This is a genomic window from Cytobacillus sp. BC1816, from assembly GCF_051353635.1.
Taxonomy (GTDB): domain Bacteria; phylum Bacillota; class Bacilli; order Bacillales; family Cytobacillaceae; genus Cytobacillus; species Cytobacillus oceanisediminis_C.
The window spans coordinates 3878237-3993579 of the sequence record NZ_CP195611.1 but is presented as its reverse complement, the minus strand read 5'-3'; the positions used below and the strand labels follow the sequence as shown (position 1 = coordinate 3993579).

General features: G+C 42.1%; 123 protein-coding genes, 1 riboswitch and 2 other annotated features (2 of these 126 running past the window's edge). Of the genes, 98 read left to right on the top strand and 25 right to left on the bottom strand.

Annotated elements, in window-relative coordinates:
• The 6 genes from comGD to ACR42H_RS20325 form a co-directional block, all read left to right on the top strand.
• Positions 1–297, top strand: the 3' portion of a protein-coding gene (comGD, locus tag ACR42H_RS20350; RefSeq protein ID WP_436372903.1) for a competence type IV pilus minor pilin ComGD. 144 nt of this gene lie to the left of the window's left edge; the window shows 297 of its 441 coding nt (coding positions 145–441); its start codon lies off the left edge, out of view; its stop codon occupies positions 295–297.
• Positions 281–613 (top strand): phosphatase, encoded by a 333-nt coding sequence (locus ACR42H_RS20345; RefSeq protein WP_436372901.1) that lies wholly within the window; start codon positions 281–283, stop codon positions 611–613. The genes comGD and ACR42H_RS20345 overlap by 17 nt, the downstream gene beginning before the upstream one ends.
• On the top strand, positions 561–1040 hold the full coding sequence (gene comGF / locus ACR42H_RS20340; RefSeq protein ID WP_436372898.1) for a competence type IV pilus minor pilin ComGF: 480 nt from the start codon (positions 561–563) through the stop codon (positions 1038–1040). The genes ACR42H_RS20345 and comGF overlap by 53 nt, the downstream gene beginning before the upstream one ends.
• The gene (comGG, locus tag ACR42H_RS20335; RefSeq protein WP_113884372.1) at positions 1030–1413 is read left to right on the top strand and encodes a competence type IV pilus minor pilin ComGG; all 384 of its coding nucleotides are present in this window, start codon (positions 1030–1032) and stop codon (positions 1411–1413) included. The genes comGF and comGG overlap by 11 nt, the downstream gene beginning before the upstream one ends.
• A 12-nt stretch (positions 1414–1425) precedes the next feature.
• Complete coding sequence (locus ACR42H_RS20330) at positions 1426–1923, top strand: shikimate kinase (RefSeq protein ID WP_113884373.1); 498 nt, start codon at positions 1426–1428, stop codon at positions 1921–1923.
• A 78-nt stretch (positions 1924–2001) separates the two neighbouring features.
• Complete coding sequence (locus ACR42H_RS20325; RefSeq protein ID WP_436372895.1) at positions 2002–2187, top strand: YqzE family protein; 186 nt, start codon at positions 2002–2004, stop codon at positions 2185–2187.
• Between the two features lie 46 nt (positions 2188–2233).
• Here ACR42H_RS20325 and ACR42H_RS20320 read toward each other — a convergent pair whose 3' ends face one another.
• Complete coding sequence (locus tag ACR42H_RS20320) at positions 2234–3028, bottom strand: YqhG family protein (protein WP_436372892.1); 795 nt, start codon at positions 3026–3028, stop codon at positions 2234–2236.
• Complete coding sequence (locus tag ACR42H_RS20315; RefSeq protein ID WP_436372890.1) at positions 3006–4694, bottom strand: DEAD/DEAH box helicase; 1689 nt, start codon at positions 4692–4694, stop codon at positions 3006–3008. Before ACR42H_RS20315 ends, ACR42H_RS20320 begins: the two co-directional genes overlap by 23 nt.
• 180 nt (positions 4695–4874) lie before the next feature.
• Positions 4875–4963: riboswitch (glycine riboswitch) on the top strand.
• 315 nt (positions 4964–5278) lie between these two features.
• On the opposite strand from ACR42H_RS20315, the gene gcvT reads away from it, so the two are divergent.
• The 3 genes from gcvT to gcvPB are packed head-to-tail and all read left to right on the top strand — an operon-like array spanning position 5279 to position 9198.
• Complete coding sequence (gene gcvT / locus ACR42H_RS20310; RefSeq protein WP_113884377.1) at positions 5279–6382, top strand: glycine cleavage system aminomethyltransferase GcvT; 1104 nt, start codon at positions 5279–5281, stop codon at positions 6380–6382.
• Positions 6383–6398: 16 nt separating this feature from the next.
• Positions 6399–7745 (top strand): aminomethyl-transferring glycine dehydrogenase subunit GcvPA, encoded by a 1347-nt coding sequence (gcvPA, locus tag ACR42H_RS20305; RefSeq protein WP_436377032.1) that lies wholly within the window; start codon positions 6399–6401, stop codon positions 7743–7745.
• On the top strand, positions 7738–9198 hold the full coding sequence (gene gcvPB / locus ACR42H_RS20300) for an aminomethyl-transferring glycine dehydrogenase subunit GcvPB (RefSeq protein WP_113884379.1): 1461 nt from the start codon (positions 7738–7740) through the stop codon (positions 9196–9198). Before gcvPA ends, gcvPB begins: the two co-directional genes overlap by 8 nt.
• 232 nt (positions 9199–9430) lie before the next feature.
• Here gcvPB and ACR42H_RS20295 read toward each other — a convergent pair whose 3' ends face one another.
• Complete coding sequence (locus tag ACR42H_RS20295) at positions 9431–9814, bottom strand: rhodanese-like domain-containing protein (protein ID WP_113884380.1); 384 nt, start codon at positions 9812–9814, stop codon at positions 9431–9433.
• Positions 9815–9996: 182 nt separating this feature from the next.
• Here ACR42H_RS20295 and ACR42H_RS20290 point away from each other — a divergent pair, with 182 nt between their 5' ends.
• The 4 genes from ACR42H_RS20290 to ACR42H_RS20275 all read left to right on the top strand — a co-directional run bounded on the left by ACR42H_RS20290 (position 9997) and on the right by ACR42H_RS20275 (position 15901).
• Positions 9997–10833, top strand: coding sequence for a lipoate--protein ligase family protein (locus ACR42H_RS20290; RefSeq protein WP_113884381.1), 837 nt, complete (start codon positions 9997–9999; stop codon positions 10831–10833).
• A gap of 346 nt (positions 10834–11179) precedes the next feature.
• The gene (locus tag ACR42H_RS20285; protein WP_113884382.1) at positions 11180–13741 is read left to right on the top strand and encodes a vitamin B12-dependent ribonucleotide reductase; all 2562 of its coding nucleotides are present in this window, start codon (positions 11180–11182) and stop codon (positions 13739–13741) included.
• 144 nt (positions 13742–13885) lie between these two features.
• Complete coding sequence (splB, locus tag ACR42H_RS20280; RefSeq protein ID WP_436372885.1) at positions 13886–14911, top strand: spore photoproduct lyase; 1026 nt, start codon at positions 13886–13888, stop codon at positions 14909–14911.
• A 105-nt stretch (positions 14912–15016) separates the two neighbouring features.
• Positions 15017–15901: a patatin-like phospholipase family protein gene (locus ACR42H_RS20275; RefSeq protein WP_113884384.1), complete on the top strand. Its 885-nt coding sequence runs from the start codon at positions 15017–15019 to the stop codon at positions 15899–15901.
• Between the two features lie 84 nt (positions 15902–15985).
• Here the strand turns inward: ACR42H_RS20275 and ACR42H_RS20270 are convergent, their stop codons facing one another.
• The gene (locus ACR42H_RS20270) at positions 15986–16372 is read right to left on the bottom strand and encodes an SA1362 family protein (protein WP_372675453.1); all 387 of its coding nucleotides are present in this window, start codon (positions 16370–16372) and stop codon (positions 15986–15988) included.
• 441 nt (positions 16373–16813) lie between these two features.
• On the opposite strand from ACR42H_RS20270, the gene ACR42H_RS20265 reads away from it, so the two are divergent.
• The 4 genes from ACR42H_RS20265 (at position 16814) to efp (ending at position 19648) form a co-directional block, all read left to right on the top strand.
• The gene (locus ACR42H_RS20265; protein WP_436372881.1) at positions 16814–17344 is read left to right on the top strand and encodes a YqhR family membrane protein; all 531 of its coding nucleotides are present in this window, start codon (positions 16814–16816) and stop codon (positions 17342–17344) included.
• Between the two features lie 211 nt (positions 17345–17555).
• Complete coding sequence (gene aroQ, locus ACR42H_RS20260; protein WP_113884386.1) at positions 17556–18002, top strand: type II 3-dehydroquinate dehydratase; 447 nt, start codon at positions 17556–17558, stop codon at positions 18000–18002.
• 1 nt (position 18003) lies between these two features.
• Positions 18004–19065: a M24 family metallopeptidase gene (locus tag ACR42H_RS20255; protein WP_113884387.1), complete on the top strand. Its 1062-nt coding sequence runs from the start codon at positions 18004–18006 to the stop codon at positions 19063–19065.
• Positions 19066–19090: 25 nt separating this feature from the next.
• A complete protein-coding gene (gene efp / locus ACR42H_RS20250; protein ID WP_113884388.1) occupies positions 19091–19648 on the top strand; it encodes an elongation factor P in 558 nt (185 codons plus the stop codon).
• 36 nt (positions 19649–19684) lie between these two features.
• On the opposite strand, the gene ACR42H_RS20245 is transcribed toward efp, so the two are convergent.
• The 3 genes from ACR42H_RS20245 to ACR42H_RS20235 all read right to left on the bottom strand — a co-directional run bounded on the left by ACR42H_RS20245 (position 19685) and on the right by ACR42H_RS20235 (position 22080).
• A complete protein-coding gene (locus tag ACR42H_RS20245; RefSeq protein WP_166672405.1) occupies positions 19685–19852 on the bottom strand; it encodes a hypothetical protein in 168 nt (55 codons plus the stop codon).
• 85 nt (positions 19853–19937) lie between these two features.
• On the bottom strand, positions 19938–20633 hold the full coding sequence (locus ACR42H_RS20240; protein ID WP_436372876.1) for an SIMPL domain-containing protein: 696 nt from the start codon (positions 20631–20633) through the stop codon (positions 19938–19940).
• A 64-nt stretch (positions 20634–20697) separates the two neighbouring features.
• Positions 20698–22080 carry an alkaline phosphatase gene (locus ACR42H_RS20235; protein ID WP_436372873.1) on the bottom strand — a complete coding sequence of 461 codons (1383 nt, stop codon included), beginning with the start codon at positions 22078–22080 and terminating at the stop codon, positions 20698–20700.
• A gap of 191 nt (positions 22081–22271) precedes the next feature.
• Here ACR42H_RS20235 and spoIIIAA point away from each other — a divergent pair, with 191 nt between their 5' ends.
• The 22 genes from spoIIIAA to spo0A all read left to right on the top strand — a co-directional run bounded on the left by spoIIIAA (position 22272) and on the right by spo0A (position 42714).
• A complete protein-coding gene (gene spoIIIAA / locus ACR42H_RS20230) occupies positions 22272–23195 on the top strand; it encodes a stage III sporulation protein AA (protein ID WP_113884391.1) in 924 nt (307 codons plus the stop codon).
• A complete protein-coding gene (spoIIIAB, locus tag ACR42H_RS20225; protein WP_113884392.1) occupies positions 23196–23711 on the top strand; it encodes a stage III sporulation protein SpoIIIAB in 516 nt (171 codons plus the stop codon). It abuts the gene before it with no gap.
• 55 nt (positions 23712–23766) lie between these two features.
• Complete coding sequence (spoIIIAC, locus tag ACR42H_RS20220; protein ID WP_009332905.1) at positions 23767–23973, top strand: stage III sporulation protein AC; 207 nt, start codon at positions 23767–23769, stop codon at positions 23971–23973.
• A gap of 15 nt (positions 23974–23988) precedes the next feature.
• Positions 23989–24378 carry a stage III sporulation protein AD gene (gene spoIIIAD / locus ACR42H_RS20215; RefSeq protein ID WP_172581968.1) on the top strand — a complete coding sequence of 130 codons (390 nt, stop codon included), beginning with the start codon at positions 23989–23991 and terminating at the stop codon, positions 24376–24378.
• Between the two features lie 92 nt (positions 24379–24470).
• Entirely contained in the window at positions 24471–25670 is a 1200-nt protein-coding gene (spoIIIAE, locus tag ACR42H_RS20210; protein ID WP_113884534.1) for a stage III sporulation protein AE, read from the top strand.
• Positions 25671–25682: 12 nt separating this feature from the next.
• Positions 25683–26315 (top strand): stage III sporulation protein AF, encoded by a 633-nt coding sequence (gene spoIIIAF / locus ACR42H_RS20205; protein ID WP_113884393.1) that lies wholly within the window; start codon positions 25683–25685, stop codon positions 26313–26315.
• Positions 26308–26976, top strand: a complete 669-nt coding sequence (gene spoIIIAG, locus ACR42H_RS20200; protein ID WP_113884394.1) for a stage III sporulation protein AG — start codon at positions 26308–26310, stop codon at positions 26974–26976. Before spoIIIAF ends, spoIIIAG begins: the two co-directional genes overlap by 8 nt.
• Before the next feature lie 3 nt (positions 26977–26979).
• Positions 26980–27519 carry a SpoIIIAH-like family protein gene (locus ACR42H_RS20195; RefSeq protein WP_113884395.1) on the top strand — a complete coding sequence of 180 codons (540 nt, stop codon included), beginning with the start codon at positions 26980–26982 and terminating at the stop codon, positions 27517–27519.
• 384 nt (positions 27520–27903) lie between these two features.
• On the top strand, positions 27904–28404 hold the full coding sequence (gene accB / locus ACR42H_RS20190; RefSeq protein WP_436372867.1) for an acetyl-CoA carboxylase biotin carboxyl carrier protein: 501 nt from the start codon (positions 27904–27906) through the stop codon (positions 28402–28404).
• Between the two features lie 13 nt (positions 28405–28417).
• Positions 28418–29770: an acetyl-CoA carboxylase biotin carboxylase subunit gene (accC, locus tag ACR42H_RS20185; protein ID WP_113884397.1), complete on the top strand. Its 1353-nt coding sequence runs from the start codon at positions 28418–28420 to the stop codon at positions 29768–29770.
• Positions 29771–29791: 21 nt separating this feature from the next.
• Complete coding sequence (locus ACR42H_RS20180; protein WP_009332897.1) at positions 29792–30199, top strand: Asp23/Gls24 family envelope stress response protein; 408 nt, start codon at positions 29792–29794, stop codon at positions 30197–30199.
• Between the two features lie 275 nt (positions 30200–30474).
• Positions 30475–30864, top strand: coding sequence for a transcription antitermination factor NusB (gene nusB, locus ACR42H_RS20175; RefSeq protein WP_113884398.1), 390 nt, complete (start codon positions 30475–30477; stop codon positions 30862–30864).
• A 107-nt stretch (positions 30865–30971) separates the two neighbouring features.
• Positions 30972–31829, top strand: a complete 858-nt coding sequence (folD, locus tag ACR42H_RS20170) for a bifunctional methylenetetrahydrofolate dehydrogenase/methenyltetrahydrofolate cyclohydrolase FolD (RefSeq protein WP_436372863.1) — start codon at positions 30972–30974, stop codon at positions 31827–31829.
• A 161-nt stretch (positions 31830–31990) separates the two neighbouring features.
• The gene (gene xseA / locus ACR42H_RS20165) at positions 31991–33328 is read left to right on the top strand and encodes an exodeoxyribonuclease VII large subunit (protein WP_436372860.1); all 1338 of its coding nucleotides are present in this window, start codon (positions 31991–31993) and stop codon (positions 33326–33328) included.
• A gap of 12 nt (positions 33329–33340) precedes the next feature.
• Entirely contained in the window at positions 33341–33574 is a 234-nt protein-coding gene (xseB, locus tag ACR42H_RS20160) for an exodeoxyribonuclease VII small subunit (protein WP_258758805.1), read from the top strand.
• A 2-nt stretch (positions 33575–33576) separates the two neighbouring features.
• Positions 33577–34467: a polyprenyl synthetase family protein gene (locus ACR42H_RS20155; protein ID WP_436372856.1), complete on the top strand. Its 891-nt coding sequence runs from the start codon at positions 33577–33579 to the stop codon at positions 34465–34467.
• A 390-nt stretch (positions 34468–34857) separates the two neighbouring features.
• Positions 34858–36750 carry a 1-deoxy-D-xylulose-5-phosphate synthase gene (gene dxs, locus ACR42H_RS20150; RefSeq protein ID WP_436372853.1) on the top strand — a complete coding sequence of 631 codons (1893 nt, stop codon included), beginning with the start codon at positions 34858–34860 and terminating at the stop codon, positions 36748–36750.
• A 3-nt stretch (positions 36751–36753) separates the two neighbouring features.
• Complete coding sequence (locus tag ACR42H_RS20145) at positions 36754–37599, top strand: TlyA family RNA methyltransferase (protein ID WP_113884403.1); 846 nt, start codon at positions 36754–36756, stop codon at positions 37597–37599.
• Between the two features lie 269 nt (positions 37600–37868).
• Entirely contained in the window at positions 37869–38318 is a 450-nt protein-coding gene (gene ahrC, locus ACR42H_RS20140; protein ID WP_009332889.1) for a transcriptional regulator AhrC/ArgR, read from the top strand.
• 81 nt (positions 38319–38399) lie between these two features.
• Entirely contained in the window at positions 38400–40082 is a 1683-nt protein-coding gene (recN, locus tag ACR42H_RS20135; RefSeq protein ID WP_113884404.1) for a DNA repair protein RecN, read from the top strand.
• A gap of 182 nt (positions 40083–40264) precedes the next feature.
• On the top strand, positions 40265–41554 hold the full coding sequence (spoIVB, locus tag ACR42H_RS20130; RefSeq protein WP_436377029.1) for a SpoIVB peptidase: 1290 nt from the start codon (positions 40265–40267) through the stop codon (positions 41552–41554).
• Between the two features lie 371 nt (positions 41555–41925).
• Positions 41926–42714, top strand: a complete 789-nt coding sequence (gene spo0A, locus ACR42H_RS20125; protein ID WP_113884407.1) for a sporulation transcription factor Spo0A — start codon at positions 41926–41928, stop codon at positions 42712–42714.
• A 135-nt stretch (positions 42715–42849) separates the two neighbouring features.
• Here spo0A and ACR42H_RS20120 read toward each other — a convergent pair whose 3' ends face one another.
• Positions 42850–42990 (bottom strand): YycC family protein, encoded by a 141-nt coding sequence (locus tag ACR42H_RS20120; protein WP_113884408.1) that lies wholly within the window; start codon positions 42988–42990, stop codon positions 42850–42852.
• 18 nt (positions 42991–43008) lie between these two features.
• Complete coding sequence (locus ACR42H_RS20115) at positions 43009–43245, bottom strand: DUF2627 domain-containing protein (protein WP_436372846.1); 237 nt, start codon at positions 43243–43245, stop codon at positions 43009–43011.
• 154 nt (positions 43246–43399) lie between these two features.
• Here ACR42H_RS20115 and ACR42H_RS20110 point away from each other — a divergent pair, with 154 nt between their 5' ends.
• From ACR42H_RS20110 to ACR42H_RS20030, 17 genes are all read left to right on the top strand, one after another.
• Positions 43400–45466, top strand: coding sequence for a sigma 54-interacting transcriptional regulator (locus ACR42H_RS20110; protein WP_436377027.1), 2067 nt, complete (start codon positions 43400–43402; stop codon positions 45464–45466).
• A 206-nt stretch (positions 45467–45672) separates the two neighbouring features.
• Positions 45673–46575 carry a phosphate butyryltransferase gene (gene yqiS / locus ACR42H_RS20105; protein ID WP_113884411.1) on the top strand — a complete coding sequence of 301 codons (903 nt, stop codon included), beginning with the start codon at positions 45673–45675 and terminating at the stop codon, positions 46573–46575.
• Positions 46576–46681: 106 nt separating this feature from the next.
• Positions 46682–47776: a branched-chain amino acid dehydrogenase gene (gene bcd / locus ACR42H_RS20100; protein WP_009332881.1), complete on the top strand. Its 1095-nt coding sequence runs from the start codon at positions 46682–46684 to the stop codon at positions 47774–47776.
• 163 nt (positions 47777–47939) lie between these two features.
• The gene (gene buk / locus ACR42H_RS20095; protein WP_436372842.1) at positions 47940–49049 is read left to right on the top strand and encodes a butyrate kinase; all 1110 of its coding nucleotides are present in this window, start codon (positions 47940–47942) and stop codon (positions 49047–49049) included.
• A gap of 14 nt (positions 49050–49063) precedes the next feature.
• Positions 49064–50485 carry a dihydrolipoyl dehydrogenase gene (lpdA, locus tag ACR42H_RS20090; protein ID WP_436372839.1) on the top strand — a complete coding sequence of 474 codons (1422 nt, stop codon included), beginning with the start codon at positions 49064–49066 and terminating at the stop codon, positions 50483–50485.
• 81 nt (positions 50486–50566) lie between these two features.
• The gene (locus ACR42H_RS20085; protein ID WP_113884414.1) at positions 50567–51562 is read left to right on the top strand and encodes a thiamine pyrophosphate-dependent dehydrogenase E1 component subunit alpha; all 996 of its coding nucleotides are present in this window, start codon (positions 50567–50569) and stop codon (positions 51560–51562) included.
• A 12-nt stretch (positions 51563–51574) separates the two neighbouring features.
• A complete protein-coding gene (locus ACR42H_RS20080) occupies positions 51575–52558 on the top strand; it encodes an alpha-ketoacid dehydrogenase subunit beta (protein ID WP_113884415.1) in 984 nt (327 codons plus the stop codon).
• Positions 52559–52684: 126 nt separating this feature from the next.
• Complete coding sequence (locus ACR42H_RS20075; RefSeq protein ID WP_113884416.1) at positions 52685–54004, top strand: dihydrolipoamide acetyltransferase family protein; 1320 nt, start codon at positions 52685–52687, stop codon at positions 54002–54004.
• A gap of 198 nt (positions 54005–54202) precedes the next feature.
• Positions 54203–56065 (top strand): methylmalonyl-CoA mutase family protein, encoded by a 1863-nt coding sequence (locus ACR42H_RS20070; RefSeq protein WP_436372834.1) that lies wholly within the window; start codon positions 54203–54205, stop codon positions 56063–56065.
• Positions 56055–58247, top strand: coding sequence for a methylmalonyl-CoA mutase (gene scpA / locus ACR42H_RS20065; RefSeq protein ID WP_436372831.1), 2193 nt, complete (start codon positions 56055–56057; stop codon positions 58245–58247). Before ACR42H_RS20070 ends, scpA begins: the two co-directional genes overlap by 11 nt.
• A complete protein-coding gene (gene meaB, locus ACR42H_RS20060; protein WP_113884419.1) occupies positions 58248–59363 on the top strand; it encodes a methylmalonyl Co-A mutase-associated GTPase MeaB in 1116 nt (371 codons plus the stop codon). It abuts the gene before it with no gap.
• 235 nt (positions 59364–59598) lie between these two features.
• Positions 59599–60036, top strand: a complete 438-nt coding sequence (locus tag ACR42H_RS20055; protein WP_113884420.1) for a BrxA/BrxB family bacilliredoxin — start codon at positions 59599–59601, stop codon at positions 60034–60036.
• A 335-nt stretch (positions 60037–60371) separates the two neighbouring features.
• Positions 60372–61163, top strand: a complete 792-nt coding sequence (locus tag ACR42H_RS20050) for a transporter substrate-binding domain-containing protein (protein WP_113884421.1) — start codon at positions 60372–60374, stop codon at positions 61161–61163.
• A 95-nt stretch (positions 61164–61258) separates the two neighbouring features.
• A complete protein-coding gene (locus tag ACR42H_RS20045; RefSeq protein WP_113884422.1) occupies positions 61259–61918 on the top strand; it encodes an amino acid ABC transporter permease in 660 nt (219 codons plus the stop codon).
• Entirely contained in the window at positions 61911–62633 is a 723-nt protein-coding gene (locus ACR42H_RS20040) for an amino acid ABC transporter ATP-binding protein (protein ID WP_436372825.1), read from the top strand. The genes ACR42H_RS20045 and ACR42H_RS20040 overlap by 8 nt, the downstream gene beginning before the upstream one ends.
• A 116-nt stretch (positions 62634–62749) precedes the next feature.
• Positions 62750–63742 (top strand): aromatic acid exporter family protein, encoded by a 993-nt coding sequence (locus ACR42H_RS20035; protein ID WP_113884424.1) that lies wholly within the window; start codon positions 62750–62752, stop codon positions 63740–63742.
• Between the two features lie 21 nt (positions 63743–63763).
• Positions 63764–64300 (top strand): L,D-transpeptidase, encoded by a 537-nt coding sequence (locus ACR42H_RS20030; RefSeq protein WP_113884425.1) that lies wholly within the window; start codon positions 63764–63766, stop codon positions 64298–64300.
• Positions 64301–64482: 182 nt separating this feature from the next.
• Here the strand turns inward: ACR42H_RS20030 and prli42 are convergent, their stop codons facing one another.
• Positions 64483–64578 carry a stressosome-associated protein Prli42 gene (gene prli42, locus ACR42H_RS20025; RefSeq protein ID WP_113884426.1) on the bottom strand — a complete coding sequence of 32 codons (96 nt, stop codon included), beginning with the start codon at positions 64576–64578 and terminating at the stop codon, positions 64483–64485.
• A 175-nt stretch (positions 64579–64753) separates the two neighbouring features.
• Between prli42 and mce the strand changes: the two genes are divergently transcribed.
• From mce to gndA, 6 genes are all read left to right on the top strand, one after another.
• Positions 64754–65167 (top strand): methylmalonyl-CoA epimerase, encoded by a 414-nt coding sequence (mce, locus tag ACR42H_RS20020; protein ID WP_436372821.1) that lies wholly within the window; start codon positions 64754–64756, stop codon positions 65165–65167.
• A 3-nt stretch (positions 65168–65170) separates the two neighbouring features.
• Positions 65171–66721, top strand: a complete 1551-nt coding sequence (locus ACR42H_RS20015) for an acyl-CoA carboxylase subunit beta (protein WP_436372818.1) — start codon at positions 65171–65173, stop codon at positions 66719–66721.
• A gap of 77 nt (positions 66722–66798) precedes the next feature.
• The gene (locus tag ACR42H_RS20010; protein WP_113884429.1) at positions 66799–67911 is read left to right on the top strand and encodes a tripeptidase T; all 1113 of its coding nucleotides are present in this window, start codon (positions 66799–66801) and stop codon (positions 67909–67911) included.
• A 139-nt stretch (positions 67912–68050) separates the two neighbouring features.
• Entirely contained in the window at positions 68051–68527 is a 477-nt protein-coding gene (locus ACR42H_RS20005; protein ID WP_436372817.1) for a chemotaxis protein CheW, read from the top strand.
• Between the two features lie 122 nt (positions 68528–68649).
• Positions 68650–69948: a DNA polymerase IV gene (locus ACR42H_RS20000; protein ID WP_436372814.1), complete on the top strand. Its 1299-nt coding sequence runs from the start codon at positions 68650–68652 to the stop codon at positions 69946–69948.
• A gap of 394 nt (positions 69949–70342) precedes the next feature.
• Complete coding sequence (gndA, locus tag ACR42H_RS19995; RefSeq protein WP_113884431.1) at positions 70343–71752, top strand: NADP-dependent phosphogluconate dehydrogenase; 1410 nt, start codon at positions 70343–70345, stop codon at positions 71750–71752.
• A 109-nt stretch (positions 71753–71861) separates the two neighbouring features.
• On the opposite strand, the gene zwf is transcribed toward gndA, so the two are convergent.
• Positions 71862–73331: a glucose-6-phosphate dehydrogenase gene (zwf, locus tag ACR42H_RS19990; RefSeq protein WP_436377025.1), complete on the bottom strand. Its 1470-nt coding sequence runs from the start codon at positions 73329–73331 to the stop codon at positions 71862–71864.
• A gap of 366 nt (positions 73332–73697) precedes the next feature.
• On the opposite strand from zwf, the gene rnz reads away from it, so the two are divergent.
• From rnz to ACR42H_RS19975, 3 genes are all read left to right on the top strand, one after another.
• On the top strand, positions 73698–74636 hold the full coding sequence (gene rnz / locus ACR42H_RS19985; RefSeq protein WP_113884433.1) for a ribonuclease Z: 939 nt from the start codon (positions 73698–73700) through the stop codon (positions 74634–74636).
• Entirely contained in the window at positions 74637–75182 is a 546-nt protein-coding gene (locus tag ACR42H_RS19980) for a histidine phosphatase family protein (RefSeq protein WP_113884434.1), read from the top strand. It abuts the gene before it with no gap.
• An 88-nt stretch (positions 75183–75270) separates the two neighbouring features.
• Positions 75271–75486: a binding site (T-box leader), on the top strand.
• A gap of 131 nt (positions 75487–75617) precedes the next feature.
• On the top strand, positions 75618–76955 hold the full coding sequence (locus ACR42H_RS19975) for a sodium-dependent transporter (RefSeq protein WP_113884537.1): 1338 nt from the start codon (positions 75618–75620) through the stop codon (positions 76953–76955).
• Positions 76956–77198: 243 nt separating this feature from the next.
• Here the strand turns inward: ACR42H_RS19975 and namA are convergent, their stop codons facing one another.
• The 3 genes from namA to proC form a co-directional block, all read right to left on the bottom strand.
• Positions 77199–78218, bottom strand: a complete 1020-nt coding sequence (gene namA / locus ACR42H_RS19970) for an NADPH dehydrogenase NamA (RefSeq protein WP_436372810.1) — start codon at positions 78216–78218, stop codon at positions 77199–77201.
• Between the two features lie 96 nt (positions 78219–78314).
• Positions 78315–79454, bottom strand: coding sequence for a glycosyltransferase (locus ACR42H_RS19965; protein ID WP_436372808.1), 1140 nt, complete (start codon positions 79452–79454; stop codon positions 78315–78317).
• Positions 79455–79522: 68 nt separating this feature from the next.
• Positions 79523–80353: a pyrroline-5-carboxylate reductase gene (gene proC, locus ACR42H_RS19960; RefSeq protein ID WP_113884437.1), complete on the bottom strand. Its 831-nt coding sequence runs from the start codon at positions 80351–80353 to the stop codon at positions 79523–79525.
• 67 nt (positions 80354–80420) lie between these two features.
• Positions 80421–80673 (bottom strand) — a binding site (T-box leader).
• A 361-nt stretch (positions 80674–81034) separates the two neighbouring features.
• Between proC and ACR42H_RS19955 the strand changes: the two genes are divergently transcribed.
• Together ACR42H_RS19955 and ACR42H_RS19950 are read left to right on the top strand one after the other, a co-directional pair.
• The gene (locus ACR42H_RS19955; protein ID WP_436372804.1) at positions 81035–82009 is read left to right on the top strand and encodes an MBL fold metallo-hydrolase; all 975 of its coding nucleotides are present in this window, start codon (positions 81035–81037) and stop codon (positions 82007–82009) included.
• 1 nt (position 82010) lies between these two features.
• Entirely contained in the window at positions 82011–82805 is a 795-nt protein-coding gene (locus ACR42H_RS19950; RefSeq protein WP_436372801.1) for an SDR family NAD(P)-dependent oxidoreductase, read from the top strand.
• Positions 82806–83062: 257 nt separating this feature from the next.
• Here the strand turns inward: ACR42H_RS19950 and ACR42H_RS19945 are convergent, their stop codons facing one another.
• Positions 83063–83269, bottom strand: a complete 207-nt coding sequence (locus tag ACR42H_RS19945) for a YqzH family protein (RefSeq protein WP_436372799.1) — start codon at positions 83267–83269, stop codon at positions 83063–83065.
• A 240-nt stretch (positions 83270–83509) separates the two neighbouring features.
• Between ACR42H_RS19945 and ACR42H_RS19940 the strand changes: the two genes are divergently transcribed.
• From ACR42H_RS19940 to ACR42H_RS19930, 3 genes are all read left to right on the top strand, one after another.
• Complete coding sequence (locus ACR42H_RS19940; RefSeq protein WP_436372796.1) at positions 83510–84769, top strand: DinB/UmuC family translesion DNA polymerase; 1260 nt, start codon at positions 83510–83512, stop codon at positions 84767–84769.
• 14 nt (positions 84770–84783) lie between these two features.
• On the top strand, positions 84784–85119 hold the full coding sequence (locus tag ACR42H_RS19935) for a YolD-like family protein (protein ID WP_009332849.1): 336 nt from the start codon (positions 84784–84786) through the stop codon (positions 85117–85119).
• 81 nt (positions 85120–85200) lie between these two features.
• Positions 85201–85359 (top strand): hypothetical protein, encoded by a 159-nt coding sequence (locus ACR42H_RS19930; RefSeq protein WP_166672404.1) that lies wholly within the window; start codon positions 85201–85203, stop codon positions 85357–85359.
• Positions 85360–85378: 19 nt separating this feature from the next.
• On the opposite strand, the gene ACR42H_RS19925 is transcribed toward ACR42H_RS19930, so the two are convergent.
• Positions 85379–85597, bottom strand: coding sequence for a CDGSH iron-sulfur domain-containing protein (locus tag ACR42H_RS19925; RefSeq protein WP_113884443.1), 219 nt, complete (start codon positions 85595–85597; stop codon positions 85379–85381).
• Positions 85598–85712: 115 nt separating this feature from the next.
• Between ACR42H_RS19925 and ACR42H_RS19920 the strand changes: the two genes are divergently transcribed.
• Both ACR42H_RS19920 and ACR42H_RS19915 read left to right on the top strand, forming a co-directional pair.
• Positions 85713–86039: an iron-sulfur cluster biosynthesis family protein gene (locus ACR42H_RS19920; protein WP_009332846.1), complete on the top strand. Its 327-nt coding sequence runs from the start codon at positions 85713–85715 to the stop codon at positions 86037–86039.
• Positions 86040–86226: 187 nt separating this feature from the next.
• On the top strand, positions 86227–86763 hold the full coding sequence (locus ACR42H_RS19915) for a hypothetical protein (protein ID WP_436372792.1): 537 nt from the start codon (positions 86227–86229) through the stop codon (positions 86761–86763).
• 45 nt (positions 86764–86808) lie between these two features.
• Here the strand turns inward: ACR42H_RS19915 and ACR42H_RS19910 are convergent, their stop codons facing one another.
• The 3 genes from ACR42H_RS19910 to ACR42H_RS19900 all read right to left on the bottom strand — a co-directional run bounded on the left by ACR42H_RS19910 (position 86809) and on the right by ACR42H_RS19900 (position 89019).
• A complete protein-coding gene (locus tag ACR42H_RS19910; RefSeq protein WP_113884446.1) occupies positions 86809–87735 on the bottom strand; it encodes an alpha/beta hydrolase in 927 nt (308 codons plus the stop codon).
• 126 nt (positions 87736–87861) lie between these two features.
• The gene (locus ACR42H_RS19905; protein WP_019380331.1) at positions 87862–87993 is read right to left on the bottom strand and encodes a hypothetical protein; all 132 of its coding nucleotides are present in this window, start codon (positions 87991–87993) and stop codon (positions 87862–87864) included.
• Between the two features lie 117 nt (positions 87994–88110).
• Complete coding sequence (locus ACR42H_RS19900) at positions 88111–89019, bottom strand: hydroxymethylglutaryl-CoA lyase (RefSeq protein WP_113884447.1); 909 nt, start codon at positions 89017–89019, stop codon at positions 88111–88113.
• 192 nt (positions 89020–89211) lie between these two features.
• Here ACR42H_RS19900 and ACR42H_RS19895 point away from each other — a divergent pair, with 192 nt between their 5' ends.
• From ACR42H_RS19895 to ACR42H_RS19870, 6 genes are all read left to right on the top strand, one after another.
• Positions 89212–90399, top strand: coding sequence for an acetyl-CoA C-acetyltransferase (locus tag ACR42H_RS19895; RefSeq protein ID WP_436372788.1), 1188 nt, complete (start codon positions 89212–89214; stop codon positions 90397–90399).
• A 62-nt stretch (positions 90400–90461) separates the two neighbouring features.
• On the top strand, positions 90462–91151 hold the full coding sequence (locus ACR42H_RS19890; protein WP_436372786.1) for a CoA transferase subunit A: 690 nt from the start codon (positions 90462–90464) through the stop codon (positions 91149–91151).
• A 24-nt stretch (positions 91152–91175) separates the two neighbouring features.
• Positions 91176–91844: a 3-oxoacid CoA-transferase subunit B gene (locus ACR42H_RS19885; protein WP_113884450.1), complete on the top strand. Its 669-nt coding sequence runs from the start codon at positions 91176–91178 to the stop codon at positions 91842–91844.
• A gap of 83 nt (positions 91845–91927) precedes the next feature.
• A complete protein-coding gene (locus tag ACR42H_RS19880) occupies positions 91928–92299 on the top strand; it encodes a VOC family protein (protein ID WP_436372783.1) in 372 nt (123 codons plus the stop codon).
• A gap of 77 nt (positions 92300–92376) precedes the next feature.
• On the top strand, positions 92377–92622 hold the full coding sequence (locus ACR42H_RS19875; protein ID WP_035330060.1) for a YqkE family protein: 246 nt from the start codon (positions 92377–92379) through the stop codon (positions 92620–92622).
• Positions 92623–92681: 59 nt separating this feature from the next.
• On the top strand, positions 92682–93404 hold the full coding sequence (locus ACR42H_RS19870) for a hypothetical protein (RefSeq protein WP_113884452.1): 723 nt from the start codon (positions 92682–92684) through the stop codon (positions 93402–93404).
• A 34-nt stretch (positions 93405–93438) separates the two neighbouring features.
• On the opposite strand, the gene ACR42H_RS19865 is transcribed toward ACR42H_RS19870, so the two are convergent.
• Both ACR42H_RS19865 and mciZ read right to left on the bottom strand, forming a co-directional pair.
• Positions 93439–94362: an aldo/keto reductase gene (locus ACR42H_RS19865; RefSeq protein WP_436372781.1), complete on the bottom strand. Its 924-nt coding sequence runs from the start codon at positions 94360–94362 to the stop codon at positions 93439–93441.
• A gap of 72 nt (positions 94363–94434) precedes the next feature.
• Complete coding sequence (mciZ, locus tag ACR42H_RS19860) at positions 94435–94569, bottom strand: Z-ring formation inhibitor MciZ (RefSeq protein ID WP_113884454.1); 135 nt, start codon at positions 94567–94569, stop codon at positions 94435–94437.
• Between the two features lie 76 nt (positions 94570–94645).
• Here mciZ and ACR42H_RS19855 point away from each other — a divergent pair, with 76 nt between their 5' ends.
• Both ACR42H_RS19855 and ACR42H_RS19850 read left to right on the top strand, forming a co-directional pair.
• Positions 94646–95197, top strand: a complete 552-nt coding sequence (locus ACR42H_RS19855; protein ID WP_436372778.1) for an NUDIX hydrolase — start codon at positions 94646–94648, stop codon at positions 95195–95197.
• A gap of 1 nt (position 95198) precedes the next feature.
• The gene (locus ACR42H_RS19850) at positions 95199–96365 is read left to right on the top strand and encodes an endonuclease Q family protein (RefSeq protein WP_113884456.1); all 1167 of its coding nucleotides are present in this window, start codon (positions 95199–95201) and stop codon (positions 96363–96365) included.
• A gap of 15 nt (positions 96366–96380) precedes the next feature.
• On the opposite strand, the gene ACR42H_RS19845 is transcribed toward ACR42H_RS19850, so the two are convergent.
• Positions 96381–96956, bottom strand: coding sequence for a GNAT family N-acetyltransferase (locus ACR42H_RS19845; RefSeq protein ID WP_436372775.1), 576 nt, complete (start codon positions 96954–96956; stop codon positions 96381–96383).
• A 168-nt stretch (positions 96957–97124) separates the two neighbouring features.
• On the opposite strand from ACR42H_RS19845, the gene spoIIM reads away from it, so the two are divergent.
• The 16 genes from spoIIM to lysA all read left to right on the top strand — a co-directional run bounded on the left by spoIIM (position 97125) and on the right by lysA (position 111987).
• The gene (spoIIM, locus tag ACR42H_RS19840; RefSeq protein WP_113884458.1) at positions 97125–97769 is read left to right on the top strand and encodes a stage II sporulation protein M; all 645 of its coding nucleotides are present in this window, start codon (positions 97125–97127) and stop codon (positions 97767–97769) included.
• Positions 97770–98005: 236 nt separating this feature from the next.
• Positions 98006–98479: a Fur family transcriptional regulator gene (locus tag ACR42H_RS19835; RefSeq protein ID WP_113884459.1), complete on the top strand. Its 474-nt coding sequence runs from the start codon at positions 98006–98008 to the stop codon at positions 98477–98479.
• A 442-nt stretch (positions 98480–98921) separates the two neighbouring features.
• On the top strand, positions 98922–99149 hold the full coding sequence (locus ACR42H_RS19830) for a YqzK family protein (RefSeq protein WP_009332831.1): 228 nt from the start codon (positions 98922–98924) through the stop codon (positions 99147–99149).
• Between the two features lie 9 nt (positions 99150–99158).
• Positions 99159–100052 carry a site-specific tyrosine recombinase XerD gene (gene xerD, locus ACR42H_RS19825; RefSeq protein WP_113884460.1) on the top strand — a complete coding sequence of 298 codons (894 nt, stop codon included), beginning with the start codon at positions 99159–99161 and terminating at the stop codon, positions 100050–100052.
• A gap of 311 nt (positions 100053–100363) precedes the next feature.
• A complete protein-coding gene (gene deoB / locus ACR42H_RS19820; protein ID WP_436372770.1) occupies positions 100364–101548 on the top strand; it encodes a phosphopentomutase in 1185 nt (394 codons plus the stop codon).
• 31 nt (positions 101549–101579) lie between these two features.
• The gene (locus ACR42H_RS19815; RefSeq protein WP_113884462.1) at positions 101580–102401 is read left to right on the top strand and encodes a purine-nucleoside phosphorylase; all 822 of its coding nucleotides are present in this window, start codon (positions 101580–101582) and stop codon (positions 102399–102401) included.
• 306 nt (positions 102402–102707) lie between these two features.
• On the top strand, positions 102708–104012 hold the full coding sequence (locus ACR42H_RS19810) for a pyrimidine-nucleoside phosphorylase (protein WP_436377023.1): 1305 nt from the start codon (positions 102708–102710) through the stop codon (positions 104010–104012).
• A 148-nt stretch (positions 104013–104160) separates the two neighbouring features.
• Positions 104161–105324, top strand: coding sequence for a D-alanyl-D-alanine carboxypeptidase family protein (locus ACR42H_RS19805; RefSeq protein ID WP_113884463.1), 1164 nt, complete (start codon positions 104161–104163; stop codon positions 105322–105324).
• Between the two features lie 224 nt (positions 105325–105548).
• Entirely contained in the window at positions 105549–105899 is a 351-nt protein-coding gene (gene spoIIAA, locus ACR42H_RS19800; protein ID WP_035330073.1) for an anti-sigma F factor antagonist, read from the top strand.
• Between the two features lie 2 nt (positions 105900–105901).
• Entirely contained in the window at positions 105902–106342 is a 441-nt protein-coding gene (spoIIAB, locus tag ACR42H_RS19795) for an anti-sigma F factor (protein WP_113884465.1), read from the top strand.
• 12 nt (positions 106343–106354) lie between these two features.
• Entirely contained in the window at positions 106355–107113 is a 759-nt protein-coding gene (gene sigF / locus ACR42H_RS19790) for an RNA polymerase sporulation sigma factor SigF (RefSeq protein WP_009332823.1), read from the top strand.
• A gap of 229 nt (positions 107114–107342) precedes the next feature.
• Positions 107343–107969 carry a stage V sporulation protein AA gene (locus ACR42H_RS19785; protein ID WP_436372765.1) on the top strand — a complete coding sequence of 209 codons (627 nt, stop codon included), beginning with the start codon at positions 107343–107345 and terminating at the stop codon, positions 107967–107969.
• Positions 107959–108381 (top strand): stage V sporulation protein AB, encoded by a 423-nt coding sequence (locus ACR42H_RS19780; RefSeq protein ID WP_113884466.1) that lies wholly within the window; start codon positions 107959–107961, stop codon positions 108379–108381. The genes ACR42H_RS19785 and ACR42H_RS19780 overlap by 11 nt, the downstream gene beginning before the upstream one ends.
• Positions 108382–108436: 55 nt before the next feature.
• Complete coding sequence (locus ACR42H_RS19775; protein ID WP_113884467.1) at positions 108437–109027, top strand: stage V sporulation protein AE; 591 nt, start codon at positions 108437–108439, stop codon at positions 109025–109027.
• On the top strand, positions 108999–110483 hold the full coding sequence (locus tag ACR42H_RS19770; protein WP_113884468.1) for a spore germination protein: 1485 nt from the start codon (positions 108999–109001) through the stop codon (positions 110481–110483). Before ACR42H_RS19775 ends, ACR42H_RS19770 begins: the two co-directional genes overlap by 29 nt.
• Positions 110484–110667: 184 nt before the next feature.
• Positions 110668–111987: a diaminopimelate decarboxylase gene (gene lysA, locus ACR42H_RS19765; RefSeq protein WP_436372761.1), complete on the top strand. Its 1320-nt coding sequence runs from the start codon at positions 110668–110670 to the stop codon at positions 111985–111987.
• Between the two features lie 26 nt (positions 111988–112013).
• Here lysA and ACR42H_RS19760 read toward each other — a convergent pair whose 3' ends face one another.
• Positions 112014–112883, bottom strand: coding sequence for a DUF1002 domain-containing protein (locus ACR42H_RS19760; RefSeq protein WP_436372759.1), 870 nt, complete (start codon positions 112881–112883; stop codon positions 112014–112016).
• Positions 112884–113363: 480 nt separating this feature from the next.
• Between ACR42H_RS19760 and ACR42H_RS19755 the strand changes: the two genes are divergently transcribed.
• On the top strand, positions 113364–113711 hold the full coding sequence (locus tag ACR42H_RS19755; protein ID WP_113884471.1) for a GNAT family N-acetyltransferase: 348 nt from the start codon (positions 113364–113366) through the stop codon (positions 113709–113711).
• Between the two features lie 165 nt (positions 113712–113876).
• Here the strand turns inward: ACR42H_RS19755 and ACR42H_RS19750 are convergent, their stop codons facing one another.
• Both ACR42H_RS19750 and ACR42H_RS19745 read right to left on the bottom strand, forming a co-directional pair.
• The gene (locus ACR42H_RS19750; RefSeq protein ID WP_436372755.1) at positions 113877–114398 is read right to left on the bottom strand and encodes a DUF309 domain-containing protein; all 522 of its coding nucleotides are present in this window, start codon (positions 114396–114398) and stop codon (positions 113877–113879) included.
• 283 nt (positions 114399–114681) lie between these two features.
• Positions 114682–114780 (bottom strand): YjcZ family sporulation protein, encoded by a 99-nt coding sequence (locus ACR42H_RS19745; RefSeq protein WP_113884473.1) that lies wholly within the window; start codon positions 114778–114780, stop codon positions 114682–114684.
• A 210-nt stretch (positions 114781–114990) separates the two neighbouring features.
• Between ACR42H_RS19745 and ACR42H_RS19740 the strand changes: the two genes are divergently transcribed.
• Positions 114991–115343 carry the 5' portion of a segregation/condensation protein A gene (locus ACR42H_RS19740; protein WP_113884474.1) on the top strand. Its footprint extends 409 nt past the window's final position, so the window shows 353 of its 762 coding nt (coding positions 1–353); it begins with the start codon at positions 114991–114993; its stop codon lies off the right edge, out of view.

Genomic DNA, 115343 nt, shown 5'->3' with positions numbered 1-115343 from the left:
TCTGACCTGCTTTATGCCCAGAGCTATGCCATCACCCATCAGACAGATGTAGCTATTCAAATTGTTCCCGAGAAGAAAAGGTATTACGCCCAGGCAAAGTTTGCAGCTGATCGTATCATCAGCAGAGAATATCCTGGAATAATTGAGATTAAGGAGGGTACCATGCCATTGTTTTTTCAATATGGACCTGGAGGTATTACAAATAAATTCGGTACTTTCTATGTCAAAGCAGGAAATGACCAATACAAAATTACCTTTTTAATTGGAAGAGGGAGATTTTATGTGGAGAAGGAATGAAGGATTCTTTTTGGCCGAGCTCCTTCTGTCTTTATCAGGGATTCTGCTTGCAGCGGGCATAATGTTTCCTCTTGTTATTAAGGCTATTGAGCACTCTGAAGAGGTAAAACAGGATTACAAAAGCACACAGCTGCTTTATGAGAGTCTTCAGCAGGCCGCCTCGGAAGGGCATTATCCTGAGGGGAAGACTATAATAAAAAATCAAACCGTCTATGAAATATTCCCTATCGAAAACCAAGGATTTATGGAGGTTTGCATAAGATATGAAAACGTACGGGATAGACCGGAAGAAAAGTGTGAAGTATTCCAACAATAAAGGATTTACCATGCTGGAAATGCTGTTTGCGTTTGCAATATTTTTAATGATCTCTTCCTTTTTGCCTGTCAGCATTCATTTCCTCTTTCAGGACTGGAAAATGGAAGCCAGGACGCAAAGGCTTGAGTGGCATGTATTTATCAATCAGCTGAAAAAAGAGATCAGGCTTGCTGATGCTGCAGAAATATCACCAGTTTCCATTGTATTAACGATAGACGGGAAAAATGTGATTTATGAAAAATATGGTTCTAATTTGAGGAGGAGAGTGGATATGAAAGGCCATGAAATTGTCCTGCAGAAACTTGATAGAATAACATTCAGTTCCATTAAAAGCGGAGTTGAAATAAATGTATCGGATAGTTTTGATCAGGAGCATTCGGCCCGTCTATATTACCTTATGAATATGGAGGATATTGATGTACCGTAATCAGGATGGATTTTCTTATCCACTTACTTTAACAATCATTCTGGCTGCACTCTTTCTCCTTACGATTCAATTAGATCATTTTATTTCTGAGAAAAGGATAGTGAATCAGGCGGAAACCGTCATGATGCAGGAGTATTACTTACTGTGTTCCTTAAAAAAAACTGAAAAAATGCTAAGCGAAAATATAGACCCGGATGAGTCAGGGATTTTTTCGTTTAAAAATGGATCTGTTTCATATGAAGTCTCACCAGTGGCAACAAGCTTAATTCAAATTACCTTCAAAACGAAAATTGGGTCTGATAAGGAAATTTTCGGATATGCTTACTATGACACGGATCTGCAAAAAATGATAAAATGGATTGAAAAAAACTAAGTGGGGATAAAGATGAAGCCAATTTACTTAATCGGATTCATGGGTGCCGGCAAAACAACAATTGGAAAAGAGCTTGCATCCTGCTTAAACCAAGAAGTAATCGATACAGATGAAGAAATAGTTATGCGGGAGAAGAAAAATATTAATGATATTTTTGAAGAGCATGGAGAGGAATACTTCAGAAACCTTGAAACTCTTATATTAGATGAATTTGATAATAGAGCGGGAATTGTTACTACTGGCGGGGGAATTGTAGTTAAACCTGAAAACAGAAAAAAGCTGAATGAAAAAGGAATCGTTTTCTTCCTTTATGCATCGCCGGAAGAAATATTTAAGCGGATTGAAAACGATCATTCCAGACCCCTGCTGAAAGGCGATAAAAAAAGGCTGATTCAGGAACTTTATGAAAAAAGGATGCCACTATATAAAGAAACCGCTCATGTAGTCATTGATACCACTAATAAAGATAAAGCAGAAATAATTCAGGAAATAACAGATTGTTTAGGGTGAAAACTAGTTGGACATACTTGTAAATGATAAAATGCAAGCTTTAATTGCAATATGTGCAGAAAAAGGCAGGTATGACAAATGAAATCCAACGATTATGTAAAGTATCTTACACAGACAGTAGTAAAATATATAGATCAGCCCAAAGATGAGCGAAAACGGCATAAAATAGAGAAAAAGGACATGAAAGAGCCGTTTTTATTCAGGTGGTTTGGCATGTTTTCATATCTTTTCTATTTGGGCATAAAAAGAAAAAAACATAAATAGATTTCATGCAAAAAACCGGCAATGTCTGCCGGTTTTTTGTGTGATTTCATACTGCGCTGTCTGTCAGATAAAAGAGGCCTCCATTTATTATAGAGATATTAATCTTTGGCTCATATTGCTCTTGAAGGGCTGCTTTCTCGTTTTCATAGCTTTCCCCCTTTTCTTCTGCATCTTCATAAAAATGTTCAAGAAGGCTGAGATCTTTTTGCCAGCGCTTACGGGCTTCTTCGGCCCATAAATGTTCTTCTTGTTCAATTTCGGACTTTATGAAATTAGCTACCCTGAACACACCGCTCCCCGGCATAATGAGCGGAGACAGAGTGAAAGAGTAGTCGGGAATCTTTGGTGTAAGGCTCATGTCAAGCAATCTGTCATGAAAGCTTTCGACCATTTGTCCATTTATTAATTGGAGGCCGATGGATTTAAAGACATCTCTTTTTCGGTCGCATTGATAAGATACGCGGACATTCATTCCCAGCCATGGCCTTAAGGGAACCTGCATGCCTGGTGCCAGCCGGTGGTTTTCATATAATCGTATATAGCCTGCCAGGTTTCGGGCAGAATGAAAAATCTGGTGAAGTCTTGGGGACCCAAAATGAATGACTTCCCCCTTAATATGCGCAGGGGCGAGCTGCTGGTTTGTAATAAGTGTAAGCTGCATTGGGTTAGGAACCCCGCCTGTTTTTTCGAGATAATGCCAGTAAAAGGGGCGATTCATTAATTCCTTATCCAAGTCAATCGTCAGCTGTACGGTCATATAACCCGGGCCTTTATCAATTATTTCGCATCCATTTGCGTGAAAATACCTTTCAAGGAATTTATGAATTTCCTGTTGCTGCATTCAGTCCACCTTCTTTCATATCTTCAGCAAATTGAATCATGCTCGTCAGGTTCTCCATTTTGATTCTCATTTCACCTTCTGAGGCTGATCTTCCGAAAATGTCTACAAGGTGATCGTCAATACTTCCAAATTCAAGTTTTGATAAAATATCATCCAAATCACCTATGACTTTTTCAAAAAGATGTATTTTCTCATATAAAAGCTTCATTACATGTTCTTCGACTGTATCTTTCGTGGCAAAATTATAAATCATGACATCCTTTTCCTGGCCGAGACGATGGATACGTCCTATCCTTTGTTCGAGACGCATTGGATTCCAGGGGAGATCAAAATTAATGATATGATTGCAGAATTGCAGGTTTATCCCTTCTCCTCCTGCTTCTGTTGCTATCAGGACTTGAGCATTCTTTTGGAAAAGCTCCCTCATCCAGTCCTTTTTGCCTCTTTTAAATCCTCCCCTGAACGGCACAGATGTAATCCCGTATTGTTTTAAAAACCACTGAAGATACATTTGTGTTGCTCTGTATTCAGTAAAGATTATGACCTTGTCATTGATGGTTTGTATTAATTCCAGAGCTTTTTGAGCTTTGGAATTTTGCTGGACAGCTTCTACTTTTTTAATAAGGTACTGTATTTGTTCCTGAAAAGCTATTGAGGGCTGTTCCTGCTTTTTTAGCATATTCTGAAGGGTGAAATAGACAGCTTCTCTGCTGCTGCACGCCTCTCTTTGCAGGGTCATCACTGAAAATTGGCTCGAACTGACCCAGTCACCTTCACCCCGCAGCTCTGTTACAGCATCATAAAGCTCGCGCTCAGCCTGCGAAAATTCAATCGGTATTGTTTCCACATGTCTTTTGGTCCATTCAATTCCAGTATCTGCCCTGCGGTTGCGGATCATTACTTTATTTACGAGTTCTTTTAGATGTGCATCATCGTTTAAAGAACGCGAGTCCTTTTTATAATTCTCATAAAAAGCTGATTCATTGCCAAGATGGCCCGGTTTGAGCAAAGACACAAGGTTGAATATCTCACTGATGCGATTCTGAATGGGTGTTGCTGTTAAAAGAAGGCAAAATTTCTTTTTCAGGTTTTGCACAAACTCATAGTTTTTGGTTTTATTATTTTTAAGCTTGTGAGCTTCGTCTATAATGATCAGATCATAATCAAGGCTGTAGATAATGTCCCGATGGGGATTGCGTTTGGCTGTATCAATGGATGATACCACTACGTCGCATTGTTCCCATACATAGCTTTTCCGCTGTGCCACAGCCGGAATGAAAAATTTGCTGTTGAGCTCCATGGCCCATTGTGAAACGAGGGAAGCAGGAACGAGTATAAGGACTTTTTTTACGAGTCCCCTGATCATATATTCCTTTAATATCAGACCAGCTTCAATCGTTTTACCGAGACCGACCTCATCAGCAAGAATCGCTTTGCCGTTCATGCTTTCAACTACCTGCTTGGCTACTTCCAGCTGATGGGGAAGGGGAGTAAGGTTCGGCAGATGCTTTGGAGCCTGCAGGCCTTCAAAATCAGGAATAGTCGTGTGGTTTTCAACCTCAACACCCAGTTTATAAAGCTCCCAATTTCCCCATGGGCCGTCGTCATCAATTCTTTTTAAGAATTCATCCTGCCAGGCAGAATCAAAGCCAATTTGCACTGTCATAAAAACAGCTCCTTTTATCTATATAAAGATATTGCCCAAACCTCGTTAAGGTGGTACGATGTTAATAGCTTTGAAAGTTTTGAAAGTTAACACATTACATTTAGTTAACCGAAATAATGGAATCTTTATTTTTTCTGTTTGGTATAAGTATGACCAACTTGGAAAATTTTATAAATGCGAATGACAACAAGGGGAGAGACTACAATTGTAGCGCCGAAGGAGCAAGCAAAATCTGTGAATCTCTCAGGCAAAAGAACTCTTGTTTGACGCAGCTCTGGAGAGTGCTTTTTAATAAGCCACCCAAGGGGAAAGCCGATTTCGGTAAACTTTCAGGTGCAAGGACAGAGATCTTCTCATATTTGAGGGGATACTCTGTCCTTTTTATGTTCAACAAGAAATTTTTGAACTTCAAGAACTGTCTAGCTCCAGCGCCTACCCCCTCGAGGTCACGAGCCAATCCTCCCAAAAAGGCAAAGAACGCCTTTTCGTGAGGCTTGTCTTGTGCTTGTCGGGGGTAGGCAAGGCGCTTCCGCTTTTCTTATGTTCCTGCAACAAACTTCAAAAGATTTAAGGGGGACGAGTAAATGTCACAGTTAAAACGCACGCCTTTATCCGAGGTGTACAAAGATTACGGAGGAAAAACCATTGACTTTGGGGGCTGGGACCTTCCTGTTCAATTTTCAAGCATTAAAGAAGAACATGAAGCAGTCCGTACAAAAGCCGGACTTTTTGATGTATCCCATATGGGTGAAATCGAAGTAAAGGGGACGGATAGCCTTAAATACCTTCAAAAAATGATGACGAACGATATTTCCAAATTAAAGAACTCAGGTGCTCAATATACAGCCATGTGTTATGAGAATGGCGGAACTGTTGATGATTTACTTGTCTATAAAATAGAGGATGACCATTATTTGCTGGTTGTAAATGCTTCCAATATTGAAAAGGACTTTAACTGGCTACAGGACCATGCTGAAGGGAATGTGGAATTGAAAAACCTTTCTGAAGATATGGCACAGCTTGCGATTCAGGGACCGCTTGCAGAAAAAGTGCTCCAAAAGCTTGCTGGCACGAACCTGTCGGATATCGGATTTTTCAAATTCCAGCAGGATGTAGATCTGAATGGAAAGAAAGCGCTAGTCTCCAGAACAGGATATACAGGAGAAGACGGATTTGAAGTTTATTGTGACGCCAAGGATGCAGTCGCGTTATGGAATGAAATCCTTGAAGCAGGCAAAGAAGAAGGCGTTCTCCCATGCGGGCTTGGCGCAAGGGATACTCTTCGCTTTGAAGCCAATCTGGCACTCTATGGCCAGGAGCTCTCACCTGAAATCACACCGCTTGAGGCAGGAATCGGCTTTGCTGTAAAAGTCAATAAAGAAGCTGATTTTATCGGCAAAGAAGTGCTTAAGAATCAAAAAGAAAATGGGGTTCCGCGCAAGCTGGCTGGAATTGAAATGATTGACCGCGGCATTCCGCGCCATGGCTATCCTGTATATAAAGGGGAAGAACTGATCGGGGAAGTGACAACAGGCACTCAATCTCCGACATTAAAAAAGAATATTGGCCTTGTTCTTATCAAGAAAGAGCATGCGGAGCCGGGAACGGAATTGGAAGTGGAAATCCGCGGCAAACGACTGAAGGCTAAGATTGCAGCAACACCTTTTTATAAAAGAGAAAAGAACTAACCGGGGGGAGAAAATGATGAAACATCGCTATTTACCGATGACAGAGTCTGACCAGAAAGCAATGCTTGAAAAAATCGGCGTCAGTTCTGTGGAAGAACTATTCAGTGATATTCCCGAAAGTGTAAGGTTTAAGGGTGAATATAAAATCAAGCCGGCAAAATCAGAGACAGCCTTACTGAAAGAGCTTACTAAAATGGCTCAGAAAAATGCTGATCTTCGTACAAATACATCTTTCCTTGGTGCAGGTGTTTATGATCATTACATGCCAATCATTGTTGATCATGTGCTATCACGTTCAGAGTTTTATACGGCCTATACTCCTTACCAGCCGGAAATCTCCCAGGGAGAGCTTCAGGCAATATTTGAATTCCAGACAATGATCTGTGAGTTAACAGGAATGGATGTTGCCAACTCATCTATGTATGATGGCGGAACAGCCCTTGCTGAAGCAGCCATGCTTAGCGCAGGCAGCACACGCCGCAAGAAAGTTCTTATCTCCAGCGCGGTTCACCCTGAATCTAAAGAAGTAGTCAAGACATACGCAAAGGGCCAATATATTGAAGTGATTGAAATCCCTCATAAAGACGGCATCACAGATCTTGAAGCTCTAAATGGAATGATAGGCGATGATATCGCAGCTGTCATTGTACAGTATCCTAACTTTTTTGGCAGAGTCGAGCCTTTAAAAGAGCTTGAGGAGATTATCCATGCCCATAAATCCATGTTTGTTGTTTCAAGCAACCCGCTTGCACTTGGCGCACTGACACCTCCGGGTAAATTCGGAGCAGACATTGTAGCAGGAGATGCCCAGGTTTTCGGAATTCCTACAGCTTTCGGAGGCCCCCATTGCGGATATTTTGCCGTAACATCCAAGCTAATGAGGAAAGTGCCGGGACGTCTTGTCGGACAAACGGTAGACGATCAGGGGCGCCGCGGATTCGTGCTTACTCTTCAGGCACGTGAACAGCATATCCGACGCGATAAGGCAACCTCAAATATTTGTTCCAATCAGGCTCTAAACGCACTTGCCGCATCTGTAGCGATGACAGCTCTTGGCAAGAAGGGCGTAAAGGAAATGGCTGCTGCCAACATGCAAAAGGCCCATTATGCAAAACAGCAATTTAAGGCTGCCGGCTTTGAAGTTCCATTTGAGGGCTCTTCATTTAATGAATTTGTCATCAAGTTGAATAAGCCTGTTAAAGAAGTAAATCAAAAGCTTCTGGAAAAGGGCATTATTGGCGGCTACGATTTGGGCAGAGATTATTCTGACCTGAAAAATCATATGCTTGTTGCTGTAACGGAATTGAGAACGAAGGATGAAATCGATGCATTCGTTAAAGAAATGGGGGATTACCATGCATAAGGAAGATCAGCCACTCATCTTTGAATTAAGCACAGAAGGCCGTATCGGCTATAGCCTGCCTGAAATGGATATTCCAGAAATTGACCTGGGCGAACTTCTTCCCGAAGGCTACCTGCGAGAGGAAGAGCCTGAGCTGCCGGAAGTGTCTGAACTTGATATCATGCGTCATTATACTGCACTTTCCAAACGCAATCATGGCGTTGATTCAGGGTTTTATCCACTGGGTTCCTGCACAATGAAATACAACCCTAAAATCAATGAGAATGTAGCGCGCTTCAATGGTTTTGCCCACTTGCACCCGCTGCAGGATGAAAGCTCTGTTCAAGGGGCTCTGGAACTGATGTATGATCTGCAGGAGCATCTGATTGAAATTACGGGAATGGATGAGGTTACGCTTCAGCCAGCTGCAGGAGCACACGGAGAATGGACTGGATTAATGATGATCCGTGCTTATCATGAGGCGAATGGCGATACAAAGCGTACAAAAGTAGTCGTTCCTGACTCTGCCCACGGAACAAATCCTGCATCCGCGACAGTCGCAGGCTTTGAAACAGTAACTGTTAAATCTAATGAAAATGGGCTGGTGGATTTAGAGGATTTAAGACGAGTGGTTGGCGAGGACACTGCTGCCCTTATGCTGACTAACCCGAATACTTTAGGTTTGTTTGAAGAAAACATTCTTGAAATGGCTGAGATTGTTCACGGCGCCGGCGGGAAGCTGTACTATGATGGAGCTAACCTGAATGCTGTACTTTCAAAAGCACGTCCGGGAGATATGGGGTTTGACGTTGTTCACCTTAACCTGCATAAAACCTTTACAGGACCGCATGGCGGCGGCGGACCGGGATCAGGGCCAGTAGGCGTAAAAGAGGATCTGATTCCTTACCTTCCGAAGCCTGTTTTGGTTAAGAACGGTGACCAATATGAATTTGATTATGACCGTCCGCAATCAATCGGCCGAGTAAAGCCATATTACGGAAACTTCGGAATCAATGTCCGGGCTTATACTTATATCCGTACTATGGGGCCAGATGGACTGAAGGCAGTTACGGAAAATGCGGTATTAAACGCAAACTATATGATGAGAAGGCTTGCGCCATTCTTTGACCTGCCATTTGACAGACATTGCAAGCATGAATTCGTTTTAAGCGGAAAGCGCCAAAAGAAACTTGGCGTGCGTACATTGGATATTGCCAAGCGCCTTCTTGACTTTGGCTACCATCCCCCAACCATCTACTTCCCGCTTAACGTGGAAGAGTGCATAATGATTGAGCCGACAGAAACAGAATCAAAAGAAACGCTGGACGCTTTTGTCGACGCCATGATTCAAATAGCTAAAGAAGCTGAGGAAAACCCTGAGATTGTTCAGGAAGCACCTCACACAACAGTAATTGGCCGTCTGGATGAAACAATGGCTGCAAGAAAGCCGGTTCTTCGCTATCAAAAACAATAAAACGAAAATGGGTGTCCTTAAGAGGGCACTCTTTTTTTCGGTATATTGACTATTATCTGAACTCTGTGAAGGAATAAGGAAATTCGTGAGTAATGCAGCGATTCCGGGGAAAAGAATCAAGCTAAATGAGGAAAAAACAGCGGTTTTTCGGAATGAATTATGATTGAACCTGCAGAGGGTTTTCCAATCAAGAGACCCCGTTAAGGTAACGGGGTCTTTTCAAATATTGCTATTATTTTTTCGCTTTCACTTTTCCTGTCCATTTTTTAAATCCGCCCTGCAGGTGTGAAAGGTCTTTGTATCCTTTACGATGCAAAAACTGGGCAGCTCTCGCACTTCTCATGCCGCTTTGGCAATATAAGTAGACTGGCTTGTCCGGACGCAATTCCTTCATGCGCATTTTCATTTGTGAAAGCGGTATATTGCGGGCACCTAAAATATGGCCGTTTTCAAATTCATTTGGTTCACGTACATCAATTAATTGGGCTTTTCTGTAGCCTTCTCTGAACTGGTCTTCCGAAAGCGTTTTAACAATTCGGCGCTGATAAAACCAGGTTATCACGGAATAGGTAATGATTGCACCCAAAATGATAAGAATGAAATAAAGTGTTTCCAATATGTCTTTCTCCTTTCACACATAGGTAAGCCAACTAATATTATATAAGCCTTTCCTAATAGGAGTAAAGGAAATCTGTTAAATTTGTTATGGAAATTCAACTTGCTTTAAATTTCACTGGAATTTTGGTAGACTATTAACCGCAAATGACTAGTTAAAGAATCTGAAAATGAGGGCTACATATGACTAAAGAAGTTTGGCGGTTTATCGATTCGAAAGAGGGATCACCTTCTTTTAATATGGCTTTGGATGAAGCATTGCTTGACTGGAACAGTGAAGGCAAAATGCCTCCTGTAATCCGTTTTTACGGCTGGAATCCGGCAACTCTTTCAATCGGTTATTTCCAAAAGGTTGAAAAAGAAATAGATATGGAAGCTGTGAAGCAGCATGGATTGGGATTTGTCCGCAGGCCTACAGGCGGAAGAGGCGTGCTTCATGAACATGAACTCACTTACAGTGTGATTGTACCTGAATCCCACCCCGATATGCCGAATACAGTAACTGAGGCATACAGAGTTATTTCTGAAGGGATTTTAAAAGGTTTTCACGGACTTGGGATGGAAGCTTATTTTGCAGTGCCGAAGACAGCTGATGAAAGGGACTCTCTGAAAAATCCAAGATCTGCTGTTTGTTTTGATGCCCCCAGCTGGTATGAACTTGTTGTAGAAGGCCGTAAAGTGGCGGGGAGCGCACAAACAAGGCAAAAAGGGGTAATCCTTCAGCATGGTTCCATTTTGCTTGATTTGGATGAAGACAAGCTGTTCAGCTTGTTCAAGTATCCGAATGACAGAGTCAAAGAGAGAATGCAAAAAGCCTTTAAGAATAAAGCTGTTGCCATAAATGAGCTGACAGCTGAAAAAATTACTCTGGATCAAGCAAAAACAGCTTTCAAAAAGGGATTTGAAGAAGGCTTGAATATTGAACTTGAACCTTACAGGCTTACAGATGAAGAAATGGCATATGTACAAAAAATCGCAAAAGAGCGATATGAAAGTGATGACTGGAACTATAAGAGATAAAAGCGGCAAAGTCGCTTTTTCTCTTTTTTTAATGAATATTTTTCCAATTGTTACCCTGTAAAAGTGCAAGCTTCAAAATATGTTAAAATTTTTCGTTATTTGTCGGAAATCGGCTATTAACTCTGTTTTTCTTTAAATTTTGGTATATTTTAAGTTTGACAAAATTACTTTTAGCTGAATTTAACACAATATATAGTGGTGTCGAAAATATTTAGGACACTATATATTGATTTTGGGGTTTGAGGTATGGTAACTTTAGGGTACTCTTTTAAAACAGATAGATTTACCCTATCTGCCAGAATGCTTACACATTAATTGATAATTGAATTTAGAAGGAGTTGTAACAATGTCTGTTGCTCTAGGACAAAAAATGAAATTGAACATTGATCGTTTAAACAAGGATATCCGTCTTTTTCCTCAGGTTCACCCTGTAACCCCAGATATGAAAATGACCCACAAAGGTGTTTCCCGCTTAGTTATGCTAGATCGTTACACCTTCAAAGACACCGAGAAAGTGACACTCACAAACGGTGACTTCGTCGTCCTCACAATCAAGGAAGATCCAAAATTTCCGGCACGCGGCTTAGGGTTCATCCAGGATATTGACTGGGAAAACAAGACAGCCAAGGTATTAGTAGAGGAAGATTACAGAGGAGTGCTGGATGATCCGGAAGAATCGAGAACAGGCATTATTACAAAGCCTCTTGATGTAATCGAGAAACCCCTTGAAATCTACTATGAGCAAATCGCCAAGCGTAACGCAACAGGCCTGGCATCTGTTGAGAAGACCGAAGAAAAGAGAAAAGAATGGTTTGAAAAATTCTATCAGGAATTGAAAAACTTGAATTTCATTCCGGCTGGCCGCGTATTGTATGGAGCGGGTGCCGACACAGATGTTACGTACTTCAACTGCTACGTAATGCCATTCGTACAGGACTCCCGTGAAGGAATTTCCGAACACCGCAAGCAGGTAATGGAAATCATGAGCCGAGGCGGAGGAGTTGGGACAAACGGTTCAACCCTAAGGCCGCGCAACACTCTGGCTAAAGGAGTAAACGGCAAGTCATCGGGTTCAGTATCCTGGCTTGATGATATTGCGAAGCTTACACACCTTGTGGAGCAGGGAGGTTCCCGCAGAGGTGCTCAGATGATTATGCTGGCCGACTGGCATCCGGACATCATCGAATTCATCATCTCGAAAATGCAAAACCCAAGAATTTTACGATTCCTTCTTGAAAATACAAATGATGAAACAATAAAAAAATATGCAAAAGAAAAATTAAAATTCACTCCATTTACTGAACAGGAAATTGCCATGTACCAGGGTATTATTAATTACAAGAGCATTCCCGGCTATGGCGGATTCAGCGATAAAATCATAAAGGATGCCGAAGAAAAATTGGAGACTGGCGGTACTTACAGTGTTCATAATTCTGAATTTCTGACCGGGGCAAACATTTCAGTCTGCCTGACAAAAGAATTTATGGATGCAGTTGAAAATGATGCAGACTATGAGCTTCGGTTCCCGGATGTTGAATCATATGATGCTGATACCATGAAAACCTACAACGAAGAATGGCATAAAGTCGGTGACGTCAGAGAGTGGGAAAAACTTGGCTATAAAGTCCGAGTTCACCGCAAAATCAAAGCGAAAGAACTTTGGAACCTGATTAATATCTGTGCAACATACTCAGCAGAGCCAGGTATTTTCTTTATTGATAATGCCAACGACATGACCAATGCACAGGCTTACGGACAAAAGGTTGTAGCAACAAATCCGTGTGGCGAACAGCCTCTCGCGCCATATTCTGTCTGCAACCTTGCAGCAGTGAACCTTGCAGAAATGGCAGATAAGGAAAATAAGACCGTTAACTTTGAAAAGCTGAAGCGTACTGTTGAGGTAGGAGTACGTATGCAGGACAATGTAATAGATGCTACACCATACTTCCTTGAAGAAAACAAAAAGCAGGCATTAGGAGAGCGCCGTGTTGGTCTAGGCGTTATGGGACTTCATGATCTGCTGATCTATTGTGAAACAGAATATGGTTCTGAAGAAGGCAATGTGCTGATTGACAAAGTCTTCGAAACCATTGCAGCAACTGCTTACAAAGCTTCTGTAGAGCTTGCGGAGGAAAAAGGGAGCTTCCCATTTTTAACAGGTGAAAATCAAGAAGAAACAAATCGCCTGCGCAAAGCTTTTACAGAAACAGGCTTCATGCAGAAAATGCCTGAGGATATCCGTGAATCCATTTTACAAAGCGGAATTCGTAATTCACATCTGCTGACTGTTGCTCCTACTGGATCCACAGGTACCATGGTTGGAGTATCTACAGGTCTTGAACCATATTTCTCCTTCTCATACTTTAGAAGCGGCCGCTTAGGCAAGTTCATTGAAGTGAAGGCAGATATTGTTCAGGAATATTTAGATCGCAATCCGGATGCAGATCCTAATAACCTGCCTGAATGGTTTGTGGCTGCGATGGATTTGGCTCCTGAAGCCCACGCAGATGTTCAGTGTGTGATACAGCGCTGGATCGACAGCTCGATCAGTAAAACAGTAAACGCACCGAAGGGCTACAGTGTTGAACAGGTTGAGCAAGTTTATGAACGCTTATACCGCGGCGGTGCAAAGGGTGGCACAGTCTATGTAGACGGATCACGCGATTCTCAAGTATTGACGCTGAAGGCTGAAGAGAATAGCTTTGAAGATACAGATACAGTCAAAAAAGAAAAATCAAAGCAGCATGTAGTTCTGGTTGATACAATCAGCGACCTGCGTTCAACCGATGTAACAATCGGTTCGGAAGTCGGCAACACATGCCCAGTATGCCGTAAAGGAAAAGTCAAAGAAATCGGCGGCTGCAATACTTGCACAAACTGTAATGCTCAGTTGAAATGCGGTTTATAAAAATAACTTAAAGAAACCAAGAAGATGGAAATAATTGTTCCATCTTCTTTTTTTGCTGTTGGATCATTTGGTTCATACTACAGTCATAGGGTTCTGCAGACAATTTTCGCTGGCAGGACAAATTGATAAAGTGAGGTATGCCTAATGAAGCCATTTATCCCTCAGCTAGTTTATATAGAACCTCAGGCTCTAGAATATCCAGTAGGAAGAGAGCTAAAGGAAAAATTTGAAAAAATGAATTTAGAAATTAGGGAAACAACATCACATAACCAGGTGAGAAATATTCCCGGGGATAACGAATTGCAGAAGTACCGCAATGCGAAATCCACTTTGGTGGTAGGCATCAGGCGGACTCTGAAATTTGATACATCCAAGCCTTCGGCAGAATATGCCATTCCGCTGGCTACAGGCTGCATGGGCCACTGCCATTATTGCTATCTGCAAACCACACTTGGCAGCAAGCCATATATTCGCACGTATGTAAACCTTGAAGAAATCTTTGAGCAGGCCTCTAAATATATGGAGGAGAGAAAGCCGGAGCTTACGCGATTTGAGGCTGCATGTACATCCGATATCGTAGGGATTGATCATTTGACCCATTCCCTGAAAAAAACAATTGAATTTATTGGCCAGACGGAGTATGGCCAGCTCCGGTTTGTCACTAAGTATCATCATGTCGACCATCTGCTTGATGCTAAACATAATGGGAAAACCCGATTTCGATTTAGTGTTAATTCGCGGTTTGTAATAAAAAACTTTGAACCGGGCACTTCCTCTTTCGATGATCGGCTTGAAGCTGCCCGCAAAGTAGCTAATGCCGGCTACCCGCTTGGCTTTATCGTAGCGCCTATTTACATGCATGATGATTGGCGTGAAGGCTATCATGAACTTTTTCAAAGGTTAAGCAAGTCGCTCGAAGGCATCAATCTGGAAGGATTAACTTTCGAGTTAATCCAGCACAGATTTACAAAACCAGCCAAAAAGGTAATTGAAAAACGCTACCCGAAAACAAAGCTGGAAATGGATGAAGAAAAACGTAAATATAAGTGGGGAAGATATGGAATAGGCAAGTATGTTTATCCGACTGATGAAGCAAAGGATCTTGAAAATACAATTAGGGGGTATATTCACTCTTATTTTCCAGAAGCAGAAGTGCAATATTTCACCTAAATCTGAGTTTTTGCTTGTCAGCCGTACTATTTTAAAAAGCTCCTGATTAAAGATGTATAAGTAAGAGTTCCTCTATGGGCAAGTACATCGACAGGAGTGGCTTACATGTATATAGATGGGGTTTTTTCAGGAGGAGGCATCAAGGGATTTGCGTTAATCGGTGCATATGAAGAAGTTCACAAAAGAGGTTTTCGATTTAAGCGGGTTGCGGGAACAAGTGCAGGTTCCATCGTTGCTGCTTTAATAGCTGCCAATTATACAAGTGATGAAATATATCGGCTCGTCGATGAGTTTGATGTAAAAAAGCTTCTTGATGAAAGAAAAACCTTTATTCCCTTCGCAGTCGGAAAATGGCTTAACCTTTATTGGCGGCTGGGATTATATAAAGGATCCGAACTGGAAACCTGGATTGCTCAAAAGCTGGCTGACAGGGGGATTAGAACCTTTTCAGATCTTCCTCCGCAATCGCTGAGAGTCATAGCGTCTGACCTGACAAACGGAAGACTGGTCGTACTGCCTGATGATCTTGTAAATTATGGGGTTGACCCCGCTTCGTTTTCGGTAGCAAAGGCGATAAGGATGAGCTGCAGTCTCCCGTATTTTTTTGAGCCGGTTAAGCTCAACACATCCAGCAGTTTCAGTGTCATTGTGGATGGAGGGGTTCTAAGCAATTTTCCCATGTGGCTCTTTGATAAGGAAAACGTGAAAAAGATAAGGCCTGTCCTCGGGATAAAGTTAAGCCATAATTTAAGCGAACGGCCGCCGAATAAAATTGACAACGCCATCCAAATGTATGCTGCGCTTTTTGAAACGATGAAGGATGCGCATGATGCCAGATACATCTCAAGAAAACATGCACAGAACATTATTTTCATTCCAACGGATGGCGTGCTGACTGCGGAATTTAATATAAACGAGCAGAAGAAAAAAGATCTTCTGGAGCACGGCAGGCAATGTGCGGAGCAATTTTTTTCATCATGGAGCTATTAATGAAAAAAGCCAGGAACGCGATTCTTGAAGGTTCCCGCGGAATTCGACTTTTCTTTCATATATAAATAAAAAATCGAGCCCGAATTAAAGGGAGGCTCGATTTTTCTTTTTGCCTTTTTTGCCTTCTATGACTGTCAAGTGAGGAGAAGATTTTTTCTTAGCCTTTTTAATTGAAGTAAGGGAACCTACAGAAGCCTTTCTTCCATTGGCTGAGCCCGTTTCTTTATTGTTAAAGCGCCTTTTTGATTTTTTGGCTGCCTTTATAAAAGCCCGCTGTTCCCGCTTTGAGGGATTAAATCTGTTAAAGCGCTGAAAAAGAAAGTATACGACAGCACCAATGATGACAATGACAGCTATTCTCTGCAAAAAACCGGCAGGATTTGAAATCAGGCTGACGGCAACTCCGATAACAGCTAGCAAAATGAGCCCGGAGACAATATAAAATGTAAATGGTTTTTTCAAGAAAGCCACCTCCCTAAAAGCATGATGAGCAATTTTATAAGCTTTTAAACTATATAAGCTAAAGTTTATCGAAATAATTAATGAAAGTTGTCTTCATATTTTTCTTTTCCTATTTCTTTACAATTTAAACAGCAGAATATAACTTTTAATAAGTATCAGGAATAGCTGCATGTTTTACCATAAAGTATCCTGCATGCTGCCTATACTTAAATTTATGCTATGCAAACAAGTCCCGGAACACAGATTACCTCAAATAAGCACAAAATCAAAGGACTGCATCATTAATTATTTTATTCGACCTAAAATCTCATAAAACCTCTATACAATAGGAAATTATATAAAAAATATGAACGAACTTTGCAGGAGGGTCAATCCAATCTGCATTTATTTTAAATCTGATGCAATGGAATAAATGCGTGGGGACATAATAGGAAAAGGAGGTGGCGCAAAGTGGCAGAAGAAAAGGAGCGCTTGGAACAGGATCAAAGGGAAAAACCAATGTCTTTTATGGCAATGGTGGTTATTACCGGATTGGTTGGAGGCATTCTTTGGAGCGGCCTGGCCTATCTGGCTTACGTGTTTAATTTTACCGAAATTCGCCCTAATGTCATTCTCGAACCTTGGACGATTGGGGCCTGGAAAGAGAGCTGGCTGGGAACTCTGATCTCAATTCTCCTTATTGGGGCAATATCAATTGTAGCGGCCTTAATTTATTATGCAGCGCTGCGGAAATTTCAAAGTATTTTCGTGGGGGCTGGCTATGGGGTTGCCCTTTTTTTACTCGTATTTTTTATACTCAACCCAATCTTCCCTGGAATCAGCCCGTTTTGGGATCTTGAGCGGAATACAATTATTACATCGATCTGTTTCTATATATTATTTGGCGTTTTCGTAGGGTATTCCATTTCATATGAAGCTCAAGAAATCAGAGGCAAGACTGAAGATGAAAAAAAGGCCCGCACAGATCCGGATTTAACTTGAGGAACAAAGAATAATCACGAATGTTAAATCTTTGTACATGATTGCAGAAAACTAATGAAAAATTATGCGAAAAGCGCTATACATCAGAACTGTATGAAATTTTGCTTTATGATAGAATGTTCTTAAGTGGGCATTCTTTTTCGATATTGTCAGGAGAATGACTTGAATAGAAAGAGAGGCCCGTCAGCAACTATGTTAAAGGGGGTTGAACATGGGGAAAATACTCCTTTTAAATGGGCCGAATTTAAATCTGCTCGGCAAAAGGGAACCAGGTGTTTATGGAAAAGAGACGCTTGATCAGCTGGAGCAAAATATGAAAGCATTGGGTGCTTCATTTGAGACAGAAGTGACCTGCTTTCAGTCAAATCATGAAGGGGAACTCATTGACAAGCTTCACCTCGCCAATGAAGATGGCACACAGGGTATTATTTTCAATCCCGGGGCATTTACCCATTATAGTTATGCGATCAGAGATGCTGTTGCAGGAATCCAGGTACCTTTGATCGAAGTACATATTTCAAATGTTCATGCCAGAGAAGAATTTAGGCATACTTCTGTCATTGCACCTGCTGCAATAGGGCAAATAGTTGGTCTGGGTTTTAAAGGATATGAACTTGCTTTTCATGCATTATTGGATTTTCAAAAGGGGAGAGGATAAGATGGGGAAAATACAAAAATTACGCGAGCGCTTTACAGAATCTGGGATAGATGGAATGCTGATTACCAGCAGTTACAATCGCCGTTATATGACTGGTTTTACCGGTTCAGCCGGCGTGGTATTAATCAGTGCGGATAATGCACTCTTCATAACCGATTTCCGCTACACCGAACAGGCAGCTAAACAGTGTGAAGGATATGAAATTGTAAAACATACAGGTGCAATTCCAGAAGAAGTTGCTAAACAGGCCGAACAGCTTGGGATCAAAAAGCTAGGCTTTGAAGAGAATCATGTAACTTTTTCTTCCTATAAAGCCTATGAAAAAGCTGTTAACGCTGAACTTGTCCCTGTTTCTGACACAATTGAAAAGTTACGCTTGATAAAGACTGAATCAGAGATTAAGATAATAAAGGTGGCAGCTGACATTGCAGATGCTGCGTTTAAACATATTCTTGATGTCATTCGGCCGGGAATTACTGAACTGGAAGTATCGAATGAATTAGAATTTTTTATGAGAAAAGCGGGTGCAGTTTCATCATCGTTTGATATCATCGTAGCATCCGGATACCGTTCTGCTCTTCCGCATGGAGTCGCCAGTGATAAGGTTATTGAAAAAGGCGATTTTGTCACACTGGACTTCGGCGCTTATTATAAGGGCTATGTTTCAGATATTACCCGCACGGTTGCTGTTGGAGAACCCGAAGATAAGCTGAAAGAAATCTATACAATTGTGCAGGAAGCTCAGGAGCGGGGGATGGAAGGCATCAAACCGGGAATGAGCGGCAAAGAAGCAGATGCCTTAACTCGTGATTATATTTCCGGTAAAGGTTATGGAGAATATTTTGGCCATTCTACCGGACATGGCATCGGGCTTGAAGTGCATGAAGGGCCTGCATTGTCATTTAAGTCTGATGTTATCCTAGAACCTGGAATGGTTGTAACGGTGGAGCCGGGCATTTATATACCGGGCCTCGGCGGTGTCCGCATTGAGGATGATACAGTCATTACAAAGGATCACAACGAAACGCTTACTCATTCTACTAAAGAATTGATCATTCTTTAATTGTACACAATAGGAGGACTAACTCATGATTTCTGTAAACGATTTTCGTACGGGATTGACGATTGAAGTTGATAACGGCATTTGGCGTGTAATGGATTTCCAGCACGTTAAACCGGGAAAAGGAGCGGCATTCGTACGTTCCAAATTGCGCAACCTTCGCACAGGTGCTATTCAGGAAAAAACCTTCCGTGCAGGTGAGAAAGTAGGGAAGGCGCAAATTGATAACCGCAAAATGCAATACCTTTATGCAAATGGAGATCAGCATGTTTTCATGGACAATGAGTCTTATGAGCAAATCGAGCTGCCTGCATCAACAATTGAGTATGAATTAAAGTTTTTAAAAGAAAACATGGAAGTTGCTATTATGCTTTACCAGGGAGAGTCTCTTGGAATCGAGCTTCCTAACTCTGTTGAGCTGACAGTGACAGAAACAGAACCAGGCATTAAAGGGGATACTGCTTCCGGCGGAACGAAACCTGCTACACTTGAAACTGGCCTGACTGTACAAGTTCCTTTCTTTGTTAATGAAGGGGATAAGCTGATCATCAATACAACTGATGGTTCTTACGTGTCCCGTGCATAATTTGATAAAAAAATCCCGACTTCTCGGGATTTTTTTTTATCCTTTATATTTCCTGCCTTCAGCTCCAGGGGATATGTCAGTATCATTGCGATTATTATAATCAGGGTCAGATGCGGGAGTATTTCTGTTATCTCGTGTTCCGCCAAGATAAGCCCTGTCGCCTTTTTTTTGATATTTTAAAAATTCACCCAAGTTCTCATTCATTCTTAAACCTCATTTCTTTGGTAAGTTACTCAGTGAGACATTATTAGTATTAGCTTTTTCCTCATGATTATAAGACGAAGATCTTTTAGCTATAATATGTGAACTCTGCTGTGATTTGGCTTTCTATGTCTATGGTTCCCGGCTGGATAGGCGTGCTGACGGCACTTTTAACAAAAGTGGAGGATTGAAGCGAAACAGGCTGCTCCATGCCTAAAGTTCCTTCTACAACGGATAACGGGGTGCTGATTAATTGTACTCTTAGTGCAGAGGCAATTGTTTCTGCCTTTTTGTAAGCATCCATTACGGCCAGACTTAATGCCTGCTGGTACAATTCAGACTGATTTTCAGCTTCGAAATGAATTCCTCTGATAGTGTTTGCACCATTATTGACTGCTGTATCCACAATAAGTCCCGTATTTTCTATCTCATCGACAGTAATGCCTAGTATATGCTCAACCCTGTATCCGCGGAAAATTTGCTTGCCATCCACAAAATCGTACTGCGGAAAAATGGTGAAATCGGAAGTTTGAATCTGCTGATCTGTTATTCCAATAGCATTAAGAGCCTTTTTGACACTTGAAATGGCAGCTGCATTCTGTTTCTGTGCCTGCAGAAGCTCCTTGTCTTCTGTTAAAACTCCCAGCTTTATGTTAGCCTGGTCAGGCTGTACAGCTAGCTTTCCCTCACCTGAAACCCTTAAAATATTTCTGTTTGATCTGGAATGGCTACCTGTGTGCACAGAATTACGGACAAAGGGCTGATAATAATACATGAATTTCATTCCCCGCTTTCATTGAGGTATCATTCTAGAATTACGCGGGGGAAAGAGATAAAATGCTACTTAATTAATCCCAGCTGTAATTCATCAGCTGCGCAATTCTCTTTGGGATATCTGTATTCTCCATCACTCCTGTAAAAGTTTCGCTCCCATTGCCATAAGCAAATAAAGGGATCATATTGCCTGTATGTCCGCCGGTTGAGCTGAGAGATCTTACTTTATTCGTTAAAATGCCCCCATGATATTTTTCTGCAATCAGGCTTCCTATTTCCCATGCTGCTATATATTGGGGATAAACTTGGCTGTCAGTAGTCACCAGCTTGTCATTAAATGCTTTAATTTCCTGCTCGTTCAAATCAATATTTGCATACTTTTTTAAAACATCCTTCACGCTTTCTGACCGGTAAGTACCTCTATTTTCACCTTTTGCAAATTGGCTGACCATATACTGCGGGGTCGCCTTGATTTCTTTTAACTGCTGTATATCCAGCGGTTCTGATGCTGATATTCCCATTGTTTCATGATCAGCGGCAACCAATACCAGTGTCTCTTTGTCCTTTTTTGCCCATTCAACTGCATATTTTACAGCTTCATCAAATTCAATGGTTTCTTTCCAGATGCTTGTAATATCGCCTGCATGAGAAGCATGGTCAATCCTTGCGCCTTCTGCCATAAGAAAAAATCCCTGTTTTCCTTTTGAGAGTACACTGATTGCTTTTTCCGTCATTTCTTTTAAGCTTGGTTCTTTGCTGTTTTTTAGAGGACGGTCCAGTTTAAAGTTCATATATCCTTTATTGAACAATCCGAGAAGTTTTTCTCCTTTGGCATTCTGCATTTCCTCCCGGTTGGCTGCATAGTCATACCCTTTCATCCTGACCTCGTTAATTAAATCCTTCCCGTTTTGCTTTTCCGGGCTGAAATAGGCTCTCCCGCCTCCCATTAACACATCCACCTCATTATTCAGCTGCTGGCGTGCGATTTCCTCCTGTCCAGACCATCTATTTGAAACACTTGCTGTAAAGGCGGCAGGTGTTGCATCTGTAACTGTATTTGTAGAGATAACCCCCGCCTTTTTTCCGTTTTTCTTGAATAAATCCAGAATGCTGTCTGTTTCCTTCCCATCAGGAGTGACTCCGATCATCTCATTATTCGTTTTTTTTCCAATTGCAAGTGCAGTGCCGCCAGCAGCTGAATCTGTAACGAAATTATTGGCAGATTCGGTATGAACCAATGCCGTATGGGGAAGAGACTCCAGGAACAGCCGCCCATCCTTTCCATATTCCAATTTTCTTGCTATCTCAATCTGGCCTATTCCCATTCCATCTCCAATCATCAGAATGACATTTCGCGGTCCTTTTGTATTTCCCTGATGAGCCATTCCTTCTGCAGGGAAGATGCCAAGGACTAAAAGAAGAAAAATAACCAGAATGTAAGTGCATTTAGCTTTCATAAATTGACACCAGCCTTTTACAACGTTTTTATTGGATTATTTTTTGAAAAAAAGACTTTTTTTACTCAGCGAAAAGCTTGTCCTAAATAAATGTGAAGCTTGCAAATCTAAGTCATATTGTTTTGCCTCAGGCATACATTTTAAATAATGAGAAGCTAGTCCGAAATCAGATGATGAATGGAGGAGCAGACATGGAAACGATTATAGCCTTTTTGCCGAAAAAAATTGCCGAACAAATACAGAGAATCCCTCCGCAAATCTTAGAGGATCTGGAGGAAATCAGGGTCCGTATTTCCAGGCCCATTGAGCTGACATCAAGGGGGATGCCGCATTATCTCCCTTATATAGTTGAGTCAGAGGATGCCGTGCATTTGCTGAATAAAATAAGCCACTTTTCTATTTACACACTGGAGGAAGAACTGAAGAGAGGTTATATCACGATTGAAGGCGGCCATAGGGTAGGACTGGCAGGAAAGGTCATTCTTGATCAAGGGAAAGTTAAGGCAATCAGGGATATTTCCTCTTTTAACATTAGAATTGCCAGGGAGAAAATTGGCATTGCCCAGAATCTGATTCCCAGAATTTACAGGGATGGGTGGCTGCATACCATGATTATTGGTCCGCCACAGACTGGTAAAACAACCTTGCTGCGCGACATTGCAAGAATCATTTCATCTGGTCATCCCAATGATGACTTTCCTGCCAGCAAGGTTGGGATTGTGGATGAACGCTCCGAAATAGCAGGATGTGTGAACGGGATCCCGCAAATGACATTTGGGAATAGAATTGATGTCCTTGATGCCTGCCCAAAGGCTGAAGGCATGATGATGATGATTCGTTCCATGAGCCCCGAGGTTCTGGTTGTTGATGAAATTGGCAGGCATGAAGATGCAGAGGCCATAATGGAGGCTGTAAATGCCGGAATAAAGCTGATTATGACTACACATGGAAATTCTCTGGAGGAAATTAAAAAGCGCCCCACTTTACAAGCCATATTGGAAATGGGCATTTTTCAGCGGTTTATTGAACTGGGCAGGAAAGAAGGGCCAGGCAGCATTGTGTGCATTAGAAACTCAGACGGTGCGGGATATCCGCATAAAGCGGGCGTGATGTAAATGATGAAGGTTATTGGAGCAGTTTTGATCATCATTGCTACAACGTGGGCAGGATTTGAAGCTTCGAGGCATCTGACCGAACGGCCGCGCCAGCTTCGTCAGCTTAAATCGGCACTGCAGTCGCTGGAGGCTGAAATTATGTATGGCCATACGCCACTTCATGAAGCAGCCAGAAGACTTTCTGCTCAGCTTTCCAAGCCGTTATCCTGGTTCTTTGAATCCTTTGCAAAGAAATTGACTGATTCCGAGACGACCGTAAAGGACGCCTGGGAAGAAAGTTTGAAGGAAATATGGAAAATGACGGCTTTTAAACAAGGGGAATTCGAGATCATGAAGCAATTTGGCGAAACACTTGGCAGACATGACCGTCTTTCCCAGCAAAAGCAGATCATGCTGACCCTTTCCCACCTGGAACGTGAAGAAGCAGATGCACATGACAGACAAGTGAAATACGAGAGAATGGTCAAAAGTCTGGGTTTTTTATCCGGATTGCTCTTAATCATTTTACTAATGTAGGAAACGCCGGCAGCCTGAATTGCCGGACGCTGATCAGAGCTTAGGGGGAGAAAAGATGGGCCTAGAGGTAGATATCATATTTAAGATTGCTGGTGTCGGAATTGTGGTAGCCTTTTTGCATACTATTCTTGATCAGGTGGGCAAAAAGGAATACGCGCAATGGGTGACGCTGTTCGGATTTATATATATCTTATTCATGGTTGCTTCCATTGTAGATAACCTATTCCAAAAAATAAAATCTGTTTTTTTGTTTCAGGGTTAAAAGGGGGGCTCAGCCATTGAAATTCTGCAGATAGTCGGATTTTCGCTTGTAGCTACTTTCCTGGCGCTGATTGTTAAGGAGCAAAAACCCAATTTTGCCTTTTTACTGATTGTTTTTGTCGGCTGTGCCATCTTTCTTTTTCTGGTCGACCAAATTTATGCCATTATCCATATGATTGAAAAAATTGCCGTCAATGCAAAGGTGAATATCGTATATGTTGAAACCATTTTAAAAATAATCGGAATAGCCTATATTGCTGAATTTGCAGCCCAGATTACGAAAGATGCAGGACAGGGGGCCATTGCAGCAAAAATTGAGATGGGCGGGAAAATACTTATCCTCGCCATGGCTATCCCGATCCTTACTGTATTAATCGAAACCATCATTCGCATGATTCCGAGCTAGCTTGCGCCGGCCTGCTGAATAGGCAGGCCGCCGGAATGGACAAGCACATATTGCTGGGCAATAGACAGGGTCCTTTAGAAGAGGTGAAAAAAATGAAGCAAAGGATGCAGAAAACTTTATGGTTAAGTTTAATTCTATTCTTTTTCCTGGCACCAATTGTACAAGCCTCACCTAAGACCGGCGAAGCGGAGGAAACGATATCCCCCCAGGATTTAGTGGAATCACAGGTGGAGAAGTTAGATATTAATGAATTGAAAGGGTTTTGGGAAGAAATCACAACAGAGTATGGAGGCTTTTTGCCTGAAAGCCAAAAGGGGAGTCTCTATGAATTTATAAAGGGAGACAAGGAATTCTCACTAAAAGAGTGGGCTGCCGGCGCAATGAAGTTTGTGTTCCATGAGTTTATTGTAAATGGAAAACTGCTGGGAACCTTAATATTGCTGACGGTATTTAGCATGTTCCTCCAGACCCTGCAGAATTCATTTGAAAAAAGCACTGTAAGTAAAGCGGCATATTCAATCGTTTTCATGGTTTTAATAATTATTGCACTGAATAGCTTTCATGTTGCGATCACTTACACACAGGAAACCATTTCAACCATGGTGTCATTCATAATGGCTCTAATACCGCTGCTGCTTGCACTGATTGCTTCTTCGGGAGGTGTGGTATCCGCTGCTTTTTTCCACCCGGTGATTTTATTTCTGATGAATGTCAGTGGATTATTTATCCAGTATGTCATCCTTCCTCTCTTATTTTTATCCGCTCTGTTAAGCATCGTCAGTACATTGTCAGAGCATTACAAGGTAACCCAGCTTGCCAATCTGCTGCGGAATTGGAGCATAGGACTTCTCGGAATGTTCCTGACAGTCTTTTTGGGAGTCATTTCAGTTCAGGGAGCCTCAGCAGCGGTTACCGATGGAATTACCATACGTACAGCAAAATTTATTACTGGAAATTTCATTCCGGTCATTGGAAGGATGTTTACAGATGCGACCGATACAGTAATTAGCGCTTCAGTGCTATTGAAAAATACTGTTGGGATAGCAGGGGTCGCTATTCTTCTTATTATCGCAGCTTTTCCTGCAATCAAGATTTTAATGATTGCGTTTATATATAAATTCGCGGCAGCTATTTTGCAGCCGCTGGGGGGAGGGCCGATCATATCCTGCCTGGATATAATCAGCAAAAGCATCATCTATGTTTTTGCTGCTCTGGCCATCGTCTCCCTGATGTTTTTCCTTAGTATTACGGTTATAATAGCAGCCGGTAATTTGACCATGATGGTCAGGTAGGGAGGAAATGAAGTGGATTTCATAAAAGAATGGGTAACGAACATCATATTATTTGTTCTGCTTGCCACTGTCATAGATATGCTCCTCCCCAATTCCAAGCTTCAGAAATACACAAAAATGGTGACGGGGCTGCTGCTGATTGCGATTATTCTTACACCGATTTTAAGAATTATATCAAGTGATTTTGAAGAGGCTCTTGTTTCAGTGCCAGTTTTTGAGGCATCTGGTGAAAAAAACATGGAAAATTTAATAGAAATGAAGAAAAAAGAAATACAAGCCTCAAGTGATGCATATATTTTAGAACAAATGGCTGTCCAAATGGAAAAGGACGCAGAAGAGGAGTTGATGGAAAAGTACGGTCTGGAAATTGCGAACATTGATATTTTACTAGATGAAAGCAGTGATCAAGCCTTCCCGGATAACCTGCAAAAGGTCATGATCCAACTTAAAGCAGAAGATGCAGAAGCTGAAGCTGTAGAAGTGGTTAAAACAGTGGAAATCAATACCGGGGAACCTCTTCCATCCAGCGGACCCGATCATGAAGACGCAAAAGGAATCGCTTCTTTTCTCGCACAAAAATGGAATGTAGACGCAAACTCAATCGAAGTTCTGGCAGAAGGGGGGAATATGGATAAGGATGGATAATGAAAAAGGACCTTTTACGTGGATAAAAAAGATAATTTCTAAAGACGGGCAGTCTGACAAGAAACCTGGGAAATTCCATTATTTGCTTCTTGTTCTCCTTTTTGGAGCAGCGATCATGCTGATCAGCAATACACTGTTTCAAGAAGACAGCTCCACCGAGGATTTGTCCGTTTTTAAAAATGGGGAAGAAGTGAAGCAGGAAGAAGAGGTGCCGGCATTCGGCCAGCAGAAATCTGGGGGAAATGATACAATCTCCAATTACGAAAAGGCATATGAATCTCAAATAAAAGAGGCCCTTGATGCAATCGTAGGGGTTGAAGATGCAACAGTTGTGGTAAATGTGGATGCCACAGAGAAGAAAGTCCTTGAAAAAAACAAAACGACCCAAACACAGAAAACCGATGAAACAGATCGGGAAGGCGGCAAAAGGAAGGTTGAGGATCAGTCACAGGAAGAACAGCTTGTGATTGTCCGAAATGGAGAAAAAGAGGTTCCGATTGTCATAGAAACCAAGAAACCTGAAATAAGGGGAGTGCTGGTCGTGGCAAAAGGGGCAGAAAATATACAAGTGAAAAAATGGATTATTGAGGCAGTAACAAGGGCACTCGATGTTCCAAGTCATAGAGTATCCGTAATGCCTAAAAAAACTAAGGGGGAATAATAGATGCTTTTAAAGAAACAAACAGTCTGGCTGTTAACAATGCTGAGTTTGGTGGTTGTATTATCTGTATATTATGTAACATCTCCGGAGCAAAAAGGCAGTGATCTGGCTGCTATGGAAGAGAAGGCAAAGGGTGAAATGGAATCAGTTGAAAGTGAAGATGGCAAGGCGATCATTACAAACACTGCCAGTGATGAAATGTTTGAAACTTTGCGCCTTCAGCTTGACGATGAGCGCAGCCGCATGAAAGAGGATCTTACAGAGGTCCTCGGTCAAACAGATCTTCCGGCTGAAGAAAGAATGAAGGCAAAAGATCAAATTGATGAATTAAATGAAATCGCTCAAAAAGAAGCGATGCTAGAAACATTAATCAGAGCGATGGATTATGAAGATGTACTTGTTCGTGCTGATGGCAAGAAGGTTCAAATTACGGTTAAGGCAAAAGATCATTCAGCTTCTGCTGCAAACAATATCATTCAGGAAGTAAGGAACGAAATTGGACAGCTTGAGGCAGTAGCCGTTGAATTCCAGGTTGAGAAATAAATAATATAGAGGGAGCCTGCATAAATTCCTGCGGGCTCCTTTTTATCAGTTTATATTATGTTCGGTAAACTTTTCCTATATGTGCATGATATAAAAGTCCTGTTTACTATAGAAATCTGGCTGAATTTCATGTGAATTCCCTGAAATATTTCACAAAGGATTAGAAAAATATTAAAATGGAACAAAGGATGGAAAGAGAAATTATTATCGAGTACATAATAGGATGTTGAAGTTTTATAAGGTCTTATCGTATGATATTAGTATCTAGTCATAATTAAATCATGCAGAACATTCCTGCCGTATGTTCTTATTCTATTCTATGCATAAAAGTAAGTATACGGATTAAAGGGATTGTCATGCAGTGAGAAAACAAGGGGTGCCAAAATGTTAAAAGTACAAGAAATCCGTGAACTGATTAAATTGGTTGATCAGTCAAATATTGATGAATTTGTATATGAGCATGAAGGTTCAAAAATTAAGATGAAGAAAAAGGGCAATGAAGCAGCGGTTGTTCAGCAAATTCAGCCGGCGGCTGTTCAAGCGTCAGCTCCTGCTCCGCAGCCAGTCCAGTCAGCAGCTGTGGAAGAGCCAAAAGCAGAAGCGCCAGCGCAAGTACCGGCACCGCAGGCTGATGCCGCGGAAGATTTACATAAGATTGTCTCACCAATGGTAGGGACCTTTTATCAATCATCTTCACCTGATGCCGATGCATATGTAAAAGCCGGCTCTAAGGTTACAAAAGATTCCATTGTCTGCATTGTAGAAGCAATGAAGTTATTTAATGAAATTGAAGCAGAAGTTAATGGCGAAATTGTAGAAGTGCTTGTAAAGGACGGTCAGTTAGTAGAATATGGCCAGCCACTATTTTTAGTAAAGCCTGAATAAGGAGCGGTTACAGATGATCAAAAAACTCTTGATTGCCAATAGAGGAGAAATAGCGGTGCGCATCATTAGGGCAGCCCGCGAGATGGGGATAGAATCTGTAGCTGTATTTTCAGAGGCTGACAGGGAAGCACTCCATGTTCAGCTGGCCGATGAGGCTTACTGCATTGGCCCAAAAGCGTCTAAGGACAGCTATTTGAATTTCACCAATATAATTAGTGTCGCTAAGCTTACAGGCTGTGACGCCATCCATCCAGGTTATGGATTCCTTGCTGAAAATGCAGACTTTGCTGAACTGTGCAGAGAATGCAATATTATATTTGTCGGCCCGACTCCAGAAGCCATCAGTAAAATGGGCACAAAGGATATTGCAAGGGAAACCATGAAGGAAGCAGGAGTACCGATTGTTCCTGGCTCCAACGGAATCATAAAGGATACAGAAGATGCTATTCAGCTTGCTGAAAAGATTGAATATCCGGTAATTATTAAAGCGACTGCCGGCGGAGGCGGGAAAGGAATCCGTGTAGCCCGCACTGAGCAAGAGCTTATTAAAGGAATTACCATCACTCAGCAGGAAGCATTAACGGCGTTCGGAAATCCTGGCGTTTATATTGAAAAATATATTGAGGACTTCCGCCATGTGGAGATCCAGGTTCTTGCAGATAATTATGGGAACACCGTTCATCTGGGGGAAAGGGATTGCTCCATTCAAAGGCGTCTGCAAAAGCTGCTGGAGGAAACGCCTTCACCAGCCCTTGACGGGGAAACACGTGAAGAAATGGGAAATGCAGCTGTTAAAGCAGCAAAAGCGGTTGATTATACAGGCGCTGGCACGATAGAATTTATATACGATTATCAAAATCGCAAATTCTATTTCATGGAAATGAACACACGTATTCAAGTGGAGCATCCAGTTACAGAAATGGTTACAGGGGTCGATTTAATCAAGGAGCAAATTAAGGTTGCCTCAGGTGAAAAGCTTAATTTCACACAGAGTGATGTTACATTTAGCGGCTGGTCGATCGAATGCAGAATTAATGCGGAAAACCCGGAGAAGAACTTTATGCCATCAGCAGGAAAGATCAATATGTATCTGCCTCCTGGCGGGCTGGGTGTCAGAGTGGACTCTGCTGCCTACCCTGGCTATGTGATTCCTCCATATTACGATTCAATGATTGCAAAAGTGATCACATACGGCAATACTAGAGAAGAAGCCATTTCCCGAATGAAAAGGGCATTAAGTGAGTTTGTAGTGGAAGGGGTACATACAACAATCCCATTCCACCTCAAGCTCCTAAGCCACGAAAAATTTGTGGAAGGGCAGTTTAATACGAAATTTCTTGAATTGCATGATGTAATGAATTCTTAAAGACTTGTGGAGGTGCTAAAAATGAGCGAAAATAATATTCTCGAAATGAGCCCTGAAAATTCTGGCCTTGGCAAGGTGGAAATTGCACCGGAAGTTATTGAGGTTATTGCCGGCATTGCTGCTTCAGAAGTAGAAGGCGTAGCGCAAATGCGCGGAAACTTTGCTACAGGAGTGGTTGAAAGGCTCGGTAAAAAGAACCATGGCAAAGGCGTAAAAGTCGAATTAACAGAAGAAGGCATCAAAGTTGATGTATATTGTCTTATGAAATTCGGCGTCTCCATTCCAAGCGTTGCCCAAAAAATTCAGGATAACATCCGTCAGGCCCTCCTGAATATGACTGCCCTGGACGCCCAGGAAGTAAACATTCACGTAGTAGGAATCATGTTTGAAAACCAAAAGCATGAGGTTGAATACGAACAGGAAATGTAACTCACCATCAAGCCAAAGACATAAAACCCGTCTTTGGCTTTTCTCATGGTTCATTCTCTTCATCATTCACTCCTTAAGACGTTATAAAGGAGTTTTTAAAGGGAAAATTAAATTTATAAGTTTCCAGCCTGAAATCGTGTTTCTGTCCAAACATAATGCTCTTGTTGTAGTGCGAAGATTCCTTACTTATGCTATTATCTTCTTATGCAATTTTTGGACGTGCAAATGCTCAAAAATGAAAATTACTATGTTAGCCATAAAGGGGTTTTATAAAGATGAAGAGAAGAACAGCCAGAGAAAAAGCATTGCAAGCTTTATTTCAAATTGATGTCAGTCAGACAGAACCGGAGATCGCCATCGAACATGTTTTAGAAGGTGAAAAAAGCGATGAGTACCTAAACAAACTAGTATCAGGTGTCCTCCAGCATAAAGAAACAATTGATGGAGAAATCAAAGGATTTCTTGAAAAATGGACGCTGGAGAGGCTTGCTACTGTAGACCGCAATCTTCTGCGCTTATCCGTTTTTGAGCTGCTTTATTTAGCGGAGGAAGTGCCGGCCAATGTGGTGATCGATGAAGCAATTGAAATTGCCAAACTTTACGGTGATGATCAATCAAGCAAGTTTATTAATGGTGTTTTATCAAAGGTAAAAGAAAAGCTTTAAATACAATAGAATTCTGACTCACACTGGATGTGCTGGCACTTTCTAGATGCAAGCGAGCCGGCAGTCCTTATCATAGGTGCTTCCGGGTTCCTGATAGGGGGATGAAAATGGCTGCAGAATTAATAGATGGAAAAGAAATTGCAAGAAAGAAACAGGCTCATATCGGTTCAGAAGTGCAAAAGCTGAAGGCGGAAGGGATCACACCAGGCCTGGCTGTTATTTTAGCGGGGAATAATCAGGCATCCAGAACATATGTGAAAAACAAGCAGAAAACCTGCGATAAGCTGGGAATGAATTCTATGCTTATTGAACTTCCCGAAAGCGTCAGCGAGCAAGAGCTTATCAGAAAAATCAATGAGTTAAACGAAAGTGAAGATATCCATGGAATCCTTGTCCAGCTGCCGCTTCCAAGCCATATTAATGAAAAAGCCATCATCGAGACCATTTCTCCTGACAAAGATGTAGATGGGTTTCATCCCATAAATATTGGCAGGATGATGACAGCTCAGGATGCATTTATCCCCTGTACTCCCGCAGGGATAGTTGAAATGCTAAATAGCATTGGCGCAGACATTTCCGGAAAGCATGTAGTGGTAATTGGGAGAAGCAACATTGTAGGAAAGCCCGCAGGGCAGCTGTTCCTTAATGAAGACGCTACTGTCACATACTGCCATTCGAAAACGGCTGATCTGAAGGAATATACAAAGCGGGCGGATATATTGGTGGCAGCAGCAGGGAAAACGAAATTAATCACGAAAGACCATGTTAAAAATGGCGCAATCGTGATAGATGTCGGCATGAATCGAAATGAGGAAGGAAAGCTTTGCGGTGACGTTGATTTCGAGGCAGTTAAGCACAAAGCAGGATTTATTACTCCTGTTCCAGGCGGAGTGGGACCTATGACAATTACCATGTTAATGCATAATACGCTAAAAGCAGCAAAGCTTTCCATAAGCAAAATTTAAAGTAATGGCCGCCATAGATGCAAACTCTGTCCATTTCCATTATCCTGTATTTAGGAAACCTGTCATGCAGGTATAAGCATGCGGGCTGAATGGAAGGACAGTTTTTTTGCGTTATTGCTCAGCGGGAGATGCAATGCAGCTTCAGCATAAAGGAGATTGTTATGAAGGAACAGCAGTATCTGACAGTAAACTCACTGACCAAATACATAAAAAGAAAATTTGATGCCGACCCTCATTTGCAAAATATTTTGGTTAAGGGGGAAATCTCAAACTTTAAACAGCATTCAAGCGGCCATATGTACTTCACTTTAAAGGATGAGAAAGCCCGAATTTTAGCCGTAATGTTTGCAGGAAATGCGAGGACAATGAAATTTAGGCCGGAAAATGGCATGAAAGTCTTAGTTCGCGGAGCTATATCCGTTTATGAATCCAGCGGGCAATATCAAATATACGTACAGGAAATGCAGCCCGACGGTATTGGTGAACTTTATCTGGCTTATGAACAGCTCAAAGAAAGACTTGAGAAAGAAGGATTCTTTTCACCTGCGCATAAAAAAGATATACCGCGTTATCCAAGAACAGTTGCGGTTATCACATCCCCTACTGGAGCTGCAATCAGAGATATTTTGACAACGCTCAAAAGGCGCTATCCAATTGCGAACATCCTTATATACCCTGCGCTTGTTCAGGGAAACCAGGCAGCTCCGTCAATTGTGAAAGCGATAACGGAAGCTAATACCTCCAGGGATGCAGATGTCTTAATCATCGGCCGGGGCGGAGGATCCATTGAAGAGCTTTGGGCCTTTAATGAAGAAGCCGTAGCCAGGGCAATATTCAAGTCTGAAATACCTATAATTTCAGCTGTCGGCCATGAAACGGATTTTACAATAGCAGATTTTGTTGCAGATTTAAGGGCCCCAACCCCAACAGGAGCTGCAGAATTGGCTGTTCCGCATATCGATGACTTGATGGAAAGGCTTTTCAACAGGAAGTCACGGCTTATAAGAGCGATGAAAGAACAAGCTGCACTGCAAAATGAAAGGCTTCTAAGGGTGCAGAAATCATACGCTTTCCGGTACCCGCAAAAATTGTATGAGCAAAAAATGGAACAGCTGGATAAAGTGACCGAACAGCTAATGAGAGGCTCAAGAAGGCTGCACGATTTAAAGCTGGAGCAGGCAGAAACCCTGCAAAAAAGGCTGGTTCGGAGTCATCCAGGACAGCTGAAGGATCAGGCGAAAGAAAACAATGATCGGCTTCATAAACTTTTAAACAGAACAATGGCAAACATCCTGGCTGCAAAAGAAAAGGACTTTGCGAGAGTTATTTCAACACTCGAGGCACTCAGTCCACTTAAAATTATGGATAGGGGCTATAGTCTTGCTTATACAGAAAAGGAAACACTAATAAAGACCGTGTCCCAAGTTAAAGCGGATGATATGATAAAATTGAAGGTGTCTGATGGAACCATTGAATGCAAGGTAACGGACGGATATTGAGGAGTGAATGGCATGGCGGATGAAAAACAACTTTCATTTGAACAAGCAATGGAAGAACTTGAAGTTATTGTAGAAAAGCTTGAAGAGGGAGATGTTCCCCTTGAAGAGGCTATAAATATTTATAAAAAAGGCATGGAGCTTTCAAAATTATGTCATGATAAGCTTAAAAACGTGGAATCACAGCTTACGGAAATACTGACGGAGGATGGCCGTAAATCGAACTTCGCCATTCCGGAGGAGGAATAATCTTGCAGCAATCCTTAAGTTCTTTCTCTGAACTACATAAACAGAAACTGGAAATTCATTTAAAGGATTACGTACATAAATTAAACGCTCCTTCTGAGATCAAGGAATCGATGCTGTATTCACTGGAAGCCGGAGGAAAGCGGATAAGACCAATGCTGTTATTTGCTTCATTGGCTGCTTTTGGCGAGGATACGTCGAAAGGGTTGTGGACTGCGGCGGCGATTGAAATGGTCCATACTTATTCGCTCATTCACGATGACTTGCCAAGCATGGACGATGATGATTTAAGAAGAGGCAAACCGACCAACCATAAAGTATTTGGAGAAGCATTCGCCATCCTGGCAGGCGATGCCCTGCTTACTTACAGCTTCCAAACAGTTGCGGAAACGCCTGACGAATTTGCTTCTGCTGAAACAAAGCTTTCTTTAATTAAGGAGCTGTCGAAAGCATCGGGTGCTGAGGGGATGGTAGGCGGCCAGGCTGCAGACATTAAAGGGGAAGGAAAGCAGCTGGGCTTAGAGGATCTAGAGTACATCCACGTGCACAAAACGGGCAAACTGCTGGAATGCAGTGTTGTATCAGGAGCAATTTTGGCAAACGCCAGTCAGGAAACGATTCAGGCTCTATCTAAATTTGCCTATCACCTGGGACTGGCTTTTCAAATCAGGGATGATATCCTCGACCTTGAAGGGACAGAGGAGATAATTGGAAAGCCTGTAGGCAGTGATGAATCAAAAAATAAAAGTACTTATCCATCTCTTCTTTCAATGAGCGGGGCGAAAGAGGCGCTTGAAAAACATATCAGATCTGCAAAAGAAAAGCTGAGGGAAACAGGCCTTCAAACAGAGCTGCTCGAAGAAATAACAGATTTAATTGCAAACAGGGATCACTAAATCGGAAGTCAGGGTACCAAAAATGAATTAGAAAAACGATGGTCTTGCCGCTGTACTTTTGTATCAGCGGCATTTGCTGTTTAATAAAATGATGGTCTTCAATGTGTATATTTTGGTATCATAGGAATTGCTGCCGGGGAAACTTGCACCTTTTTTTCCTGTGGATGCATTAGCAGGCGGAAGAGACACCATCAAGAAAGTATATTCTGAAGCTGTTTAATATGAAAAGCATTTGGAAAATCTCCTGTAATAAGGTAATCTTAAGATACTATCTTTTAGACAGGCTAGACGCTGTAATAAATAGGCTTTGTTAAGGCTTATACCAACACTGCCTAACATAATGTGAAAAGAAAACGGACGAATAAGAAATGAAAGTGAGTGGTCCGCTGTATGGATCTGTTATCAATTAAAGACCCTTCCTTTTTAAAAGGGCTCTCGAATAAAGAATTGGAAAGTTTGAGTCAGGATATCCGCACTTTCCTAATAGAAAAGCTTTCAGGCACAGGCGGGCATATTGGGCCTAATCTTGGAGTTGTTGAGCTGACTGTCGCATTGCATAAATGTTTTGACAGTCCGAAGGATAAAATTATCTGGGATGTCGGACATCAGTCATACGTCCATAAAATTCTTACGGGCCGTGCGTGTCAATTCGATACTTTAAGACAATATAAAGGTCTTTGCGGATTTCCAAAAATGATTGAAAGCGAGCATGATGTATGGGAAACGGGGCATAGCTCCACTTCTTTATCTGCAGCGATGGGAATGGCTATTGCCAGAGACTTGAAAAAAGAGAATAATTATGTCATTCCAGTAATTGGGGATGGTGCATTAACAGGCGGAATGGCTTTAGAAGCCTTAAATCATATCGGTCATGAAAAAAAAGACATGATTGTCATATTAAATGATAATGAAATGTCAATTGCCCCTAATGTTGGTGCTCTTCACAATGTACTTGGAAGATTAAGGACTGCAGGCAAGTATAATTGGGTGAAAGATGAACTTGAATATTTATTAAAAAAGGTTCCGGCAGTCGGCGGAAAGCTGGCCTCAACTGCTGAAAGACTGAAAGATAGCCTAAAGTATCTATTTGTGTCAGGCATGTTCTTTGAAGAATTAGGTTTTACCTATTTGGGACCTGTCGATGGGCATAACTATGAAGCCTTATTCGAGAACCTTGCCTATGCAAAGAAAACAGAAGGCCCGGTGCTCCTCCATGTTATAACGAAAAAAGGAAAAGGCTATCACCCTGCTGAAAGCGACCGGATTGGCACATGGCATGGTACAGGCCCTTATAAAATGGAGACAGGCGACTTTGTGAAACCTGTAAGTACACCGCCAGCATGGAGCAAGCTTGTCTCCGAAACCGTCAGGGAGCTTGCGAGAGAAGATGAAAGAATCGTTGCAATTACTCCTGCAATGCCTGTTGGCTCGAAGCTTGAAGGCTTTGCAAGTGAATTTCCGGATCGGATGTATGATGTTGGTATTGCTGAACAGCACGCAGCAACGGTAGCTGCCGGGCTGGCAACCCAAAACATGAAGCCATTTCTTGCGATTTATTCTACATTCCTGCAGCGTGCTTATGACCAGCTGGTACACGATATTGCTCGCCAGAACTTAAATGTATTTATCGGAATAGACCGGGCAGGACTTGTGGGTGCAGATGGTGAAACCCATCAGGGTGTATTCGATATTGCCTTTTTAAGGCATTTGCCGAATATGGTATTGATGATGCCAAAAGATGAAAATGAAGGCCAGCATATGGTAAAAACAGCTATAGAATATAATGATGGCCCTATCGCTATGCGTTTCCCCCGCGGAAATGGCATAGGAGTGCCTATGGATACAGAACTTAAGCCAATTCCTATTGGAACATGGGAAGTTCTGCGCGATGGCAATGACGGAGCAATCTTAACCTTTGGGACAACCATTCCAATGGCTTTGAAGGCAGCTCAAATCCTGGAGAAACAGGGACACTCCATTAAAGTCATTAATGCAAGGTTTATTAAGCCGCTTGATGAAAAGATGCTGCATGAGTTGTTCGCAGACAATATGCCTATTCTCACTATAGAAGAAGCTGTGCTGCAGGGTGGCTTTGGCAGTGCAATTCTTGAATATGCTCATGATCATGGCTTCCATCAAGCGGAAATCGACCGTATGGGGATACCTGATAAATTTATTGAGCATGGCAGTGTAAATGAGCTAATGGGAGAAATTGGAATGACTGCAGAAGATGTTGTTGATAGAATGGGAAAACTGGCAAGAAAAAAACAAAAAAGGGCTTAAAGAATGAAAACAAAGAAAGAACGATTAGACGTTTTATTAGTTGAAAGAGGTCTTGCTGAGACTAGAGAAAAAGCGAAAAGAGCAGTTATGGCCGGCCTGGTGTTCAGCAATGAAAGCAGGCTGGATAAGCCGGGCGAGAAGGTTAGTGCAGACATTCCGCTTACTTTAAAGGGGAAGGTCATGCCTTATGTCAGCCGTGGAGGCTTAAAGCTTGAGAAAGCTCTAAAAGTTTTTGATTTAGAAGTTGAAAGCAAGATCCTCCTTGACATTGGATCCTCAACAGGGGGCTTCACAGATTGTGCCCTGCAGAATGGCGCCAAATTGTCTTATGCATTAGATGTCGGCTATAATCAGCTTGCGTGGAAATTAAGGCAGGATGAACGGGTAGTTGTAATGGAAAGGACCAATTTCCGGTATGTAACCCCGGCCGATCTTTCAGCCGGTATGCCTGATTTTGCTTCCATTGATGTTTCGTTCATCTCTCTAAAGCTTATATTGCCTGTATTAAAAACGCTGCTGGTACCGGGTAGTGACACAGTTGCCCTAGTGAAACCTCAGTTTGAAGCTGGACGGGAACAGGTTGGGAAAAAGGGGATTGTCAGAGATCCTAAAGTACATGAAGCAGTGCTTGATAAAATTATCGAATTTGCACTAAGTCTCGGTTATGATGTCAAGGACGTTTCCTATTCACCCATTACAGGCGGAGACGGCAACATAGAATTTCTCCTCCATCTGTATTGGTCAGGCGTCAAAGAAGAAGGAGAAAACCTTCTTAGAGCCCAGACAGATGAGGTTGTAAAAGAAGCCCACGCCGAATTGAAAACGAAACAGGTTAAAGAAGAGGAATAGGCTGATGCCTGTTCCTTTTTTTAAAAAGGGTATATAATGTCTGCTTCGAGAACTGTCTAGTGCAAGCAGCCTGCACATTCGAGGTGTTGGGGGCGGGCAGGCCCTTACGCTTTTCTAAAAGGAATTTGTCGAGTTTTAACGAATTATAATAATTAATATACGGGAAAAATTGTACTTTAATGAGAAAATCAGCTAACATTAGAGTACAAAATACTTTAAATTAATTTTTTTCTGCCCGCTTTCAAGCGGCTGATTATAGAGGTGAAAAAATGAATAAAGGGCAAAGACATATTAAAATCCGAGAGATTATTACAAATAACGATATTGAAACACAGGATGACCTGGTGGATGAATTGAAAAACGCCGGGTTTAATGTAACCCAGGCGACTGTTTCAAGAGATATTAAAGAGCTTCACCTTGTGAAAGTTCCTTTAATGGACGGAAGATACAAATACAGTCTTCCAGCGGACCAGCGGTTCAATCCGCTGCAAAAGCTTAAAAGAAATTTAATGGATGCCTTTGTCAGAGTGGATACTGCAGGACATCTCCTTGTAATGAAGACTCTCCCCGGTAATGCCATGGCTATTGGCGCACTTATTGATAATCTTGACTGGGAAGAGATTCTGGGGACAATCTGCGGGGACGACACATGCCTGATCATATGTAAAACCCCAGAAGATACAGAAGCAATTTCAAACCGTTTTCTTGAAATGCTGTAGATAATTCAAGCTCCGGGCGCCATCGCTTCGGTCTTAAGCCGATAGGCTGGCGTTCATCGCTTTTCTTATGAGGTGATATGATTGTTAAACGAAATATCCATACGAAATTTTGCCATAATCGAAGCCCTTTCTGTTTCATTTGAAAAGGGCTTAACTGTTTTAACTGGTGAAACAGGGGCAGGAAAGTCTATCATAATCGATGCCATTCACTTGCTGGCCGGAGGCAGGGGATCTGCAGAATTTGTCCGCCATGGTGAGGATAAGGCTGAAATTGAGGGGCTTTTTATCCTGGATGATCCTAAACATCCTTGCTATAAACGGTCTGCTGAATTTGGGATAGAGATTGAAGATGGAATGATTGTTCTCCGCAGGGATATATCAAAGACAGGGAAAAGCGTCTGCAGAGTGAACGGAAAACTTGTCACTATTTCTGTATTGAGAGAAATCGGAAGTTCCCTTATTGATATACATGGACAGCACGAACATCAGGAATTAATGGATGAAACCTTTCATCTTCCTCTCCTCGATCAGTTTGGGGGATCCAAAATATCCGCTGCTTTAACTGAATACCAGGATATCTACAGGTTATTTGAAAGCACACTGAAAAAGCTGAAGAATTTAAGTGAGAATGAACAGCAAATGGCGCACCGGCTTGATTTAATTCAATTTCAGCTGGATGAAATTCAGTCGGCTCAGCTGAAATTGAACGAAGATGAAGATTTGATTGAAGAAAAAAGAAAGCTTTCCAATTATGAACGTATTTTTGATTCTCTTCAGTCAGGCTATAATGCCCTTCAAGGAGAACAAAAAGGGCTTGATTGGATCGGGATGGTTATGGGCTATATGAATGATGCCGCGGAACTGGACCCCGCCTATAAAGAAATAGCGGAAAATGTGACAAACAGTTTTTATTTGCTTGAAGATGCAGCCAGATCACTCCGCAATGAAATGGACTTCATGGAATATGATTCCCATAGACTTAATGAAATAGAAAGCAGATTGAATGAAATTAATGGGCTAAAAAGAAAATATGGAAAAACGGTTGAAGAAGTGCTGGAATACGCTGCACAGATAGAAGAAGAAATTGAAACCCTGCAAAATAAAGAAACCCATATTGATAAACTGCAAAAGGAAGTTGCTGCCCTGAAAAAAGACCTTCTGGTTGAAGGAGAAGAATTGAGCAAGCTGCGCAGGAGATCTGCTCTTAAACTTACCAAGTTAATTCACAAAGAGCTTAAGGAATTATATATGGAAAAGACAGTTTTTGAGGTCAGATTCTTTTCCGATTCCGAAGTCTTCCTGAAGAACGGGATTGACAGGGCGGAGTTCTATATTTCCACCAATCCGGGAGAACCGCTCAAGCCGCTGTCTAAAATAGCGTCAGGCGGTGAATTGTCCCGAATCATGCTTGCTTTAAAGAGCATTTTCTCAAAACATCAGGGTGTCACAAGTATTATTTTCGATGAGGTGGACACAGGCGTGAGCGGCAGGGTTGCGCAAGCCATTGCGGAGAAGATCCATCATGTTTCCGTGGATTCACAAGTGCTGTGCATCTCTCATCTTCCGCAGGTTGCGGCCATGGCAGATACTCATTTATTCATTGCTAAAAACACAAAGGATGGGCGTACGAAAACAACAGTAAAACCGCTGACCGAAGATGAGAAAGTCAAAGAAATCGGCCGTATGATTTCAGGAGTGGAAATTACTGATTTAACAAAAGAGCATGCGAAAGAGCTGCTGCATCTGGCTAATCAGCTAAAGTAATTTTGATCAATTATAAGGTCTGTTCCCACCAGATGCGCTATCAGATCTAATACCTTGAAAAGCTATCCAAAGCAGGATAGCTTTTTTTATGTGAATGGCTGTTATAAATGCCTCCGATGCAGGCAAAATTAAAGATGTAGCCATTTGACGTGGATGGACTAGAAGCGAGGAGAGTGAAAAATTTGACATATGATGTTTTGCGCAAAATAATTGGTGGAATTCTCCTTGTTTCATTAATTGCTTTAGGTTTTTCCAAGCCTGTTCAGGAATATTTGCAAATACCTGCAAATATTACTCTTTTTGAAGGGCAGCAGCTGGACATTGCAAAGGCAGAAGCAGTGGCGGCCGGACTGTCCATAGATAATAAAAGTGTTTCACTTAATGAAGATAACCATTCGATTTCTCTTCATGCAAAAGAAAATGGAAAAAATGAAATGCTTCTCGAACTGGCGGGTTTTCCGATAAAGAAAGTTGACGTTAATGTCTTAAAAGATTTTAAAGTAATTCCAGGAGGCCAATCGATCGGGGTTAAACTGAATACAGTAGGCGTGTTAGTAGTTGGACACCATCAGGTTAATACGGCTGAAGGAAAAGCTTCGCCGGGCGAAACGGCCGGCATAAAGATTGGAGATATCATTACAGAAATCAATGGAAAGAAAATAGAAAAAATGTCAGATGTTGCTCCCTTTGTTCAAGAAGCAGGCAAAAGCGGCAATCCGCTCCAAATCATCGTAAGCCGTGAGAGCGGAAAGGTGAAAACAGAACTGACTCCCTTGAAAGAAAACGGGGAAGAAACCTATAAGCTTGGATTATATATACGTGACTCTGCAGCAGGCATTGGGACGATGACTTTCTATCACCCGGAATCAAAAAAATATGGAGCACTCGGCCATGTTATTTCCGATATGGATACAAAGAAGCCAATTGTGGTTGAAGACGGGCAAATTGTCAGATCGACTGTTACTTCAATTGAAAAAGGCAGCAATGGCAACCCCGGTGAAAAACTGGCACGATTTTCTTCAGATAAAGAAATAATCGGGAATATTGTCAGGAACAGTCCATTCGGAATATTTGGGGAATTAAACCGGGATATGAAGAACGGAATTTTTGACAAACCGATGCCTATAGCCTTATCTCATCAAGTGAAAGAGGGAGCTGCCCAAATTTTAACTGTGGTCGACAATGATGAAGTACAATTGTTCGATATTGAAATTGTCAGTACGATTCCGCAGAAGTTTCCGGCAACAAAAGGAATGGTCATAAAAGTGACGGATCAGAAGCTGCTTGATAAAACAGGCGGCATAGTCCAGGGGATGAGCGGAAGCCCGATTATCCAGGATGGCAAGATTATTGGAGCAGTGACCCATGTATTTGTAAACGACCCTACTTCAGGATATGGTGTTCATATTGAATGGATGTTAAATGAAGCAGGTATTGATATATATGAAAAAGCAGAAGAGAAAGCATCCTAATACTGAATGGTCTTGAAAAAGGCGGGTAAAACCCGTCTTTTTTTTGTCTGTTCTTGTGCTGTTTACAGGCCACATTATAGGCCTAACAAAAACTATAAAGAAAACAGCTATAGTTATGTTAAAATCAAAATAAAGATTTTTCGACAAAAATACACGAATTATAAAGAGTGTGGCGAAATCAGTCGAAAACAGAAGAAAAACAAAGAATAAATGAGATATAGTTGGTTTTTTAAGAAAATTTCAAAAAAGTAGAGGAATTTTTGTTGCATTGTCGAATTTCTCATTTAGAATAGAAAATAGATATTAAAAAGAGCGTGTTCGAAAATGAACATTTGTTAAAGAGACCATAATTGGACCGAGGAGGAAAGTAAGTGAAAAAAATAAAAGTTTGTGTTGTGGATGATAATAGGGAACTGGTCGGACTTTTAGAGGAATATATATCTTCCCAGGAAGACATGGAAGTTGCCGGTGTGGCACATAATGGACAGGATTGCCTCGAAATATTAGAGCAGACACAGCCCGACGTTCTTGTATTGGATATTATCATGCCTCACTTGGATGGACTTGCTGTACTCGAAAAAATGAGAGATTTAAATTTGAAAACACTCCCTAATGTAATCATGCTCACCGCATTCGGACAGGAAGATGTTACCAAGAAGGCGGTGGATTTGGGAGCTTCATACTTTATCCTCAAACCATTTGACATGGACAATTTGGCAAGTCATATACGTCAGGTCAGCGGAAAATCAAATTCTTTTCTCCGCAAGCCAGCTCCATCTTACCGTCCTCAGGCAGAAGCAAAGCCTAAGAACCTGGATGCCAGCATCACCAGCATCATCCATGAAATTGGCGTTCCTGCCCATATTAAAGGATACTTATATCTCCGTGAAGCCATTTCAATGGTGTACAATGATATAGAACTTCTCGGTTCCATTACAAAAGTGCTTTACCCTGATATTGCTAAGAAGTTTAATACTACTGCAAGCCGTGTGGAGCGTGCAATCCGCCATGCGATTGAAGTTGCGTGGAGCCGCGGTAATATTGATTCCATTTCATCTCTTTTCGGATATACAGTCAGCATGACAAAAGCAAAGCCAACCAACTCAGAATTCATTGCAATGGTTGCAGATAAGCTGCGTCTGGAGCACAAAGCTTCTTGAAAGGGTAAGGACTTATAACAAAATAATTTATTTGCTATGCTGCGCTCCTTATGGGGCGTTTTTTATTGTCCCTCAAAACTCAGCGGAAACAAAAAAGTTCAGTTTGAAAATTTTTTTCAAACTGAACTTATTAATTTATTTCTTTTCTTCTTTCTCAAGCTCCATCATCTTTTGAATCAAGATGTGCTGAGGCATGTGCATGATTTGCTCAAGAGGAAGATTTAGTTTTTCAGCAAGCTTTAATGCTGTTTCCGGTGATATCTGCAGCGGCTTCACTTTTTATCCCCCACTAACTTATTTGGTTTTAAATCGATCCTGAACTTTGTTTCTCTTTCGATCGCGATAAAGAATAAATCCTGCGATAAAGCCAAGACCTATGATTAAGAAAAGGAAACCTGAAAAAAATTGAAGCCATAAATATGGAAATGGGCTTTGCAGGATGCCAAAGACCATATCTCTCATTAATTTTATCCCATAGACAGCCAATATGCCTGGCAGAAGTAAAATTAATAAAGCAATTAGTCTAATCATAAAAAAATTCCCTTCAAATCGAATTACCTACCGAAATCATAAATCATTAAATAAATTTGTCAAGTACCGCTGCTATGCTAAAATAAATTCATGAAGAATGTTGCACGGAATAATGTCAAACGTGCAAGAATTTTCAATGAAAGCAGGTAGAACAATGCAAACTGTAATGATTGTCGGTGCAGGTAAAGGCGGTACGGCCATCCTTAAAATTATAAAAGAGACGGCAGTTCTGGATGTAAAAGCAATGGTGGACATCAATCCGGATGCTGAGGGACTTCAGATTGCCAAAAAAAGCGGCATCCCGGTTAGCGCTGATTGGCGTCATTTTATGGATCAAGATATTGATATCATTATTGAAGTTACCGGAAATGAACAGGTATTTATCGACATCAGGGAAGTCAGGAGCAAAAATACGGTCCTGATTCCTGGAAGTGTAGCTTTCCTAATCGCGAAATTACTTGAAGAAAAGGAAGAACTGATTTCAAAATTCAGGAATGAAACGTATAAGCATGACTTGATTTTTAATTCGACTGATGACGGTATGATTGTAATCAACAACTTTAGTGAGATTACAGTCTTTAATCGAAGTGCGGAGAGAATGACAGGAATTAAGAGGAAAGACGCTTTAGGAAAAAAAGTTAATGAAGTCATTACAGACAGCATGCTTCCCAGAGTAATGGCAACAAGGAGAATTGAAGCGAATCAGGAAATGACTTTGGCAAATGGCCTGAAAATTATTACGACAAGAATACCAATGCTTGGAGAAAATAACGAATTAATGGGTGCATTTGCTGTTTTTAAGGATATAACAGAAGTAGTCTCGCTTGCGGAAGAAATTACGAATTTGAAAGAGATACAGACAATGCTTCAGGCGATTATTCAATCAAGTGAGGAAGCCATTTCTGTGGTTGATGAAAATGGGAAAGGAATTTTGATCAATCCGGCATATTCCAGGCTAACAGGCCTGGCCGAAGAAAAGGTGATCGGGAAGCCTGCAACAGCCGATATTTCCGAAGGTGAAAGTGTTCATATGAAGGTTCTTCAAACGAGAAGGGCAATGAGGGGTGTGGCCATGAGGGTCGGACCGAAAAGAAAGGATGTTATTGTAAATGTTGCGCCTGTCATTGTTGATGGAAAGTTAAAAGGAAGTGTGGGAGTTATTCACGACGTATCGGAAATTCAGAATCTGAATCGTGAATTAAGCCGGGCAAGACAGATTATCCGTACATTGGAAGCGAAATATTCATTCGAGGATATTATTGGAACATCTGAAGAGATGAAGCTTGCAATTGAACAGGCAAGACTCGGGGCTAAAACTCCAGCTACCGTTTTGCTTAGAGGAGAGTCAGGGACAGGCAAAGAATTGTTCGCCCACGCTATACATAATGCCAGCGACCGAAAATATAACAAGTTTATCAGGGTTAATTGTGCCGCATTATCAGAGTCTCTTCTGGAAAGCGAATTATTCGGCTATGAAGAGGGGGCGTTCTCAGGAGCAAAAAGAGGCGGCAAACGAGGTTTGTTTGAGGAAGCTGATAAAGGCAGTATCTTTCTGGATGAAATTGGCGAGCTGACAGCTAACACTCAAGCGAAACTTCTCAGGGTTCTTCAAGAACATGAAATTACAAGAGTGGGAGGGACCAAGCCTATTTCAATTGATGTTCGAATTATTGCTGCGACCAATGTGAATTTAGAAAAAGGAATTGCAGACGGCACTTTCAGGGAAGACTTATACTACAGGCTGAATCGAATGCCCATACATATTCCTTCATTAAGACGCAGAAAGGAGGATATTCCTCTTCTATGCAGCAGGCTTATTCAAAAGATCAACCAGGAATATGGACGGAATGTAGAAGGTGTAACAGACCAAGCTGTTAATAAACTAATGGCTTATGATTGGCCGGGAAATGTGAGAGAACTTGATAATATCCTCGGCAGAGCCATTATTTTTATGAATTACAACGAAACGGAAATAGAGGAACGGCATATTCCGGATTTAATAGGTGCCAATAAGCCGTCTCCAAATGTTGAAATAAGTGAAGAAGCTCAAACTAAAACATTAACTCAGCTGGTAGAGCAATATGAGGCAAAAATGATTAGACAAACACTTCACAAGTTGGATGGAAATAAAACCAAGGCAGCTAAATCGCTCGGACTCTCTGTCAGGAATCTTTACTATAAATTGGAGAAATACAATATTGCAAAAGATGGCATGCAATAAATTTCATAGTGTGCAATTAATTGCGCGCTTTAGTTCGGTGAATAAAGCGTTTTCACAGTGTTTTTGAGTTGGCACACTTCTTGCAAGTGTAATAAACGGATGGACATCAAGAAAAAGGCGCCGATAATTGCTAGCACAAGGAGCCTGCCTCACGAGGTGTCGAGGGAGGGCGAGGCGCGCGCTTTTCTAGTAAGGGGGTTGAACAGATGAAATTGGATTCGCTTCTAACGAAAGCAACCCAATATGGTGAGAAAACTGTAGCCGTAGCCGCAGCGGAAGACGAAGAAGTTCTCGAAGCAGTTGCTGAAGCAATTAAGCTGAACTTAGCAAGCTTTTTATTATTCGGGGATCAGGTAAAAATCCGCGAAATCATAAATCGGAACCATAGCGAAGCAGCTGAAAGCCCTAAGCTTGAAATCATTCATGCAGAATCGTCTGCATATGCTGCAGAATTGGCAGTAAGGGCTGTAAAAGAGCAGAAAGCCAATGTGCTTATGAAGGGAAATATCCCGACGGCAGGTATTTTGAAAGCTGTCTTAAATAAAGAATTCGGCTTAAGAACAGGAAATGTTTTATCACATGTGGCCGTATTTGAGGTTCCAGGTTTTGAACGATTTACGATTGTCACTGATGCAGCAATGAATATTGCACCGGATCTCAATCAAAAAGCACAAATCCTAAAAAATGCGGTTGAAATTGCAAGGAGCATAGGAATAGAAAAGCCTCTTGCAGCCCCGATTGCTGCAGTAGAGGTTGTTAACCCTGCTATGCAGGCAACTCTGGATGCCTCAGCATTAACTCTTATGAACCAAAGGGGCCAGATAAAAGATTGTCTTGTCGACGGTCCTCTGGCTTTGGATAATGCAATTTCTTTTGAAGCGGCTGAACATAAGGGAATCAAAAGTGAAGTTGCAGGACAGGCAGATATTTTATTGGTGCCGACTATAGAAGTTGGGAATACTTTATATAAATCACTTGTCTACTTTGCAAAAGCCAAAGTAGGAGCTGTTATCGCAGGTGCCAAAGCGCCGATCGTTCTTACTTCAAGAGCAGATTCGGCAGAAAGTAAGGTTTATTCCTTGGCTTTAGCGATATGCTCAGCAAAGTAATGGGCTCTGATAGAAATTAATTCATTCAGTGTTTTTAAATCGAAATGAAAAATTTATTAACAAAACGAACATATTACTTTTAAAAATTCCGGGGAGGAAATATAACATGGAAATCTTCAAATACCTAGAAACATACGATTACGAACAAGTGGTGTTTTGCCAGGACAAACAATCAGGCTTAAAAGCTATTATTGCTATTCATGATACTACTTTAGGCCCGGCACTAGGCGGGACACGCATGTGGACTTATGAATCTGAAGAAGCAGCTATTGAGGATGCATTGCGTCTTGCACGCGGCATGACATATAAGAATGCAGCAGCTGGTTTAAATCTTGGAGGAGGTAAAACAGTTATTATCGGCGATCCGCGCAAAGATAAAAACGAAGAAATGTTCCGTGCATTCGGACGCTATATCCAAGGTTTAAATGGACGTTACATTACTGCTGAGGACGTGGGTACTACAGTAGCTGATATGGACCTGATCCATGAGGAAACAGACTATGTAACAGGAATTTCACCTGCTTTCGGCTCTTCCGGCAACCCTTCACCAGTTACAGCTTATGGCGTATACAGAGGTATGAAGGCTGCAGCAAAGGCGGCTTTCGGAACTGATTCTCTTGAAGGCAAAACAATTGCTGTTCAGGGTGTTGGAAACGTTGCGTTCAATCTTTGCCGCCATCTGCATGAAGAAGGTGCACAGCTGATTGTTACAGATATTAATAAAGAAGCAGTTCAGCGTGCAGTTGAAGAGTTCGGTGCTAAAGCAGTTGAACCAAATGAAATTTATGGAGTTGAATGTGATATTTATGCTCCTTGTGCTTTAGGTGCGACAGTTAATGATGATACAATTCCGCAGCTGAAAGCAAAAGTAATCGCTGGAGCTGCCAACAATCAGCTTAAAGAAACACGCCACGGTGATTTAATTCATGAGATGGGCATCGTTTATGCTCCAGACTATGTAATTAATGCAGGCGGAGTAATTAATGTTGCGGATGAACTGTACGGATATAACCGCGAAAGAGCAATGAAAAAAGTTGAAACAGTATACAATAATATTGAAAAAGTTATTGAGATTGCTAAAAGGGATGGAATTCCGACATATAAAGCGGCTGACCGCATGGTTGAGGAAAGAATTGAAAGAATGCGTAATTCACGCGGACAATTCCTCCAAAATGGCCATCATATTTTAAGCCGCAGATAAGCTATAGGGAGGACTATCTATCCTGAAATACAAAGCGCTGAATTGAATATTCAGCGTCTTTGCCTTTAAAAACAGAGTAGAAAAAATGCAGCGGCAGTTAATTGTACCTGAGTAAGAGTATGCTTTTACAAAGGAGATTTCCGCTCTTTATGGAGGTTTAAACGTGCTAGAACAAGAACATCGAATTCTCGTCATCAATCCGGGATCCACTTCAACTAAGATTGGAGTTTTCGATAATGAGATCTCTGTCCTGGAGAAGACATTGCGCCATGATGCAGATGTCATTAACTCTTATGAAAGTATTATCGATCAATATGAATTCCGCAAGCAGACCATTCTGGAAACACTGGATCATGAGGGAATCAATATCTCAAAATTAAGTGCAGTGTGCGGGCGCGGGGGATTGCTTCGACCGATTGAAGGGGGCACATATTCAGTTAATGAGGTAATGCTTGAGGATCTTCGTGCCGGTTTTGCTGGTCAGCATGCTTCTAACCTTGGCGGAATACTGGCATATGAGATTGCTTCGGGTTTGAATATTCCTTCGTTCATTGTCGATCCGGTTGTAGTTGATGAATTGGATCCAATTGCCCGTATTTCAGGCTTTTCAATGATAGAAAGAAAAAGTATTTTCCATGCCTTGAATCAGAAAGCTGTTGCCCGGAGAGTAGCCAAAGAACTTGGCAAAAAGTACGAGGAGCTTAACCTGATTGTTACGCATATGGGCGGAGGTATAACTGTAGGCGCTCATAAAAAAGGCAGAGTAGTTGATGTTAATAACGGACTTCATGGAGACGGGCCATTCAGTCCGGAACGGGCAGGTACTGTACCTGCCGGTGATTTGGTGGGACTTTGCTACTCCGGCAGCTTTTATCGTGAAGAAGTGATGAAGAAGCTTGTTGGACAAGGCGGTCTCGTTGGTTACCTGGGAACAAATGATGCAGTAAAGGTTGAAAAGATGATTGAAGGCGGAGATGAGAAAGCAAAGCTTGTCTACTCCGCAATGGCTTATCAGGTGGCTAAGGAAATCGGATCTGCCAGTGCAGTGCTCGGCGGAAAGGTTGATGCCATCATCCTTACAGGCGGTCTTGCCTATGGCAAGGACTTTGTAAACGAAATCAGTGAACGGATTAACTGGATTGCAGATGTTATGGTACAGCCTGGTGAAAATGAACTGCAGGCACTCGCAGAAGGCGCTCTTCGAGTCCTCCGCGGTGAAGAGACTGAAAAAGAATATCCTGGAAAAAAAGCTGACAAAGCAGTGTTGAAATAGAAGGAGGAAGCAACTTGGCACAGGAATATGATTTGGTGATTTTAGGCGGAGGCACAGGCGGTTATGTAGCTGCCATCCGTGCTTCACAGCTTGGTTTAAAAACGGCAATCGTTGAAAAAGGAAAACTTGGAGGGACTTGCCTCCATAAAGGCTGTATCCCAAGCAAGGCTTTATTAAGAAGTGCTGAAGTGTTTGCTACCGCAAAGCACAGTGAAGATTTTGGCGTAGTGACAAGTGATGTGTCCATCAATTTTAGTAAGGTACAGGAAAGAAAAAGTAAAATCGTTGATCAGCTTCATAAAGGTGTTCAGCACTTGATGAAGCAAGGCAAGATTGATGTTTTCGAAGGAACTGGCCGCATACTTGGACCATCTATTTTCTCTCCGATGCCGGGGACAATTTCTGTTGAAATGAACAATGGGGACGAAAATGAAATGCTGATCCCTAAAAATGTTATTGTGGCAACTGGATCTCGTCCTCGTACCCTGCCAGGATTGGACATTGATGGACAACTTGTAATGACTTCGGATGAGGCTTTAGCTTTGGAAGAAGTGCCAAGCTCCATTATAATTGTTGGCGGCGGAGTCATCGGGATCGAATGGGCATCGATGTTATCTGACTTTGGTGCTGATGTAACAGTAATCGAATATGCTGACCGCATTGTACCTACGGAAGATAAAGAAATTTCAAAAGAAATGCAGCGCCTTATGAAGAAAAAGGGAGTCAAAATTGTAACAGGAGCAAAAGTGCTTCCTGAAACCCTTCAGAAAGGCGAAGGAGTTACGATTTCAGCTGAAGTGAAAGGATCTCAGCAGGAATTCTCCGCCGAGAAATTGCTTGTTTCTGTGGGGCGTCAGGCAAATACAGAGGGCATCGGCATTGAAAACACTGACATTCAGATTGAAAAGGGATTTATTTTAGCAAATGAATACTTCCAGACAAAGGAATCCCATATCTATGCAATTGGTGACGTCATTGGCGGCCTTCAGCTGGCCCATGTTGCTTCTCATGAAGGAATCGTTGCCGTGGAGCACATTGCCGGCAAGAACCCTTCTCCAATTGACTATAGCCTGGTTTCTAAATGCATTTATAGTTCACCTGAAGCGGCAAGTGTAGGATTAACAGAGGATGAAGCAAAAGAAAAAGGCCATAATGTCAAAACGGGCAAGTTCTCATTCCGGGCAATCGGAAAGGCACTAGTATTTGGTGAATCCGACGGCTTTGTGAAAATTGTAGCAGATAAGGATACCGATGATATCCTGGGTGTCCATATGATAGGCCCGCACGTAACAGACATGATCTCAGAAGCTGGCCTGGCCCGTGTTCTTGATGCAACTCCATGGGAAGTAGCACATACCATCCATCCTCATCCGACGTTATCTGAAGCAATCGGTGAAGCTGCCCTTGCAGTTGATGGAAAAGCTATCCACGGATAAAGTTCCAATTATATAAAATAGAAAAAGTCCAGGCTCACATTTGGAGCCCGGTGATACATATTAGCTTAGGAGGTTGTATAAATGGCTGAAAACCGTCATAAAGATTTAGGTTTAAGTGATGAGAAAGTTCTTGAAATGTATGAGACGATGCTATTAGCTCGCCGTATTGATGAGCGTATGTGGCTTTTAAACCGCGCTGGAAAAATCCCTTTCGTTATTTCTTGTCAGGGACAGGAAGCTGCTCAGGTAGGTGCTGCATTTGCACTTGATCGCGAGAAGGACTATGTACTGCCATACTATCGCGACATGGGAGTAGTCCTTACGTTCGGCATGACAGCCAAGGAATTAATGCTGTCAGGGTTTGCTAAAGCCGAAGATCCAAATTCAGGCGGCCGCCAAATGCCAGGACATTTCGGCCAAAAGAAAAACCGTATCGTAACAGGCTCTTCACCTGTTACTACACAGGTGCCTCACGCTGTTGGGGTTGCTCTTGGCGGAAAGCTGGAAGGAAAAGATCTGGTAACCTTTGTAACGTTTGGTGAAGGTTCTTCAAACCAGGGGGACTTCCATGAAGGTGCGAATTTTGCCGGTGTTCATAAGCTGCCTGTTATCTTTATGTGTGAGAATAATAAATATGCAATCTCTGTACCGATTGAAAAGCAGCTTGCTTGTGAAAACGTATCTGACAGAGCTATCGGCTACGGTATGCCGGGCATAACAGTTGATGGAAATGATCCGCTTGAAGTTTATAAAGCTGTGAAAGAAGCAGCGGACAGAGGCCGCCGCGGAGAAGGGCCGACATTGGTCGAAACGATTTCATACCGTTTAACTCCACACTCATCTGATGATGATGACCGAAGCTACCGTGCTCCTGATGAAGTGGCTGAAGCGAAAACAAAAGATCCAATTATTACTTTTGGCGCATACCTGAAAGAAAATGGCGTAATGGATGATGCGATTGAAAAGGAAATTAATGACCGGATTATGAAATTGGTAAACGAAGCAACTGATTATGCTGAAAACGCTCCATATGCAGAAGCGGAATCTGCTTTAAAGCATGTCTATGCTGACCAGTAAGGGGGAGAGAATATGGCTGTAATTTCTTATATCGATGCGGTAACTATGGCAATCCGCGAGGAAATGGAAAGAGATCCAAAGGTATTTGTTTTAGGTGAAGACGTAGGTAAAAAAGGTGGCGTGTTTAAAGCGACACAAGGACTGTATGATAAATTTGGCGAAGACCGCGTAATTGATACTCCGCTTGCTGAATCAGCAATTGCAGGGGTTGGAATCGGTGCAGCGATGTATGGAATGCGCCCGATTGCTGAAATGCAATTTGCCGACTTCATCATGCCGGCGGTTAACCAGATCATTTCAGAAGCAGCACGCGTCCGCTATCGTTCCAACAATGACTGGAGCTGTCCGATAGTTGTTCGTGCACCATATGGCGGCGGTGTACATGGAGCACTTTACCATTCCCAATCTGTCGAAGCAGTGTTTGCGAATCAGCCGGGACTTAAGATTGTTATGCCTTCTACGCCTTATGATGTTAAGGGTTTATTGAAAGCGGCAATCCGTGATGAGGATCCTGTGCTGTTCTTTGAGCATAAGCGTGCATACCGCCTGATTAAGGGCGAGGTTCCTGATGATGATTATGTGCTGCCAATCGGAAAAGCGGATGTAAAACGCGAGGGTGAAGATATTACGGTGATCACTTATGGCCTATGCGTTCATTTCGCTCTTCAGGCTGCTGAAAGACTTGCCAAAGATGGCATCTCAGCGCACATCCTTGATTTAAGGACGGTTTATCCGTTAGATAAAGAAGCAATTATCGAAGCTGCTTCAAAAACAGGAAAAGTGCTTCTTCTTACTGAAGATAATAAAGAAGGCAGCATTATGAGCGAAGTCTCTGCCATTATTGCAGAGAACTGCCTGTTTGAATTGGATGCACCAATCAAACGCCTTGCCGGTCCTGATGTGCCAGCAATGCCTTATGCCCCGACTATGGAAAAATACTTTATGGTTAACCCTGATAAAGTAGAAAAAGCAATGCGTGAATTGGCTGAATTTTAATTAGGGCATCTTAGTTAATAAAAATGGAAAGCGCAGATGGTGCATCTCTCCGGCTGGAATTCATTCCGGATCAGCTGCACTGGCTGTAAGGCCCGCAAATGCGGGCAGCTAGAAGGAGGTTACCCAATGGCTATTGAACAAATTAAAATGCCCCAGCTTGGGGAAAGTGTTACTGAAGGGACAATCAGCAAATGGCTGGTTTCTGTTGGAGATAAAGTAAATAAATATGATCCGCTTGCTGAAGTAATGACAGACAAAGTAAATGCTGAGGTCCCATCTTCTTTCTCTGGTGTAATCAAAGAGTTGGTTGCAGAGGAAGGCGAAACTTATGAAGTTGGCCAGGTTATTCTGACAATTGAAACTGAAGGCGGCGGAGAAGCTGCTCAGGAAGCTCCATCAGAATCTAAAGCAGAGGACAAAGCTCAAGCTGCACCTTCAGGGGCAACGCCTACTGCACCAGCAGCACCTGTTCAGGCAGATGCACCAAAAGGAGTCCGCTACTCACCTGCCGTTTTAAAGCTTTCTCAAGAGCATGGCATTGACTTAAATCAGGTGACAGGTACAGGGGGAGGCGGACGCATTACCCGTAAAGACCTTATGAAAATCATTGAGTCCGGAAATATTCCTACAGCGGCAGCTGCTTCAGCACCAGCACCGGAAAAGACAGAAGCGCCGGCTCCAGCACCTGCCCAGCCTGCAGCGCCGAAACAGGCAGCGCCAGCACCAAATATTCCAGTAATGCCGGGTGATGTTGAAATCCCTGTTACTGGAGTGCGTAAAGCGATTGCAGCCAACATGCTTCGCAGCAAACATGAAGCCCCGCATGCCTGGACAATGATGGAAGTAGATGTTACAAATCTTGTTGAATACCGCAACAGCATCAAAGGTGAGTTTAAGCAAAAAGAGGGCTTCAACCTTACATTCTTTGCTTTCTTCGTAAAAGCTGTTGCGCAGGCCCTTAAGGAATTCCCGCAGATTAATTCCATGTGGGCAGGAGATAAGATTATCCAGAAGAAGGATATCAACATCTCCATTGCAGTTGCAACAGATGACGCGTTATTCGTTCCGGTCATCAAAGCAGCTGATGAAAAAACGATTAAGGGTATTGCCCGTGAAATCAATGATCTTGCATTAAAAGTACGTACTGGTAAATTGACTTCCGCTGAAATGCAGGGTGGGACTTTCACTGTAAATAATACCGGTTCATTCGGTTCTGTCCAGTCAATGGGCATTATCAATTATCCTCAGGCTGCAATTCTTCAGGTTGAATCCATTGTGAAGCGTCCTGTAGTAATGAACAATGGCATGATTGCTGTCCGTGATATGGTTAACCTTTGTATGTCGCTTGATCACCGTGTATTAGACGGCCTGGTTTGCGGCCGCTTCCTGCAGCGTGTGAAGGAAATTCTGGAGAACACATCTAAAGAAAATACAACTATTTATTAATAAGTAAAATTACCGCTGCCCTGCTTTGGGGCGGCGGTTTCTTATTGTTCATTGCTTGTTTCTCTTTTGTATACTAAAATAGGTATATGGAGAATTTAGAATTTTATTATAATTTTCTTGCGGCATTGTTTCTTATATGAAACGGGTCCGCTGCCGCATGAGGGGAGGGAACGCTGTCAGCTACAAGGACAGCAAATTATGTCATTAAAGAAAATGATTGAAGAAAAATTCCCGCAGCAGACAAATGAAGATTGGGAACAAAGTGCGGAAAAAGCTCTTAAAGGGAAATCCTTAGAAACATTATCACGAAATACATATGAAAACATAAAATTGAAACCGCTTTATTCCAGAGAAGACCTGGAAACAGGTGCATTATCACAGTTTCCGGGCGCAGAAGACTTTAGAAGAGGTTCCTATGCAGCCGGATACCTGTCAGAAGAATGGAAGGTTGCACAGAAAATTAGTGCTTCCTCTTCCGAAGAGCTGTCAGATAAACTTCTTGCTGCCATAAAGACAGGGCAGACAGCTCTTGCGTTTGAGCCGGAACAGTTAAAGAATCCAGAGAAGATTAGCCTGGCTGTTGGTGAACTTTATGAAAGGTACCCTTTCAGTGTTGATGCCGGACGAAATCAGCATTTAATAATGGCAGGACTTGGAAAAGTAAAAGAAAGAGAAAAAGTCTCTGGATATGTTGCAGCAGATCCGCTTGCTATTGCTGCTGCCGATACATTGAACGACCGCTCAATCGATGAACTATACGAAACTTTGAATCAAACGATGAGTGATGCAGCAATAAATCTGCCCAGCCTGAAAACCATCATGGTGAATTCAGCGGTTTACCATAATAGCGGTGCAAATGCCGTCCAGGAACTTGCACTTGCTCTTGCAGCAGGGGTAAATCACCTGCAATATCTTCTTGATAAAGGCAAAAGCCTCGAACAAATATTATCCAAAATGGTCTTTAAGTTTGCTGTTGGCTCAAACTTTTTCATGGAAATTGCCAAGCTTCGTGCTGCAAGAGTATTATGGGGCAATGTGGCGGAAGCATTCGGAGCTGAGGGTGACAGTAAAAAAATGGTCATTTCTGCAGAGACGTCCTTCTTTACTAAGTCTGCCTATGATTCCTATGTAAATATGCTGAGAGCGGGGAATGAAGCGTTCGCAGCAGTATTGGGAGGAATACAATACCTTCATGTCAGTCCATATAATGACCCGGAAAGAGCCAAATCTCCTTTTTCAGAACGGATTGCCCGCAATACTCAGTTGATTTTAAGGGAAGAGGCGCATTTACTAAAGGTCTCTGATCCAGCAGGCGGCTCCTGGTATATTGAGCATCTGACAAATGAACTGTGCTCCAAATCCTGGGAACTTTTCCTTGAGATAGAAGAGCAGGGAGGAATGGCGGATGCCCTTCAAACAGGATGGATTCAGGATCAGATTACCCAAGTTCTTGAAAAGAAGAAGAAAGATGTTCATACAAGAAAACAAAGTATCATCGGAACGAATATATATGCAAATCTTGATGAAAAGCCGCTTCAGGCAGAAATGGAAACCGTCCAGAACAGCAAGAGTGATCTCAAGACTATCCCGCAGGTCCGCCTTTCTGAGTCCTTCGAGGGTTTGCGGAATTTATCTGAAAGATTAAAAGGAAAGGGCATTCGACCTGAAGCAGGCCTTATCTGTTTGGGAGCATTGAAAGACCATAAAGCGCGTGCTGATTTTATTTCAGGCTTCCTGGCTCCTGGCGGGGTTGGTGCAGTTAAAAGCGGTTCGGTAAATAATCCTGAAGATGCTGAAGCATTTATTCAAAAAACAAATTGCAGGCATTATTTTATTTGCGGATCAAATGAACAATACGAAAGCATGGCTGTACCTTTAATTAAACAATTGAAAGAAGCTTTCCCGTCAGCTGAAATCTATTTAGCCGGTCTTCCCGAAGAGGGGAAAAAGGATGAATATAAGAACGCTGGCATCGGCGGATACATTCATGTAAAAAGCGATTGCTATGGAACTCTCTTAAATATGCTGAACGAGATGGAGGCGGCAAGCAATGGCCAATAAACCTGATTTTAAAAGCCTGGATATTCTTGAAGCAAAACAATCAGACAAAGATGACTGGAAAAGAAAAGCGGAGGAAGAAATCAATTCATCCATTGATCATCTTCTCTTTGAAACAAATGAGCAAATAAAAGTAAAGCCACTGTACACATATGAAGACCTTAAAGACATGGAGCACCTAAACGATAAACCGGGGCTTCCTCCATATACAAGAGGACCATATTCAACCATGTATGTGAACAGGCCATGGACTGTCCGTCAATATGCCGGTTTTTCTACTGCAGAGGAAAGTAATGCTTTTTACCGGCGAAATCTTGCGATGGGTCAAAAGGGCTTATCAGTTGCTTTCGATCTTGCTACTCATAGAGGCTATGATTCAGATCATCCAAGAGTCGAGGGAGATGTCGGGAAAGCTGGCGTGGCCATTGATTCCATCCTGGATATGAAGACACTGTTTGATGGGATACCTTTAGATCAAATGTCTGTATCCATGACGATGAATGGAGCGGTTTTGCCTGTCATGGCTTTTTATATTGTTACAGCGGAAGAGCAGGGAGTAAGCCAGGAGAAACTTTCTGGAACGATCCAGAATGATATCTTAAAAGAATACATGGTGCGCAACACATATATATATCCTCCGGAAATGTCCATGAAAATCATTGCAGATATATTTGAATATACATCAAAATATATGCCGAAGTTCAATAGCATCAGCATTTCAGGCTATCATATGCAGGAAGCGGGAGCTCCTGCTGATATTGAACTTGCTTATACCCTTGCAGATGGACTCGAATATGTAAGAACCGGCCTTAAAGCTGGAATCGATATCGACTCATTTGCACCAAGGCTTTCGTTTTTCTGGGCCATCGGCATGAACTACTTTATGGAAGTGGCAAAAATGAGGGCAGCCCGCTACATCTGGGCAAAAATGATTAAGACATTCGAACCTCGGAATTCGAAATCAATGGCGCTTAGAACGCATTCTCAAACGTCTGGCTGGAGCTTAACCGAGCAGGATCCCTTCAATAATGTAACAAGAACACTCATTGAGGCGCATGCGGCAGCGATGGGACATACACAATCCCTTCATACGAATGCACTGGATGAAGCCATTGCATTGCCGACAGACTTTTCTGCCCGTATAGCGAGAAATACGCAGCTGTACCTGCAGGAGGAGACAGGGGTCACGAATGTGATCGATCCATGGGGAGGCTCATATTATGTAGAAGCTTTAACAGATCAATTAATTAAGCGAGCCTGGGAGCATATTGAAGAAATCGAAAATCTTGGCGGAATGGCCAAGGCAATTGAAACAGGATTGCCAAAAATGAGAATTGAAGAAGCGGCTGCCAGACGACAGGCACAAATTGATTCCGGAAAAGAAACCATTATTGGAGTGAATAAGTACCGGCTGGAAAAAGAAGAGCCGATTGATATCCTCGATATTGATAACACAGCTGTCCGTTTAAAGCAGATCGAAAAGCTGGAGCAGTTAAAGGCTTCACGCGATAATGAGAAAGTTGCTGAAGCCTTGGAAGCTATTACTAGAGCTGCAGATACAGGGGAAGGCAACCTTCTTGAGCTTGCAGTAAATGCAGCGAGGGTGAGAGCCACTCTCGGTGAAATTTCTGAAGCGATTGAAAAAGTGGCCAGTCGCCATAAAGCAATTATCCGTTCTATCAGCGGCGTGTACAGTTCTGCTTTTTCCAACGAAGAAGAAATTGCTGAAGTAAAGCAGATGACAGACGAATTCCTTGAAAACGAAGGAAGGCGACCTCGGATTTTGATTGCCAAGATGGGGCAGGATGGACATGACAGGGGAGCAAAAGTCATTTCAACTGCCTTTGCCGATCTCGGTTTTGATGTGGATATAGGCCCTCTCTTCCAAACACCTGAAGAAACAGCCATGCAGGCGGTGGAAAATGACGTTCATGTCATAGGCATCAGTTCGCTTGCTGCCGGACATAAAACCCTTCTTCCGCAGCTTGCCGCCGAGCTGAAGAAACTGGACAGGGAAGATATTATTGTCGTCATTGGCGGGGTTATTCCGGCACAGGATTATCAGTATTTATATGAGCATGGTGCTTCTGCCATTTTTGGCCCGGGCACCGTCATTCCAGTGGCAGCCCAAAAAGTCATCAGGGAGATCTACAGCCGTCTCGGGTATGAGGAAGTGACCCAGTAAATGACTGAGGATAAGAAACCGGAATGGTTTGATGAAGAAAAAGCAGATAATTTTACAAGCATTGTTCGCGGTGGTGTGGATACAGGTGAGCCGGGGCTGAAATTTGAAAAAAAAGGCAGGTTTCAAAAAAGAACTGCCTCCCTGCCTGATCTAAACGTTCTTGAAGATGGTATTTTAAATGGCAAGAGAGGTGTGCTTGCCAGAGCGATTACTCTGATTGAAAGTAACGCAGAACATCATTTTCGCCATGCACAGGAAATCCTGCACAAACTTTTGCCCCATTCAGGACAATCGCTTAGGATCGGGATAACAGGAGTGCCGGGAGCAGGAAAGAGCACATTCATTGAATCTTTTGGGACATACCTGTGTGACGCAGGATTAAAAGTGGCTGTGCTTGCCGTTGATCCGAGCTCCAGCTTGAGCGGCGGCAGCATCCTTGGCGATAAAACGAGAATGGAGCAGCTCTCCAGAAACCCAAATGCATTCATAAGACCTTCTCCTTCAGCAGGGAAACTGGGAGGAGTCCACCGGAAAACAAGAGAAACTGTGCTCCTGTGTGAAGCGGCAGGCTTTGATGTAATTCTGGTTGAAACAGTCGGCGTGGGACAAAGTGAAGTCATTGTCAGGGACATGGTGGACTTTTTTATGCTATTAACGCTGACAGGGGCGGGAGATGAATTGCAGGGAATGAAAAAAGGCATTATGGAACTGGCAGATGCGGTAATTGTCAACAAAGCCGATGGAAGCAATAAAAAATTGGCCGAGAAAACAAAAGCAGAGTATAACCGTATTCTTCATTTTCTCCAGCCTGCTACAAAAGGATGGCAAACCAGAGCCTATACCTGCTCTTCTGTTTTTAATCAGGGCATCCCGGAGATATGGAAAGTGATCAAAATGTTTGAAGACACTGCAAAAGCCTCAGGCGTGTTTGAGGAAAGAAGAAGACTCCAGACAAAACAATGGATCCATTCCATGATCCTGGATCAGCTTCAATTCAGCTTTTTCTATCATCCTGATATAAAGCCGCTCCTTCCGAAAATTGAAAACGAGGTCATTGCGGGAAACAGGACGGTCACATCTGCAGTGGAAGAATTATTTAATATCTATTCTAAATGAAGCTGTCCTTCAAAAGGGCAGCTTTCTCTGAAAGCAAAAAAAATGGCCAGTGCCTTTTGAGCACTGGCGAATCTAGGGAGTTTAGGGGTATGGATCTAGCTGTAGTTTTATCTTTCCCCCATTACCCGGAAGCTAAACTTTTTTATTCAAAGAAATGACTTGATTGTAAATTTTGTTCTTGTATTGGTATTATGTATATAGTGAAAAAGATTAATCAGCAGAGGAGCGATGATCTATGAATATGGATTTTAATTTATTTATGAATGATGTTGTAAGGCAGGCACGGCAGGAAATCGTGCATGCCGGCTATACAGAATTAACGACACCGGAAGAAGTGGATGAAGCCCTAAATAAAAAAGGCACCACACTTGTAATGGTGAACTCAGTCTGCGGATGTGCAGGCGGAATTGCCCGCCCTGCGGCCATGCATTCCCTGCATTATGATAAGCGCCCTGACAATTTGGTTACTGTATTTGCCGGCCAGGACAAAGAAGCGACAGAAAAAGCAAGGTCTTATTTTACCGGCTATCCGCCATCATCACCATCTTTTGCTCTTCTTAAAGACGGAGAATTATGCACGATGATCGAGCGCCATGAAATTGAAGGCCATGAGCCAATGGCTGTTGTTCAAAAACTGCAGGATACCTTTGAGAAATATTGCGAAGAGCTTTAAACAGGGAGAAGCGGAAGCGCCTGCCCCCCCGACACCTCTAGGGGGCAGACGCTCCTCCTAAAAGCCAGCGCTGTTAGTGGTGAGAGGATAAAGCTGCCGAAGCATTCCTTGTGGAACTAGACAGATTTCGATGTTCAAAGTTTCTTTTTTATTTTACCAGGAAAGGTCCCGAATTAAGGGACTTTTTTTTGTGTCTATTTATCAGAATAATTAAACTTTAGATAAATATTTAAAAATATTATTGCATAAATATAAAAATCTGTTAAAATTCATTTTAGTGAATATTTATTAATAGTTATGCAGAAATTATTCATATTTTATAGGGGGAAACTAAAATGAAAAAAGTCATCATGATTGCTTTAAGCATACTTTTAGTTGGCGTATTAGCTGCATGCGGCACAAGTGAAGAAGCCAGCACTGGAAGCGGCTCAGGGGAAAACTCAGATAAAAAAGTATTAACTATGGGTACATCAGCGGATTATCCGCCATTTGAATATGTAGATTCCGCAAAAGGGGAAGAAATTATCGGTTTTGACGTGGATTTGGCCAAAGCGATCGCTGAAAAATTGGGTTATGAGATACAAGTGAAAGATATGGACTTTAACGGATTGATTCCTGCATTGGAAACGAGCCAGGTTGATTTTGTTCTGGCTGGTATGACACCTACTGAAGAGCGCAAACAAAACGTTGATTTCAGTGATGTATATTATACAGCGAGTCACATGATCGTTTCGAAAAAAGGAAGCGGAATTGAGTCTTTAGAAGATTTGGACGGGAAAACTTTGGGTGTGCAGCTTGCCTCAATTCAGGCTGATAAAGCAGAAGAAATTGGTGAGACAGTTGATATGACTGTGGAAAACCGCAACCGCATCCCTGAATTGATTCAGGAAATTATGGCAGGCCGTTTTGATGCTGCCATGATTGAAGACACTGTTGCAAAAGGATACTTTGAAAAGAATGAAGATCTTGCCGGTTTTACAATCGAAGAAGCTGAAGCTGAGGCGGGTTCTGCCATTGCTTTTCCAAAGGGCAGTGAATTAACTGAGAAATTTAATGCAGAGCTTGTGAAGATGAAAGAAAACGGTGAATTGGAAGAACTGATCGTAGAATGGTTTGATAGCAAATAATTCCGCTGGGAATTGGCGTCCAAGGCATATTTTCCTTTGGACGCTTTATTCTTCCCGGAAACTGATAGACTATTTATAGAGAGGATGGAAAGACAGTGAATCTCGATTTTCAGCAGTTCATTCCCTCCCTTCCATATATACTTAAAGGCATTGGCGTTACGCTTCAAATAGTTTTTATGGCAGGAATATTGGGTTTTGTATTAGGCATTATTCTATCATTCTTTAAAATCAGCAGATTTAAACTTCTTGGGTGGATAGCAGATGCCTATACATCCGTTTTTAGAGGAACACCTCTTGTTCTTCAGTTGATGCTCATTTATTATGGATCGCCCCAGCTGATCGGGTATAAAATTGATCCTTCAACAGCTGCCGTCCTGTCATTTGGACTAAACTCAGCTGCCTATATTTCTGAGATTATCCGGGCCGGCATCCTTGCTGTTGATAAGGGCCAAAGTGAGGCGGCCATGGCTTTAGGTGTCCCATACAGGCCTGCCATGATGGATATTATTCTCCCGCAGGCAATGAAAAACATTTTGCCTGCTTTAATGAACGAGTTTATTACCCTTACAAAAGAATCTGCAATCGTAACGGTTATTGGGGTAACAGACGTGATGCGCCGCGCTTACATCGTGGGAGGCGAAAAGTTTTCCTACTTCGAGCCAATTCTGATTGCGGGGCTTATCTATTACATTATGGTAATGATCCTGACTGTGCTTGGAAAAGGGATTGAAAGGAGAATGAGACGCAGTGATTAAACTGGAAAATTTGCATAAACATTTCGGTAAACTTGAAGTTCTTAAAGGAATTTCAACTAATATTCAAGATGGCGAAGTAGTAGCTATTATTGGTCCATCAGGTTCCGGCAAGTCAACATTGCTGCGCTGCATCAATCTCCTGGAAGTGCCTACAGACGGCAGGATTATGATTAACGGGCAGGACATTACGGATAAGGGCACGAACATTATGAAAGTGCGCCAAGATGTAGGAATGGTTTTTCAGCATTTCCATTTATTTCCGCACAAAACAGTCCTGCAAAACCTGACCTATGCACCAATGAAGGTAAAGGGAGTTTCGAAATCGGAAGCTGAGAAAACAGGGCTCGAGCTTTTGGAGAAGGTCGGATTATCAGCCAAAGCATACGAATATCCAAATCGGTTATCGGGGGGGCAGAAGCAAAGGGTTGCGATTGCCAGAGCTCTTGCTATGAATCCCGATGTTATGCTGTTTGATGAACCTACATCCGCTCTTGACCCGGAAATGGTGAAAGAAGTGCTGGACGTTATGAAAAATTTAGCCCATACAGGCATGACAATGGCGATTGTTACCCATGAAATGGGGTTTGCCCGTGAAGTGGCAGACAGGGTGCTTTTCCTGGATGGCGGCGTGCTTGTAGAGGATTCTTCCCCTAAAGAATTTTTTTCTAAACCTAAGAGTGAACGTGCAAGGGATTTCTTGCAAAAAATGCTATAATCGATATATGCTATGGGAGAAGATGGTCAAAAGGATCATCTTCTCTTTCGTTTTTCTCAAAACAAAAGCCTTCTTTAAACTTAGATGCGGGCAAATTAATATAGGAGTTTGACTAAATGAAATATAGAATTGGCTACCGGACAATCAAGACTGCCGTGGGAACTTCCATTAGCATCATGATTGCACAGATGCTGCAGCTTGACAATTTTGTCTCTGCAGGAATATTGACTATTTTATGCATAAAAGTAACGAAGAAAAAGTCTCTGCGAGCTTCATGGGACCGTTTTTTTGCCTGCTTAATGGCAATGGTATTTTCTTCCTTGTTTTTTGAGGGTATTGCCTATCATCCGCTTGTAATTGGACTGCTGCTTTTGTTTTTTATTCCCGCAGCTGTCATGGTAAGGGCCAGCGATGGGATTGTGACAAGCTCCGTTATTATTCTGCATATTTATTCGGCAGGGGAAGTTTCAAAGGAACTCCTGCTGAATGAGCTGGGCATTATTACTGTCGGAATTGGTGTGGCCCTCATCGCAAACCTCTATATGCCCAGTCTGGAATCGAAGCTTAAGGAGTATAGGCTCGAGATAGAAGATAACTTTAAGATTATCTTTGATGAAATCGTGAAGTATTTGCGCACACATGAAAGCAGCTGGGATGGCAGGGAAATCACTGAAACGATGGAACTAATCGATAAGGCAAAGACATTGGCCTTCAGAGATGTCGAAAACCACTTCCGAAGGAATGATAATTTATATTATCACTATTTTAAAATGAGGGAAAAACAATTCGAGATTATTGAGCGTGTTCTTCCAAGTGTAACGTCCATTGCACTGCCTGTTGAACAGGGGGAGATGATTGCTGATTTTATTGAGGAGTTATCGGACCACATTCATCCAGGGAATACGGCCATTCAATTTTTGGAGAAATTATACCGAATGAGAGTTTCTTTTGAAAATATGGAGCTCCCCAAGACAAGAGAGGAATTTGAGGCACGGGCTGCGCTGCTTCACTTTGTAAAAGAAATGGAACAGTATTTAATTATAAAAAGCTCTTTTAAAGGATTAAAGGAGAGGGAAATGAATCAAGACCGGACAGCAGAAGCAAACTAAGGAAAAGGAATTGGAGCGTGAATGATCATGCTGAAGTTTGCTGCAGCGGCCATCATGTTTTTTTCATTTTCCCCAATCTGGCCTTTGGGACCCAACCCGCTGCCTGGAGATCCATTTTTAATTGTCAATAAACGGACAAATGAAGTTGCGTTTATTCATGATCAAAAAGTACAAAGTGTAATCACAGCTGCAACCGGGAGAACGGATGACCTTACACCTGAAGGGATGTTTACTGTTACTGTTAAGGCAGCTGATCCTTATTATAGGAAAAAGGACATTAAAGGCGGTGACCCCCGTAATCCTCTCGGGACAAGATGGATTGGATTTGACGCAGAGGATACAGATGGAAGAATTTATGGCATTCACGGGACGAACGACCCTGCATCGATCGGCAGGTACGTCTCCAATGGATGTATTAGATTGCAGAATGAAGCAGTCGAGTCGCTATATGAATCTGTACCGGTTGGTACGAAAATTTTAGTTGTCACCTCCCCCAGAAATTTTGATGAACTTGGAAGAGAGTACGGCGCAATAAAAAATAATCATTTGAAAGAATAATCAGCTGCATCTGAATGGATGCAGTTTTTCAATGCAATGGCCCCTCATTGCAAAGCGTTTAAGAAAAATAAAATGGAATACATGTTAGGTGAATTGAGAATAGGCTTAATTAAAAAATAGAACATAAAAAAACTGCCCGGAATTGCCCTCCGCAGCAGCTGAAAAAAATCACATAGTTCCTGTTATAAAAACATCGACATCCCCATAATGAGGGTAGATGCAAGCATTGCAAATATCATTAAATAAACAACTATTTTTGTCATTTTCTTATTTGACATTCTATTCCTCCTCGTCCCAATTCTTACTATCATTTTACTAAGAATCTTCAAATTGAACAACCGCTCAATTTTTAAAAGGATTTTCGACATCTTTAACGAATATTTAAATAATAGCTTCAAAATATGCCCGCATTCTGCGGGAATTGATAATTTCCGACATCCATGAGGAGGAAAAATGATGATCAAGAAGGTGGACCATATAGGTATTGCTGTCAGGTCTCTTGATAAAGCGCTTCCATTTTATATTGAAGTGCTTCAGCTTGAATTTCTCGGAATTGAGGAAGTGGACAGTCAAGGAGTAAAGGTTGCTTTTATTAAAGCAGGGGAAACGAAACTTGAGCTTCTTGAGCCGACAAGTGAAGAAAGCCCAATTGCCAAGTTTATAGAGAAGCGAGGCGAAGGTCTTCATCATGTAGCATTAGGTGTTGACAGCATACAGGAACGTATTAATCAAATGAAGGAACAGGGCATCAGGATGCTGCAGGATGAACCGAAGATTGGGGCTGGCGGTGCCCAGGTAGCCTTTATGCACCCGAAATCAACAGGCGGCATATTATATGAATTTTGTGAAAAGAAAGGATTGAAATAAAGTATGGCAGACATCTATGAGAAAATAAATGAGTTATACGACCGCCGCAGGGAAGTCGAACTGGGCGGAGGGGATGAGCGTATACAAAAACAGCATGAAAAAGGAAAGCTGACTGCCCGTGAACGAATCGATTTATTAGTTGACCCCGGCACATTCGTAGAGCTGAATCCATTTATTGAGCACCGCAGCACGGATTTTGGATTGGAAAACCAAAAAGGCCCTGGCGATGGTGTTGTAACTGGCTATGGTAAAGTCAACGGAAGGCCTATCTTCTTATTTTCCCAGGACTTTACTGTTTTTGGCGGCGCCCTGGGGGAAATGCATGCAAAAAAAATTGCCAATGTAATGGATTTGGCAGCTGAAAATGGGGCTCCATTTGTAGGCTTGAATGATTCCGGCGGTGCCAGAATTCAGGAAGGGGTTGTTTCCCTTGATGGGTACGGCCATATTTTCTACCGGAATTCGATTTATTCAGGAGTGATTCCGCAGATCTCTGTCATTATGGGGCCTTGTGCAGGTGGAGCGGTTTATTCTCCAGCGATCACGGATTTTGTCTTCATGGTGGAAAAAACGAGCCAGATGTTCATAACTGGCCCAAAAGTAATCGAAACGGTGACTGGGGAAAAAATTTCACCGGAGGATCTGGGCGGTGCCCGTGTGCATAACACAATCAGCGGAAACGCACACTTTAGAGGCGAGTCCGAAGAGGAAGTTATTGAGCAGGTACGAAGTCTGTTAAGCTACCTTCCGCAGAATAATGAGGAAAAACCGCCAATGTCAGAACGGGATGAGGACGATGATTACCGTCCGGATCTGACAGACGCCATTCCTTTCGATGCCCTTCGTCCATATGACGTCCGAAAAGTCATTGAACAGGTAGTGGATAAAGATACTTTTATGGAGGTACAGCGTGACTTTGCTAAAAATATTGTAGTCGGGCTTGCCCGAATCAAGGGTGAGACGGTGGGACTTGTCTGCAATCAGCCGAAGGTAATGGCAGGAGGCCTTGATATTGATTCTTCCGATAAGGCTTCAAGGTTTATCCGGTTCTGTGACTCCTTTAATATTCCCCTTATTACATTTGAGGACGTTACAGGCTTTTTCCCAGGTGTTAAACAGGAACATGGCGGGATCATACGGCATGGCGCAAAGATTCTCTATGCTTACTCAGAAGCAACAGTGCCAAAGCTTACTGTTATTTTAAGAAAAGCATTCGGGGGAGCATACGTTGCTCTGAACAGTAAATCTATTGGCGCAGATCTTGTATTTGCCTGGCCAAATGCGGAGGTTGCCGTAATGGGTCCTCAAGGTGCAGCCAACATTATTTTTGCAAGGGAAATTCAAAATAGTGAAGATCCCGAAGCTACCAGGGCACAAAAAATCGAGGAGTACAGAGAAAAGTTCGCCAATCCATATGTGGCGGCAAGCCGAGGCATGGTGGATGATGTCATCGATCCGCGAGAAACCAGAATCAAGATCATTCAGGCGCTTGACATGCTGCGCAATAAAAAAGAAAGCAGGCCTCATAAAAAGCATGGAAATATCCCGCTATAATGGATTCCTGATTTGCTGTGCTAAAATATTGGAGTTATACTTGCTTAGTAAGCTTAAATTTGGAGGTTTGTACATAAATGATTAATGAGGAACGCTTATTAAACGAATTTCTGGAACTGGTGCAAATTGATTCTGAAACAAAGTATGAAGCTCAAATTGCAAAAGTGCTGAAGAAAAAATTCAGGGATCTTGGGGTTGAGGTGTATGAAGACGATACAACTGCACAGACCGGACACGGTGCAGGCAACCTCATCTGCACTCTTCAGGGAACTAAAGAAGGAACAGATACAATTTATTTCACTTCTCACATGGATACGGTTGTTCCTGGAAAAGGAATTAAACCTTCCATCAAGGACGGCTATGTTGTAACCGATGGAACAACGATCCTGGGTGCCGACGACAAGGCAGGACTTGCCGTTATGCTTGAAGTTGTTAAAGTCCTGAAAGAGCAGAATATTGCTCATGGAACTATCCAGTTCATTATCACAGTTGGTGAAGAATCCGGACTGGTCGGAGCGAAGGTTCTCGATCCTTCACTTGTTAAAGCGAAGTTTGGCTACGCACTGGACAGTGACGGCAAAGTCGGAAATATTATCGTTGCCGCCCCGACACAAGCTAAAGTTAAAGCAGCTATTTTAGGGAAAACAGCACATGCCGGTGTAGCCCCTGAGAAAGGCATTTCGGCTATCACTATGGCAGCGAAAGCGATCTCAAGAATGCCGCTGGGCCGCATAGATGAAGAAACAACGGCTAACATTGGCCGTTTTGAAGGCGGACAGCAGACCAATATCGTGTGTGACCATGTAGCTATTTTAGCAGAAGCACGTTCATTAATTCCTGAAAAAATGGAACAGCAGGTTGCTAAAATGAAAGAAGCTTTTGAAAGTGCTGCCGAAGAAATGGGAGGCAAAGCTGAAGTGGATGTTCAGGTTATGTACCCTGGCTTTAAATTTGGCGAAGGCGACCATGTCGTTGAAGTAGCCCGCAAAGCGGCTGCAAAGATTGGCAGGAGCTCCGAGCTTCTTCACAGCGGCGGCGGAAGTGATGCGAACGTGATTGCCGGATTAGGCATACCAACAGTCAACCTTGCTGTTGGCTACGAAGAAATTCATACAACCAATGAGCGTATGCCTATTGAAGAATTAAATAAACTGGCTGAAATGGTCATTGCCATTATTGAAGAAGTCTAAAGCCTAAGCCTGACAGAAAGGGAACCCGATGAGGTTCTCTTTTTTATATTACTGAATTCAATTAAATTCCTCACTAGTTAGAAAATAATGCCTATGGTATATTAATTCTATACATGAGAGTTTCCGAGGAGGAAATGGAATGACTGAAAATAATAAAGCTGTCGTTTTCCGGGCAGGAAATGAGGAATATGCCACGCCTATTCCCTTTGTTATCTCCATTGAGAAAATGGAAGGCATAACACCGATTCCTCATTTGCCCAGTTATGTAAGAGGAATTGTCAAAGTCAGAGGAGAGCTAATTCCTGTTGTTGATTTTGAAGAAATTCTTTACAGCCGTACACTGCCCGATAGCGACTCGGCAAGGATGATTGTGCTGCAGACAGAAGAGCTATCATTCGCAGTGCTGGTGACTGAAGCCAAGGAAATTCTTGATATTCCAGCAGACTGCCTGAAACAGCCAGGTTTGATTGCCTATCAAAAAACCAATTATTTTACAGGGGTAGCCAATTTCGATCATAGGCTGATTACCATAATCGATCCTTCAAAGCTGGTGGAATCTCTGGAAGGAATAAGGGAAATAAAAGAGTATATGAAAACACAGCATACAACAGCATAGCGAGCGAATTCAAAAACAGAGGAGCAATATTCTCTGTTTTTACTTTTATAATCCTCCTAATTAAAGAAAAGAAAAATATCTGCTAAAATAGAGGTGAATGATTTTTACAGGGAAGTGCCGGCATGAAGCAAATGTATCCAAAAAACGGGAGAGTTATCCTCCATGTTGATATGAATAGTTTTTATGCTTCGGTTGAGATGGCCTTTGATCCCACATTAAAGGGCAAGCCTTTAGCGATCGCAGGCAATCCTGAGGAGAGGCGCGGAATAATCGTGACTTGCAGCTATGAGGCAAGGAGCTTCGGGGTAAAAACCACCATGCCTCTATGGGAGGCTAAAAAGCTCTGTCCACAGCTGATTATTATGAAGCCGAATTTTGAGAGATATCGTGCAGCTTCTATGGGAATGTTTGATATATTGCACGAATATTCATCCCTTGTTGAACCTGTATCCATTGATGAAGGATATGTTGACATTACAGACAGCTATGAGTTTGGGAGCCCAATAGAAATTGCTGAAACGATACAGAAGCAGATTTTCCAGCAGCTTGATTTGCCCTGCAGCATCGGTGTTGCTCCCAACAAATTTCTAGCCAAGATGGCTTCTGACATGAAAAAACCAATGGGGATTACAATTCTCAGAAAAAGAGATGTACCCCATATTTTATGGCCGATGCAAGTGGAAGAAATGCACGGAGTCGGCAGGAAAACCGGGGAAAAGCTGAGATATCTGAACATCGCCACAATCGGTGAATTGGCAAAAGCGGATGAAATTGTATTAAAAGCAGCTCTGGGGATCAATGGCCCGAGATTGAAACAAAAAGCCAATGGCCAAGATCTTAGAAAGGTTGATCCGGAATCGGCATCTGAATTTAAAAGTGTGGGAAATTCAACCACACTGCCAAGGGATGTTTCAAATCAAAGAGAGCTGCTTCAGGTATTTGAAAAATTGGCTTTACAGGTTTCTTCCAGACTGAAAAGAAAAAAGGTAATGGCGGTTTCTTTGGGGATTACCATCAGGTATAAGGACAGAAGAACCATTACCAGAAGCCGCAAACTGAAGAATCCGATTCAGCAGGATGAAGAAATTTATCAAATGGCAAAAGAGCTTTTTATAAAACATTGGAATGGAAACGCAGTACGGCTGCTTGGCATTACAGGAACAGACCTTGTCGAACCCGAACAGGCGGTTAAACAGCTGGATTTATTCAGTTTTGAAAAAGATGCCAAAAAGGAGCCTTTATTTCAGACAATGGATCTTTTGCGAAAGAAATATGGGGCTAAAATAATCGACAATGCCGGTGCACTTTCGGAAATGAAATTGACCCGCCCCAAAATCGGCACAGATACCAGCTTTAATAAAGATTTTTTGCATAGCAGGCCTGGAAGGGGCAATAAAAAAGAAAAAGATGATATTTCATGAGTTTTTCAGGCGGCTATAAGCTAAACTAAGACAGGAAAGTTGAATAAGAATAGGAATCTTGCTAAAGTAAAGTGGATTCTTTTACCGCAGGCTAACGGGCAGTAAGATCCCTATTTTAAGACTCATATGAATCAATTTAGGATAAGCGGAAGCGGGGATCAAACTTCCCGAAAAGCCCGAAAAGCAGAACAAAGACTAAGAACGCCACGTCCTGTGGCAGCGCCTTTGTGACCCGCCTTCTGTGGGCCTCAACTAACAATCAGTGGGGGAAAAGGCATCCCCCCGCTGATTGAAGTTTCACTTATTGGATAATGTTCAAAAAGAAAATCTTAATAAGATCTTCTTTTTGAACAAGCAATTACACGCTTAAAGGCTAGAAGGGAAGTAATAAAAGATGACGAAATCACAGTTTGGTGTTATCGGCTTAGCCGTAATGGGCAAAAATCTTGCCATGAATATTGAAAGCAGAGGCTACTCAGTATCCCTTTTTAACCGGTCACGCGAAAAAACGGATGAGATGCTTAAAGAAGTCGAAGGAAGAAATTTTAAAGGTACATATACAATTGAGGAGTTTGTTGATTCCCTGGAAAAACCGCGCAAAATCATGCTTATGGTTAAAGCAGGCGGCCCGACAGATGCGACAATCGAGCAGTTAAAGCCTTTATTGGATAAAGGGGATATTTTGATTGATGGCGGAAATACCTTCTTTGTGGACACACAGCGCCGCAATAAGGAATTAAGTGAGCTGGGCATCCACTTCATCGGTACTGGGGTATCCGGCGGTGAAGAAGGCGCGTTAAAAGGTCCTTCCATTATGCCTGGCGGCCAAAAGGAAGCCTACGAGCTGGTTGCCCCTATTTTTCAAGATATCGCGGCAAAGGTTAATGGCGAAGCATGCACAACTTACATCGGTCCGGATGGGGCAGGCCATTATGTGAAAATGGTCCACAACGGCATTGAATACGGCGATATGCAGCTTATTTCCGAATCTTATTTTCTGTTGAAAAATGTGCTTGGTTTGACTGCTGAAGAGCTTCATGAAGTATTTGCCGATTGGAATAAAGGTGAGCTTGACAGCTATCTAATTGAAATCACGGCTGATATCTTCACGAAAAAAGATGATGAAACCGGCATGCCGCTGGTAGATGTCATCCTGGACACAGCCGGCCAAAAGGGAACCGGCAAATGGACAAGCCAAAGTGCGCTTGATCTTGGCGTACCGCTTCCAATCATCACTGAATCCGTATTTGCCCGATTCATCTCTGCCATGAAAGAAGAGCGTGTCAACGCAAGCAAAGTTCTTCGCGGGCCAGCTGCATCGGAATTCACCGGCGATAAAAAAGCCTTTATCGAAAGTGTCCGCAAAGCCCTTTACATGAGCAAAATCTGCTCATACGCACAAGGTTTTGCTCAAATGAGAGCAGCATCCGAAGAATATGGATGGGATCTTAAATACGGCGATATTGCGATGATTTTCCGCGGAGGATGCATTATCCGTGCCCAATTCCTCCAAAAAATTAAGGAAGCATATGACCGTGAGCCTGGTTTAAAGAACCTGCTTCTTGATCCGTATTTTCAGGAAATTGTGGAAAGCTACCAGGATGCTACCCGTGAAATTATCAGTACAGCTGTGAAGAACGGAATCCCTGTACCATGCTTCTCTGCTGCGCTGTCCTATTACGACAGCTACCGCACTGAAACATTGCCTGCTAACCTACTTCAGGCACAGCGTGACTACTTTGGAGCACACACTTATCAGCGTACTGATAAAGAAGGCATCTTTCATACAAATTGGATGGAATAATATAAAAACAGCGCTCAAAAGGCGCTGTTTTTTTGTAATTGCAGGAAGCCAGATCATGGCATTCCCTAAACGAAAACCCCCTGCCGCTGCAGGGGGGTTCGAAAATTATTTAACACTGTTCAACATCAAGGTCAGTTACGGGCCACCAGAAGAAGCCATCTTTTTCAAGCAGCTGGTCTGCTTCTTTTGGACCCATTGAACCGGATTCGTAGTTAGGGAAGCCTTCTTCTTTTTTGTTTTCCCATACGTCAGAAATTTTGTCGACAAAGCTCCAGGAAAGGGCCACTTCATCCCAATGGGTAAAGTTGGTTGCGTCTCCGCGCATGCAATCATATAAAAGCCTTTCATAAGCTTCAGGCGTATTCATGTCATCGATGCCTTTGTTGGCAAAGTTCAATTTTACCGGTGTGGCTTCCATGTTTTGTCCTGATTTTTGGGCATTCAAATATAGGGTGATGCCTTCTTCAGGCTGAATATGGATGACCAGCAGGTTTGGATTTAACGTTTGCTCAGTCTGATAATACAAGTTCATCGGAATATCCTTGAACTGGATAACAATTTTCGTTGATTTTGCAGCCATTCTTTTTCCTGTACGAATATAGATTGGCACACCTGCCCAGCGGAAATTGTCAATCATCAGCTTGCCTGCTACATAAGTTTCGGTGTTTGATTCTTCATCCACCATCGGCTCTTCATTATACGCTGGGACTTCCTTTTCATTTAATATGCCTTTTCCATACTGGCCGCGGACAAAGTATTCTTTCACCTGGTCCCCTTCAAGCGGACGCATGGCCCTTAATACCTTCACTTTTTCAGATCTGATTTCATCTGTTGTCAGGCGGATTGGCGGCTCCATTGCCAGGAGGGCAACCATTTGCAGCATATGGTTTTGAACCATATCACGAAGGGCGCCGCTTTTTTCATAGTAACGGCCGCGTTCTTCTACACCCAGTACTTCGCTTGATGTAACCTGGATATTTGAGATGTAGCGATTGTTCCATAAAGGTTCGAAAATGGCATTGGCAAAACGGATAACTTCAATGTTTTGCACCATATCTTTCCCTAAGTAGTGGTCAATCCGGTAAATCTCATTTTCTGAAAAAGCTTTTCGAATTTGCTTATTAAGCTGTTTCGCTGATTCCAAATCATGGCCAAAAGGCTTCTCAATGACAAGACGCTTAAAGCCATCCACATCCGTCAGGCCATCTGCTTTTAAATGCTCTGCAATGGTTCCGAAAAATTCAGGAGCCATGGCAAGGTAGAAAATGCGGTTGCCTTCAAGGGAATAATGAGTATCTAATTTTTCGGCCATACTCTTTAATGCCAAATATGAACTTGAATCCGTCACATCATGCGAATGGTAGTAAAAATGGGAAATAAAATCCTCAAGTTCTCCGCTATCTTTGATAGCTGACTCAACAGAGGCTTTGACACTTGCCTGAAACTCATCATTCGTTAGCGTCCTTCTGGCAACCCCAATTACCGCGAAGCGCTCAGACAGCCTGCCCTTTTTGTACAAGCGGTAAAGTGAGGGAAATAGTTTTCTTTTTGCCAGATCTCCCGTTGCTCCAAATATCATTATTAATGCGGTCGGTTTTTCGTTTAGTTTCACGATTCTAGAACCTCTCTTCGACAAAGTTTCTGTATGTATGGCTGGACAATCATTGTCCGCCGGCAGCTTGATTAAAAGCTGTTATATTGCATTCGTAAAAAACGCCTGTACAAGTATAAAATTGTATCTGTTTAAAGCTATTTTCGCAAATATTAAGTTTGCCCTTTTTAACATAGTTTCTTTCTAAAGGCCCTGAACTATCCTCTCAAATAAAACAAAAAACGATTGTTTTAGAATGAATTCCGCGGATGCTATGGTATATTGTTTATATTCAAAGCTGGCAAGGCCTGACAGATTTTTAATCCGACTGCAGGATAGGAGGTTGTTTTTTCAATGGATGTTGTTTTCTTGGGAACAGGTGCAGGAATTCCAGCCAAACTGAGGAATGTATCTTCCTTGGCTTTAAAGCTCCTGGATGAAAGAGGGAGTATATGGCTTTTCGACTGTGGGGAGGCTACCCAGCACCAAATTTTACATACAAGCATTAAACCGAGGAGAATTGAAAAAATCTTTATTACCCATCTTCATGGAGATCACATTTATGGTTTGCCCGGATTGCTGTCCAGCCGCTCTTTTCAGGGCGGTGATACTGAGGTGACACTTTATGGGCCAAGAGGGCTAAAAGAATATATTAAAGTCTCGCTCTCTGTCAGCGGCACATACCTTAAATACCCTTTGAAAGTTGCTGAAATCAGTGATGGCGATGTATTGGATGAAAAAGATTTTAAGGTGGAAGCCCGCTTGCTCGAACACGGGATTCCTTCATATGGCTACCGGGTTATTGAAAAGGACCGTCCGGGAACATTGCTCGCGGATAAGCTTGCTGAAGCGGGAATCAAACCGGGTCCGATATATAAGAAAATAAAAAATGGCGAAAACATAGAGCTTGAGAATGGGAGTATACTGGAAGCAAAAAACTTTCTGGGCCCGGCTCAAAAGGGTAGAATCATCACGGTACTGGGAGATACCAGGATTTGCGATGCGGCAATAGAATTAGCGGCTCATGCAGATTTATTAATTCATGAGGCAACCTTCTCACAAGGAGAAGAAAAGCTTGCATACGATTATTTCCATTCCACAACCCTGCAGGCTGCCCAAGTCGCGCGCGAGGCGAATGCAAGGAAACTCTGCCTGAATCATATCAGTTCACGATATGAACGCCAGGATTGGGAACAGCTTGTGAAGGAATCGCAGACAATTTTCCCCAATACGGTAATTGCTGAGGACTTTAAAGAAGTTCATATACCGCTTGATAAAGGAGAGGTGAGTTAATTGAAAACTTTCTATATCGTGCGCCATGCAAAGGCTGAGGGCCAGCCTTTTTCTGCCAAATTGACAGAAAGCGGAAGGGAACAGGCATTAAAATTAATTGATTTTTTTAAAGACAAGGAAATTAATCGCATCTACTCAAGCCCTTTTGTGCGGGCGATGGAAACTATCCGGCCGCTCGCACAGTCGAGAAACCTTGAGATTGTTGAGGAAAGCCGTTTGGGGGAAAGGGTGCTATCCTCCATTCTTTTTGATGATTGGCAGGAGAAGCTTAAGCAAAGCTTCTCCGATTTTGAACTGGTTTTTGAAGGAGGAGAATCCCATTCATCAGGCATGGAACGAGCTGCTTCCCTGCTGGATGAATTAATCGCTTCTAGTGAAAATCATATTGTTCTGGTCAGTCATGGCAATTTATCCACTTTGCTGCTTCGCTATTTTGATGAAAATGCAGGCTTTGAGCATCTTATGAAGATGAGCAATCCCGATGTTTTCGAAATTAAGGCGGATAGTGAGGGTGCGGCATGGAGGCGGATTTGGATCGAAAAGTAATGTCTGGAAAAATTGAATTTTTCAAATTTGGCATTGACGGTTTCCTGCAGGCATAATATAATCACACTTATACTTTAAAACATTATATTAAAAAGCTATGAAGAGACTCTATTAAGTCTTATCTCCCTGTTTATAGAGAGCCAGTGGATGGTGGAAACTGGCACAAAGATAAGGTGAATTTCATCTTGGAGCTTTTCTTTTCTGCATTATAGCAGGAAAGACGGTTAATCCGTTATATTTCGAGTGGAAAGTCACATACTTTCAAAAAGGGTGGTACCGCGTGAATCTGATTCGCGTCCCTTTTGAAGTATGTGGCTTTTTTGTTTTTTGGAAAGGTTCTTAAAATGGAAATCCGGCCGGTTTCTATTAAGAAAAGCTCCAGGCGCCAGCCTGGAGCCAGGCAGTATCTATTTTGTAAATTATGGAGGTACAGGCATGCAGCAAAATGAGCAATGGTCATCGAAGATTGGATTTATTTTAGCCTCGGCCGGTTCGGCAATCGGACTTGGAGCTATCTGGAAGCTTCCGTATGTTACCGGGACAAGCGGTGGCGGAGCATTTATATTATTATTTCTGCTATTTTCCCTATTAATTGGTTTTCCGCTTTTGCTGGCTGAGTTTGTGATCGGCCGCAGCACGGGGAAAGAGGCAATCTCGGCATACAAGGATATTGCTCCGGGAACTAAATGGCACTGGATTGGCTACCTTGGCGTATTTACCTGTTTTCTGCTTTTATCGTTTTATAGTGTAATAGGCGGGTGGATTCTGAAGTACATTGTATACGGGGTTACCGGTTCTATGAATGGAGCCGGCAATTATGAAGAGCTATTTGGCACATCCGTGTCAGACTCTGTGTCTGTTGTAGCGGCACAAGGGCTCTTTTTATTCATAACTGTTTTAGTGGTTGCTAAAGGCATCCAGAAGGGTATCGAGCAGGTCAGCAAAATTATGATGCCGGCTTTGTTCCTTTTATTTATTATCTTGATTGCACGATCTCTGACACTGGAAAATGCCATGGAAGGCGTCTCATTCTTTTTAAAGCCTGATTTTTCAAATCTTACGTCTGAAACCGTCCTTTTTGCCATGGGTCAATCGTTTTTCTCTCTAAGTGTCGGGGTATCGGTTATGGTAACATACAGCTCTTATTTATCTAAAAATGAAAATCTGATGCAGCCGGCTTTTTCCGTTGTCGGAATGAATTTATTTATTTCAATTTTAGCTGGATTGGCTATTTTCCCGGCCGTTTTCTCACTGGGATTTGAGCCTGCTGCAGGTCCTGGTTTATTGTTCATTGTTTTGCCATCTGTTTTTGATCAGATTCTGTTCGGACGAGTATTCTTGCTCTTATTCCTTGCACTGTTTCTATTTGCAACCTTAACTTCCGCTTTTTCAATGCTCGAGATTGTGGTGGCTGCTCTGACGAATAAGAAGGGAAGGGGCAGAAACCGTGCAGCATGGCTGACAGGATTGGCAATCTTTATCGTGGGAGTCCCATCTGCACTTTCCTTCAGCAGCCTATCAGATATTTCAATTTTCGGCAAAACGATATTTGACAGTGCTGATTTTCTTGTCAGCAATGTATTAATGCCGGTAGGGGCGCTCTTCATTTCTATTTTTGTTTCATACAAAATGAAGAAAGACCTGCTGAGAAATGAATTAATTCAAGGTTCAAAATCGCTGAATGGGATCTTTTCCGCCTGGTATTTCCTTCTTCGTTATGTGGTGCCTTTGGTTATCATCATTGTATTCCTTGATTCACTGCAGATTATTTAATAAAGAAAAAAGGGATGGCGAACCGCCATCCCTTTTTTTTATTTTAAAATCAGAATTTATAACTTTGTATCTCGAGAGCTATCTAGTGCAAGCAGCCTGCCCTCTCGAGTTGAGGCCCTCAGGATGGGGTCATGCAGACGCTGCCGCAGCGATACATCGTACGACCGAAAGCGGCAGCTTTTGGGAGGATGTGGCGTTCTTAGTCTGCGTTCCCTTCGTGGGCAGGGGCTCTACCGCTTTTCGTTAAATCCAGCCGCGTTCATATTGCTTAGGCGGTTCAATTGCTGCACCAAGTTCCTTTGCTGCTGTGCGCGGCCAATAAGGATCCCTCAGCAATTCCCTCGCAATGAAGATTAAATCTGCCCGTCCGTTTTGCAGAATTTCTTCTGCCTGCAGGCCTGATGTAATTAGCCCGACTGCACCAGTCTGAATATTGGCACCTTCTTTAATGGTTTCAGAGAATTTGACCTGGTAGCCCGGGTAGCTATGTATTCTAGCCGGCACTACTGCTCCGGAACTTACGTCAATAAGATCCACACCCTGCTCCTTCATCCATTTTCCCATTTCCGCATAATCCTCTGCAGTTAATCCTTCATCATGATAATCATGTGCGGATACTCTAACAAACAAAGGCCCATCCCAAACGGTTTTAACTGCTTCAATGACTTCACGGAGGAAACGGTAGCGGTTTTCGGCTGATCCCCCATACTCATCACTTCGTTTATTGCTCAGCGGTGAAAGAAACTCATTGATCAAGTAGCCGTGTGCCGCGTGAATTTCAATTACTTCAAAGCCGGCTTTTTTCGCCCTTTCAGCCCCTTGTTTGAATGCCTCCACAGTTTCGGACACTTCTTCTTTTGTCATTTCTTTAGGTGTTTTCATTTTTTCATTAAAAGCAACCGCTGATGGGGCGAGAATTTCCCCTTCGACAGTCGCTTTTCTGCCGGCATGTGCAAGCTGTATCCCTGCTGATGCCCCGTGTTCTTTCATTAGCCCGGTTAATTCTTTCAGGCCTGCGATATGGTCATCGCTCCATATTCCCAAATCCTGCGGAGAAATACGTCCCTGCGGAGTTACAGCAGTTGCCTCCAGGATGATTAATCCCACTTGGCCAACAGCCCGGCTCGTATAATGTGTCCGGTGCCAGTTTTCAACCATGCCATCTTCATTATGGCTTGAGTACATGCACATCGGTGCCATAACAATTCTGTTCTTAAAGGTGATTCCTTTAATCGTTAAAGGGGAAAAAAGCTTTGTTTCCATAATCAATGCCTCCTTATTTCGCTATCCTAAATATTAAGTATATCAGGCGATTCCGCAAATGAAAAAGAACATGTACTTAGGAAGGGTTTGCATACTTCAGCGTTTATTCCTCAATTCGCTTAATTTATATAATGTACCTCTCCAGACTATGCCGCCCCTTACAAATGTCAGAATGCTGGCACGGAGTATGGAATAAATAAACAGGAGAGCTGTAATTGGAAATACAACAAACAGAAGCGGAGAAAATTTAGACATTCTTTTTGTAATGACTGTATAAACACCTGCTAAAATAATGATGTTTGCAAGACTTAAGCTGAAAATAACTTTTTCGGCTGAAAAAATGGTGATAAAGGGAAGCACCTGAGAAATGAATGTGCCGGCAATTGCAAATAGAACCATGCTAACCCGGTAATGAAGGCCTGCAAAAGTATTTTTCTCCAATCCTTTGAAGGCTTCTTTTAAGCTTTCATACCATTCAACTTCAATCAGGTCCATCGCTGTTGCAAATTTCTGTTTGAGGCCATTTTGTTTTATTCTCATTCCAAGCATTAAATCATCATCAGGCCGCATTTTAATTGCTTTATGTGTTCCGATTGCTTCATAGGAGCGCCTGGATACCATGTTAAATGCCCCAATGCCAATGCCGGTTTTGGAACGTTGATTGTTCGCCAGCCAAGGGCGTTTATAATAGGAAAAACCAAAAAGAAAAAAAGCAATGAATGTGTTGAGCCAGAAACCCCTTCCCATCAAGCTCGGTGCCGCCGTTAAATGGTCAAGGTCATTCTTGCTAAAATAATGAACCGCCTTGCTGAGGGCCTCCTTTTTAAATAACACATCAGCATCTGTGAACAAGATTAATTCCCCGGATGACTCCGAATATCCCTTGTAAAGGGCATGGTTTTTTCCAAGCCACCCACTGGGGAGAGTCTTGATATCGATACACTTAATCCTTGAATCACTCTTCTGGAGGCGGTCCATGATGCTTCCTGTGCTGTCGGTTGAACGATCATTGACCAATATCCATTCAATGCGTTTGTAGCTTTGCTGCAGCTGTGTTTTTAAGCTCTCCTCAATCCTGGCTTCTTCATTCCTTGCCGCTGTTATGACAGAAAGAAGAGGGCCTTCAGTCATCGTATCGCTATCTTCAAGGCGGTCCAGGCTTTTTAGTCCCAGAGCAGCATCAATTAGTACGGCAATCCATACAAGGAGGCTAGCGCTTAATAGAATAATGAGCATTTGCAGGTTTCTCATCCTTTTTTCATAGTTTGCAATAAGAAGGCGTATTTACAGGGGAGATACCCCCACTAAATTTTCACTGTGCTGCTGAAGCTTTGGCCAAGCCGTTTGGATTGGGCTGCCGCTTCCTTGATGCATTCAATAAAGGCTCTTTGCACCCCGTTTGCTTCAAGCACTTTTACACCTGCTTCAGTGGTGCCGCCGGGGCTTGTTACTTCCTTCCTAAGCTGCTGAGGATCCTTGGCCGACCTGGCCAGCATTTCGGCTGCCCCGATGAGGGTCTGGATGATGAATTCTTTCGCCATCTCCTTTTCGAGCCCGATTTCTTCTGCGCTTTTTTCCATGGCTTCTGCAAGATAGTAAATATACGCCGGTCCGCTGCCTGATAGGCCTGTCACAGCATCGAGCTGTTTTTCCTCAACAAACGCCGACTTTCCCACTGTATTAAAAATGCCTCTTACTGCTTCCATCTGTTTTTGGGTCACTCTTTCATTAGCCGATAAGGCGCTCGCTGACTTTCCGACGGCTGCCGATGTATTCGGCATGGCTCTCACGACTGGCAGCTTTTTTCCCGCCAATAGTTCAATGCTTTCGATTGAAACGCCAGCCAGAACGGAAATGATCAGCATATCTTCCTGTAAATAAGGTTTTATTAGAGTAATGGCATCCGCTGCATCTTTTGGCTTCATCGCTAAAATAACCGTTTCAGCCCCCCTGAACAGTTCACTGTGATCATAAGTTGCCTGAACGCCATAGGCTTTTTGCATGGATTGCAGCCTTTCCCTGCTGCACTTGTTTGTGACCCAAATATTGCTTCCGGTAATGAGCCGGCTATCAATCATTCCTGATATTAATGCTTCTGCCATTGATCCTGCTCCAACAATAGCTAATTTTTTCATTTGCTGTTATTCCTCCTTTATTGTTTTAAATGCCGGCTGACTAAAATAAAAAAAGCCTTTCCATCCAGTAAAGGACGAAAAGACTATGCTTCCGCGGTACCACCTTCATTGCCTTTTCATTCTTAGTGCAGCATGCCTGCCTGCTGCATCTGCTGTCTTTGAAAAGGCATCTCGATCCCGATAACGCCGGGGTGCGTTTAGGTTTTCCTAACAGCTCATAAGGCAGGTTCAATGGTCAAGTGGACTGTGAAGCCTTTCAGCCGCTGAGCTTCACTCTCTTTCGCCGTTTTCCATTTACTAATCTTATTCATCGCTATTTTTCTGCTGTCCAGTAGTGCAGCTTTGATCTGTGAAAATCAAATTTTAATTGTGATTATGCAAGAAGACACGCTTATTTGTCAAGCAGTATTTTCCAAAAAAATATTAACAATGCGCAAAAGTTATGTGAAAATAATGACAATTGATAAAAAGAACGGTACACTTATTTTTATATATGAAGATTTCTGAATTATGTTATGGAATTTCGGTAATTTGTACGCATGTAAAATGCTGATATTTTAAGGGTGAAACAAGTGGGTTTATCTAAAGGGCATATGGACTGTATGACTTGGATGGCCTGCGGAAGTATAAAAAAACAGCTTTATTTTATTTAAATATAGTGATTTTAGGGGGATTGTTGAAATGGCAAATTGGAAGGATGGAATTGCAAAGCTTGTTATCCCGACACCTTTTCCTGTCGGTGACGTTAATGTATATGCAGTAAAAGGGGAAAAGCTGACTCTTGTGGATGCCGGCCCTAAAACGGATGAAGCATGGGAAGCCTTAAAATCCCAGCTTAAAGAGCTGAATTTAACTCCCGATGATTTTGAACAGGTTGTCCTCACCCATCATCATCCCGATCATGCCGGGCTGCTTGACTTTTTCCCTGACAATCTCGAAGTGTTCGGGCACCGGATTAACCAAAGGTGGCTGTCCCGGACGGACCAATTTCTAAAATTTCATGATGAATTTTACTTAAAACTGTTCAACGAATTTGGGATTCCTGAAAGTTATTTTTCCTTTATAAATAAGATGAAAAAGACTCTGCGCTATTCCTGCAATCGTACCCTGACGGGGGAACTGGAGGAAGGCAGGCAGCCTGAAGGGCTGGTCGATTGGACGGTAATGGAGACACCTGGGCATGCACAGAGCCATATAGGTTTGTTCAGAGAGAAAGATGGTGTATTCCTTGGAGGAGACCATTTGCTTGCACACATTTCTCCTAATCCCATCCTGGAGCCGCCGCTTCCCGGCAATACGGAACGGCCAAAGCCGCAGCTTCAGTATAACGAGTCGCTGAAAAAGCTGCGGCAGCTGCCAATATCCCTTTTTTACTCTGGACATGGAGAGGATATTACAAATGTGAAAGAGTTAATAAACGAAAGGCTTGGCCGGCAGCATGAGCGGGCAATGAAAGTAAAGGCATGGCTTGAGTCCGAATCGCTCACCGTTTTTGAAGTGTGCCGCCGCCTTTTTCCGAAAGTTTATGAGAAGGAGCTTTCCCTGACGATTTCTGAAACGGTCGCTCAGCTTGACTATTTGCATTCAATAGGAGAGATTTATATAAATAAAGAGGAGGAAGCATTCTTGTATTCCGCATCAAAAGAGGTGGTTTGATTTGTCAGACAGATTAAAGAATAAAAATGTGATTATCACAGGTGCATCTGGAGGGATCGGGGCCCAAATGGCTATTCTTTGTGCCGAGAGGGGAGCAAACCTTGTCCTTCTTGCCCGCAGCCTTGACAAATTGCAGGAATTGCAGGCAGATTTGCTGAGGCGTTTTTCAGTGGATGTTTTCATACATAAACTTGATGTTTCGAACACTGACGAAATCTCGGCTGTTTTTTCCGAGGTACTTGCCCGGTTTGATCACATAGATGTTCTTGTGAATAATGCCGGGTTCGGAGTTTTCCGTGAAGCGCATGAAGCAAACGTTGAAGAAATAAAGGGAATGTTTGATGTAAATGTAGTTGGTTTAATGGCTTGCACCGGCATGGTGCTTCCGGTGATGAGGAAACAGAGGAGCGGCCATATTATTAATATCGCCTCACAGGCGGGCAAAATTGCCACACCGAAATCCAGTGTCTATTCCGCAACCAAGCATGCCGTTCTTGGCTATACAAACAGCCTTCGCATGGAGCTTGGCGACAGCAATGTGTTTGTGACCGCAGTTAATCCCGGACCGATTGAAACCAATTTTTTCAATATTGCAGATGAAAAGGGCACATACGTGAAAAATGTCAGCAAATTTATGCTTAAGCCCGAATATGTGGCGCTCAAGGTAGTTAATGCAATGCTCCGGCCGGTCAGGGAAATCAATCTTCCTCGTTGGATGAATGCGGGTAGCATCATCTATACACTTTTTCCAGGACTTTTCGAAAAAATTGGAAAACGTGCATTCAATCAGAAATAAGACAAGCGGAAGCACCTTGCCCACGAAGGAACGCAGACTAAGAACGCCGCGTCTTCCCAAAAGCTGCCGCTTTAGGTCGTGCGATGTATTCCTGCCGCAGCTTTCCTTGTCCTTTGGCAACGTCTGCATGACCCCCAGCCAGGGAGCCTCACCTCGAGGGGGAGGCTGCTTGCGCTGGACAGTTATTGACGTTCAAAACTTTATTGTCTTATGAAAAAGAAGCTGCAGCCAAAAACCTGCCGCTTCTTTTTTATTCTTTAAAAATAAGGTGAGCCCGTAATATACCCGTATATCACATCTTTTACTATTTCATGCAGCTCGCTGTCTGCTTCTTTATTTTTCTCCTCTATTACTTTATTGAATATTTCTGCAAATTCCCTGCTCTCAAACAAAATGGAATGGCTCTCCTCGTTATATTGCTTTAAACAGTTTTGAACCATTTTATATATCAGTCTTTTGTTCATTTTTTTTGCACCTCAAACTGATTATACTGGTTTCTGGTCATATCGGCACCTGGCAAAAGAACCTGTTTTAAGAAAAAACGCGTAAAATTTCCATTGAAACCGAACGCATATTCGCTTAATATAATGGGTATACATATACAGAACAGATGTTCTTGTTGATTATCTATTGGATTCAAGAGCTGCCGGCCAGCATAAGCAGGTACGGCGCCTTGCGCTTTTCTGAAGGAGGATGTCGAAGTCATGGTTGATTACAGCGCAATGCCGAATAATCAAATTTTGTGTGTTGATATGAAGAGCTTTTATGCAAGCTGTTCTGCTGTCATGCTTGGTCTGGATCCTCTTGACTGCTATCTTGTGATTGCCGGGAATGTGGAACGGAAGGGCAGTGTTGTTCTGGCTGCCTCTCCGCGAATGAAAAAAGAGTTTGGGATAAAGACAGGAGCCCGCCTTTTTGAGGTTCCTAATGACCCGCGCATTAGGATTGAGGAGCCGAAAATGGCGACTTATTTAAGAATCTCCACTGAAATCACCAGGGTGTTTAACCGTTATGTCCCCAAGGAAGCCATCCATACGTACAGTGTCGATGAAAGTTTTATAAAAGTAGACGGCGCAGTGCATCTCTGGGGTGATGCCCAGACAATTGCCTGGAAAATAAAAGATGATATTGAACGGGAATTTCAGCTCCCCTGTGCCATAGGAATAGGACCTAATTTGCTTATGTCAAAGCTCTGCCTGGATCTTGAGGCGAAAAAAAAGGGAGTTGCTGAATGGACGTATGAAGATGTGAAAACAAAGCTGTGGAATGTATCCCCTTTAAGGGAAATGTGGGGCATCGGCCGCCGTGTTGAAAAAACATTGAATGGAATGGGGATTTTTACAGTCGGACAGCTTGCCCGCTATGATCTGGCTAAGCTTGAAAGAAAGTTTGGGATTATGGGCAATCAGCTCTATCATCATGCATGGGGTATTGATCTGTCGGAAATAGGGGCACCGATCATGGAAGGACAGATCAGCTTTGGGAAAAGCCAGATTTTATTGAGGGATTACAAAGAGGAAAAGGAAATTAAGCATGTGGTCCTTGAGATGTGTGAGGAAGTGGCAAGAAGGGCCCGCAGCCACCGTAAAGCTGGCAGGACCATCAGCTTTGGCCTTGGCTACAGCCAGGATGAATTCGGAGGAGGCTTTTACCGCTCAAGGACAGTTGACCAGCCAACCAATATTACGATGGATCTTTATCGCGTTTGCCTCGAGCTTTTTAACGAGAGTTATGAGGGAAAAACAGTGCGTCAGATTTCCATTTCCCTCGGCAATATTACGGATGACTGTGAAATGCAGCTGAATCTGTTCGATTTGGATGGCTGGAAAAAAAGGGAGCTCGGCTATACAGTGGACCGGATCCGCTCGAAGTTTGGAGGCGGAGCTCTGCTAAGAGCCGTCTCTTATACAAGCGCAGGAACCGCCAAGCACCGTGCGACATTGGTTGGCGGCCATAAAATGTAAAAGGGGGTCAGCTTATGATTCGCGATCGGGGCAGAATAAAATGGACTTCTATGATGCTGCCGGAACATGTAAAGCTCTTAAGAGACTGGGCAGAGGAAGATACGTACGAGCAAAAGCGGGAATTGGATGAGCAGAAATTTGAATATATGAATGAAATTCTTTCGGAGGCAATGGAATTTCAAAAAAGCGTTACACTTACTCATTACAGGGGCAGAAATTATGAACTGGTCATCGGGAGCATCCATTACTGGGATGAACTTGGCCAAAAGCTTCATATTGTTGATCGCTTTGGGGAAATTCACCGTATTTCCATTAACGCTATAGCGGATGCGCGGTTCACGGAAGAATAGAGCTGTCTGGAACTGGATGAATTTAAAACGGGTAGTTTTTGGGCGCGGGAAGCACCTTAACAGCAGGGAGGTGTATGTAATATGCCTAGAGGAAAAGAACTGGAACAGCTGCCGATGGCTAATATCGCACCAGGGGCCGGGGAAGACAGTACGGACAGGGACCGGGAACTGCTTCAGGGGATTGTACAGGGTGAAAGAGCAACACCCGCAAGAATAAAAAATGAAAAAAAACGGGGATGACTGTCCCCGTTTTCCACCCTTATTGCTTGTCATCGAGAGCTTTCTCCGCACGGACACAGGATTGGAAAGTTCCTTTATGAGTGCCATCACAAAATGGAATTTTTGAGGATCTTCCGCAGCGGCAAAGGGAGAAGGTTTGTTTTGTTTCGAATTTATTGCCATCCATATCAATTAACTCTACATCACCTGTTACACGCAGCGATCCATTATCCATTACTTTAATCTGCGCCTTTGACATATCCAATCATCCTTTCACAACTTTGGTGGCTGAATAAGCAGCTGTCTCTTTCAGAAGCATGTTATTACTATCTGTGTTAAAATACAGCATATGCAAAGGGGAGGTAGTTTTAAACATGGAAATTGCATTAACTGAATTGGCGGCAGAAAAATTATCCGAACGGATTGCCGGCAAAGATGGATTCATAAAGCTAAAGTATGATATAGATGGCTGCGGCTGCGTAGTAAGCGGGGTAACGGCTCTTTGGCTTGTTAATGACCTGGATGAAGATGACAGGGAAATTAAAACGAACGCTGGCAGCATATATGCGGAAAAATCAAAGGAAGTATTTTTGGATGACGATTTAACAATAGACTTTTCAGTGAAAGCAAATTGCTTTCAGTTAAAAAGCCCGAATCAGTATTTAAACCCTAGGATGAGCTTTATTGATAAAACAAAATAATGATGTAGCAGGCGGCCGCTGTGGAAGGCGGTCTTTTTTAATTGTTTACATAGGTAAAAATACCCTTCCAAAATTCTGGAAAATAAGGTTTTAATATATTAGTAAAAGGTTACAGGCTAAATAGAATAACAATAACAAGGATGATTGTCATTATTGGTGAAGAAAGTGCTGATTGGAGGAGATTCGAATGAAGCAGAAGTTATTTTTGCTGGCGGCAGCTTTCCTGATGTTGTCAGGGTGCAGTACAGCAACAATGGGCCAGGCGATTGATAACGGAATTCCATTCAATGTAAAAGAAGTCTTACATAAAGAAAAAGTAAAAGATGGAGTCGTACTGCTGTATTTAACGCAGCAGAATGATGGACAAAAAGAGGTCGAGGCCATGGCGGCTGCCTATTTGAAGGGCAGTGACAAAAAAGGCTGGAAAAATGAAGGCCATAACCATTGGGAACATTATGAGAATGAACATATGACCGTTTATACAGATACTTTTTATGATTACGATAAGGAAGGTAAATTAGAAAACAGATTACCGATTATTTTTGGTGAGATTCAGAGCGGGGATATAAAAAAAGTAGAGGTAGCCGGCAAGGAAGAGAAATTTGAAGAAGCGGCTATTATTAAAAAGGAAAACAAACGCTATTATTTTAAAATGGGAGATTTTCATACTGCAAGAGGGCTGTCGGCAGAGGGCAAGGAAATCATAAAGAAAAAGAAAAATTAGAGGATCCTATAGGAAGCAGCTGGCTTAAATTGAAGCCAGCTGTTTCTATTGTGATAAAGTATCTTTGCTGTTGACATACTGATCCAAAAACTCGTCGATGACTTTTTCATAATCTTCTCTGTTTTCATTGAAGGATTGGGCATGGATTCCATTGGCAGCAAGGTAAAGTTGTTTAGGACCTTTTTTCTTCTCATATAAAGCTTCCGACATGGTCGGCAAAATAAAATCGTCTTTTTCACTGTGTATGAACAGGATCGGTTTCTTTATATTTTCAATAACAGAAATAGGCGATACATCTGCGATGGAGTATTTCTCACGCATCCGCAGAAATAGATCGGCAACAGGCAAAAAAAGCTTTGGCGAAAGCTTCATTTCTGCTTTCAGACGGTAAGCCAGCTGCGCTTTAAAGTCTGAAAAAGGACAATCGGCGATGTAAAAGTCGGCACCGTCTTCGAGCATTCCCGCATAGAGGATCATTGTAGCAGCTCCCATGCTTTCGCCATGAATGCCAATCTGAATATTTGGCCCTTTTTCTGCTTTAAGCCAATCAATAATTGCTTTTAAATCAAACTTTTCATAATGCCCGTAACTTGTCGTTCTTCCTCCGGATTCTCCGTGGCGGCGATGATCATAGATAACCGCATTAAATCCCCGGTCCAAAAACAGGTTCATATATTTAATCGAGTTCATTTTATTTTCCGTAACCCCGTGGGAAATAACAATATAGCGACTATTTTTATGCGGTTCGACAGCTACGGCTTTTAAGTTATAGCCAAATGGGGAGGGAATAAGCACTTCTCTTTTTGGCAGGCTGTCATACTTGATAAGATCAAGTCTGCCGGACTCTTTCTCCCTTTCTAAAATAAAGTCATCTTCCTTCTTTTTCATAAACATAAGCCTATTGGTAAAATAGACGCCGAGTGATGAAAGAAAGAGTACGATGGAAAATAAATAACGTAAAAACCTTCTCAAACCCATCCCTCCATCTTTTTTACTTTATTTTACCATTATGGATAAAATTAAAACAGAGATGTGAGCCGGGACATGCTGGAATTTCAGAAGGGAATCCCGGCATGAAAAAAGCCGCTTTGCGGCGGCTTATTGCTTCGCGTTTTGTCTTTTAGTTGGATGAATCGCCTTTTCTAAATCCTCGGCAGCAATCGTCTGGTTTACTGTATCGGAATTTGGCTTTCCCTTCTGGCTATATCCTTTATCGCGTTTTTGGCTCATCGGATTATCCCCCTTCTAATAGGCTTCAGCTGATTTCAGTTCGTCAGCTGCTATAGCAGTTGCTTTCATCTAATAAGATGCTATAAGAAAGGGCGCATTATTCATCTTAAGAAACTGCTATTGAACAGTTTGAGCGTTCAGCCTGAAATAGGTGCTTTCAATCGGCCTGGAAAGATGAGGCTGAACAATTTTTACCGCTTCCATTAATTGATCAAGGTTAACATTGGTTTCAATTCCCATACGCTCTAGCATATAAACAACATCTTCAGTTGCCGCATTGCCTGCAGCGCCCGGGGCAAATGGGCATCCGCCAAGTCCTCCGGCGGAAGTATCAAATCGGTCGACACCTGCCTGTAAGGCTGCAAAAATATTAGTAAGGGCCATTTTTCTTGTGTCATGGAAATGGGCAGTCAGCAGGGTAGTTGGAAACTCTTCTTTTAAACGGGAAAAAAGCCCATGCGATTCATGGGGAGCAGCCATCCCGATTGTATCTGCCACGCTTAATTCATCAGCCCCTGCGTCAACAAATTGACGGCATAGTCCAACTGTATCTTCAGGGTTAATTGCTCCTTCATACGGGCAATGAAATGCCGTGGAGATGCATGCGCGGACAAAGTAACCTTTCTCCTTCAGTTCTCCGATAATCGGCTTTAGTTCATCCATGCTTTCCTGAGTGGATTTATTGATATTTTTCTTATTAAATGTATTGCTTACACCGACGAAAACGGCAACGGCCCGGCATTCAGTCATATATACCCTGTCAATGCCTTTACGGTTTGGGGCCAGCACGATATCCCTTGTATTTGCATCAAGGCAATCTGCCGTAATTTCAGCTGCATCCCCCATCTGCGGGACCCACTTAGGAGACACAAATGAAGTAAGCTCCAATTCTGTTAATCCTGCATTTTTTAAACTTCTAATAAAGTCTTTCTTGACTTCGGTGGGTACAAAGGCCTTTTCATTTTGCAGTCCATCCCGCGGGCCCACTTCAATGATTGTTACTTTATCTGGAAATGCAAGCGTCATGTTTTCCTCTCCCGGTTCATATTTTAGATTGTGCCTGGTAAGCGCTTTCTTTAAAATGTTAAATCGCTTGAATTTATTGTAGTAGGAAAGTATTTTCGATTGCAAGAATAATAAAAATTTTGACAAAATAAAAGGAATTTTGAGATCTTGGCACGAATATAAGCAGAGAGATGTTTTGAAAGGATGAGAGAGATGGCACAAACAGAAGTCGTAATAGTCAGCGCGGTCCGGACAGCAATAGGCAGTTTTAATGGAAGCCTTAAAGATGTATCAGCACCAGAGCTTGGGGCGATTGCGATAAAAGGCGCACTTGAAAAAGCAGGCGTAACACCGGATCAGATAGATGAAGTAATCCTGGGGAATGTCCTGCAGGCAGGTCTGGGCCAGAATCCGGCAAGGCAGGCAGCTCTTAAAGCGGGACTTCCTGAAAGCGTTTCCGCGATGACGATTAATAAGGTTTGCGGTTCCGGGCTTAAAGCAGTTCATTTAGCTGCACAGGCCATTTTAGCTGGTGATGCAGAAGCGGTGATAGCTGGCGGCATGGAGAATATGAGTCAGGCTCCTTACATACTGAAAAATGCAAGAAATGGCTTTAAAATGGGAGATCAAAAGCTTATAGATTCGATGATATCAGAAGGGCTCTGGTGTGCCTTTAATGATTACCATATGGGAGTTACTGCTGAGAATCTCTGCTCGAAATACGAGCTGAGCCGGGAAGAACAGGACGAATTCGCAGCAGCCAGCCAGGAAAAGGCGGCAAAGGCAATTGAAAAAGGAAAATTCAATAATGAAATCGTTCCTGTGGAAATTCCTCAGCGAAAAGGGGATCCGGTTGTTTTTGATGCAGACGAGTATCCAAAGAAAGGGACGACTGCTGAAAAGCTCGCAGGCCTGCGCCCGGCGTTTAAGAAAGACGGCAGTGTAACAGCCGGTAATGCTTCCGGGATTAATGACGGGGCTGCAGTATTGCTTGTTATGAGCAAAAAGAAAGCAGATGCACTCGGTCTTAAGCCGTTAGTAACGATTAAAGGAAATGCAAGTGCAGGTGTGGATCCAAGCATAATGGGCATTGGCCCTGTTGCTGCGGTAAAAAAAGCGCTTGAAAAGGCATCTGTTTCCATGGATGAACTGGAGCTTATTGAAGCAAACGAAGCATTTGCAGCCCAGTCGCTCGCAGTTGACAGGGAGCTTCGTTTTAACAAGGAGATTCTGAATGTCAATGGCGGGGCCATTGCGCTCGGACATCCAATCGGCGCAAGCGGTGCAAGAATTCTTGTAACTCTTATTCATGAGATGCAAAAAAGACAGGCGAAAAAAGGCCTTGCAACTCTATGCATCGGCGGTGGCCAGGGGGTAGCCACAGTGGTGGAGCTTGCTTAGGAAATTCGAAAGTAAATGAATAGCAAAAAAATTGAGTATTTCAAATGAAAGGAGTGATTGAAGTGAAGAAAATTTGTACTTCCTTCAGTGAAGCGGTTCAGGAAATTCATGATGGCGCTGTCCTAATGGTTGGCGGCTTCGGTCTGTGCGGAATCCCTGAAAACCTTATTCTTGCTTTAGTTGATAAAGGGGTCAAGGACCTAACTGTCATTTCAAATAACTGCGGTGTTGATGATTGGGGGCTTGGACTGCTTTTAAAAAATAAACAGATTAAGAAAATGGTCGGTTCTTATGTCGGCGAAAACAAAGAGTTTGAGAGACAGGTTCTTTCAGGCGAAATTGAAGTAGAGCTGCTCCCTCAAGGAACGCTGGCGGAAAAAATCCGTGCAGGCGGTGCCGGCATTCCTGCTTTTTATACGCCGGCAGGAGTAGGTACATCGATTGCAGAGGGGAAAGAGACCAAGATTTTTGACGGCAAGGAATATCTCCTTGAAGAGGCACTGAAAGCAGACTTCAGCCTTGTAAGGGCATGGAAGGGCGATAAAATGGGCAATCTTGTATATCACAAAACTGCCCGGAACTTCAATCCGATGATTGCAGCAGCAGGCAAAGTGACAATTGCAGAAGTGGAGACACTTTATGAAATTGGTGAATTGGATCCGAACTATATTCATACGCCGAGCATCTATGTTCAGTCGCTGATTAAGGGAAAACAGGAAAAGCGCATTGAAAGACTGACTGTAAAGAAATAGATACTGACGGAAGGAGAGGGACTCATGAGTAACGATAAAGCAGCAGTCCGCGAGAAAATCGCCAGACGTGCTGAGAAAGAAATTGAAAATGGTTTTTACGTGAATTTGGGAATTGGCATGCCGACATTGGTTGCAAACTATATTTCTGATAATAAAGAAGTAGTCCTTCAATCTGAAAATGGATTGCTGGGAATTGGACCATATCCTGCTGAAAGCGAAGTTGATCCGGATTTAATTAATGCAGGAAAAGAAACAGTTACCGCAATTTCGGGGGCCTCGTATTTTGATAGTGCTGAATCATTTGCGATGATCAGGGGAGGCCATGTGAATATTGCCATTCTCGGCGGAATGGAGGTTTCCGAAAAAGGTGATCTGGCCAACTGGATGATTCCAGGGAAGATGATCAAGGGAATGGGCGGTGCAATGGATCTGGTTCATGGTGCCAATAAAATCATCGTCATTATGGATCACACTAATAAAAATGGCGATTCGAAGATTCTTAAAGACTGCAGCCTGCCTTTAACAGGAAAAAACGTCGTTGACCGCATTATAACTGAGCGGGCAGTCATCGATGTAACCGATTCAGGTTTGAAGCTTGTTGAAGTCGCTAAAGGCTTCACAATCGAGGACATAATCAATTCAACAGAACCTGAATTGCAAATTGACGAAAACGTTGTCACAGAAGCTTATTAATACCTTTTGAAAAGTACAGCTGAAAATGCTGTGCTTTTCATTATTTTTTACTCGGTTTTATCCTAAAGAAAAGAGGAGAAAAAATGAGATTTTCATTTAAAGGGATCGACCATATCCAGCTGGCAGCTCCAAAAGGCTGCGAGGATAATGCCAGGAAATTTTACGGTGAACAGCTTGGACTGAAGGAAATTCCCAAGCCTGAAAATCTTCAGAAGCGCGGCGGCTGCTGGTTTATATGCGGAGATCAGGAAATCCATATCGGGGTGCAGGAAGGCTTCTTGGCGGCAAAAAAAGCGCACCCTGGATTTATTGTGGAAAACCTCGAGGACTTGAGAAGCACTCTTCAAAAGCAGAAGATAGCTATAAAGGAAGAACCGCCTATAGACGGAAGAAAGCGATTCTTTGTTGATGACCCATTCGGAAACAGAATTGAGTTTCTGGAGTATTTGCCATAATAACGATTCAGCCTGTTCCTTCATCAATAAAAAAATATGTTATAATAAATGGCAAAATTAGTTGATGAGGGGATACTATGAAAAAGAAAAAACATCATTCCCAGCCTAAGAAAGACGATAAGCCAGTCACACTTGGCGACATGCTAAATCAGGACTTGATGGAGCAATTAAAAGGGAAGAAGCAGGAATTAAAAGCTGCTGAAGATAAACAGAAGGAAGAAGAAGAGCGCAGAAAAAGAGAGGAAAGAAGACTCCGCGAAAAAAATAAAAGTTTTGAAGAATTGCTTGGAGAAAGCGATCTTAACTGGAAAGAGTTCAAATAAAAAAGTTTCATTTAAAATAACCGAGGGCAAAGATTAATAAAAAAGACGGGGGTCGTTCCATGTTTTCTTTATTAAGTTTTATATTTGCTCTCGGTTTTTCATTTGTGCACTTCTCTTCAAAGTACATGAAATTTTTAACCTATATCCCAAGAAGCAGGCTTCTGTCAGCCGCAAGCGGAATCTCTGTAGCTTATATATTTGTACATGTCCTTCCAGAGCTTAAAAAACATCAGGAAAGTCTTGAAGGGATGGAAAGATCTGAGATTTTCAAATACCTGGATAGCCATGTTTACATATTTGCCATGATGGGTCTTTGCGCCTTTTATGGAATTGAGAAAGCAGTTAAATATTCTCAAAAAAATAAGGATGAGAGGAATGCAGCAAAACTTTTTGGGCTTCATATATCCAGTTTTTTTATTTACAATATGCTAATTGGCTATCTGCTTGTACATGGGGAGTTTGACAGTCTAAAAGAATGGCTTATTTATTTTTTTGCCCTTTCAGTCCACTTTATTTCTAATGATCATGGCTTAAGGCAATCACATAAAAGGATATACGATAAATATGGGCAATGGGTACTGACATTTTCCATATTAATAGGATGGGCAGTTGGAGTCTTAACAGAAGTAAGTGAGATGGTAATTGCTTTCTTATTTGCAGCTCTAGCAGGAGGAGTGATATTAAATGTGCTTAAAGAGGAGCTGCCTGAGGAAAGAGAAAGCAATTTTGCTGCTTTTATTGGGGGAGTGGCAGGATATACAATAATCTTAATAATGATTTAAGAGCTGACCTTTGCGTCAGCCCTCATCGGTTAAGTTATCTATGCTGTTCATACTTGTTTAACTTTGCAATGGATTTTATCAGAGCCAATTCGTCTTTATTCAGGGGATGGGCTCTTGCTGCTTTTGCATTTTCCCTTACTTGCTCAGCTCGGCTTGCACCTGCCGCAACAGAAGCAACAGCATGATCCGCGAGATTATACTGAAATGCTATCTCGGTCATGGAGCGCTCGTCTGAAATTATCTCTCTTATACTGCTGATTGTTTTTTTCAATTCAGAGTAGCTGTAATCCAAATACCCTTTCGCTTTTACCGATTCAGATGCTTTATCAAGCATTTTGTTGCTAAGCATTCCTTTAGCAAGGGGACCTCTTGTAATTGCGCTGATGCCTTTTTGATTTAAAAGAGGCAGAGCTTCTTCTTCCGGACGCCGATCTAAAATGCTGTATTGCATCATGACAGAGACAATGGAGGATTTCGCAGCATATTCACGGATCACATTTGGACGGATGGAGGATATGCCATACTGTCGAATGTATCCTTCTTCCTTCAGTTCCTCAAATGCTTCAATGGTGTCATCAATAGGATCTTCAATCGTGCCGCCATGAAGCTGATATAAATCAATATAGTCTGTGCCCAGCCTTTTTAAACTGTCCTTTACAGCTTCTTTGATGTGACTTTTTGAGGGATCCCAGCTCCAGCCATCTTTATTTTTATTCCAGCGGTTGCCGGCTTTGGTAGCAATGATCACCTGTTCGCGGACACTCTTTAAGGATTGTCCGACAAGCTTTTCATTTTCGCCAAAGTCATATAAATCAGCTGTATCAAAATAATTGATTCCTTCTTCAAGGGCAGCTTCAATAATCTCCTGAGCCTGGGAAGGGTTGGTGCCAATTGACATGCAGCCCAGCCCAAGCTCGCTTACGTACAAGTCTGAGTTTCCAAGTCTTCTCTTTTTCAAGTACCCACCTCATTTAAGTGTTTTCTATAATTGTACATAAACAAATGAGGCATACTCAAATTTAGAGGCTTATCATTTTATATTGTTCTGAGATTCAACCCAGTCTTTTACAAGGACATACTGCCTGCTGTATTGTTTTAGTTTCTCACGGACTTCCCAGGCTTTGCCGGTCAGAATAATCCCCCTGCTGTGCACATACACCTTCATGCCATACTCCCCCTCATCAAGTATGATAAAATGTATGAGCAATCAGTAACGGAATAGAACAGGAGTGACGTAATCAATGAGCCGCCTAGAAGAAAAAACGATTCAAACAGAAAAAATCTTCACTGGAAAAGTTATTAGTCTGCAGGTGGAAGATGTTGAGCTGCCCAATGGCAAAACATCAAAGCGGGAAATTATTAAACATCCCGGGGCAGTAGCTGTATTGGCAGTTACGGATGAAAATAAAATCGTGATGGTTGAACAATATAGAAAGGCGCTGGATAAGATTATTGCCGAAATACCGGCCGGTAAGCTTGAAGCAGGGGAAGATCCCAGAGTTTGTGCAGAGAGGGAGCTGGAAGAAGAAACGGGATACGGCTGCGGGGAAATGGAATGGCTGATCTCATTCTACACTTCTCCCGGATTTGCTGACGAGCTGGTACATCTATATATAGCAAAGGGTCTTATGATAAAGGAAAATGCCGCATCTCCTGATGAAGATGAATTTGTGAATCTTATGGAAGTAACGCTTGATGAAGCAATATCCCTGCTGAAGGAGCAGAAGATTCATGACGCGAAAACCGCTTATGCAATCCAATATCTCCAGCTGCAAGAGGCGCTGAAAAAATAAAATGAAACGCTATTTTGCAGATTTCCATATCCATATTGGACGCACCTTTACGGGAAAGCCGGTTAAAATAACAGGCGCTAAATCCCTTACCTTCACAAATATCATCAGGCATGCCCGCAATGAAAAAGGGCTTGATATCATCGGCATTATTGATTGTCATTCTCCTGAAGTCATACTTGAAATCGAAGATTTGGCCCAAAAAGGCATTGTAACTGAACATAGGGATGGGGGACTTCAATATGGAGATTTAACAATTATACCCGGGTCGGAACTTGAAATATATGATGATTCCTGTAAAGGCCCCATTCACGTTCTTTGCTTCCTTCCGACTCTTTCAGCCATGAAGGTTTTCTCAGCCTGGTTATCGGGACATTTAAAGAACATAACGTTAAGTTCACAGAGAATTTATGCCTCAGGCAGAATGCTTCAGGAAAAAGTGAAGGAACTGGATGGGCTTTTTATTCCTGCCCATGTTTTTACCCCATTTAAAAGTTTATTCGGGAAAGGGGTAGAGCGGTCGCTGACAGAGGTATTTGATCCTGACTTAATCGATGCAATAGAGCTGGGGCTCAGTGCAGATACTAAGATGGCAGATCAAATAGCTGAACTTCACAATTATACCTTTTTAACAAACTCAGATGCCCATTCACTAAAAAAAATAGCGAGAGAATATCAAATCCTTGAGATGGAGTCACCTACATTTGCCGAACTGAAGAAGGCTTTGACTGGAAAAGAAAAATGCAAGGTGAAAGCCAATTTCGGGCTTGATCCGCTGCTTGGCAAATACCATCAGACAGTTTGCTCTGAATGTTTTGGACCCTTTGATGAAGCAAAGGGTAAATGCAGAAATTGCAGTCACCACAAATTTATCAAAGGCGTGGCTGACCGGATCTCTGAACTAAAATCATCTGGAGAATTGCTCGTTGAACGGCCTCCTTATATTCATCAGGTGCCGCTTGAATTCATTCCAGGGCTAGGCCCGAAAATGCTGGAAAAGCTGCTGAATTATTTCGGCACTGAAATGGCCATTCTTCACGATGTTCCATTATCAGAAATAAACAAAGTAATCCCTGAGAAAATAGCCAAGCTTATTGGGAAAGCGCGTGAAGGAACATTAAACCTCAAGGCAGGGGGCGGAGGCAAGTACGGCAAAATTATGGATATCTAAAAAACATAGAGCCCATCAGGCTCTATGTTTTTTAGGTGCTTTAGCATAAACGCATGTATCCCTAAGCTCTGTTCCATCTGCGCTGAGGCTGTCATTGAGCAATACTCCTTCAAGTGTGTATCCCAGCCTTTCGGGAATCCTTCGGCTGTTTATGTTTTTCGGGTCACATCTAATTTCCACTCTATTCGCTTCAAAATGCTCAAAAGCAAATTTGGTCAACCCTTCAGCAGCTTCAGTTATATAGCCGTTTTTCTGAAACCTTGTGTCTCCCCAATAACCTATTTCAAATTTGCGGACATCCCAATCGATTCGGTGCAGGCCAGTGGAACCGACAAAAGCATCGTCTTCTTTCCGGTAAATATGGATGCGGAAATCTTCCCTAAGGATAAACTTTGCATAAGATCTGCGGATACCCGCTTCAGCTTCTTCCTCTGATTGATCTTTCTGTGCAAAAGGAAGCCATTTTTTTAGCTCAGCAGCCGAAGCTGTTACAGCTTCATGAACGGCTTTCCCATCTCCGGGCATGGCAGGTCTCATATATAGTCTTTCGGTTTCAATCCTCTCTGGAAACTCATTTAAAATCGGATCCATTTATTTATTCCTCCAATGACTATTTAAATAATTTTGAAAATTATAACGGAAATAACTGGATTATTCAAGACTTTTTTCCATTGGGGAATAATCCAATTCTTTGTCATACAAATCTGGGACAGGCATACAATTTAATATCCAATCTGTTTTGTTTTAGGAGGAAGAGCAATGAAGAAAAAAATGTACCAGAACGCTGCAGCAGCCCACTTTCGCGAACATTCCTCAATCTATTTATTTGTTGTTGTGTTATTTCTGATGGGTGTCATTTTTGGGGCTATCGTTGTAAATAGCTTAAGCTTTACACAAAAGGAAGATTTATTTTATTATCTGTCGCAGTTTTTTGGCCAGGTATCAGATGGACATGTTGCAGCAGCGGATGAATTATTCAAACAGAGCTTTTTCCATAATACGAAATTTATAGGGCTGATGTGGATTTTGGGAATCTCTATAATTGGACTGCCTGTCATTCTGATTCTTCTATTTATGAAAGGGATGGTGGTTGGCTTTACAGTTGGTTTTCTCGTTAACCAAATGGGATGGGAGGGGTTTTTGCTTTCCTTTGTATCGGTCCTTCCCCAGAATCTGATCATTATACCTATATTTATTCTCGCTGCAGCATTGGCTGTTTCTTTCTCTTTAAAAATGATAAGAAGACAATTTATGAAAAAAGTCGGTCAGCCCATGATGCCGCTTTTCGGAAGATATATGATTGCTTTTGCAGTAGCCATTCTGTTTCTAATTGCAGCAGCCGGAGTGGAGGCGTTTATCTCTCCTGTCTTAATGAAGTCTGTTGTCAACTCAATCCAATCCTAATATGTGAATGACTGCAAAAGGCAGAGCTGGCGGCTCTGCCTTTTGTTTGTACAGAAAAAGGGATAGAAACAAAAAAGATAGGGTACATATAAAGAGGTTTAAATATGTTTTAAAAAATATTATAATAATTATTATATAAAAGTAATTTTTATCTGTTATTTATAATTATTTTATTTTGAATGTGATCTTATTTCTGTTATAATGAGAATGTTAGTGGCGAGGGAGGGACTTTCGGTATGGAAAGCAGAATTGAAAGAATAAAAAAACAGTTGCATTCATCCAGCTATAAACTAACACCACAGCGAGAGGCAACAGTTCGCGTCCTGTTAGAACACGAAGAGGATCATTTAAGTGCGGAAGATGTCTACCTCCTAGTAAAAGAGAAATCGCCTGAGATAGGCTTGGCAACTGTATATAGAACACTTGAATTGCTGACTGAACTAAAAATTGTCGATAAAATTAACTTTGGTGATGGAGTTTCCCGTTATGACCTGCGTCAGGAAGGGGCAGCCCATTTTCACCACCATTTAGTCTGTATTGAGTGCGGAGCTGTTGATGAAATTCAGGAAGATTTGCTTGAAGACGTAGAGGAAGTGGTTGAACGCCGCTGGAATTTTAAAATAAAGGATCACCGCCTTACGTTTCATGGCATCTGCTACCGCTGCCAGGATAAACAGACAGACAACGAAACCGAAGCAGAAGAAAACTAATATTCACTGACAAAGCTTATTCTTACATGAGAATGGGCTTTTTATTTTGAGCTATTTTCACAAAGTTTGCTGCGTTCAAATGGGTAAAAATATTTTACCGCTGAGTTTTGAACCTCGCTGTGGGCACTTGATCCACGAAAATGCTATTGTATTTCCTTCGTGCGTGTTCATTCAAAGAAGTTTATTCAATGTCCTGCGGGAGGAGGTTCTCACTCCTCCCCGCGGAAAGCAAGTCCCCGTGCCGAAATCAACGGGCTACTTTCTGAAAAACAATATTCTAGAATAGCCTGGTTATAAAAGAGAAATCCAACTAAAAAGGAAAGTGCCCTGAAGAAACGCCAATTATGCAGATTCAGGTATAATTCTTGTCCAAAATGGCATACCTTTTAATAATAGAAAGCATTTGAATCTTTGCTTATTAAAAGTGATGGAGGACCAAACAATGAAATCCTGGCTGAGTATGGCTTTTCAGACCATTAAAGTGTTTGTCATTTTTACTGGATGCACAATCCTTTTTTATTATGGTATTATGTGGTTAAATGAAGAATACCAGGATTATCACCGCTATGACGAACCACAGGGAGCGGCTGTTAAGGTGTCAGCGAGCGGAACAGATGAAGATAGGAGCTTGCTGGACCGGTTAATTCTTTTCTACTTAAATGGGGAGTAATGCAATTATATGGATGATCAGTTAAGAGACTTTATTCATTATTTACTTGTAGAAAAAGGCCTCGCCAAAAATACAATTGTATCTTATGAAAGAGATTTGAAAAGTTATCTGAAATATCTCAAGTCTGAAGAGAAGATTTCAAACCTTGAGAGTGTGCAGCGTACGCAGATTGTCCAATTTCTCGGCTTTTTAAAAAAACAGGGTAAATCTTCAAAAACCTTGGCCCGGCATATAGCCTCCTTAAGGGCCTTTCACCAATTTCTGCTCCGCGAAAAAGCAGTTGGCCATGACCCATCTGTTCATATAGAAACACCGAAAATGGAACGTTCGCTTCCAAAAGTATTAAACATGCAGGAAGTGGAAACTTTATTGGATTTTCCAGAGAAAAAGGATCACTTTGGGTTGCGTGATAAAGCCATGCTTGAACTTTTATATGCTACAGGTATTCGCGTGAGTGAGCTGATAGGCCTGAACATGGGTGATGTCCATTTAACGATGGGCTTTGTAAGATGTATAGGCAAAGGAAACAAGGAACGGATTGTGCCTATTGGCAAAACAGCCTCCGAAGCTCTTGAAAAGTATTTAAGTGAAGGAAGAGGAAAGTTTGCTTCAAAAAAGTATAAAGATGAAGCGTTATTTTTAAATCATCACGGCAAACGTCTTTCAAGACAGGGATTTTGGAAAATATTGAAGCGGCTTGCTCAGGAGGCAGGGATCGACAAGGAACTTACTCCGCATACGCTGAGGCATTCATTTGCTACTCATCTGCTTGAAAATGGTGCTGATTTGCGGGCAGTCCAGGAAATGCTTGGACATGCCGATATTTCCACCACACAAATTTATACGCATGTTACCAAAACTCGCCTTAAAGATGTCTACAGCCAATATCATCCGCGTGCTTAAACCATTAATTAAATAAATGTCATAAAGCTGCCATGAAAAGTAGGCAGCTTTTTCTTGTCTTTTTACCTGTTTATTATGTAAAATATAGATGTCAGACTTCTGACGAATGAAAGGGCTATCTAAATATTTATTTAACTGAAAGAATTTCCGTTTTTACTGTCTAGCTCCACCGCCTGCCTCCTTCTGATGTCGTGGGCGGGCAAGCGTTCCGCTTTTCTTTCAGCAAGAGAATCAGTGTTAAATAAACCTAAAAAGGGTACTATACGAATATGATTTTTGTAACCGTATTCAAATAATTAGGAGGTTTTCATATGTCTGCATATACATATAATCGCGTTTTTTTAATCGTCATGGACTCAGTAGGAATTGGCGAAGCGCCTGATGCCGATAAGTTCGGTGATAAAGGCGCTGATACGATCGGTCACATCGCAGAAAAAATGAATGGCCTGAAGATGCCCAACATGGGCAAACTCGGGCTTAGTAATATCAGTGAAATCAAAGGAATCGAAAAAGCAGAGAAGCCGATGGCGTTTTACACAAAAATGCAGGAAGCTTCCAACGGAAAAGACACAATGACTGGACATTGGGAGATCATGGGCTTGAATATCCAAACTCCTTTCCGGGTATTTCCAAACGGGTTCCCGCAGGAATTGATTTCTGAACTTGAAGCCCGTACCGGAAGAAAAATAATCGGCAATAAACCGGCGAGCGGAACGGAAATTCTGGTTGAACTCGGGGAAGAGCATATGAAAACCGGCGCTTTGATTGTTTATACATCAGCGGATTCAGTACTGCAGATTGCGGCACATGAAGATATAATACCAATCGAAGAACAGTATAAAATCTGTAAGATAGCACGCGATCTGACGCTGGATGAAAAATATATGGTGGGCAGAGTGATTGCCAGACCATTCATTGGCGAGCCGGGAAATTTCCAAAGAACATCAAATAGACATGATTATGCGTTAAAGCCATTTGACCGCACGGTAATGAACGAAATGGCAGACAGCGGCCTTGATGTATTGGCAATCGGCAAAATTTCTGACATTTTTGATGGCGAAGGGGTAACTGAAGCCATTCGCACTACTTCAAATATGGACGGAATGGATAAGCTGATTGAAACATTTGAAAAAGAGTTTACGGGCCTGAGCTTTTTGAATCTTGTTGACTTTGATGCATTGTTTGGGCATAGACGGGATCCAGAAGGCTATGGAAAAGCTCTTGAAGAATTTGATGAGCGCCTGCCTGAAGTATTTGAAAAAATGCAGGACGGCGACCTATTAATGATCACTGCCGACCATGGCAATGACCCTGTCCATCATGGTACAGATCATACACGTGAATATGTTCCACTTCTTGTTTACTCAAAAGACATGGAGGAGGGGCAAGAGCTTCCAATTAGCGAGACCTTTGCAGATATTGGGGCAACAATTGCCGATAACTTTAATGTAAAGATGCCGGCTTTTGGCAAAAGCTTTTTAAATCAATTGAAATAATGCAATAAAACAGCAGATGAGGAGAATGACGATGAATTATAGCAAAATTCAAAATGCGGCTGAATTTCTTAAAAATAAATATACAGGGCAGCCAAAGATTGGGCTGATATTGGGGTCAGGACTTGGAGTACTGGCAGACGAAATTGAAGAACCGGTTAAAATCCCATATAACGAAATCCCGGATTTTCCTGTATCAACAGTAGAGGGCCATGCTGGACAATTGGTATTCGGACGTTTGAACGGCATTGAAGTGGTTGCTATGCAAGGCCGTTTCCATTATTACGAAGGATACTCATTTGATAAGGTAACCTTTCCTGTAAGAGTTATGAACGAAATGGGTGTTGAGAAGCTTATTGTTACGAATGCAGCAGGCGGTGTGAATGAAACCTATTCACCTGGTGATCTCATGCTTATTTCAGACCATATCAACAATATGGGCAGCAATCCGCTTATTGGTCCTAATGATTCCCGTATGGGTCCGCGTTTTCCGGATATGTCAGAAGCATATTCCAAAGAGTTGAGAAAGCTTGCCAGAGGTATAGCGGATAAGCTAAACCTGAAGGTTCAGGAAGGAGTTTATGTCGGCAATACAGGGCCAACTTATGAAACTCCTGCAGAAATTCGCATGCTGAGAACGATGGGGGGAGATGCAGTCGGTATGTCAACTGTCCCAGAAGTCATTGTGGCACAGCATTCAGGAATGAATGTGCTTGGAATCTCCTGTATCTCAAATATGGCTGCGGGTATCCTGGATCAGCCGCTGAACCACGAGGAAGTTATCGAAACGACTGAGAAAGTCAAAGCCGATTTCCTTCGTTATGTGAAAGCAATCGTTAAAGAACTTGGTGCATAAGATTTCTTATGGTAATTTTGGAGGCATGCAGCTAACTTAGTTTAATTACTGAGTTGATTCTTCGCGGTGGACACTTGATCCTGGAAAATGGATTCGCATTTTCTTCGTCAAGGAGGGTTATTCAATGTCCTGCGGGAGGAGAGGGAGCGTGAGACCCCCCAAGCGAAGCCGAAGAGGCTTTGGTTCCTCCCCGTGGAAAAACAAGTGTCCCGTGCTGAAATCAACGGGTTTACTTATTGTGCAAAAACAACAATCGGTTAGGAAAGAGCCATATGAAAAGAATAAATGAAAGCAGTGGTGTTTGAGATGAGAATGGTTGATCTTATTGAAAAGAAAAGGGATGGCCTTGAGTTAGCAACTGAAGAAATTAAGTTTGTCATTAAAGGATATACAGATGGTTCAATCCCGGATTATCAGGTAAGTGCGTTAACAATGGCTATCTTTTTCCAGGGAATGACAGAGAACGAAAGAGCCGACTTGACTATGGCGATGGTAGAATCCGGTGATCAAATCGACTTATCAAAAATAGAAGGCATTAAAGTAGATAAACATTCAACTGGCGGTGTTGGCGATACAACAACACTGGTCCTGGGACCGCTTGTAGCGGCAGTTGGTGTTCCGGTTGCGAAGATGTCAGGCAGGGGACTCGGACATACAGGCGGAACAATCGACAAACTTGAGTCTGTAGAAGGTTTCCATGTGGAAATTGAAAATGATGAATTTATTAAGCTTGTTAATCAAAATAAAATTGCAGTAATTGGACAGAGCGGCAACTTAACACCAGCAGACAAAAAGTTGTATGCACTTCGCGATGTTACAGCTACAGTCGACAGCATCCCTCTAATTGCAAGTTCGATTATGAGCAAGAAAATCGCTGCAGGTGCTGATGCCATTGTCCTTGATGTTAAAACAGGCGCTGGCGCATTTATGAAAACGCTTGAAGATTCACGGGAATTAGCGAAAGCGATGGTTCGAATCGGAAATAATGTTGGCAGAAACACAATGGCAGTTATTTCGGATATGAGCCAGCCGCTGGGTTATGCAATTGGAAATGCCCTTGAAGTAAAAGAAGCGATCGATACCTTAAAAGGCGAAGGTCCTGAGGATTTGACAGAACTTTGCCTGACCTTGGGCAGCCATATGGTTTTCTTGGCGGAAAAAGCGGATTCACTGAAGGAAGCGCGTGAAAAGCTTGAGAATGTTATTAAAGACGGTTCTGCTTTAGACACATTCAAAGTATTCTTAAGCTCTCAAGGCGGAGATGCTTCCGTTGTTGATGATCCGCAAAAATTGCCTCAGGCAAAATATACATTTGAATTAGAAGCTAAGCAGGATGGCTATGTTTCTGAGATTGCAGCAGATGAAATCGGAACAGCAGCCATGCTTTTAGGAGCAGGAAGAGCAACCAAGGAATCCGAAATCGATCTTGCTGTCGGCCTTATGTTAAGAAAGAAAATCGGCGACCAGGTACAGAAGGGTGAATCTCTAGTAACCATCTACAGCAATTTCGAAAATGTAGAAGAAGTAAAAAATATGCTTTATGAAAACATTGCTATATCGACTGAAAAAGTATCGGCTCCAGTATTGATTCATGAAGAAATAACTGAATAATATAGCAGCAAAAAGCCGCCAGGACTTTATGTCTGGCGGCTTTTTGCTGTGGTGCTGTTTCTCTTATTTTCTTTTTAGCCAGCCAGTACTGTATAAATTTTCTTTGAATGGAAAAAATGGAGGCTATAAAGAATGGAGGTATTGTGTGATGAAACGACTCGTCTCATTGATGTTAATAACATTATTAATGGCAACAATCTTTGTTCCTTCAGGATTTGCAAGAGAAAGCAGTGCAGATTTAGCGGATAATGTAAAATCCGCAATTCTTATCGAACGTGATACCGGATCGATATTGTATGAAAAAAATAGCGGTGAACAGCTTCCGCCTGCGAGTATGACTAAAGTAATGACAATGCTTCTAATCATGGAAGCTATAGATGAAGGAAAGCTGTCATGGGATGAGAAAATCCGGACAAGTGAGTATGCAGCATCAATGGGCGGCTCGCAAATTTTCCTTGAGCCGGGTGAAGAAATGACCACAAAGCAAATGCTGCAGGGAATCGCGATTGGTTCAGGAAATGATGCGTCTGTAGCAATGGCTGAGAGAATTGCCGGTTCAGAAGAAGCCTTCGTTGAAATGATGAATAATAAGGCAAAGGAATTAGGCCTGAAAGATACTAATTTCCAAAACCCTACAGGCTTGTCAGCTAAGGAACATTACAGTACTGCACATGATATGGCAATAATGGCAAAAGAGCTTCTTAAATATGAAAATATAACAGATTTTACTGGCACATATGAAGCTTATCTTCGTGAAGACACAGATAAAAAATTCTGGCTTGTCAATACAAATCGCCTTGTGCGATTTTATCCAGGAGTTGATGGGCTTAAAACAGGTTTCACTTCTGAAGCAAAATACTGTTTGACAGCAACGGCCGAGAAAGATGGCATGCGGGTAATAGCAGTTGTATTTGGCGCACCGACTTCCAAAGAACGCAATGCCCAAGTGACTAAAATGCTCGATTATGCATTCAGCCAATACAAGACACATCCAATGTATGAAAGAAATCACGTCCTTGGCAAAGCGGCAGTAAGCAAAGGGGAGAAGAAAATGGTTGAAGCCCTGACAAGCGAACCAATTTCCCTATTAACTAAAAAAGGTGAAAGCATTGAGGAAATTGAACAAAAAGTCACATTAAATAAAAATATTAAAGCACCTGTCCAAAAGGGCGATCAAATCGGGACACTAACCTTGAAAAAGGATGGAAAAGTTTTAGTTGAAAGCCCTCTGGTTGCTAAAGAAGATAGTAGGGAAGCATCATGGTGGACCCTGTTTAAGAGATCCATGGGATTATTTTCAAAAGCTGAATAAATGACCATTCATTTTTGTCGAAAAGAATCTTTATGTTAATTATTTTTAGCGAAAATGCACTAGTTTTGTCTCCAGGAAGGAAATGAAACATCATGCATCGAAATTGACTCACTATAAGGGCGGATACCGGAACTTTTGAGATTCCGGCTTATCCTATCCGGAGAAAGAGCATGGAGCATTAGCGGCTTTTTCAGTTGCGGATACCAGATAAGGAGGCTAAGATAGTGAGTCTTAACATTAATTTGGAAGTAAAGCATGATGTCTTATGTATTCGTTTAAGCGGGGAGCTGGACCATCATTCGGCAGATGAGCTGCGTGAACAGGCAACAAGGGCGATTGAAGATCATGACATCCATCACATTATTCTAAACCTTGAGCAGCTTTCTTTTATGGATAGTTCAGGGTTGGGAGTTATTTTGGGCAGATACAAACAAATCAAACAAAAGCATGGTGAAATGGTTGTTTGTGCGATTTCTCCAGCAGTGCAGAGACTATTTGATATGTCGGGTTTATTTAAGATTATCCGTTTAGAACCGACAGAAGAAAACGCACTGCAAAGATTGGGGGTTGCCTGAAAATGAAAAATGTGATGAACCTCGAGTTCAGCGCACTTAGCCAAAATGAATCATTTGCTCGTGTCACTGTTGCTGCCTTTATTGCTCAGCTTGATCCGACGATGGATGAACTGACAGAAATTAAAACTGTCGTTTCCGAAGCTGTAACCAACTCCATTATTCACGGCTATGAAAATGATCCTAATGGGACTGTCTATATTTCTGTCCTGATTGAAGATGGATTCATTGATTTGACCATTAAGGATCAAGGTCTTGGAATTATGGATGTGGAGGAAGCCAGGCAGCCGTTATTTACAACAAAACCTGAACTGGAAAGATCAGGTATGGGCTTTACCATCATGGAAAATTTCATGGACGAAATCGAAATCAAATCGCAGCCGGGGATAGGCACAGAGATCCGATTAAGGAAGCATTTATCAAATAGTAAAATGCTATGCAATTAAGGGAGTCTTGCTATGGATGTGGAGGTTAAAGCAGAGAAGGGCCAAACCTATTTAAAGGACAATGAAGTCAAGGAGCTTATAAAGCAAAGCCAAAGCGGAGATCAGGGTGCAAGAGACAAAATTGTTCAAAAAAATATGCGTCTTGTCTGGTCTGTAGTTCAGAGATTCTTGAATAGAGGATATGAACCGGATGACCTCTTCCAAATTGGCTGTATCGGCCTGTTGAAATCGGTTGATAAATTTGATCTCAGTTATGATGTGAAGTTTTCAACCTATGCGGTTCCAATGATTATCGGGGAGATCCAAAGATTCATCCGCGATGATGGAACGGTAAAGGTAAGCCGTTCATTGAAGGAAATGGGCAATAAAATCAGGAAGGCCAAAGATGAGCTATCAAAAACGCTTGGCCGCATCCCGACAGTTACTGAGCTTTCCGAGTTTCTGGAAATCTCTCCGGAAGATATTATCCTCGCCCAGGAAGCAAGCCGGATACCTTCATCAATACATGAAACCGTTTATGAAAATGATGGAGATCCCATAACGCTGCTCGATCAGATAGATGATGGCAATGAAGGGAAATGGTTTGATAAAATAGCTCTAAAAGAAGCGATCCGCGAATTGGATGAGCGGGAAAGACTGATAGTCTATTTGCGCTATTATAAAGATCAGACTCAATCTGAAGTGGCAGCAAGGCTGGGTATTTCCCAGGTTCAGGTATCGCGTCTTGAAAAAAAGATACTCCAGCAAATGAAAGATCGAATGGATATATAAATCCATCCGGTCTTTCTTTTTTTATTCTCAAAATAGCAAAGCATAAAGCTTTGAACATCGATAACTGTCTAGATCCCCCGCATTTGCTGCTTTTCTAAACAGCCAATTATTGGAGTTCATGAAGCTAATATATGTAACTCATACTAAATATAGACACAAAAGCGGAAACGCTCTAAATATGCGAACCAAGTTTAATAAAAAAGAAATCACTTTGTGGGAAGTGAGCGTTTTGGAGAAAACAGTTTATATTCGCTTGCGGCACCGTCTGCAAATACGGCCCAATGAGAAAATACTGCTTAAAGATATCGCACAGGTCATTGCTGATGATGATATTTATGAAAAGCTTTGTGCACTTCCGCTATATAAAGTAACCGAGCATGACAGGAATATTGTGATAATTGACGTTATGAAGGTAATTCGTGCTATTACCCAATTATTTTCAAACTCAAACCTGGAGGTCCAGTCGATCGGGCCGGCTCAATCGATAGTTGAGGTGGTTACAAAAAAGCAAAAAGTCTCATTCCCTCTTTTCCTGCTGGTTTGGCTGCTTCTGTTTATTGGTGCCGCCCTGGCAATTATGAATTTTCATGAAGATGTAAGTATGCAGGCTGTACAGCTTAGAATTTACACTCTCATAACTGGGGAAGTGGACAGAAAGCCCCTCATTTTTCAAATTCCCTATTCCATAGGCCTGGGGCTTGGCATGATCATATTCTTTAATCATGTTTTTAAAAAGCGGCTTAATGAAGAACCTAGCCCATTGGAAGTGGAAATGTTCAATTATCAGCTGGACCTTGATAATTATGTTGCATTGAAAGAAAACAAGGAGAGTATGAAGTATCTTGATGACCATTAATGTTGTTCTGGTAATGATCATTGGATTTGCGGGAGGGCTCGCTGTTGGTTCAGGGTTTGTTGCCTTTCTGGCAGTTTTAGGCATTATCCCGAGGCTGACTCAGCTGACCAAAACGATGAAAATGATCCATCATTATGAAGCTGCAGTTGTTATGGGTGCATTGGCAGGTGCACTGGCAACTTTATGGGATCCTGTGCTCCAGTTAACACCGCTGCTTTTAATCCCACTCGGACTGGCTTCGGGAATATTTATTGGAATGCTGGCAGCAGCTTTAACCGAAGTTTTGAATGTATTTCCAATCCTTGCAAAAAGAATCGGAGTGGATGGGAAAATTGCGATTTTATTAATGGCATTTGTATTTGGGAAGGTGTTCGGATCACTGTTTCAATGGATTTATTTTGTAAATAAATAAGCAATCGGCTGGGCATATTTAAAGAAAAATGAGGAATCGGAAAGGAAAAACCGCTATGGATGAACGGAGGCACGTCATTCTTATAACAGATGGAGACGATTTTGCAAGGAAGACAGTTGAGCTTGTTGCTAAGGAAATCGGTGGAAGATGCTTGTCCCTGTCGCATGGAAACCCTTCAATCTTAACCGGTCAGCAAATCGTCAAGCTAATAAAAAAAGTCTCGCATGATCCTGTGCTGGTTATGTTCGATGACAGCGGCTTTATCGGGGAGGGAACTGGAGAGAATGCGCTGAAATATGTTGCGGGCCATAAGGATATCGATGTTCTGGGAATCATAGCAGTTGCCTCAAAAACAAGGCAGGCCGAATGGACAAAAGTAGATGTGTGTATTGATAATAATGGCGAATTAACCCCCTACGGAGTTGATAAGTTTGGAGTTCCCGAGATGGAAATAGGCAGAATCAATGGTGATACCGTCTATTGTCTGGATAAGCTGGATGTGCCGATAATCGTAGGAATTGGCGATATCGGGAAGATGTCCAAAAAAGATCATTACAATGCAGGATCACCAATTACAAGAAAGGCAGTAGAACTTGTATTGGAAAGGAGCGGCTATTATGGCACAAAGGAAGACGAAAGAAGATAAGACACCCATTTTTGAATCCGTACATGAAATTGAAAAATATATGAAAAATAGAGTCGGCCTGGGAGAAAGCTTCGATCTGGGTGTCAGAAAGCTAACGATCTTAAGGAAGGATGTACATTTCTATTATATTAATGGATTAACGGATACGAATTATATCATTGCTATCATTGAGGGACTTGTTGGAATCAATGACAGTGAGAAACTTTCCGCTAACCTTTTTAAAATCATTGAAAACAGGTTGAGGCATCAATCAATTGAACACATTAAAACAATGGATGAGCTGGTCGATCAGGTGCTCTCAGGCCTAATTGTGGTTGTAGGCGAGGGAGAGGGAGAAGGGCTTGTCATCGATGTCAGAAGCTATCCCGGCAGAACCCCTCAGGAGCCGGATACTGAAAAGGTTGTCCGTGGATCAAGAGATGGCTATGTAGAAAATATTATAGTAAACACTGCCTTAACCCGCAGAAGAATTAGGGATGAGAGACTGCGATTTGAGATAATGCGAGTAGGTGAAAGGTCTAAAACGGATGTTGCCATTGGTTTCATTAAAGATGTGGCCAATAAGGATCTAGTTGATTTAATTAGAAAAGAAATAAAAGCCATTGAAATAGATGGCATTACCATGGCTGATAAAACAGTTGAGGAATTTTTACTAAAACAGGGCTACAATCCTTTCCCGCTGGTACGGTATACGGAAAGGGCGGATGTGGCAGCCGCCCATTTGCTTGAAGGGCATGTTATTGTTTTTGTAGATACTTCACCAAGTGTCATTATAACACCTACTACTTATTTTCATCATTTACAGCATGTGGAAGAATACAGGCAATCGCCAGCTGTCGGCACATTTGTCCGCTGGATTCGCTTTTTAGGTCTCTTGGCTTCCGTTGTGCTTTTGCCGTTATGGTTCCTGTTTGTTTTGGAGCCTTCGCTTCTGCCAGAAAGGATTGCGTTTATCGGACCAAACGAAGAAACGAATGTTCCTGTCATAGCCCAGCTGTTTCTTGCAGACGTCGGAATTGAATTTCTAAGGATTGCAGCCATCCACACACCTACACCGCTTTCAACTGCCATGGGCTTAATAGCAGCTGTACTTATAGGTCAAATTGCCATAGATGTTGGCCTATTTGTTCCTGAGGTCATTTTATATGTATCACTTTCGGCAATTGGAACATATACGACACCAAGCTATGAACTGAGCATTGCCAATAAAATTCTACGATTGTGTTTGCTTGTGGCAGTTGCCATTTTCCATACACCAGGATTAGTCGTTGGGCTTACACTAGTCATTCTCCTGCTGGCAAGCATTAAGTCTTTGAATACACCATATCTATGGCCGTTCATTCCATTCAGCCCGGTGGCTTTAACCCAAATCCTGATTCGCCGTTCCATGCCCGGTTCAAAGATCAGGCCGAGTATTGTCCAGACTAAAAATCGCTATAAGCAGCCTGTTAAATAAGAAATACGCGTAATGCCGATTGCGGAAATACAAGAAATATGGTAAAGTTTTTTTAATTAAATAAAGGATTAAAGGAAACAGAATAGACAGTCTCTTATGCAGCTGTCTATTTCTTTCATAAACTGATTAATCTCGGGGGCAGGGGCACTGGCTTAGCTCCTGTGGAAAAGGAAGAGGGGGAACCATGTTTTTTCACGGCACGATGAAAGTAAATGAAAAAGGGCATCTTGAAATTGGCGGAATGGACACAGTCGATCTTGCCGGTCAATTTGGAACACCTTTATACGTATATGATGTGGCATTAATAAGAGAACGGGCAAGGGGATTTAAGCAGACTTTCGATAAGCTTGGAATAAAAGCACAAGTGGCATATGCAAGCAAAGCTTTTTCTACAGTGGCCATGGTTCAGCTTGTTGATGAAGAAGGTCTTTCTTTGGATGTAGTTTCAGGCGGTGAGTTATACACAGCTCTTACTGCAGATTTTCCATCTGAAAGAATCCATTTTCACGGGAACAATAAGAGCAGAGAAGAATTGGAAATGGCTCTTAAGAATCAGGTCGGCTGTATTGTTGTCGATAATTTTTATGAGCTGGAATTATTAGAAGAGATTTGTGAATCTCATGCAGCCAGGACAAAAATTTTACTCAGGGTTACACCTGGAATTGAAGCCCATACCCATGACTATATCTTAACTGGCCAGGAAGATTCAAAATTTGGGTTTGACCTTCAGAATGGACAGGCGGAATCGGCTTTACAAAAAGCGCTGAATTCAAGCTGGATCGAAACACTTGGACTGCATTGTCATATCGGTTCTCAGATTTTCGATACAACAGGATTCATTTTGGCTGCCAAGAAAATTTTTGAAAAGATGGCAGAATGGAAAGAAAAGCATGCTTATGAACCTATAGTTCTTAACTTAGGCGGTGGTTTTGGAATCCGCTACACTGAAGAAGATGATCCGATTCATGCATCTCAATATGTTGAAGAAATCATTGGGGAAGTTAAGAAACAGGCTGAACATTATTCAATGAAGATGCCGGAAATTTGGATTGAGCCTGGGCGGTCCCTTGTGGGAGACGCAGGGACAACTTTATACCAGACGGGATCACGCAAAGAGGTTCCAAATGTTAGAAATTATCTGTCTGTGGACGGCGGCATGAGTGACAATATCAGACCGGCTCTTTATCAGGCTAAGTATGAAGCGGTATTGGCAAACCGGGTATTGGATAAACCCGAAGAGACAGTATCAATCGCCGGTAAATGCTGTGAATCAGGCGATATGCTTATTTGGGATTTGCCTCTTCCAAAAGCAGGGGATCAAGACCTCCTGGCCGTTTTCTGCACCGGCGCATACGGCTATTCCATGGCAAACAACTATAACCGAATCCCAAGGCCGCCTGTCGTTTTTGTTGAAAATGGAGAGGCTAAGCTAGTTGTTAAAAGAGAAACATACGAGGACATTTTAAGATTAGATCTGCCGATCAATGAAAAAATAAAAAATTAAGCTGCCCGCCAAGGCAGCTTAATTTATTAAGAAAAGAAGGCTTTAACAGCGTCTATTACACTCACAAAAAAACGCTTTAAGCTTTCTAAAAAACCTTGGCCTTCTTCACTTTCAAGGTACTTGGAGATTTTGTCTTTTGCCTGGTTAAGCTGCTCGCCGACCTGATTCCAGTCTATATCTAGCTCTTTCAGTTTGTTGAACAAATCTATTAAACTTAAAATCTCCTGTTCAGTCAAAGTGATGCCAAGTTCCTTTGCGGCATTTTCGATAATAGTTCTAAGTTCTGCATCGGTTTCAGGTGAATTTTTGGCAATTTCCTCTTTAATTTTGGCAATTAAAGCAGCAGCATTCTCGTTTCCGACCGAATCGCCAAGCTTAGCTGTTTCAACCATTTCTTCATTAGCCGCCTGCTTTACTTCTTCAGGGATTGTCTTTTCGGCAGAGATTTCATATGCTTTGATGATGCCTGTTAAGGCAGCTGTACCGGAAACATTCGCAGGAGCTGTTATATAGATTTTCGCATCTTTTACACCTGCAGTAATCAAGGCATTAATATACATTTCATCAGTAACCCAGTTGATATTCTTTGTCTCAACTTCAAGTCCGGAGCCTTGTTTTGCTATTGTGACGGCGGAAGAAGATATCGCTCTCGTGCCTATTAAAGCTTTAGAGATATAATTGCCAAGATATTTATGTTCTTCTTCATTTGAAACAGTAATGATGGTCGCATCTTTCGGAGCTTTCATTTCAGCCAGCAGCATATTTTTTTGTTCTTCTGATAGATTCTCTCCCAGGGTGACAATTACGTCACCTTCTGCCATATCGGCAAATGCCTGTATCGGTATAATAAATAATAGCGAAATAATGAATAGCGCAAGCATTTTATTCCATTTCATGCGGTTTCCTCCCGGAGCAATAATAGGTAAGCCATGTATGATTAGTCTCCCTTAATTATAATGGCTTCCTGTAAATAGACGATTCTTATGCGAAAAAGTTTCAATTCTTCTATAACTGAAACATTAGCTCAAAATGCCTATTTCAGCAGGCAGAATGGAATTATCAAAAAGAATAGTGTAAAATGAATGATAGTTTGTGAGTCATAGGATTTATATATAAATGGGGGCAGTAAGGAATCATGAAAAAAAGCAATTGGCTTCTTTTTATTTTATTGCTTGTGTTAAGTATCGGATGGGGACTGGTTTACTGGTTTTTTATAGTTTAGAGCCGTCTTGTATCAAAAAAGGCGCTATTATACGGTTTTTATTCGAAAATAGCAACATTCAGCATGAATACATATACTGTTATAGTAAGTTTACAAATATTAAAAAATGGGAAAAATAGTTATGATGTTTTTATTCAAATAATGAGGGATTAATATGCTAATTCGATATAAAAAATCATTTGAAAAAATTGCAATGGGTCTTTTATCTTTCATGCCTAATGAAAAAGACCTGAAAAGGCTGCAGCAGACGATGAAGCAATATGAAACAGAAGAAAATTGGCAGCTGTTTTTGTGGAAGGAAGGCGAAGATATAATTGGGCTGGTTGGTGTTACATCAAGTGATCAGACCATGGAGATTCAGCATATCTCTGTTAACCCGTCACACCGCCATCAAGGGATAGGCAAAACAATGATAAAAGCATTGGATGAACTATACCCTGGCAAAACGTTAACTGCAACTGATGAAACGGAATCTTTTTTAAACAAATGTGATGTTAATTAGGAAAAACGGAAGCACCTTGTCAACCTCAACAATCACGGAATGGCGTTTTTTGCCTTTTGGGGTGGGTCAGCTTGTGACATCGAGGGGGCAGGCTGCTTGCGCTGGACAGTTCTCGAGACTCAACATAATATACTTTCTTAGATTGGAAAAGGCAGCGAATAATTATTATTCCTGCCTTTTTTTTTGATTTAGGGCATCCAGTCTCTCTTTAATGACCATTGTTCTATCTCTTCTTTTATGGCGGTGAACAATTTCTTTATCCAGCAGAATGCTGTCAGAGCACCAGGCAAATCCCTTGGAGGAACACATATTCATGCATTTCTCCTTAAGCAGGCGGTCTGTAATTGGCAAATTAACGCTCGTGTACTTTCCGCCTTTTTGTATTAGATCGAGCCTTTCCTTAAGGTCTTTCATCAATTGATCTGCATTAATTCCCAGTGCCGTCAAATCTGCAGGACTGCACTCCAATATGGCGATTCCTTTGCGGAGAGTACGTTCTGCTCCATTATAATTTTCTCTGCGATGATGATAAAAAGAAACTGCCATGAGAATTAACCCAACCCATATAGAACTTTTATTGTTTCGATCGGTATTCTTCCAGTATTCCTCCAGTATTTCGTGACATTCAAAATAATCACGGTCACCATGAAAATGGACCATGAACTCGATATATTCATCAGGATACATACTTTCACTCCTTGACAATTCTTGTTTTAAACAAATAGGAAACTATAAGATTTTGAGCGTCGATTACTGTCTAGCTTTAGTCCCTATTCCCGAGAAGGCGATTGTGTTTTTCTTAATTTTAACATAGCAGAAGCGGTAATCAGAAAAATAAAAACCCGGCGATTTAGCCGGGCTTACAGGGGATGAATTTAAATTCATATATTTTGGCGCTTTTTGGCTGGTCCCTGCTAGGCCATTCTTTTAAAGGTCAGCCAGCAAAGCTTTGCTGTATAAACGCAACAATTTAGAAGCACCAGGAAGCTCCTACAATAATTAATAGGATGAACAACACTACAATTAAAGCAAACCCGGTTCCGCAATCTCCAAATCCAGCATTAGACATATAAAATACCTCCTGTATCTTTATTTCCATACATCGTATGTAGGCAATTGCCTGATTGATTGGGCGCATCAAAAAAATATGAAAATGAAATTGGGGTATTCCGGACATCAGGGTTATTTTTCTATTGGATAACATTAATGAATAATCTATACTAGATATAGTCTTTTGGAGTTTAAGGGAATTTATATTAGGAAAATTTGGTGGGTATTTATGCAATATGATCATTATAACGTAAAAATAGATGCATTCGAGGGGCCGCTGGATCTTCTTCTTCATCTTATAAATCGGCTGGAAATCGATATCTATGACATTCCTGTATCAGAAATCACTGAGCAATACCTCATTTATATACATACAATGAAGGAGCTTCAGCTTGACGTAGCAAGCGAATATCTTGTGATGGCAGCTACACTGCTGGCTATTAAAAGCAAAATGCTGCTGCCAAAGCATGAAGAGGAAGAGCTGGAGGATGAATTTGGAATGGAAATGGAGGAAGATCCAAGAGATGAACTCGTAGAACGGCTGATTGAATACCGTAAGTATAAGGAAGCTGCGGAAGAGCT

Excerpts from the sequence above, each read along its gene's own strand:
- ACR42H_RS19770 (WP_113884468.1), top strand. The coding sequence starts at position 108,999 with ATGGCACAAAGGAAGACGAAAGAAGATAAGACACCCATTTTTGAATCC.
- ACR42H_RS20235 (WP_436372873.1), bottom strand. The coding sequence starts at position 22,080 with ATGAAAGCTAAATGCACTTACATTCTGGTTATTTTTCTTCTTTTAGTC.
- ACR42H_RS19780 (WP_113884466.1), top strand. The coding sequence starts at position 107,959 with ATGACCATTAATGTTGTTCTGGTAATGATCATTGGATTTGCGGGAGGG.
- mce (WP_436372821.1), top strand. The coding sequence starts at position 64,754 with ATGATGATCAAGAAGGTGGACCATATAGGTATTGCTGTCAGGTCTCTT.
- ACR42H_RS19775 (WP_113884467.1), top strand. The coding sequence starts at position 108,437 with ATGGATGAACGGAGGCACGTCATTCTTATAACAGATGGAGACGATTTT.
- aroQ (WP_113884386.1), top strand. The coding sequence starts at position 17,556 with ATGGGGAAAATACTCCTTTTAAATGGGCCGAATTTAAATCTGCTCGGC.
- ACR42H_RS20005 (WP_436372817.1), top strand. The coding sequence starts at position 68,051 with ATGACTGAAAATAATAAAGCTGTCGTTTTCCGGGCAGGAAATGAGGAA.
- spoIIIAB (WP_113884392.1), top strand. The coding sequence starts at position 23,196 with ATGATGAAGGTTATTGGAGCAGTTTTGATCATCATTGCTACAACGTGG.
- xerD (WP_113884460.1), top strand. The coding sequence starts at position 99,159 with ATGGATGATCAGTTAAGAGACTTTATTCATTATTTACTTGTAGAAAAA.
- ACR42H_RS19845 (WP_436372775.1), bottom strand. The coding sequence starts at position 96,956 with ATGGATCCGATTTTAAATGAGTTTCCAGAGAGGATTGAAACCGAAAGA.
- ACR42H_RS19930 (WP_166672404.1), top strand. The coding sequence starts at position 85,201 with ATGCCTAGAGGAAAAGAACTGGAACAGCTGCCGATGGCTAATATCGCA.
- ACR42H_RS19805 (WP_113884463.1), top strand. The coding sequence starts at position 104,161 with ATGAAACGACTCGTCTCATTGATGTTAATAACATTATTAATGGCAACA.
- deoB (WP_436372770.1), top strand. The coding sequence starts at position 100,364 with ATGTCTGCATATACATATAATCGCGTTTTTTTAATCGTCATGGACTCA.
- ACR42H_RS20290 (WP_113884381.1), top strand. The coding sequence starts at position 9,997 with ATGACTAAAGAAGTTTGGCGGTTTATCGATTCGAAAGAGGGATCACCT.
- ACR42H_RS20010 (WP_113884429.1), top strand. The coding sequence starts at position 66,799 with ATGATTAATGAGGAACGCTTATTAAACGAATTTCTGGAACTGGTGCAA.
- ACR42H_RS19885 (WP_113884450.1), top strand. The coding sequence starts at position 91,176 with ATGAGTAACGATAAAGCAGCAGTCCGCGAGAAAATCGCCAGACGTGCT.
- ACR42H_RS19835 (WP_113884459.1), top strand. The coding sequence starts at position 98,006 with ATGGAAAGCAGAATTGAAAGAATAAAAAAACAGTTGCATTCATCCAGC.
- ACR42H_RS20195 (WP_113884395.1), top strand. The coding sequence starts at position 26,980 with ATGCTTTTAAAGAAACAAACAGTCTGGCTGTTAACAATGCTGAGTTTG.
- ACR42H_RS19920 (WP_009332846.1), top strand. The coding sequence starts at position 85,713 with ATGGAAATTGCATTAACTGAATTGGCGGCAGAAAAATTATCCGAACGG.
- ACR42H_RS19975 (WP_113884537.1), top strand. The coding sequence starts at position 75,618 with ATGCAGCAAAATGAGCAATGGTCATCGAAGATTGGATTTATTTTAGCC.
- ACR42H_RS19830 (WP_009332831.1), top strand. The coding sequence starts at position 98,922 with ATGAAATCCTGGCTGAGTATGGCTTTTCAGACCATTAAAGTGTTTGTC.
- ACR42H_RS19760 (WP_436372759.1), bottom strand. The coding sequence starts at position 112,883 with ATGAAATGGAATAAAATGCTTGCGCTATTCATTATTTCGCTATTATTT.
- prli42 (WP_113884426.1), bottom strand. The coding sequence starts at position 64,578 with ATGTCAAATAAGAAAATGACAAAAATAGTTGTTTATTTAATGATATTT.
- ACR42H_RS20030 (WP_113884425.1), top strand. The coding sequence starts at position 63,764 with ATGATCATGCTGAAGTTTGCTGCAGCGGCCATCATGTTTTTTTCATTT.
- spoIIIAC (WP_009332905.1), top strand. The coding sequence starts at position 23,767 with ATGGGCCTAGAGGTAGATATCATATTTAAGATTGCTGGTGTCGGAATT.
- ahrC (WP_009332889.1), top strand. The coding sequence starts at position 37,869 with ATGAATAAAGGGCAAAGACATATTAAAATCCGAGAGATTATTACAAAT.
- ACR42H_RS20055 (WP_113884420.1), top strand. The coding sequence starts at position 59,599 with ATGAATATGGATTTTAATTTATTTATGAATGATGTTGTAAGGCAGGCA.
- ACR42H_RS20085 (WP_113884414.1), top strand. The coding sequence starts at position 50,567 with ATGGCTGAAAACCGTCATAAAGATTTAGGTTTAAGTGATGAGAAAGTT.
- rnz (WP_113884433.1), top strand. The coding sequence starts at position 73,698 with ATGGATGTTGTTTTCTTGGGAACAGGTGCAGGAATTCCAGCCAAACTG.
- ACR42H_RS20000 (WP_436372814.1), top strand. The coding sequence starts at position 68,650 with ATGAAGCAAATGTATCCAAAAAACGGGAGAGTTATCCTCCATGTTGAT.
- ACR42H_RS19945 (WP_436372799.1), bottom strand. The coding sequence starts at position 83,269 with ATGAACAAAAGACTGATATATAAAATGGTTCAAAACTGTTTAAAGCAA.
- dxs (WP_436372853.1), top strand. The coding sequence starts at position 34,858 with ATGGATCTGTTATCAATTAAAGACCCTTCCTTTTTAAAAGGGCTCTCG.
- ACR42H_RS20070 (WP_436372834.1), top strand. The coding sequence starts at position 54,203 with ATGTCATTAAAGAAAATGATTGAAGAAAAATTCCCGCAGCAGACAAAT.
- ACR42H_RS19915 (WP_436372792.1), top strand. The coding sequence starts at position 86,227 with ATGAAGCAGAAGTTATTTTTGCTGGCGGCAGCTTTCCTGATGTTGTCA.
- ACR42H_RS19850 (WP_113884456.1), top strand. The coding sequence starts at position 95,199 with ATGAAACGCTATTTTGCAGATTTCCATATCCATATTGGACGCACCTTT.
- ACR42H_RS19755 (WP_113884471.1), top strand. The coding sequence starts at position 113,364 with ATGCTAATTCGATATAAAAAATCATTTGAAAAAATTGCAATGGGTCTT.
- accC (WP_113884397.1), top strand. The coding sequence starts at position 28,418 with ATGATCAAAAAACTCTTGATTGCCAATAGAGGAGAAATAGCGGTGCGC.
- gcvPB (WP_113884379.1), top strand. The coding sequence starts at position 7,738 with ATGCATAAGGAAGATCAGCCACTCATCTTTGAATTAAGCACAGAAGGC.
- gcvPA (WP_436377032.1), top strand. The coding sequence starts at position 6,399 with ATGAAACATCGCTATTTACCGATGACAGAGTCTGACCAGAAAGCAATG.
- zwf (WP_436377025.1), bottom strand. The coding sequence starts at position 73,331 with ATGATATTTGGAGCAACGGGAGATCTGGCAAAAAGAAAACTATTTCCC.
- ACR42H_RS19925 (WP_113884443.1), bottom strand. The coding sequence starts at position 85,597 with ATGTCAAAGGCGCAGATTAAAGTAATGGATAATGGATCGCTGCGTGTA.
- ACR42H_RS20345 (WP_436372901.1), top strand. The coding sequence starts at position 281 with ATGTGGAGAAGGAATGAAGGATTCTTTTTGGCCGAGCTCCTTCTGTCT.
- ACR42H_RS20315 (WP_436372890.1), bottom strand. The coding sequence starts at position 4,694 with ATGACAGTGCAAATTGGCTTTGATTCTGCCTGGCAGGATGAATTCTTA.
- ACR42H_RS20035 (WP_113884424.1), top strand. The coding sequence starts at position 62,750 with ATGAAATATAGAATTGGCTACCGGACAATCAAGACTGCCGTGGGAACT.
- accB (WP_436372867.1), top strand. The coding sequence starts at position 27,904 with ATGTTAAAAGTACAAGAAATCCGTGAACTGATTAAATTGGTTGATCAG.
- ACR42H_RS19955 (WP_436372804.1), top strand. The coding sequence starts at position 81,035 with ATGGCAAATTGGAAGGATGGAATTGCAAAGCTTGTTATCCCGACACCT.
- ACR42H_RS19815 (WP_113884462.1), top strand. The coding sequence starts at position 101,580 with ATGAATTATAGCAAAATTCAAAATGCGGCTGAATTTCTTAAAAATAAA.
- mciZ (WP_113884454.1), bottom strand. The coding sequence starts at position 94,569 with ATGAAGGTGTATGTGCACAGCAGGGGGATTATTCTGACCGGCAAAGCC.
- ACR42H_RS19880 (WP_436372783.1), top strand. The coding sequence starts at position 91,928 with ATGAGATTTTCATTTAAAGGGATCGACCATATCCAGCTGGCAGCTCCA.
- ACR42H_RS20110 (WP_436377027.1), top strand. The coding sequence starts at position 43,400 with ATGCAAACTGTAATGATTGTCGGTGCAGGTAAAGGCGGTACGGCCATC.
- ACR42H_RS19940 (WP_436372796.1), top strand. The coding sequence starts at position 83,510 with ATGGTTGATTACAGCGCAATGCCGAATAATCAAATTTTGTGTGTTGAT.
- ACR42H_RS20015 (WP_436372818.1), top strand. The coding sequence starts at position 65,171 with ATGGCAGACATCTATGAGAAAATAAATGAGTTATACGACCGCCGCAGG.
- ACR42H_RS20180 (WP_009332897.1), top strand. The coding sequence starts at position 29,792 with ATGAGCGAAAATAATATTCTCGAAATGAGCCCTGAAAATTCTGGCCTT.
- ACR42H_RS20240 (WP_436372876.1), bottom strand. The coding sequence starts at position 20,633 with ATGAAATTCATGTATTATTATCAGCCCTTTGTCCGTAATTCTGTGCAC.
- ACR42H_RS20330 (WP_113884373.1), top strand. The coding sequence starts at position 1,426 with ATGAAGCCAATTTACTTAATCGGATTCATGGGTGCCGGCAAAACAACA.
- namA (WP_436372810.1), bottom strand. The coding sequence starts at position 78,218 with ATGGAAACAAAGCTTTTTTCCCCTTTAACGATTAAAGGAATCACCTTT.
- meaB (WP_113884419.1), top strand. The coding sequence starts at position 58,248 with ATGACTGAGGATAAGAAACCGGAATGGTTTGATGAAGAAAAAGCAGAT.
- spoIIM (WP_113884458.1), top strand. The coding sequence starts at position 97,125 with ATGAAGAAAAAAATGTACCAGAACGCTGCAGCAGCCCACTTTCGCGAA.
- ACR42H_RS19745 (WP_113884473.1), bottom strand. The coding sequence starts at position 114,780 with ATGTCTAATGCTGGATTTGGAGATTGCGGAACCGGGTTTGCTTTAATT.
- ACR42H_RS20320 (WP_436372892.1), bottom strand. The coding sequence starts at position 3,028 with ATGCAGCAACAGGAAATTCATAAATTCCTTGAAAGGTATTTTCACGCA.
- ACR42H_RS20245 (WP_166672405.1), bottom strand. The coding sequence starts at position 19,852 with ATGAATGAGAACTTGGGTGAATTTTTAAAATATCAAAAAAAAGGCGAC.
- gcvT (WP_113884377.1), top strand. The coding sequence starts at position 5,279 with ATGTCACAGTTAAAACGCACGCCTTTATCCGAGGTGTACAAAGATTAC.
- ACR42H_RS19870 (WP_113884452.1), top strand. The coding sequence starts at position 92,682 with ATGTTTTCTTTATTAAGTTTTATATTTGCTCTCGGTTTTTCATTTGTG.
- ACR42H_RS19875 (WP_035330060.1), top strand. The coding sequence starts at position 92,377 with ATGAAAAAGAAAAAACATCATTCCCAGCCTAAGAAAGACGATAAGCCA.
- xseB (WP_258758805.1), top strand. The coding sequence starts at position 33,341 with ATGGCGGATGAAAAACAACTTTCATTTGAACAAGCAATGGAAGAACTT.
- splB (WP_436372885.1), top strand. The coding sequence starts at position 13,886 with ATGAAGCCATTTATCCCTCAGCTAGTTTATATAGAACCTCAGGCTCTA.
- lysA (WP_436372761.1), top strand. The coding sequence starts at position 110,668 with ATGTTTTTTCACGGCACGATGAAAGTAAATGAAAAAGGGCATCTTGAA.
- bcd (WP_009332881.1), top strand. The coding sequence starts at position 46,682 with ATGGAAATCTTCAAATACCTAGAAACATACGATTACGAACAAGTGGTG.
- ACR42H_RS19935 (WP_009332849.1), top strand. The coding sequence starts at position 84,784 with ATGATTCGCGATCGGGGCAGAATAAAATGGACTTCTATGATGCTGCCG.
- xseA (WP_436372860.1), top strand. The coding sequence starts at position 31,991 with ATGAAGGAACAGCAGTATCTGACAGTAAACTCACTGACCAAATACATA.
- ACR42H_RS20080 (WP_113884415.1), top strand. The coding sequence starts at position 51,575 with ATGGCTGTAATTTCTTATATCGATGCGGTAACTATGGCAATCCGCGAG.
- ACR42H_RS20145 (WP_113884403.1), top strand. The coding sequence starts at position 36,754 with ATGAAAACAAAGAAAGAACGATTAGACGTTTTATTAGTTGAAAGAGGT.
- ACR42H_RS20050 (WP_113884421.1), top strand. The coding sequence starts at position 60,372 with ATGAAAAAAGTCATCATGATTGCTTTAAGCATACTTTTAGTTGGCGTA.
- gndA (WP_113884431.1), top strand. The coding sequence starts at position 70,343 with ATGACGAAATCACAGTTTGGTGTTATCGGCTTAGCCGTAATGGGCAAA.
- ACR42H_RS19900 (WP_113884447.1), bottom strand. The coding sequence starts at position 89,019 with ATGACGCTTGCATTTCCAGATAAAGTAACAATCATTGAAGTGGGCCCG.
- spoIIIAA (WP_113884391.1), top strand. The coding sequence starts at position 22,272 with ATGGAAACGATTATAGCCTTTTTGCCGAAAAAAATTGCCGAACAAATA.
- ACR42H_RS19810 (WP_436377023.1), top strand. The coding sequence starts at position 102,708 with ATGAGAATGGTTGATCTTATTGAAAAGAAAAGGGATGGCCTTGAGTTA.
- comGG (WP_113884372.1), top strand. The coding sequence starts at position 1,030 with ATGTACCGTAATCAGGATGGATTTTCTTATCCACTTACTTTAACAATC.
- spoIIIAG (WP_113884394.1), top strand. The coding sequence starts at position 26,308 with ATGGATAATGAAAAAGGACCTTTTACGTGGATAAAAAAGATAATTTCT.
- ACR42H_RS20325 (WP_436372895.1), top strand. The coding sequence starts at position 2,002 with ATGAAATCCAACGATTATGTAAAGTATCTTACACAGACAGTAGTAAAA.
- spoIIIAE (WP_113884534.1), top strand. The coding sequence starts at position 24,471 with ATGAAGCAAAGGATGCAGAAAACTTTATGGTTAAGTTTAATTCTATTC.
- ACR42H_RS20285 (WP_113884382.1), top strand. The coding sequence starts at position 11,180 with ATGTCTGTTGCTCTAGGACAAAAAATGAAATTGAACATTGATCGTTTA.
- efp (WP_113884388.1), top strand. The coding sequence starts at position 19,091 with ATGATTTCTGTAAACGATTTTCGTACGGGATTGACGATTGAAGTTGAT.
- ACR42H_RS20275 (WP_113884384.1), top strand. The coding sequence starts at position 15,017 with ATGTATATAGATGGGGTTTTTTCAGGAGGAGGCATCAAGGGATTTGCG.
- ACR42H_RS19965 (WP_436372808.1), bottom strand. The coding sequence starts at position 79,454 with ATGCTCATTATTCTATTAAGCGCTAGCCTCCTTGTATGGATTGCCGTA.
- sigF (WP_009332823.1), top strand. The coding sequence starts at position 106,355 with ATGGATGTGGAGGTTAAAGCAGAGAAGGGCCAAACCTATTTAAAGGAC.
- comGF (WP_436372898.1), top strand. The coding sequence starts at position 561 with ATGAAAACGTACGGGATAGACCGGAAGAAAAGTGTGAAGTATTCCAAC.
- ACR42H_RS20075 (WP_113884416.1), top strand. The coding sequence starts at position 52,685 with ATGGCTATTGAACAAATTAAAATGCCCCAGCTTGGGGAAAGTGTTACT.
- ACR42H_RS20115 (WP_436372846.1), bottom strand. The coding sequence starts at position 43,245 with ATGATTAGACTAATTGCTTTATTAATTTTACTTCTGCCAGGCATATTG.
- scpA (WP_436372831.1), top strand. The coding sequence starts at position 56,055 with ATGGCCAATAAACCTGATTTTAAAAGCCTGGATATTCTTGAAGCAAAA.
- yqiS (WP_113884411.1), top strand. The coding sequence starts at position 45,673 with ATGAAATTGGATTCGCTTCTAACGAAAGCAACCCAATATGGTGAGAAA.
- ACR42H_RS20255 (WP_113884387.1), top strand. The coding sequence starts at position 18,004 with ATGGGGAAAATACAAAAATTACGCGAGCGCTTTACAGAATCTGGGATA.
- nusB (WP_113884398.1), top strand. The coding sequence starts at position 30,475 with ATGAAGAGAAGAACAGCCAGAGAAAAAGCATTGCAAGCTTTATTTCAA.
- folD (WP_436372863.1), top strand. The coding sequence starts at position 30,972 with ATGGCTGCAGAATTAATAGATGGAAAAGAAATTGCAAGAAAGAAACAG.
- ACR42H_RS19855 (WP_436372778.1), top strand. The coding sequence starts at position 94,646 with ATGAGCCGCCTAGAAGAAAAAACGATTCAAACAGAAAAAATCTTCACT.
- proC (WP_113884437.1), bottom strand. The coding sequence starts at position 80,353 with ATGAAAAAATTAGCTATTGTTGGAGCAGGATCAATGGCAGAAGCATTA.
- ACR42H_RS19905 (WP_019380331.1), bottom strand. The coding sequence starts at position 87,993 with ATGAGCCAAAAACGCGATAAAGGATATAGCCAGAAGGGAAAGCCAAAT.
- spoIIAB (WP_113884465.1), top strand. The coding sequence starts at position 105,902 with ATGAAAAATGTGATGAACCTCGAGTTCAGCGCACTTAGCCAAAATGAA.
- ACR42H_RS19895 (WP_436372788.1), top strand. The coding sequence starts at position 89,212 with ATGGCACAAACAGAAGTCGTAATAGTCAGCGCGGTCCGGACAGCAATA.
- ACR42H_RS19750 (WP_436372755.1), bottom strand. The coding sequence starts at position 114,398 with ATGTATCCTGATGAATATATCGAGTTCATGGTCCATTTTCATGGTGAC.